116 protein-coding genes, 12 tRNA genes, 4 pseudogenes and 1 other annotated feature (1 of these 133 running past the window's edge) are annotated in these 115343 nt (G+C 38.7%); of the genes and pseudogenes, 86 read left to right on the forward strand and 46 right to left on the reverse strand.

The window, feature by feature from the left end; all coding sequences use genetic code 11:
* Positions 1-24: 24 nt before the first annotated feature.
* On the reverse strand, positions 25-438 hold the full coding sequence (gene bamE, locus EL215_RS05270; protein ID WP_126470685.1) for an outer membrane protein assembly factor BamE: 414 nt from the start codon (positions 436-438) through the stop codon (positions 25-27).
* Between the two features lie 69 nt (positions 439-507).
* Positions 508-1524 (reverse strand): nucleoid-associated protein YejK, encoded by a 1017-nt coding sequence (gene yejK / locus EL215_RS05275; RefSeq protein WP_126470687.1) that lies wholly within the window; start codon positions 1522-1524, stop codon positions 508-510.
* 140 nt (positions 1525-1664) lie between these two features.
* Between yejK and EL215_RS05280 the strand changes: the two genes are divergently transcribed.
* The 3 genes from EL215_RS05280 to EL215_RS05290 all read left to right on the forward strand — a co-directional run bounded on the left by EL215_RS05280 (position 1665) and on the right by EL215_RS05290 (position 4810).
* Positions 1665-1883: a YejL family protein gene (locus tag EL215_RS05280; protein ID WP_014064863.1), complete on the forward strand. Its 219-nt coding sequence runs from the start codon at positions 1665-1667 to the stop codon at positions 1881-1883.
* Between the two features lies 1 nt (position 1884).
* On the forward strand, positions 1885-3627 hold the full coding sequence (locus tag EL215_RS05285; RefSeq protein WP_126470689.1) for a DUF3413 domain-containing protein: 1743 nt from the start codon (positions 1885-1887) through the stop codon (positions 3625-3627).
* A 190-nt stretch (positions 3628-3817) separates the two neighbouring features.
* Positions 3818-4810, forward strand: a complete 993-nt coding sequence (locus EL215_RS05290) for an amidohydrolase family protein (protein ID WP_126470691.1) — start codon at positions 3818-3820, stop codon at positions 4808-4810.
* Between the two features lie 118 nt (positions 4811-4928).
* On the opposite strand, the gene EL215_RS05295 is transcribed toward EL215_RS05290, so the two are convergent.
* From EL215_RS05295 to EL215_RS05310, 4 genes are all read right to left on the reverse strand, one after another.
* A tRNA-Val gene (locus EL215_RS05295) sits at positions 4929-5004 on the reverse strand.
* A 47-nt stretch (positions 5005-5051) separates the two neighbouring features.
* Positions 5052-5127: transfer RNA gene (locus EL215_RS05300), tRNA-Val, on the reverse strand.
* 59 nt (positions 5128-5186) lie between these two features.
* Positions 5187-5262, reverse strand: a tRNA-Val gene (locus tag EL215_RS05305).
* 44 nt (positions 5263-5306) lie between these two features.
* Positions 5307-5382, reverse strand: a tRNA-Val gene (locus tag EL215_RS05310).
* 172 nt (positions 5383-5554) lie between these two features.
* Here EL215_RS05310 and gltX point away from each other — a divergent pair.
* A complete protein-coding gene (gltX, locus tag EL215_RS05315) occupies positions 5555-6997 on the forward strand; it encodes a glutamate--tRNA ligase (RefSeq protein ID WP_126470693.1) in 1443 nt (480 codons plus the stop codon).
* An 80-nt stretch (positions 6998-7077) separates the two neighbouring features.
* A tRNA-Ala gene (locus tag EL215_RS05320) sits at positions 7078-7153 on the forward strand.
* A gap of 52 nt (positions 7154-7205) precedes the next feature.
* On the opposite strand, the gene mtgA is transcribed toward EL215_RS05320, so the two are convergent.
* The 7 genes from mtgA to EL215_RS05355 form a co-directional block, all read right to left on the reverse strand.
* Entirely contained in the window at positions 7206-7952 is a 747-nt protein-coding gene (gene mtgA, locus EL215_RS05325; protein ID WP_126470694.1) for a monofunctional biosynthetic peptidoglycan transglycosylase, read from the reverse strand.
* Positions 7930-8238 (reverse strand): trp operon repressor, encoded by a 309-nt coding sequence (gene trpR / locus EL215_RS05330; protein ID WP_126470696.1) that lies wholly within the window; start codon positions 8236-8238, stop codon positions 7930-7932. The genes mtgA and trpR overlap by 23 nt, the downstream gene beginning before the upstream one ends.
* A gap of 32 nt (positions 8239-8270) precedes the next feature.
* Positions 8271-10472, reverse strand: coding sequence for a transglycosylase SLT domain-containing protein (locus EL215_RS05335; protein WP_126470698.1), 2202 nt, complete (start codon positions 10470-10472; stop codon positions 8271-8273).
* Positions 10473-10538: 66 nt separating this feature from the next.
* Entirely contained in the window at positions 10539-10835 is a 297-nt protein-coding gene (locus tag EL215_RS05340; protein WP_049356394.1) for a YciI family protein, read from the reverse strand.
* 11 nt (positions 10836-10846) lie between these two features.
* Positions 10847-11317 (reverse strand): acyl-CoA thioester hydrolase YciA, encoded by a 471-nt coding sequence (gene yciA / locus EL215_RS05345; RefSeq protein WP_049356395.1) that lies wholly within the window; start codon positions 11315-11317, stop codon positions 10847-10849.
* Positions 11317-11871 carry a septation protein A gene (locus EL215_RS05350; protein ID WP_126470700.1) on the reverse strand — a complete coding sequence of 185 codons (555 nt, stop codon included), beginning with the start codon at positions 11869-11871 and terminating at the stop codon, positions 11317-11319. The genes yciA and EL215_RS05350 overlap by 1 nt, the downstream gene beginning before the upstream one ends.
* Position 11872: 1 nt before the next feature.
* Positions 11873-12628, reverse strand: coding sequence for a beta-methylgalactoside transporter (locus EL215_RS05355; protein ID WP_126470702.1), 756 nt, complete (start codon positions 12626-12628; stop codon positions 11873-11875).
* A 218-nt stretch (positions 12629-12846) separates the two neighbouring features.
* On the opposite strand from EL215_RS05355, the gene EL215_RS05360 reads away from it, so the two are divergent.
* Positions 12847-13461 carry an OmpW family outer membrane protein gene (locus tag EL215_RS05360; protein ID WP_049356401.1) on the forward strand — a complete coding sequence of 205 codons (615 nt, stop codon included), beginning with the start codon at positions 12847-12849 and terminating at the stop codon, positions 13459-13461.
* 54 nt (positions 13462-13515) lie between these two features.
* Here the strand turns inward: EL215_RS05360 and purN are convergent, their stop codons facing one another.
* From purN to EL215_RS05375, 3 genes are all read right to left on the reverse strand, one after another.
* Entirely contained in the window at positions 13516-14154 is a 639-nt protein-coding gene (purN, locus tag EL215_RS05365; protein ID WP_126470704.1) for a phosphoribosylglycinamide formyltransferase, read from the reverse strand.
* A 68-nt stretch (positions 14155-14222) separates the two neighbouring features.
* A complete protein-coding gene (gene purM / locus EL215_RS05370; protein ID WP_049356404.1) occupies positions 14223-15260 on the reverse strand; it encodes a phosphoribosylformylglycinamidine cyclo-ligase in 1038 nt (345 codons plus the stop codon).
* A gap of 153 nt (positions 15261-15413) precedes the next feature.
* Positions 15414-15701, reverse strand: coding sequence for a YfcZ/YiiS family protein (locus tag EL215_RS05375; protein WP_049356406.1), 288 nt, complete (start codon positions 15699-15701; stop codon positions 15414-15416).
* Positions 15702-15909: 208 nt separating this feature from the next.
* On the opposite strand from EL215_RS05375, the gene EL215_RS05380 reads away from it, so the two are divergent.
* The 3 genes from EL215_RS05380 to mutH all read left to right on the forward strand — a co-directional run bounded on the left by EL215_RS05380 (position 15910) and on the right by mutH (position 18571).
* Positions 15910-17286, forward strand: a complete 1377-nt coding sequence (locus tag EL215_RS05380; protein WP_126470706.1) for a porin — start codon at positions 15910-15912, stop codon at positions 17284-17286.
* Positions 17287-17363: 77 nt separating this feature from the next.
* A complete protein-coding gene (locus EL215_RS05385; protein ID WP_049356410.1) occupies positions 17364-17903 on the forward strand; it encodes a methylated-DNA--[protein]-cysteine S-methyltransferase in 540 nt (179 codons plus the stop codon).
* Positions 17900-18571: a DNA mismatch repair endonuclease MutH gene (gene mutH, locus EL215_RS05390; RefSeq protein ID WP_049356411.1), complete on the forward strand. Its 672-nt coding sequence runs from the start codon at positions 17900-17902 to the stop codon at positions 18569-18571. The genes EL215_RS05385 and mutH overlap by 4 nt, the downstream gene beginning before the upstream one ends.
* A gap of 15 nt (positions 18572-18586) precedes the next feature.
* Here the strand turns inward: mutH and tilS are convergent, their stop codons facing one another.
* The 5 genes from tilS to znuC form a co-directional block, all read right to left on the reverse strand.
* Positions 18587-19879: a tRNA lysidine(34) synthetase TilS gene (gene tilS / locus EL215_RS05395; RefSeq protein WP_126470708.1), complete on the reverse strand. Its 1293-nt coding sequence runs from the start codon at positions 19877-19879 to the stop codon at positions 18587-18589.
* A complete protein-coding gene (gene pdxY / locus EL215_RS05400) occupies positions 19879-20745 on the reverse strand; it encodes a pyridoxal kinase (RefSeq protein WP_126470710.1) in 867 nt (288 codons plus the stop codon). The genes tilS and pdxY overlap by 1 nt, the downstream gene beginning before the upstream one ends.
* A gap of 115 nt (positions 20746-20860) precedes the next feature.
* The gene (accA, locus tag EL215_RS05405; RefSeq protein WP_126470712.1) at positions 20861-21808 is read right to left on the reverse strand and encodes an acetyl-CoA carboxylase carboxyl transferase subunit alpha; all 948 of its coding nucleotides are present in this window, start codon (positions 21806-21808) and stop codon (positions 20861-20863) included.
* An 87-nt stretch (positions 21809-21895) separates the two neighbouring features.
* The gene (znuB, locus tag EL215_RS05410; protein ID WP_126470713.1) at positions 21896-22681 is read right to left on the reverse strand and encodes a zinc ABC transporter permease subunit ZnuB; all 786 of its coding nucleotides are present in this window, start codon (positions 22679-22681) and stop codon (positions 21896-21898) included.
* Between the two features lie 9 nt (positions 22682-22690).
* A complete protein-coding gene (gene znuC / locus EL215_RS05415; protein WP_126470715.1) occupies positions 22691-23485 on the reverse strand; it encodes a zinc ABC transporter ATP-binding protein ZnuC in 795 nt (264 codons plus the stop codon).
* Positions 23486-23666: 181 nt separating this feature from the next.
* On the opposite strand from znuC, the pseudogene mepM reads away from it, so the two are divergent.
* The 6 genes and pseudogenes from mepM (at position 23667) to EL215_RS05445 (ending at position 29903) form a co-directional block, all read left to right on the forward strand.
* Positions 23667-25114, forward strand: a pseudogene (gene mepM, locus EL215_RS05420) (murein DD-endopeptidase MepM).
* Between the two features lie 137 nt (positions 25115-25251).
* The gene (locus EL215_RS05425) at positions 25252-26205 is read left to right on the forward strand and encodes an ABC transporter permease (RefSeq protein WP_269471709.1); all 954 of its coding nucleotides are present in this window, start codon (positions 25252-25254) and stop codon (positions 26203-26205) included.
* Entirely contained in the window at positions 26198-27157 is a 960-nt protein-coding gene (locus EL215_RS05430) for an iron chelate uptake ABC transporter family permease subunit (protein WP_126470719.1), read from the forward strand. Before EL215_RS05425 ends, EL215_RS05430 begins: the two co-directional genes overlap by 8 nt.
* Entirely contained in the window at positions 27148-27909 is a 762-nt protein-coding gene (locus EL215_RS05435) for an iron ABC transporter ATP-binding protein (RefSeq protein ID WP_126470721.1), read from the forward strand. The genes EL215_RS05430 and EL215_RS05435 overlap by 10 nt, the downstream gene beginning before the upstream one ends.
* Positions 27910-27923: 14 nt before the next feature.
* The gene (locus EL215_RS05440; protein WP_126470723.1) at positions 27924-28832 is read left to right on the forward strand and encodes a siderophore ABC transporter substrate-binding protein; all 909 of its coding nucleotides are present in this window, start codon (positions 27924-27926) and stop codon (positions 28830-28832) included.
* Between the two features lie 120 nt (positions 28833-28952).
* Complete coding sequence (locus tag EL215_RS05445) at positions 28953-29903, forward strand: sigma 54-interacting transcriptional regulator (protein ID WP_126470725.1); 951 nt, start codon at positions 28953-28955, stop codon at positions 29901-29903.
* Here EL215_RS05445 and hflX read toward each other — a convergent pair.
* From hflX to rluC, 3 genes are all read right to left on the reverse strand, one after another.
* Positions 29893-31248, reverse strand: coding sequence for a ribosome rescue GTPase HflX (gene hflX, locus EL215_RS05450; RefSeq protein WP_126470727.1), 1356 nt, complete (start codon positions 31246-31248; stop codon positions 29893-29895). The genes EL215_RS05445 and hflX overlap by 11 nt on opposite strands.
* 9 nt (positions 31249-31257) lie before the next feature.
* Complete coding sequence (gene hfq, locus EL215_RS05455; protein WP_126470729.1) at positions 31258-31539, reverse strand: RNA chaperone Hfq; 282 nt, start codon at positions 31537-31539, stop codon at positions 31258-31260.
* An 88-nt stretch (positions 31540-31627) separates the two neighbouring features.
* Positions 31628-32608, reverse strand: coding sequence for a 23S rRNA pseudouridine(955/2504/2580) synthase RluC (gene rluC / locus EL215_RS05460; protein ID WP_126470731.1), 981 nt, complete (start codon positions 32606-32608; stop codon positions 31628-31630).
* A gap of 426 nt (positions 32609-33034) precedes the next feature.
* On the opposite strand from rluC, the gene rne reads away from it, so the two are divergent.
* Together rne and EL215_RS05470 are read left to right on the forward strand one after the other, a co-directional pair.
* On the forward strand, positions 33035-35839 hold the full coding sequence (gene rne, locus EL215_RS05465; protein ID WP_126470733.1) for a ribonuclease E: 2805 nt from the start codon (positions 33035-33037) through the stop codon (positions 35837-35839).
* Between the two features lie 155 nt (positions 35840-35994).
* Positions 35995-36084: transfer RNA gene (locus EL215_RS05470), tRNA-Ser, on the forward strand.
* Between the two features lie 69 nt (positions 36085-36153).
* On the opposite strand, the gene priC is transcribed toward EL215_RS05470, so the two are convergent.
* The 5 genes from priC to cmoA form a co-directional block, all read right to left on the reverse strand.
* Positions 36154-36735 (reverse strand): primosomal replication protein PriC, encoded by a 582-nt coding sequence (gene priC / locus EL215_RS05475; protein WP_126470735.1) that lies wholly within the window; start codon positions 36733-36735, stop codon positions 36154-36156.
* Between the two features lie 39 nt (positions 36736-36774).
* Positions 36775-38127: a Na+/H+ antiporter family protein gene (locus EL215_RS05480; protein ID WP_126470737.1), complete on the reverse strand. Its 1353-nt coding sequence runs from the start codon at positions 38125-38127 to the stop codon at positions 36775-36777.
* A gap of 98 nt (positions 38128-38225) precedes the next feature.
* Positions 38226-38353, reverse strand: a sequence feature (His leader region).
* Positions 38354-38469: 116 nt separating this feature from the next.
* Entirely contained in the window at positions 38470-39159 is a 690-nt protein-coding gene (gene rnt / locus EL215_RS05485) for a ribonuclease T (RefSeq protein WP_126470739.1), read from the reverse strand.
* A 74-nt stretch (positions 39160-39233) separates the two neighbouring features.
* On the reverse strand, positions 39234-39641 hold the full coding sequence (gene gloA, locus EL215_RS05490; protein WP_126470741.1) for a lactoylglutathione lyase: 408 nt from the start codon (positions 39639-39641) through the stop codon (positions 39234-39236).
* A gap of 95 nt (positions 39642-39736) precedes the next feature.
* A complete protein-coding gene (gene cmoA, locus EL215_RS05495; RefSeq protein ID WP_126470743.1) occupies positions 39737-40462 on the reverse strand; it encodes a carboxy-S-adenosyl-L-methionine synthase CmoA in 726 nt (241 codons plus the stop codon).
* Between the two features lie 184 nt (positions 40463-40646).
* On the opposite strand from cmoA, the gene aspS reads away from it, so the two are divergent.
* From aspS to ruvB, 9 genes are all read left to right on the forward strand, one after another.
* Positions 40647-42413: an aspartate--tRNA ligase gene (aspS, locus tag EL215_RS05500; RefSeq protein WP_126470745.1), complete on the forward strand. Its 1767-nt coding sequence runs from the start codon at positions 40647-40649 to the stop codon at positions 42411-42413.
* A gap of 2 nt (positions 42414-42415) precedes the next feature.
* A complete protein-coding gene (locus EL215_RS05505; protein WP_126470747.1) occupies positions 42416-42883 on the forward strand; it encodes a hypothetical protein in 468 nt (155 codons plus the stop codon).
* Between the two features lie 275 nt (positions 42884-43158).
* Positions 43159-44427, forward strand: coding sequence for an NRAMP family divalent metal transporter (locus EL215_RS05510; RefSeq protein WP_126470749.1), 1269 nt, complete (start codon positions 43159-43161; stop codon positions 44425-44427).
* A 101-nt stretch (positions 44428-44528) separates the two neighbouring features.
* Positions 44529-44987, forward strand: a complete 459-nt coding sequence (gene nudB, locus EL215_RS05515; RefSeq protein WP_126470751.1) for a dihydroneopterin triphosphate diphosphatase — start codon at positions 44529-44531, stop codon at positions 44985-44987.
* Between the two features lie 47 nt (positions 44988-45034).
* On the forward strand, positions 45035-45775 hold the full coding sequence (locus tag EL215_RS05520; protein ID WP_005697071.1) for a YebC/PmpR family DNA-binding transcriptional regulator: 741 nt from the start codon (positions 45035-45037) through the stop codon (positions 45773-45775).
* A gap of 17 nt (positions 45776-45792) precedes the next feature.
* Positions 45793-46227, forward strand: a complete 435-nt coding sequence (locus EL215_RS05525) for an ACP-like domain-containing protein (RefSeq protein ID WP_126470753.1) — start codon at positions 45793-45795, stop codon at positions 46225-46227.
* Positions 46228-46278: 51 nt separating this feature from the next.
* Positions 46279-46851, forward strand: coding sequence for a crossover junction endodeoxyribonuclease RuvC (gene ruvC / locus EL215_RS05530; RefSeq protein ID WP_049356460.1), 573 nt, complete (start codon positions 46279-46281; stop codon positions 46849-46851).
* A 58-nt stretch (positions 46852-46909) separates the two neighbouring features.
* Positions 46910-47521 (forward strand): Holliday junction branch migration protein RuvA, encoded by a 612-nt coding sequence (gene ruvA, locus EL215_RS05535; protein WP_049356462.1) that lies wholly within the window; start codon positions 46910-46912, stop codon positions 47519-47521.
* 13 nt (positions 47522-47534) lie between these two features.
* Entirely contained in the window at positions 47535-48542 is a 1008-nt protein-coding gene (gene ruvB, locus EL215_RS05540) for a Holliday junction branch migration DNA helicase RuvB (RefSeq protein ID WP_049356464.1), read from the forward strand.
* Positions 48543-48597: 55 nt separating this feature from the next.
* On the opposite strand, the gene EL215_RS05545 is transcribed toward ruvB, so the two are convergent.
* Complete coding sequence (locus EL215_RS05545) at positions 48598-48909, reverse strand: DUF5339 domain-containing protein (protein WP_049356465.1); 312 nt, start codon at positions 48907-48909, stop codon at positions 48598-48600.
* Between the two features lie 444 nt (positions 48910-49353).
* Here EL215_RS05545 and EL215_RS05550 point away from each other — a divergent pair, with 444 nt between their 5' ends.
* From EL215_RS05550 to iscX, 22 genes are all read left to right on the forward strand, one after another.
* Positions 49354-50919 carry a cytochrome ubiquinol oxidase subunit I gene (locus EL215_RS05550; protein ID WP_126470755.1) on the forward strand — a complete coding sequence of 522 codons (1566 nt, stop codon included), beginning with the start codon at positions 49354-49356 and terminating at the stop codon, positions 50917-50919.
* A 14-nt stretch (positions 50920-50933) separates the two neighbouring features.
* Positions 50934-52073: a cytochrome d ubiquinol oxidase subunit II gene (gene cydB, locus EL215_RS05555; RefSeq protein ID WP_126470757.1), complete on the forward strand. Its 1140-nt coding sequence runs from the start codon at positions 50934-50936 to the stop codon at positions 52071-52073.
* Positions 52074-52084: 11 nt separating this feature from the next.
* Positions 52085-52183 carry a cytochrome bd oxidase small subunit, CydX/CbdX family gene (locus EL215_RS05560; protein ID WP_126470759.1) on the forward strand — a complete coding sequence of 33 codons (99 nt, stop codon included), beginning with the start codon at positions 52085-52087 and terminating at the stop codon, positions 52181-52183.
* A gap of 2 nt (positions 52184-52185) precedes the next feature.
* A complete protein-coding gene (gene ybgE, locus EL215_RS05565; RefSeq protein ID WP_049356478.1) occupies positions 52186-52473 on the forward strand; it encodes a cyd operon protein YbgE in 288 nt (95 codons plus the stop codon).
* Between the two features lie 71 nt (positions 52474-52544).
* Positions 52545-52973: a tol-pal system-associated acyl-CoA thioesterase gene (gene ybgC, locus EL215_RS05570; protein ID WP_232013299.1), complete on the forward strand. Its 429-nt coding sequence runs from the start codon at positions 52545-52547 to the stop codon at positions 52971-52973.
* Between the two features lie 20 nt (positions 52974-52993).
* On the forward strand, positions 52994-53680 hold the full coding sequence (tolQ, locus tag EL215_RS05575; RefSeq protein WP_049356471.1) for a protein TolQ: 687 nt from the start codon (positions 52994-52996) through the stop codon (positions 53678-53680).
* Positions 53681-53758: 78 nt separating this feature from the next.
* Positions 53759-54178 (forward strand): colicin uptake protein TolR, encoded by a 420-nt coding sequence (gene tolR, locus EL215_RS05580; protein ID WP_014064913.1) that lies wholly within the window; start codon positions 53759-53761, stop codon positions 54176-54178.
* An 18-nt stretch (positions 54179-54196) separates the two neighbouring features.
* Positions 54197-55450: a cell envelope integrity protein TolA gene (tolA, locus tag EL215_RS05585; protein ID WP_126470761.1), complete on the forward strand. Its 1254-nt coding sequence runs from the start codon at positions 54197-54199 to the stop codon at positions 55448-55450.
* 41 nt (positions 55451-55491) lie between these two features.
* Positions 55492-56775, forward strand: a complete 1284-nt coding sequence (gene tolB, locus EL215_RS05590) for a Tol-Pal system beta propeller repeat protein TolB (RefSeq protein WP_126470763.1) — start codon at positions 55492-55494, stop codon at positions 56773-56775.
* Positions 56776-56799: 24 nt separating this feature from the next.
* Positions 56800-57270 (forward strand): peptidoglycan-associated lipoprotein Pal, encoded by a 471-nt coding sequence (pal, locus tag EL215_RS05595; RefSeq protein ID WP_126470765.1) that lies wholly within the window; start codon positions 56800-56802, stop codon positions 57268-57270.
* A 174-nt stretch (positions 57271-57444) separates the two neighbouring features.
* Positions 57445-57520, forward strand: a tRNA-Lys gene (locus EL215_RS05600).
* A 27-nt stretch (positions 57521-57547) separates the two neighbouring features.
* A tRNA-Lys gene (locus EL215_RS05605) sits at positions 57548-57623 on the forward strand.
* A 123-nt stretch (positions 57624-57746) separates the two neighbouring features.
* Positions 57747-58472, forward strand: coding sequence for a tRNA (cytosine(32)/uridine(32)-2'-O)-methyltransferase TrmJ (trmJ, locus tag EL215_RS05610; RefSeq protein WP_126470767.1), 726 nt, complete (start codon positions 57747-57749; stop codon positions 58470-58472).
* Between the two features lie 53 nt (positions 58473-58525).
* Positions 58526-58981: a Fe-S cluster assembly transcriptional regulator IscR gene (gene iscR / locus EL215_RS05615; RefSeq protein WP_049355512.1), complete on the forward strand. Its 456-nt coding sequence runs from the start codon at positions 58526-58528 to the stop codon at positions 58979-58981.
* A gap of 63 nt (positions 58982-59044) precedes the next feature.
* Positions 59045-60259 (forward strand): IscS subfamily cysteine desulfurase, encoded by a 1215-nt coding sequence (locus EL215_RS05620; RefSeq protein ID WP_126470769.1) that lies wholly within the window; start codon positions 59045-59047, stop codon positions 60257-60259.
* Positions 60260-60313: 54 nt separating this feature from the next.
* Entirely contained in the window at positions 60314-60697 is a 384-nt protein-coding gene (gene iscU, locus EL215_RS05625; RefSeq protein ID WP_005696665.1) for a Fe-S cluster assembly scaffold IscU, read from the forward strand.
* 52 nt (positions 60698-60749) lie between these two features.
* Complete coding sequence (gene iscA, locus EL215_RS05630) at positions 60750-61073, forward strand: iron-sulfur cluster assembly protein IscA (RefSeq protein WP_126470770.1); 324 nt, start codon at positions 60750-60752, stop codon at positions 61071-61073.
* A 9-nt stretch (positions 61074-61082) separates the two neighbouring features.
* Positions 61083-61604: a Fe-S protein assembly co-chaperone HscB gene (gene hscB, locus EL215_RS05635; RefSeq protein ID WP_126470772.1), complete on the forward strand. Its 522-nt coding sequence runs from the start codon at positions 61083-61085 to the stop codon at positions 61602-61604.
* Positions 61605-61678: 74 nt separating this feature from the next.
* Positions 61679-62365: a DUF2625 domain-containing protein gene (locus EL215_RS05640; RefSeq protein ID WP_126470774.1), complete on the forward strand. Its 687-nt coding sequence runs from the start codon at positions 61679-61681 to the stop codon at positions 62363-62365.
* 40 nt (positions 62366-62405) lie between these two features.
* A complete protein-coding gene (gene hscA / locus EL215_RS05645) occupies positions 62406-64262 on the forward strand; it encodes a Fe-S protein assembly chaperone HscA (RefSeq protein WP_126470776.1) in 1857 nt (618 codons plus the stop codon).
* Positions 64263-64307: 45 nt separating this feature from the next.
* Positions 64308-64649, forward strand: coding sequence for an ISC system 2Fe-2S type ferredoxin (gene fdx / locus EL215_RS05650; protein WP_005696659.1), 342 nt, complete (start codon positions 64308-64310; stop codon positions 64647-64649).
* The gene (iscX, locus tag EL215_RS05655) at positions 64649-64843 is read left to right on the forward strand and encodes a Fe-S cluster assembly protein IscX (RefSeq protein ID WP_049355506.1); all 195 of its coding nucleotides are present in this window, start codon (positions 64649-64651) and stop codon (positions 64841-64843) included. The genes fdx and iscX overlap by 1 nt, the downstream gene beginning before the upstream one ends.
* Before the next feature lie 34 nt (positions 64844-64877).
* Here the strand turns inward: iscX and EL215_RS05660 are convergent, their stop codons facing one another.
* Positions 64878-65534, reverse strand: a complete 657-nt coding sequence (locus tag EL215_RS05660; RefSeq protein WP_126470777.1) for a class I SAM-dependent methyltransferase — start codon at positions 65532-65534, stop codon at positions 64878-64880.
* Positions 65535-65650: 116 nt separating this feature from the next.
* Between EL215_RS05660 and EL215_RS05665 the strand changes: the two genes are divergently transcribed.
* Together EL215_RS05665 and EL215_RS05670 are read left to right on the forward strand one after the other, a co-directional pair.
* Positions 65651-66004: a helix-turn-helix domain-containing protein gene (locus tag EL215_RS05665; RefSeq protein WP_126469813.1), complete on the forward strand. Its 354-nt coding sequence runs from the start codon at positions 65651-65653 to the stop codon at positions 66002-66004.
* Positions 65992-66810, forward strand: a complete 819-nt coding sequence (locus EL215_RS05670; protein WP_232013322.1) for an IS3 family transposase — start codon at positions 65992-65994, stop codon at positions 66808-66810. Before EL215_RS05665 ends, EL215_RS05670 begins: the two co-directional genes overlap by 13 nt.
* Positions 66811-66855: 45 nt before the next feature.
* Here EL215_RS05670 and mglC read toward each other — a convergent pair whose 3' ends face one another.
* From mglC to EL215_RS05690, 4 genes are all read right to left on the reverse strand, one after another.
* Positions 66856-67866 (reverse strand): galactose/methyl galactoside ABC transporter permease MglC, encoded by a 1011-nt coding sequence (mglC, locus tag EL215_RS05675; protein WP_126470779.1) that lies wholly within the window; start codon positions 67864-67866, stop codon positions 66856-66858.
* Positions 67867-67884: 18 nt separating this feature from the next.
* Positions 67885-69399, reverse strand: a complete 1515-nt coding sequence (gene mglA, locus EL215_RS05680; protein WP_164757054.1) for a galactose/methyl galactoside ABC transporter ATP-binding protein MglA — start codon at positions 69397-69399, stop codon at positions 67885-67887.
* A gap of 77 nt (positions 69400-69476) precedes the next feature.
* Positions 69477-70472 (reverse strand): galactose/glucose ABC transporter substrate-binding protein MglB, encoded by a 996-nt coding sequence (mglB, locus tag EL215_RS05685; RefSeq protein ID WP_126470783.1) that lies wholly within the window; start codon positions 70470-70472, stop codon positions 69477-69479.
* A 180-nt stretch (positions 70473-70652) separates the two neighbouring features.
* Positions 70653-71660: a substrate-binding domain-containing protein gene (locus tag EL215_RS05690; RefSeq protein WP_126470785.1), complete on the reverse strand. Its 1008-nt coding sequence runs from the start codon at positions 71658-71660 to the stop codon at positions 70653-70655.
* 214 nt (positions 71661-71874) lie between these two features.
* On the opposite strand from EL215_RS05690, the gene galT reads away from it, so the two are divergent.
* The 12 genes from galT to murA all read left to right on the forward strand — a co-directional run bounded on the left by galT (position 71875) and on the right by murA (position 82530).
* Positions 71875-72921: a galactose-1-phosphate uridylyltransferase gene (galT, locus tag EL215_RS05695; RefSeq protein ID WP_126470786.1), complete on the forward strand. Its 1047-nt coding sequence runs from the start codon at positions 71875-71877 to the stop codon at positions 72919-72921.
* Between the two features lie 54 nt (positions 72922-72975).
* On the forward strand, positions 72976-74130 hold the full coding sequence (galK, locus tag EL215_RS05700) for a galactokinase (RefSeq protein WP_126470788.1): 1155 nt from the start codon (positions 72976-72978) through the stop codon (positions 74128-74130).
* Positions 74124-75149 carry a galactose-1-epimerase gene (gene galM / locus EL215_RS05705; RefSeq protein WP_126470790.1) on the forward strand — a complete coding sequence of 342 codons (1026 nt, stop codon included), beginning with the start codon at positions 74124-74126 and terminating at the stop codon, positions 75147-75149. The genes galK and galM overlap by 7 nt, the downstream gene beginning before the upstream one ends.
* Positions 75150-75290: 141 nt before the next feature.
* Positions 75291-76187, forward strand: coding sequence for a CNNM family magnesium/cobalt transport protein CorC (gene corC / locus EL215_RS05710; protein WP_126470792.1), 897 nt, complete (start codon positions 75291-75293; stop codon positions 76185-76187).
* A 73-nt stretch (positions 76188-76260) separates the two neighbouring features.
* A complete protein-coding gene (gene lnt, locus EL215_RS05715; protein WP_126470794.1) occupies positions 76261-77793 on the forward strand; it encodes an apolipoprotein N-acyltransferase in 1533 nt (510 codons plus the stop codon).
* 72 nt (positions 77794-77865) lie between these two features.
* Complete coding sequence (mlaF, locus tag EL215_RS05720; RefSeq protein ID WP_049355495.1) at positions 77866-78660, forward strand: phospholipid ABC transporter ATP-binding protein MlaF; 795 nt, start codon at positions 77866-77868, stop codon at positions 78658-78660.
* A complete protein-coding gene (mlaE, locus tag EL215_RS05725; protein ID WP_126470796.1) occupies positions 78657-79442 on the forward strand; it encodes a lipid asymmetry maintenance ABC transporter permease subunit MlaE in 786 nt (261 codons plus the stop codon). Before mlaF ends, mlaE begins: the two co-directional genes overlap by 4 nt.
* A gap of 12 nt (positions 79443-79454) precedes the next feature.
* Positions 79455-79961 carry an outer membrane lipid asymmetry maintenance protein MlaD gene (gene mlaD / locus EL215_RS05730; protein ID WP_126470798.1) on the forward strand — a complete coding sequence of 169 codons (507 nt, stop codon included), beginning with the start codon at positions 79455-79457 and terminating at the stop codon, positions 79959-79961.
* 21 nt (positions 79962-79982) lie between these two features.
* Positions 79983-80630, forward strand: coding sequence for a phospholipid-binding protein MlaC (gene mlaC / locus EL215_RS05735; RefSeq protein WP_126470800.1), 648 nt, complete (start codon positions 79983-79985; stop codon positions 80628-80630).
* Positions 80631-80634: 4 nt separating this feature from the next.
* Positions 80635-80970: an STAS domain-containing protein gene (locus tag EL215_RS05740; RefSeq protein ID WP_014064941.1), complete on the forward strand. Its 336-nt coding sequence runs from the start codon at positions 80635-80637 to the stop codon at positions 80968-80970.
* Positions 80971-80983: 13 nt separating this feature from the next.
* The gene (locus tag EL215_RS05745; RefSeq protein WP_049366349.1) at positions 80984-81241 is read left to right on the forward strand and encodes a BolA family protein; all 258 of its coding nucleotides are present in this window, start codon (positions 80984-80986) and stop codon (positions 81239-81241) included.
* A gap of 8 nt (positions 81242-81249) precedes the next feature.
* Positions 81250-82530, forward strand: a complete 1281-nt coding sequence (murA, locus tag EL215_RS05750; protein WP_126470801.1) for a UDP-N-acetylglucosamine 1-carboxyvinyltransferase — start codon at positions 81250-81252, stop codon at positions 82528-82530.
* Positions 82531-82584: 54 nt separating this feature from the next.
* On the opposite strand, the gene EL215_RS05755 is transcribed toward murA, so the two are convergent.
* Positions 82585-83289, reverse strand: a complete 705-nt coding sequence (locus EL215_RS05755) for a YggS family pyridoxal phosphate-dependent enzyme (RefSeq protein WP_126472013.1) — start codon at positions 83287-83289, stop codon at positions 82585-82587.
* A gap of 309 nt (positions 83290-83598) precedes the next feature.
* Between EL215_RS05755 and thrA the strand changes: the two genes are divergently transcribed.
* From thrA to thrC, 3 genes are all read left to right on the forward strand, one after another.
* Positions 83599-86046, forward strand: a complete 2448-nt coding sequence (gene thrA / locus EL215_RS05760; RefSeq protein WP_126470803.1) for a bifunctional aspartate kinase/homoserine dehydrogenase I — start codon at positions 83599-83601, stop codon at positions 86044-86046.
* A gap of 12 nt (positions 86047-86058) precedes the next feature.
* Positions 86059-87003 (forward strand): homoserine kinase, encoded by a 945-nt coding sequence (thrB, locus tag EL215_RS05765; protein WP_126470805.1) that lies wholly within the window; start codon positions 86059-86061, stop codon positions 87001-87003.
* Between the two features lie 78 nt (positions 87004-87081).
* On the forward strand, positions 87082-88356 hold the full coding sequence (thrC, locus tag EL215_RS05770) for a threonine synthase (RefSeq protein ID WP_126470807.1): 1275 nt from the start codon (positions 87082-87084) through the stop codon (positions 88354-88356).
* A gap of 80 nt (positions 88357-88436) precedes the next feature.
* Here the strand turns inward: thrC and EL215_RS05775 are convergent, their stop codons facing one another.
* Entirely contained in the window at positions 88437-89930 is a 1494-nt protein-coding gene (locus EL215_RS05775; RefSeq protein WP_126470809.1) for a PTS transporter subunit EIIC, read from the reverse strand.
* A 172-nt stretch (positions 89931-90102) separates the two neighbouring features.
* On the opposite strand from EL215_RS05775, the gene EL215_RS05780 reads away from it, so the two are divergent.
* The 4 genes from EL215_RS05780 to EL215_RS05795 all read left to right on the forward strand — a co-directional run bounded on the left by EL215_RS05780 (position 90103) and on the right by EL215_RS05795 (position 94694).
* Complete coding sequence (locus EL215_RS05780) at positions 90103-90813, forward strand: 4'-phosphopantetheinyl transferase family protein (protein WP_126470811.1); 711 nt, start codon at positions 90103-90105, stop codon at positions 90811-90813.
* A 128-nt stretch (positions 90814-90941) separates the two neighbouring features.
* Positions 90942-92183, forward strand: coding sequence for an FtsH protease activity modulator HflK (gene hflK / locus EL215_RS05785; protein WP_164757055.1), 1242 nt, complete (start codon positions 90942-90944; stop codon positions 92181-92183).
* Positions 92183-93070, forward strand: a complete 888-nt coding sequence (hflC, locus tag EL215_RS05790) for a protease modulator HflC (RefSeq protein WP_049367835.1) — start codon at positions 92183-92185, stop codon at positions 93068-93070. Before hflK ends, hflC begins: the two co-directional genes overlap by 1 nt.
* A 235-nt stretch (positions 93071-93305) precedes the next feature.
* Positions 93306-94694 carry a cytochrome-c peroxidase gene (locus EL215_RS05795; protein WP_126470816.1) on the forward strand — a complete coding sequence of 463 codons (1389 nt, stop codon included), beginning with the start codon at positions 93306-93308 and terminating at the stop codon, positions 94692-94694.
* 134 nt (positions 94695-94828) lie between these two features.
* Here EL215_RS05795 and EL215_RS05800 read toward each other — a convergent pair.
* From EL215_RS05800 to EL215_RS05825, 6 genes and pseudogenes are all read right to left on the reverse strand, one after another.
* A pseudogene (locus tag EL215_RS05800) lies at positions 94829-95063 on the reverse strand (site-specific integrase); the annotation flags it as partial.
* A 280-nt stretch (positions 95064-95343) separates the two neighbouring features.
* Positions 95344-95676 carry a hypothetical protein gene (locus EL215_RS05805; protein ID WP_126470818.1) on the reverse strand — a complete coding sequence of 111 codons (333 nt, stop codon included), beginning with the start codon at positions 95674-95676 and terminating at the stop codon, positions 95344-95346.
* Between the two features lie 397 nt (positions 95677-96073).
* Positions 96074-96149: transfer RNA gene (locus tag EL215_RS05810), tRNA-Lys, on the reverse strand.
* Between the two features lie 50 nt (positions 96150-96199).
* Positions 96200-96286: transfer RNA gene (locus EL215_RS05815), tRNA-Leu, on the reverse strand.
* Between the two features lie 28 nt (positions 96287-96314).
* Positions 96315-96388, reverse strand: a tRNA-Cys gene (locus tag EL215_RS05820).
* Between the two features lie 7 nt (positions 96389-96395).
* Positions 96396-96471 (reverse strand) — tRNA-Gly (locus EL215_RS05825).
* Between the two features lie 256 nt (positions 96472-96727).
* Here EL215_RS05825 and EL215_RS05830 point away from each other — a divergent pair.
* Both EL215_RS05830 and trxA read left to right on the forward strand, forming a co-directional pair.
* Complete coding sequence (locus tag EL215_RS05830) at positions 96728-97837, forward strand: methionine biosynthesis PLP-dependent protein (RefSeq protein ID WP_126472015.1); 1110 nt, start codon at positions 96728-96730, stop codon at positions 97835-97837.
* 117 nt (positions 97838-97954) lie between these two features.
* Positions 97955-98278 (forward strand): thioredoxin, encoded by a 324-nt coding sequence (gene trxA / locus EL215_RS05835; RefSeq protein WP_126470819.1) that lies wholly within the window; start codon positions 97955-97957, stop codon positions 98276-98278.
* 53 nt (positions 98279-98331) lie between these two features.
* On the opposite strand, the gene EL215_RS05840 is transcribed toward trxA, so the two are convergent.
* Positions 98332-99141 (reverse strand): DNA ligase, encoded by an 810-nt coding sequence (locus EL215_RS05840; RefSeq protein WP_126470821.1) that lies wholly within the window; start codon positions 99139-99141, stop codon positions 98332-98334.
* A gap of 199 nt (positions 99142-99340) precedes the next feature.
* Between EL215_RS05840 and lpcA the strand changes: the two genes are divergently transcribed.
* The 8 genes and pseudogenes from lpcA (at position 99341) to EL215_RS05880 (ending at position 105594) form a co-directional block, all read left to right on the forward strand.
* Positions 99341-99925 carry a D-sedoheptulose 7-phosphate isomerase gene (gene lpcA, locus EL215_RS05845; RefSeq protein WP_014065007.1) on the forward strand — a complete coding sequence of 195 codons (585 nt, stop codon included), beginning with the start codon at positions 99341-99343 and terminating at the stop codon, positions 99923-99925.
* 149 nt (positions 99926-100074) lie between these two features.
* On the forward strand, positions 100075-100812 hold the full coding sequence (artP, locus tag EL215_RS05850) for an arginine ABC transporter ATP-binding protein ArtP (RefSeq protein WP_126470823.1): 738 nt from the start codon (positions 100075-100077) through the stop codon (positions 100810-100812).
* An 11-nt stretch (positions 100813-100823) separates the two neighbouring features.
* Positions 100824-101543: a lysine/arginine/ornithine ABC transporter substrate-binding protein gene (locus EL215_RS05855; RefSeq protein ID WP_126470825.1), complete on the forward strand. Its 720-nt coding sequence runs from the start codon at positions 100824-100826 to the stop codon at positions 101541-101543.
* Positions 101544-101546: 3 nt separating this feature from the next.
* Positions 101547-102218, forward strand: coding sequence for an arginine ABC transporter permease ArtQ (gene artQ / locus EL215_RS05860; RefSeq protein WP_126470827.1), 672 nt, complete (start codon positions 101547-101549; stop codon positions 102216-102218).
* A complete protein-coding gene (artM, locus tag EL215_RS05865; RefSeq protein WP_126470829.1) occupies positions 102218-102901 on the forward strand; it encodes an arginine ABC transporter permease ArtM in 684 nt (227 codons plus the stop codon). Before artQ ends, artM begins: the two co-directional genes overlap by 1 nt.
* 92 nt (positions 102902-102993) lie before the next feature.
* Positions 102994-103944, forward strand: coding sequence for a helix-turn-helix transcriptional regulator (locus tag EL215_RS05870; protein WP_126470831.1), 951 nt, complete (start codon positions 102994-102996; stop codon positions 103942-103944).
* Between the two features lie 58 nt (positions 103945-104002).
* Positions 104003-104880: pseudogene (locus EL215_RS05875) on the forward strand (5' nucleotidase, NT5C type).
* Between the two features lie 3 nt (positions 104881-104883).
* Positions 104884-105594 (forward strand): SIR2 family NAD-dependent protein deacylase, encoded by a 711-nt coding sequence (locus EL215_RS05880; protein WP_126470833.1) that lies wholly within the window; start codon positions 104884-104886, stop codon positions 105592-105594.
* A 60-nt stretch (positions 105595-105654) separates the two neighbouring features.
* Here the strand turns inward: EL215_RS05880 and rhuM are convergent, their stop codons facing one another.
* Complete coding sequence (gene rhuM / locus EL215_RS05885) at positions 105655-106647, reverse strand: virulence RhuM family protein/type II toxin-antitoxin system death-on-curing family toxin (RefSeq protein ID WP_126470835.1); 993 nt, start codon at positions 106645-106647, stop codon at positions 105655-105657.
* 225 nt (positions 106648-106872) lie between these two features.
* Here rhuM and EL215_RS05890 point away from each other — a divergent pair, with 225 nt between their 5' ends.
* The 5 genes and pseudogenes from EL215_RS05890 to EL215_RS05910 all read left to right on the forward strand — a co-directional run bounded on the left by EL215_RS05890 (position 106873) and on the right by EL215_RS05910 (position 112877).
* Positions 106873-107073, forward strand: coding sequence for a DNA translocase FtsK (locus EL215_RS05890; protein ID WP_126470837.1), 201 nt, complete (start codon positions 106873-106875; stop codon positions 107071-107073).
* Positions 107070-107915: an SIR2 family NAD-dependent protein deacylase gene (locus tag EL215_RS05895; RefSeq protein ID WP_126470839.1), complete on the forward strand. Its 846-nt coding sequence runs from the start codon at positions 107070-107072 to the stop codon at positions 107913-107915. The genes EL215_RS05890 and EL215_RS05895 overlap by 4 nt, the downstream gene beginning before the upstream one ends.
* A pseudogene (locus EL215_RS05900) lies at positions 107915-108676 on the forward strand (PP2C family protein-serine/threonine phosphatase). The gene EL215_RS05895 and the pseudogene EL215_RS05900 overlap by 1 nt, the downstream one beginning before the upstream one ends.
* Positions 108677-108781: 105 nt before the next feature.
* A complete protein-coding gene (locus tag EL215_RS05905; protein ID WP_126470841.1) occupies positions 108782-110740 on the forward strand; it encodes a DUF262 domain-containing protein in 1959 nt (652 codons plus the stop codon).
* Between the two features lie 79 nt (positions 110741-110819).
* Entirely contained in the window at positions 110820-112877 is a 2058-nt protein-coding gene (locus tag EL215_RS05910; RefSeq protein WP_126470843.1) for an AAA family ATPase, read from the forward strand.
* A gap of 43 nt (positions 112878-112920) precedes the next feature.
* Here EL215_RS05910 and EL215_RS05915 read toward each other — a convergent pair whose 3' ends face one another.
* Positions 112921-113154, reverse strand: a complete 234-nt coding sequence (locus EL215_RS05915; RefSeq protein WP_126470845.1) for a zinc ribbon domain-containing protein — start codon at positions 113152-113154, stop codon at positions 112921-112923.
* Between the two features lie 201 nt (positions 113155-113355).
* On the opposite strand from EL215_RS05915, the gene EL215_RS05920 reads away from it, so the two are divergent.
* Entirely contained in the window at positions 113356-114930 is a 1575-nt protein-coding gene (locus EL215_RS05920; RefSeq protein WP_049356583.1) for a carbon starvation CstA family protein, read from the forward strand.
* A 201-nt stretch (positions 114931-115131) separates the two neighbouring features.
* Positions 115132-115343 carry the beginning of a division/cell wall cluster transcriptional repressor MraZ gene (gene mraZ / locus EL215_RS05925; RefSeq protein ID WP_049356585.1) on the forward strand. 247 nt of this gene lie beyond the right edge of the window, so only the first 212 of its 459 coding nucleotides appear in the window; it begins with the start codon at positions 115132-115134; its stop codon lies beyond the right edge, outside the window.

The following is a 115343-nucleotide window of genomic DNA, read 5'->3' on the forward strand; positions in this document are numbered from 1 at the left end:
CAAGCAGGTATTATTCTTTAATGATTACCAAAATTTCCACCAGCTTTTTTTGTCTGGGTTATCAGGCGCACGGATGATTGTATTATTTTCATCTTGTTTTGCTACTTTAGGTAGCGGTTTATCTAATTCAGCACTGCTGACTAAGCCATTTTTATCAAATTTTACCGTGAAGGTGTGTTGTTCCGGTTTTTGGTAAGAGTGTTGTTGTAAGAACACGTAATACCAAGTTAAGTTACTATAAGGATCAATTAAAACCGGTGTACCAAGTAAATATTGAACTTGTTGGGCTGTCATGCCTGGTTTTACTTGTGCCACCGTGGCAGCCTCTAAATAGTTACCTTGTGGAACATCAATACGATAAACGACTTTTTGTACAGTTGAACAAGACGTCAAGCTGAATGCTAAAACAACTGCACCTAAAAATGTTCTTAATTGCATATTTTTACCTTTTGCTGAAAAGTTGCAAAGTTATGTCGAATGATACCGAAACTTTATGATCTTGCCAAATTAATTATCGTACTTTAGTGCTTTTTGAAGTTGATCTTTCAAATTTGGTGGTATCCCTTTGATTGTTAAAGTATCTGTAAGTGGATCCCATTCAATACGGTTATTCAATAAATCCGCATCAAAACTTAATGTCACCCCTTTACCGGAACCTGAAAATTTCGTTAATGTTTTTAAGGCTGAACGTACTGGTGGAATCGTTTCTTCCAAGCCGTAATCTTGCTCTTCTGTAAAGGTGACAAAAGGGCGCTCGTTTAGAGTCGGCAAATTAGCTGAAAGTTCAGTTAATGCGATCTCGTCACCGCTTGCTAATTGACCTTTGCAGTATTCAAATACCTGTTTTTTAACAGCCTGAGTTTGTTCTTTGTTTAGTTCACCTTGTTCACAGTAGTCACTTACCGCTTGTAATAAGCATTGGTTTTGAACTTGTGGATTTAATCCTTCTTCAGCCCCCAAGAAATCCATAAAGAAGTCACTGATTTTACGGCCAACACGACCTTTAATGAAGGTAAGGTAGCGGTTTGAGTTTGCGTTCACTTGCAAATCCGTTAAGTTGATACGTGCCGCAATATCAAATTGTGTGATATCTAAGTATTCTGTACGGCGAATTTCAAGATTTTCGTCAACTAACATACTGATACGGCTATCCAACAAAGCAATGAATAGGTAATCCGTCGCTAAAAAATTATATTGACACAGGATAAGCGTACCACTGTCTGCAAAATTATATTTACCTAATTCTTGCGCTAATAATTTTGTGGATTGTTGGCTGAAATTTAAAAAGTTGATTTCATTTTCTAATAAACGATTCAGATCTTGTGCAAAAATAGAGTTCTCTTGGAAGACACCAAATGCTTTACCTTTATTTTGATAGCCTTGATGTAATTGCAACATCATTTGTTCGACTTCTGGCGTAATGGTGAGAAGTTCATCACGCAACACGCTTTCTATGGTAGTGGTTTCATTTTCAGCGTGCTTAACTAATTGATGTAGCACGATTTGATTAACCGTAATGCTCATAATTTTTTCCTTTGTAAAATTTACCTTAAATTATAACCGCACTTTTTAAGCAAGAAAAAAGAAATTATTCAGATTGAGTAAATTATCGGGTATGATATGAGAAGTTTTTTTGTATTTAGAACAGGTTTAAAACATTCCAAATGGCTCAACATTCAAAGTATTCCGATGGGCAAGTTAATGCCATCATTAACGACATGATTAGCGTACTTGAAACTCACAAAGCACCCGTTGATCTTTCTCTTATCGCTTTAGGCAATATGGCCAGTAATTTATTGACCACTAGCGTACCAGCCGCACAGCGTGAAGCGCTCGCTCAAGCCTTTGCCAACTCTCTGATGAATTCGGTGAAAACAAAATAAAATGTGGTGGTTTAAAAAGAGCAAATTTAACGGACGTGAATACCGTGAAGAAACCTCACGAAAAATTTCGTGGGGACACTGGTTTGCTTTTTTTAACATTATCATCGCCATTCTTATTGGCAGTCGTTACGCCTTTCTCATTGACTGGCCTGACACCTTATTCGGTAAGATTTATTTCTTTATCAGCTTATTAGGACATTTCAGCTTTTGTGTTTTTGCCTTGTATTTGCTGGTTATTTTTCCGCTGAGTTTCATCATCAAAAATCACCGCACTTTCCGTGGATTAACGGTGATTATCACGACAATTTGCACCACTTTATTACTGTTTGATACGGAAGTATTTAATCGCTTCAATATCCATCTTTCTTCTATCGTTTGGAATTTATTAGTTAACCCTGAAAAGGGTGAGCTTTCACGAGATTGGCAAATTTTCTTTACGCCAATGCCGATTATTTTACTGATTCAAATGCTTTTCTCCCGCTGGAGTTGGGAAAAATTACGTAGTTTAGAACGTCAAAAATGGCTGAAGAAAGTCGGATTCGTGCTGACATCTACTTTTGTTGCAACACATTTAATTTACGCTTGGGCGGATGCATTTTTATATCGTCCGATTACCATGCAACGCTCAAATTTCCCACTTTCTTATCCCATGACTGCTCGAACCTTTTTGGAAAAACAAGGATTTATTAATGCGGAAGCATATTCTCAGCGCTTAGAGCAAGAAGGGCGTTTAGACGCATTAAAACTTGATTATCCGAAAAAAGACCTTCAGTTTGAGCAAGTTGAGAACAAACCAAATATTCTCGTGATTACCGTTTCAGGCTTACGTTATGATGCGCTAACTAGTGAGAAAATGCCTAAACTGTTTGAGTTTGCCACAAGTTCTACTCAATTTACGAATCATTACAGTAGTGGTAATACGAACAATGCCGGCTTAGTGGGCTTATTCTATGGACTTAATGCAAATTATACGGACAGTATTTTGAGTAATCACACACCGTCGGTATTAATTAAAAAGCTACAAGATGAGAAATATCAATTTGTCGCTTATTCGTCTACGGCATTTAAAGACAGTTTATTTAAACAAGCCTTGTTCCGTAATGTAAAATTGCCTAAAGTGAAAGCCTCTTCGCCAAAAGAAGCGAGAAATGGTGTTTTATCACTCTTAAAAAATGATAAGCCTTGGTTTGCTTATGTGGATTTAGATATTACGGATAAAACGCAAGAAAATTACACCAAATCGCTTGCAGATATAGATCAACAGATTGATGAAACCTTAGCATCAGTTTCTTTAGAGAATACGATTGTCATTATTACGGCAGAACATGGTACAACCTTTAATAAGCTGGATGAAAAAGCGCAAGAAAACTATTTTAGTCGTGATGAAATCCAAGTGCCATTTATTGTTTACTGGAAAGATTTGCCGGTGCAAGAAGTTTCGAAATTAACGAGTCATACAGATTTATTACCGGCATTGATGTCATCGATCTTTAAAGTGAAAAATCCTGTTGTAGATTATGCACAAGGTCGCAATTTATTTGAGCTTAATGGCGATTCTTGGGTGTTAGCATCGAATTTCCGCTGGAATGTCATTATTCAGCCAGATGGCACACAGTACCATATTGATCGCAAAGGAAACTATAAGAAATTTGACCGCACTTATACTGAGCAATCCTCTAGTCGACCTCCGCTCGGCTTATTTTTAGACGTTTTCAACCAAGAGCGTTCTTTTATTAATAAATAGGTAGCTTTTTTGTGCTTAAAATCTTATACTTTGCACCCAGTTGAAAGACTGAAAAGATGTTATTAATTAAAATCTGCGAATTTTTCATAACATTGCAAACAATTCACAATAGATCTGACCCTTATTGGGTTTGCTTTTCAATTAATACACTTCTCGTCTCTCTTTTCCTTTCTTTTTTGGCGGAGTTATTATGAGAAATCACGTTCGTAGCTTTAAAACGTTTATTCGAGACGAAATTATTAAAAAAGGTGGCTGGGTTAATGCCCACGCTCATGCAGATCGTGCTTTTACAATGACACCCGAAAAAATCGGCATTTACCACAACAGTAATCTTCAACAAAAATGGGATTTAGTGGACGAAGTTAAACGTACCTCAAGTGTTGATGATTATTACGCCCGTTTCTGTCAATCGATTGAACTGATGATTTCCCAAGGGGTGACGGCATTTGGTACTTTTGTGGATATCGACCCGATTTGTGAAGACCGAGCCATCATTGCTGCACACAAAGCTCGCGAAGTTTATAAGCATGACATTATTTTGAAATTTGCGAATCAAACCTTAAAAGGGGTGATTGAGCCAGAAGCACGCAAATGGTTTGATATTGGCTCTGATATGGTGGATATGATTGGTGGTTTACCTTATCGCGATGAGCTTGATTATGGTCGCGGCCTTGAGGCAATGGATATTTTACTTGATGCGGCTAAGTCTCGCGGCATTATGTGTCATGTACACGTGGACCAATTCAATTCTCCGAAAGAAAAAGAAACTGAGCAGCTTTGTGACAAAACCATCGAGCATGGTATGGAAGGGAGAGTCGTGGCGATCCATGGTATTTCCATTGGTGCTCACAGTAAAGAATACCGCTATAAACTTTATAAGAAAATGCGTCAGGCAAAAATGATGATGATTGCTTGCCCAATGGCGTGGATTGATAGTAATCGAAAAGAAGATTTGATGCCTTTCCATAATGCCTTGACACCGGCAGATGAAATGATTCCAGAGGGGATTACAGTCGCGTTAGGTACGGATAATATCTGTGATTACATGGTACCACTTTGCGAAGGGGATTTATGGCAAGAACTAAGCTTGCTTGCTGCAGGCTGTCGTTTCCCACATCTTGATGCAATGGTTGATATTGCCAGTATTAATGGACGTAAAGTGTTAGGTTTAGAGCCTGTTTAATCCAAAAAATTAGATAGAAGTGCGGTCATAAGACGAAAAGTTTTGTGGCCGTTTTTATTTATAAGACAAAACAGAACTAATACTAATTTGACTGATTTAAGTAAGGATTGTAAGAAAGTGGTGGGCGATACCGGTCTCGAACCAGTGACCCCCTCCTTGTAAGGGAGGTGCTCTCCCAACTGAGCTAATCGCCCGATGCACCTGAAAAGGTATTCGGATTTATTTAAACACTAAAATTAAGTGGTGGGCGATACCGGTCTCGAACCAGTGACCCCCTCCTTGTAAGGGAGGTGCTCTCCCAACTGAGCTAATCGCCCACATAAGAAAAGCGTTTAAATAATGGGAAAGTTTGAGCGGAAAGAACACTTTAGAAAAGTGGTGGGCGATACCGGTCTCGAACCAGTGACCCCCTCCTTGTAAGGGAGGTGCTCTCCCAACTGAGCTAATCGCCCGCTTGGTCAAACTTTTACAACATTAAAGCCAACTTTGGAAAAAGTGGTGGGCGATACCGGTCTCGAACCAGTGACCCCCTCCTTGTAAGGGAGGTGCTCTCCCAACTGAGCTAATCGCCCTTAATGTTGTGGATTGGCATTATAAGTATAATGAGATTTCAGTCAATATATTTTTATGAAAAAGCGTCTAGTTGTTGCAAAAATAGGCATAAAATCAGATTTTTTATTTAGAAGTCACGCAAGTCGTAGTAAAATAAAGGTAATTTTTGTAAATGAATAGGTTATTAAGAAAATGAAAATTGATCCTCCTTTTGAATTAGATCCGAATGTCAAAGTACGTACGCGTTTTGCCCCAAGCCCGACAGGTTATTTGCACGTGGGCGGCGCACGTACAGCCCTTTATTCTTGGTTATTTGCAAAACATAACAACGGCGAGTTTGTATTACGTATTGAAGATACTGACTTAGAGCGTTCTACACCGGAAGCAACGGCTGCAATCATTGAAGGGATGGAGTGGTTAAACCTAGCTTGGGAACATGGTCCTTATTATCAAACCAAACGCTTTGATCGTTACAATCAAGTGATTGATGAAATGATTGAACAAGGCTTGGCTTATCGTTGCTATTGCTCTAAAGAACGCTTAGAAGAATTACGTCATACACAAGAGCAAAACAAAGAAAAACCACGTTATGACCGTCATTGTTTACATGATCACAATCATGCTGCCGATGAGCCACATGTTGTACGTTTTAAAAACCCAACAGAAGGTTCAGTCGTGTTTGATGATGCAGTGCGTGGTCGTATTGAAATCAGCAACAGTGAATTAGATGATTTAATTATTCGCCGTACCGATGGTTCACCAACCTACAACTTCTGTGTGGTAGTAGATGACTGGGATATGGGCATTACTCACGTTGTGCGTGGTGAAGACCATATTAACAACACCCCGCGTCAAATTAATATCTTAAAAGCGTTAGGCGCACCAATTCCAGTATATGCGCACGTTTCCATGATTAATGGTGATGATGGTCAAAAACTCTCAAAACGTCATGGTGCGGTAAGTGTGATGCAATATCGTGACGACGGTTATTTACCTGAAGCCTTAATCAACTATCTTGTTCGTTTAGGTTGGGGGCATGGTGACCAAGAGATCTTTACACGTGAAGAAATGATTAAATTCTTCGAATTAGATCATGTGAGTAAGTCAGCGAGTGCATTTAACACTGAAAAATTATTGTGGTTAAATCACCATTATATTCGTGAGTTACCACCTGAATATGTGGCCAAATACCTTGCATGGCACTATAAAGATCAAGGTATTGATACATCAAATGGCCCAGCATTAACTGAAATCGTGACGATGCTTGCAGAACGTTGTAAAACCTTAAAAGAAATGGCATCAGCAAGCCGTTATTTCTTCGAAGAGTTTGAAAGTTTTGATGAAGCGGCAGTGAAGAAACACTTTAAAGCAGCGGCGATTGAACCACTTGAAAAAGTAAAAGAAAAATTGACCGCACTTTCTAGCTGGGATTTACATTCTACGCATGAAGCGATTGAACAAACCGCAGCTGAATTAGAAGTGGGTATGGGTAAAGTCGGGATGCCATTACGCGTGGCAGTAACAGGCTCAGGTCAATCACCTTCGATGGATGTGACATTAGTGGGTATTGGTCGTGAACGTGTGTTAGTGCGTATCCAACGTGCCATTGATTTTATTAAATCTCAAAACGCTTAATATTTAGGCTGATAAACAAGATTTGATTATTTCAATATTGACAGTTTATCAGCCGAAATTTATCATAGCTTGCGTTATTTGGGGATATAGCTCAGTTGGGAGAGCGCTTGAATGGCATTCAAGAGGTCGTCGGTTCGATCCCGATTATCTCCACCAAATTTAAAACCTTGGAACTTAAAGTGAGTTTCAAGGTTTTTTTATGGCTAATCTACATTTCTTTTAGATAATTCAAGCCTAATCCATTCATTTGTCGCATAATCCAACTTTGTTTTTTACGAACTAATGTACTAGGTTTATTCACTTTATAGATAATAGGATTTGGTAAAACCGCGGCGAGTAATGCCGCTTCTGATTGAGTTAAATTTTTCGCTGATTTTTTGAAGTAATAGCGACTAGCTGCTTCTACACCAAAAATGCCATTACCAAATTCTGCAATGTTTAAATACACTTCTAAAATGCGTTCTTTAGACCAAAAGATTTCCATTAATGCCGTTGTGGGAACTTCTAACCCTTTACGAAACCAACTTTGTCCATGCCAGAGAACGAGGTTTTTCGCGGTTTGTTGAGAAATCGTTGAAGCACCTCTGGTTCTTTGAGATTTTTCATTAAATTTAAAGGCCTTTTGAATCGCCTCAAAATCAAAGCCCCAGTGGTTTGGAAATTTTTGATCTTCAGCGGCAATCACTGCAAGTTGCATATTCGGTGAGATTTCATCAAGTGTTACCCAATCGTATTTGATTGAATAGCTGAAATCCAACTGTAATAAGTGCCCGATTTTTTGCTGTGCCATATAGGCAGAGAAGGGAACAGGGATAAAGCGAAAGCAAATGAAAAACGCCAGGATTGCGAGAGAAAAACGCCACGCAACCCGTTGCCAATTTTTTTTCCACCAAGATGGGCGAAAAAGATGTAAAAGAGCGGTTAGAATTCGCTTAGTTTTTTGTGGCTTGCTCATCGAGTTGGCTTTTCACCCAGTTTATAAAATCCGGATCCATTGCTTTGAGCATATTAGAACCACGCGTAATGGTTGCCGCACTGGTATTGAGATTCTGTTGAATCTCTCGTTGGGAGAGATTTTTATCCAATAACTGAGCCACGATTTGTAAACGCAAACCCACTGCATCGCGCTCATCAGGCGTGAGAAGAAGCGTTAATAAATCTTGTGCTTTCCCTTGTTCAAATGCGGTTTGCAAGGTTGTGAGGAAAGTATTCCATTGTTCTAAATTGCGACTAATATACATATCAACAATCCTATACTATTAAACTAGTGCGACTAGTATAGCCGATCGTATTCCTCTTTGCTAAAGGTTTGTAATTTTTCTTTGTTTTGTAGGTTTTGATAGTAAAAATCGTAAGTTAATACGTTTTGAACATAACCCCGAGTTTCAAAGAATGGAATAGACGCAATAAATTCATCCATAGCCAATTTGCCATTGGCTCTCGCAAGCCATTTTTCTACACGGCTTGCTCCCGCATTATAGGCAGAGGCGATCAAAATGCGATTATTTGGATATTTAGCATTTAACTCATTTAAGTGAGCCGTACCAAGTAAAATATTATTAAGCGGTTTGAATAAATCTAACTCACCGTTATAAGGAAGTTGCTGATTTTCTGCTGTTTTTTGCGCGGTACTTGGTAATAGCTGCATTAATCCTCGAGCATTTGCAGAAGATTGTGCCATTGGATTCCAAGCACTTTCTTGGCGAGCAATTGCCATCGCAAAAGTTTTGGTGACACGATTATCCACAATCGCTTGAGGTTCCGTTGCGCTGAGGTTCACATTACTGAGGGCAATATCAAAATATTGACTGTAAGCATTTGGTAAGCGTAAATTGATATAATCCCATGCTTTCGCAATAATCGAGCCATCTACGCCTAATTCAAACCAATTTTGTTCATTTGCATATTGGCTTAACGCAAGTTGTTTATCTTGCGGTAATTTTTCTAATAGAGAACGCCAACGTTGTTTGGCTGCACCTAATCGATCTAATTGACGCAGTTCTGCAATCTCAGCTAATTCAGTTGCATACTTCTCTTGGATATTAGATTCTTGAGGCATTTTAGGCATTTTAGGCATTTCCAGTTTGTCGGAGTGACCTAATTTGACGGCTGCTAACATTGGATAAAACCCACGTTCTTTCGATAAAGCCTCTAATCGTTGTCTCGCATCTTTATCGGATGCTTGAGCAGTTATTTTAGCCATCCAATAACGCCATTCTTGTTTTTGCTTTACTTCATCTGAAAGGGCATTCAACCAACCTAATAAATTCGTTTTTTGCCAAATAGCTGTACGTAAACGACGCTCAATGAGATTATCGGCATTAAGTTTGAGAAGTTCTTGATCGCGCCATTGCACAAAATTAGGGCTTTCGTTATCAAAGAAACGACTAATAAAGGCGATTTTCCAATCACGTAATTCTGTTTCGTCTAATTGCCAGGTCTTAGCCCATTGCTCGTAAGGGATGAAGGTTGGCTCATTCATATATTCCGGAATGGTTCGCAAATAACGAGCAAAACCGAGTACTACGACAAATTTATTGGTGATTTTATTCGTATTACCATCGATTAATGGCAATTTCTCAGCGAGCATTTTCAAATTTGCCGGATTTTTTAAGAGATCCTGATAGAGCGCTAAATGAGCAGCTACTTGCTCATCTTCTTTCGCATTCTCAATTTTTTCTAACTCTTTAGCGAGTATTTCGAGACCTTTAGCATCATTTTTAGCAAAGAGCATTTCTGCTTTTTGATAGATCTTCTCTTGAGTGCGTCCACCTTGTGAATACCAAGCCGCCCACAGCTGAGCGTCATTAGGAAGCTCAGCGTTGTTGAGCCAAAGTTGTTCATACTCAGACAAAATAGCCGATTTATTCTTATCGTTTGATGGATTCTCTGTCGTCTGACTGGTATTGGCTGTTTCTATTTGATATTTAGCCGTGAGTACGGCAATTTGTGTTTCCAAATTATTAGGTGTGAGTTTGGCGAGAGCTTGAGTATCTTCAGCATTGGTGAATAACGTAAAAATACGTTGTTCTAATTTTCCGCGTAGAAAATGAGAGGCATGTTGCTGAATAAATTGTTCAATGTCTGTTCGTAATGCATTTACTTCTTCACGAGGCGTATCGCGATTAACGGTTTTTACACGCGCATCTAAATAAGCCGCTATAGCATCAGTTTGCAATGGATAACCTTTTAAAGAATCAATAAGCCCAAGAAATAATTTGGCATTATTAGAAACATGATTATTTTTGACCGCACTTTTTAGGAGAGACTCTAATTGCAGAAAAGTCGCGCGTTGTTCAATCAGCTTTAATTCATAAGCGTGCTGTTGTTGTGCCCATTTGACTTGTTCTTCAGCAAGGTTAATTTGTGGCGCCGTTTCATTTTTACTTTTATGAGCATGCTGATTAGCCAAAGCTGAGCCTGAAAGTGCGGTTAAAATTAATAACGAAATTGTCGTGTGTTTAAGTGCTCGCATAGGAGATTCCATATAAAGAGAAAGACGGATATTTAGATCCGTCTTTGAGTGTAGCGTTTGTTTTATTTAGAAAACTTTTTTGAAAGGCTTCACAATCACATCACCGTAAACGCCAGCTTCAATATAAGGATCTTGTGCCGCCCAGTCTTTTGCTGCAGACAGGCTTTCGAATTGAGCAATCACAGTCGAGCCTGTAAAGCCAGCTTCACCAGGGTTTTCATCGTCAATGGCAGGATTGGGACCCGCTGTTAATAAACGACCTTCTGCTTGTAATTGTTTTAAACGAGCGAGATGCTGCTCACGTACAGCAAGGCGTTTTTCTAAAGTGCCAGGAATATCTTGGGCAAAAATTACGTAATACATTATTTCTCCTTTTAACAACTTAATTGTAATTCTTCGATGGTGGCTAACGCTCGTTCTAATTCAAGATTACTTTCACGAGGAATACTACGAGATTTACCATCTTTTCCTACAGCCACAAAGGTAAATACAGCTTCAGTCACGCAATAACGTTCCCCAATTGGTTCACTGGCAACTTTTTTCACCCATACTTCTACTTTGATTTTAATAGAAGAACGCCCCACACTGAGGCATTGACCATAACAACATACCACGTCACCAACAGCGATAGGTTTAATGAAATTCATACTTTCTACGGCAACGGTAACGACACGACCATGAGCAATTTCCTTGGCAAGAATTGCGCCGCCCATATCCATTTGTGACATAATCCAGCCACCGAAAATATCGCCGTTGGCGTTGGTATCTGAAGGCATTGCTAAGGTACGTAGTAATAATACGCCTTTAGATTGACGACCGTCTTTATCAGTAAGATTTGAAACCATTATTTTTCCCCATCATTTTTTTGATCATCTTTAGGTAAGTAACGGTAAATATAAGCGCCGCTGACGATTGTTGCAACAAAGGTCATACCAAGTAAACCAAAAGATTTGAAATCAACCCAAGCATCTTCAGACATATTCTGGCTGATATAAATATTTACAAGCATACACAGAATAAAAAATCCTGCCCAACCTACATTCAATTTGTTCCACACATTATTCGGTAATTGGATTTCTTTGCCTAATAACTTTTTCACCAGTGGCGTATTGAATTGGAATTGTGCAACCAATAAAACAATGGCAAATAAGGCATTAATAATCGTGACTTTCCATTGTAGATATTTGATTTCATTGAAATAGGCAGTGAGTAAACCAAAAAAGACGACAGCGATCGCCATGATTTTTTGTTGTTTCTCAATCATGCCATATTTCAGTTTTAGTACAACCATTTGTATGATGGTCGCGATCACTAAGACAATCGCCGCCTCACGTACCCCAAACATTTTGTAAGTAATGAAAAAGAGAACAAGCGGAATAAATTCAAGAAGTTGCTTCATATTATGCCTTCATAAATAAACTGTAAAAACGGTAAGTAAATACCAAAATAAATAGTTGAAATAATGCTGCCAAGATGCCAACAATCACACTTAAAAATGATGTACCTAGAATTGCGCTAATGCTATTCACTAATAAAGGTAGAAGTAAATAAGTGATCAAAGCATAAATAATCAATATGCCATTACGTTTAACACCCGCACGCCACACTTGTAAAGCACTTTGCCCGATAGATTGATTGGATGCAATATAATGCACGGGCGATAAGCATAAACGAACAAAGAAAAACAAGCCAAATACCATTGAAAAAAAGGCTAGAGGGGAGAGTGCATTTTTGCTTAAAAATGAACTCATAACATCAACGATACCAAATAAAAGCGGCAAGCTCATAAAAATATCTAAAACCACCACACCTAAAAAACGACGTAATGTCAGCATGAGACCTTGATTAATCGGATTTTGGTTTTGCTGGCTAATATGATGAATGGTTGCAATACCGAAGGTCGCAATAAAAGACATCAATAATTGTTGGAATACAAAAGATCCAATCAGAGCAGTTGGCTCCACTTTGCTTAATGCATCAATAATGTCTTGTTGTGATGGATTAGGATTATCACCCAAACTCGGCATTGGTACACTGACTAATGCATTAATCAATTGTGAGACAACAAAAATCCCAACGAAAATCAGCACGGTTTTTCGCTGATTACGCATAAAATTGAGGCTATCTTGAAAAATCTGAGTAAAGTTAATTTGCATCTTATTTTCTCGGTAAAAAAAGTGAGGTAATTATACAAGCTTTGACATCAAAAAACTAAAAATACGAAGAATTGCTCTAGATTAAAAAAAAATTTTTTAATTAATTTCAAAAAATTTGACAGAGATCACGGTTTGATACCCCAAAATAAGTATTATTATAACAAGAGATCGTATTGTCCGAATGCGGACTTAACAGATAATGACTAAGGAGTCAAAATATGAAAAAAACGGCATTAGCATTAGGATTAAGCGCAGCATTATTAGCAGGCTTTGCAAATGCACATCAACAAGGTGATGTTATTGTAAGAGCGGGTGGTGTTCTTGTGGATACTCATACGAGCACAAATAGCGATGTCTTCAAATTTAAAGTGAACAATAATACTCAATTGGGGTTAACGGGTACTTATATGTTCACTGATAACATCGGGGTAGAATTACTTGCGGCGACACCTTTTAGTCATGAGATTAAGTTAGGGTCTGCTTTAGTGGGTAAAACTAAACATTTACCGCCAAGTTTATATGCTCAATACTATTTCTTGGATAAAGATGCTAGTGTACGTCCTTATATAGGTGGAGGTCTTAACTACACCACGTTTTTCAGTGAAAAAGCTAAGTTAGCTGGTGTATCTAATCTTAGATTAAAAGATTCAGTTGGCCCGATTGCGAATGTGGGTATAGATGTTAAACTGACAGACAACCTTTATTTCAATGCGGCAATGTGGTATGCGCAAATTAAAACCAAAGCGCGTTTTAATTTAGCTGGTGAAAATCATACGGTGAAGGTGAAACTTGACCCTACAGTATATTTTGTCGGTTTAGGTTATCGTTTCTAATAGAACCTTGCTCTGAAAAAGCGGTACACAGTGTGTATCGCTTTTTATTTAACGTTATTCAGCGGCATAGCCAGATATGGGTAAAGGGGAGTCGTCTAAATATGCTATACCGTTTTCGAGTTTTAATCGCTCTTCAATAAACCATTTAATCACTAAAGGATAAATATGATATTCCTGTTCACGTGTACGAAGTTCAATCTCCTCGACGGTATCTCCAGGGAAAATCGGCACTTTAGCTTGTAATACAGTCGCACCACCATCGATCTCTTCATTGACAAAATGTACGGTTGTACCGTGTTCTTTCTCACCATTATCAAGCGCACGTTGATAAGTATGTAAGCCTGGATATTTGGGAAGCAGGGAAGGGTGGATGTTCAAAATTCGACCAGGAAAACGCTGAGTGAAAGCTTTGGTCAAGATTTTCATATAACCGGCTAAGACGATAAGATCAACATCGAGATCTTCTAAATAATCACCGATAGCGTTATCCATCTCAAGATTAGAGGCAAAATCTTGACGCAAAAAAATGTGACTAGAAATGCCCGCACTTTCAGCGCGTACTAAGCCATATGCATCTATTTTATTACTGATGACAATAACAATTTTTCCACGAATAAAGCCAGTTTGACAAGCATTTATGATCGCTTGAAGATTTGATCCTTGACCTGAAATCAGGACAGCAATTTTTTTCATATTATTCTATATAAAAGAAGGGCGAACGTTTCATTCTGAAATTTTCGCCCTGAAATGGAAAAGAGAAATTATTTGATGATAACCTGTGGTTCACCATCTGTCGCACTTTCGATATGACCGATCAACCACGCATTTTCACCCGATTGTTTTAAAATCGCTAAGGCGGTTTCTACTTCTTCTTGTGGTAATGCAATCACCATGCCAACGCCGCAGTTGAACGTACGGTACATTTCATAGGTTTCAATGTTGCCTTTTTCTTGTAACCATTTGAATACGGGTTGCCATTCCCAACTACTTTCATAAATAACAGCTTTGGTATTTTTTGGTAATACACGGGGAATATTTTCCCAGAAACCGCCACCCGTTAAGTGTGCAATAGCATGGACTTCCGTTTGTTTGATTAAAGCGAGAACAGATTTTACATAGATTTTTGTCGGCGCAAGCACTTGTTCACTTAATGGACGACCATCTAATTGCTCAGTGGCTGGGTTGACACCAGCAACATCAATGACTTTACGAATTAAAGAATAACCATTTGAATGCGGGCCACTTGAACCTAGTGCAATTAAAGCATCTCCTACTTTAACTTGGCTACCATCAATGATTTCTGATTTTTCAACCACGCCCACACAGAAACCTGCAAGGTCATAATCGCCAGCGTGGTACATGCCTGGCATTTCGGCGGTTTCACCCCCGACTAATGCACAACCTGATTGTACACAGCCTTCAGCAATGCCTTTCACTACATCGGAGGCAACATCTACGTCAAGTTTGCCTGTGGCGTAGTAATCCAAGAAGAATAAGGGTTCGGCACCTTGCACGACTAAATCGTTAACACACATAGCAACCAAATCAATACCGATGGTATCGTGTTTTTTTAAGTCAATGGCCAGGCGTAATTTAGTGCCCACACCGTCTGTACCTGAAACAAGGATGGGTTCTTTATATTTGCCCGGAATGGCACATAATGCACCAAACCCACCTAATCCCCCGATAACTTCAGGGCGAGTTGTCCGCTTTACGTGTGGTTTAATACGTTCAACTAATTCGTTACCGGCATTAATATCCACGCCTGCATCTTTATAACTTAATGATGGTTTGCTCACAATGTTGTCCTATATTTTTAGGTTAAATGATAAAACGGCGTGATTGTACCAGATCAAGCAAACGTTTGCGATAGTGATTTAATCATGATTTAAGCAAAAAATAACCGCGCTTTATTTTTAATAATAAAGTGCGGTTATTTTCTAGAATGTTTTTTAGCGATTCGCTAATTCGAAAATCATTGCTTCAGCCTGGCAGCTAAATGTAAAACGTGCCGTTAAATTGGCGCCATTTTCAGTTTCTGTGATTTCACTTTTAATGTCGCAAGGATCGCTTTCTGTTTTGCGTGCTTTTTCAATGAAACGATTAAGTGCCGCTTCAGCTTCAGCTTTATTCGTATAGGTTTGATGAATATCAACAGAGCAATCTGAACCGTCAATAATCGTCCCCACATCAACACAACTACAAGTGAGAGATTCTTCTGCTTTGCATGTTACTGTCATAGGATTTCCTTATTTTAAAATTAAGATTGATCATATTTTAGCACTTTTGAGCCACCTGCAAAAGTAACTACATTTTTTTAATTTAAATATCATTTGTTTACTACTGGTCGGAACACTTACAAATTAGTATGAAATAATTTGCACTCCATTTATTGGAGTTTTAGAATCTCGCGGATTTTTTCATTATTATTAATAACAAAGGTTCCAAATGACAAAATTTAATAAAACGCTATTAGCAATGACGATGTTATCCGCTGCAAGCGGTGTAAATGCAGCAGCATTCCAATTAGCAGAAGTTTCAACATCAGGTCTTGGTCGTGCTTATGCTGGTGAAGCTGCAATTGCGGACAATGCCTCAGTGGTTGCAACTAATCCAGCATTAATGAGCTTGTTTAAAACTAATCAATTCACTGTTGGTGGAGTTTACGTTGATTCTAAGATTAATATGAATGGTAATATGGATATTCATGCTTTAGGTATGAATCTAGGTGCCCATTTGCCGAGTGCTTCAACTAATCTTCATCAAAAAAGAGTCGTACCTGGTTCTTTAGTACCGAATATTTATTTTGTCGCACCGATTAATGACCGATTCGCTGTTGGTACGGGAATGAATGTGAATTTTGGTTTGAAAAGCGAGTATGATAACAAATATAACGGCGGGATATTTGGTGGTACAACAGATTTAAGTGCTGTAAACTTAAATTTAAGTGGTTCCTATCGTGTTACTGAGGGATTTACTGCTGGTTTAGGCTTGAATGCGATTTATGCTCAAGCAAAAATTGAGCGTAGAGCGGGTGCACTGGCTGATGCCACTCAATATATTGGTCAGGCTGTACGCGCAGGAGCTATACAATTACCTCCTACAGCGGGTCCATTATTGGCTTCATTAAGTAGCGTTAAAAAAGATACTATTCTTACTCAATTACAAGATAAAGCAGCTTGGGCTTTTGCTTGGAATGCAGGTGTAATGTATCAATTTAATGAAAATCATCGAATTGGTTTAGCTTACCACTCTAAAGTAGATATTGACTTTACGGATCATGCTGCAACTAGTTTACAAGCTCAGCGTGTTGGGCAAGAAGGTGGTTTAAAGCTTAATTTGCCTGATTATTTAGAATTGTCAGGATTCCATCAATTGACTGACAAATTTGCGATGCATTATAGTTATAAATATTCTCACTGGAGTCGTTTGAAAAACTTATATGCAACTTATCATGCTGATGGCGTAGAAGCATTTCATAAGAAAATGTATTATAGAAATAGTTCGCGTGTTGCATTAGGTGGAACCTACGATGTGGATGATAAATTAACTTTACGAGCAGGTATTGCTTATGATCAAGCTGCAGCAACTGAACATGCTAGTGCGGCAATTCCTGATACAGATCGTACTTGGTATAGCGTAGGTGCTACATATAAATTTACTCCAAATCTTTCAGTTGATTTAGGCTATGCTTATTTGAAAGGTAAAAAAGTTCATTTCAAAGAAGAGCAAATTATCCGCAATGGTGCTGTAGTGGTAACTGGAAATTACACCTCTAAAGCAAGTGCAAATCTTTACGGTTTGAATTTAAATTATAGTTTCTAATCGGTTAGAAAATTTAGCATAATAAAGCACACCTCCACACGAAGTGTGCTTTTCTTTTTTATAAAACAAGGCAAAAAATGACCGTACTTTATTATACTTATTATCCTTCTCCTATCGGGCGGCTTTTAATTTTATCTGATGGTGAAAGTATTACACATATTGATTTTGAAAAAGAGCAATATGAACCTAATCCTAAATGGCGTAAAAAAGATGAATTGCCTGTTTTTCAAAAAGTATACTTGGCTTTTGAACGATATTTTAGTGGGGAAGTCGAGCGTTTTTCAGATATCCCCTTGAAGCCAGAAGGTACAGCGTTTCAACTTTCTATTTGGCAAGTTTTACGCGAAATTGATTATGGTGAGCTTTCCTCTTATGGTGATCTTGCGTTGCAGATTAATAATCCTAAAGCGGTTCGAGCCGTAGGTGGTGCGGTAGGGAGTAATCCGATTAGTATTATTATTCCTTGTCACCGCATTTTAGGCAAAGATCGTACTTTAACTGGTTTTGGCGGAGGCTTAGAGGCAAAACGTTTTTTATTACAATTAGAAAAAATTCCCTATATTGATAAAGGTACTGAAAATACTAAGCCTCGCTTTTTTAAGAAATATCACGAATGATTCCACAAACCCCTGAACAATTACTTTCCAAAGCGCAATCCATAGCTGGCTTAACTTTTGGTGAATTAGCTGACGAATTACATGTTCCAGTTCCACCGGATTTAAAACGCGATAAAGGTTGGGTTGGGATGTTGCTTGAAACTGCATTAGGTGCTACGGCAGGCAGTAAGGCTGAACAGGATTTTTCCCATTTAGGCATTGAATTAAAAACATTACCCATTAATGCAGAAGGCTTTCCGTTAGAAACTACGTTTGTGAGCCTTGCACCTTTGGTTCAAAATTCGGGAGTGAATTGGGAAAATTCACACGTTCGTCATAAATTATCGAAAGTATTGTGGATTCCCATTGAGGGCAGTCGTGATATTCCGTTACGTGAGCGACATATTGGTCAGCCTATTTTGTGGCAACCTTCGACTGAACAAGAACATCAATTACGCCAAGATTGGGAAGAGTTGATGGATTATATTGTGCTCGGAAAGTTAGATCAGATTACGGCACGTATTGGTGAAGTTATGCAACTGCGTCCAAAAGGTGCAAACAGTAAAGCCATTACAAAAGGCATTGGTAAAAATGGGGAAGTGATTGATACCTTGCCGCTGGGGTTTTATTTACGGAAAGAATTTACAGCAGGTATTTTAAACGCTTTTCTTAATCATAAAAATGGGTGAATCATCACCCATTTTTTATTTCTCTAAATTATGAAAAACACGGAAAAAACCCACCGCACTTTGTAAAGTCTCACCATAAAAAATGAGTGGAATGCGATTTCGTTGCCAAGGCGGAACACCGAGCTCTTGCCAAATTTTTTTCATGGTTTCGGCAGGGCGATTATGCTGTCGTTTCACTTTGCTAGTATAAGCAAATCGTATTTGAATCGGTTCTTGTGTATCGGCAAGTTGAACCTGTTTTTCGTTCCAATTGACTAAAATGCCTTTCGTGTTGTGGGCTGCACAAATTGTTCCAAGATTATCAGGCAAGGTAATCTGTTGATTTAATGGCATATCAAGACAAGTTTGCGACAAATCAACGAATTTCTCTGTTAAATAGAGATGCTGTTGATATCGGCGAATAATATGTTCCCCAAGTTGAAATTGTGGGGATGCATCCGCTTTTGCCTGAATAACATCATCAATAATATGCATTAATTGAATCTGCGTTGGCATGGCAATCTGATTTTTAGCCAACCACATGCGCAAAAGTGCGGTTTGTTTTTGCGGTGAATAGTCTAGAAAATTTACAAGCGAAAACTGTTTTTGATCCTCAAGAATGTGCTGCTCAAAGCAAGGTTGTAATAATTCATTAATCAGTTGTTGTTGCTCAAAACAATGTTGTGCGGCACGCTGAACAGCATGGTCAAAATGTCCCCAGCGTTGGCGTAATTCAGGCAAAATTTGATTTCGTAAGAAATTGCGATCGTAATGATTATCTTGATTGCTTTCGTCTTCGACCCAAGATAGATTTTCTTGATGAACGTAATCTTCTAATTCATTACGGCTAAAAGAAAGAAGAGGCCGTAGAATTGACATCCCAAACAATTTGCTTTTTTTTTGCATAGCGCCTAAACCCTGTAATCCAGCGCCGCGTTTTAATGCGAGGAAAAAGGTCTCAGTTTGATCATTTAAATGATGTGCAGTGACTAGATATTCATTTGGTTGAATATGTGTTGAAATAGCCTGATAACGGGCTTCTCTAGCGCCCGCTTCAATGCCATCGTGCATTTCCACTTTGACTTTTTCAATAATAAGTGGAATGGCAAATTGCTCACAGAGTTGTTGGCAATGTTCTGTCCAAGTATCCGCATTCGGGCTTAATCCGTGATGGATATGAATAGCTCGTAGGCTTAAGTGCGGTCGTTTTTCGCTGAGTTTTTTAACTAAAGAAAGCAGGGCAGTTGAATCCAAACCACCGCTAAAAGCAATGAGAAGCTTATTGGCGGTGGTTGGGATTTGTGCTTGGAATAATGAAAAAAGATCCATTAGGCAACTTTAACAGCTTTGTAGTTTGTGCTTGGATTTAAGATCTCAAAACGTGCGGCAATAGGTTGTAGTTCGTAAGATTTCAAATCAAAGGTAGTTTTCATTACGCCAGCCACCGCATTATTCATTTTTTCAAAAGCTTCAACATCATTGCCACAGTTTAAGTAATGCGCCAAGAAAGTACCTGCAATTAAATCACCCACACCAACAGGTTCAAAGTTAAATTTGTAAAGTGGACGGCTTAAATGCCATACACCTTCAGGTGTCGCCATAATAATTTCAAAGGTATCTGGATCGTTCAATTTACCAGCTGTTCCAAGGTGTTTCACCAACACTTTTTTCACACCTTTGGCAACTAACGCATTAGCCGCTTTGACTACATCATTAAAGGAATTGATAGGAAAATCAGAAAGTGTACGAAGTTCGGAAAGATTTGGTGTCATGATGTCTGCACGTGGAATGGCTTTTTCAATTAAGCGTTCACGTACGCCATCGGCGACCACGCAGACTTTTTCGGCATTTGGCATAACAGGATCGCACAAGTAAAGTGCATTTGGGTTACGCGCTTTGATTTTTTCTAAAGCATAGATAATTTGGTCAACTTGTTCAGCTGAACCTAAATAGCCAGAAAGTAACGCATCGCATTCTTGAAGTTTTCCGATGGCATCTAAACCGTTGGCAATTTCACCAATTTGCTCTTGTGGAATCACCATGCCAGTCCATTTACCATATTGGGTATGGTTAGAGAATTGTACGGTATTGAGTGCCCACACATCCACGCCTAATAGCTGCATTGGAAAGGTGGCAGATTTATTACCGGCAAAACCATAAACTACGTGAGATTGGATAGCTAATACGTTTTTCATTTTAAACTCCTTTTACGTTATTTTTATTTTAGCATTGATGCATTTTCTGGCATCCATGTATTATTCTTTAAACACAAAAAAGAGCGGTTAAATTAACCGCTCTTTTTATATATTATTAACAATAGCCGTAAGACATTAAACGTTCATAACGTCTTTCTAATAAGCCATCTTTGTCGAAAGTATCGAGTTCGTTTAGTTCTTCAACAAGGCATTGTTTTAAATTACGTGCCATTTCATGATAATTACGATGTGCACCACCTAATGGCTCTTGAACGATATTATCAATTAAACCTAACTCTTTTAAACGAGTTGCGGTTAAGCCCATGACTTCTGCAGCGGTAGAGGCTTTGTCTGCACTCTTCCATAAGATAGAAGCACAGCCTTCTGGTGAAATAACAGAATAGGTTGAATATTGCAACATATTCACTTTGTCACCAACACCAATGGCTAATGCACCACCAGAACCGCCTTCACCAATTACCGTACAGATAACAGGTACTTTTAAGGTAGACATTTCACGTAAGTTGCGAGCAATGGCTTCAGATTGACCACGTTCTTCCGCACCGATGCCCGGATAAGCCCCTGGCGTGTCGATAAAGGTAATGATAGGTAAGTTGAAACGCTCAGCCATTTGCATTAAACGTAACGCTTTACGATAGCCTTCAGGTGCAGGCATACCAAAGTTACGACTCACTTTATCTTTTACAGTCCGGCCTTTTTGATGACCGATAACCATGACCGCACGATCATCTAAACGTGCGAGACCGCCTACGATTGCTTTATCATCTGCAAAGGCACGATCGCCTGCAAGTTCTTGGAAATCAGTAAAAATATGTTCGATATAATCAAGCGTGTATGGACGATTTGGATGACGCGCCATACGAGAAACCTGCCATGCATCAAGATTAGCAAAGGTTTTTTTGGTTAATTCATCGCTTTTCTTTTGCAAGCGTTTAATTTCATCGTGTAAATCAATTTTGTCATCAGATGCTGAACGTAGTGCTTCAATTTTGGCTTCAAGTTCAGCAATTGGTAATTCAAAATCTAAATATTCTTGGCTCATGTCTTATCCTAAAAGATCATCAAAAGTTGACCGCACTTTATCAAGATTTAAGGTGCGGCGCAAATGGTTTTCAATGGTTGGAGTAGATTACAAATATTCCTTTTTGAGTAATGATAACAAAAACAAAAATGCGGAACAAATCACGACAGAAGGCCCCGCAGCAGTATCATAAAAGGCGGAAAGGAATAACCCGCCAACGACGGAAAGCATACTGATTAAAATCGCAATAAATACCATTCGTTCAGGCGTTTTGGCAAAACGTCTTGCTGTTGCGGCTGGAATAATTAAGAGTGAGGTAATAATCAGAGCACCGACAAACTTCATACTTAAGGCAATGGTAAGTGCAGTCAAAATCATCAAGATAAATCGCATTTTTTTGATATTAATGCCTTCCACTTGGGCGAGTTCTGGTGAAACTGTGGTGGAGAGTAAAGCTTGCCAGAAGTAAAGTAGCGTGATTAATACAATGACTACACCTGCAACGATATACGGTAAATCGCTAAAATTAATAGCAAGCAAATCGCCAAAAAGATAACTCATTAAATCGACTCGGACATTTTTAAGTAAGCCAACTGTAACCACACCAAGAGAAAGACAACTGTGAGCGATAATCCCTAAAAGGGTATCCACTGAAAATTGCGTGTTACTTTCCAGCCAAACCATTAATACGGCAAGAATAATCGTCAAAATCACAATGGCAACATAAGGATTAATTTGTAGGAAAATTCCTAGTGCCACACCAAGTAAGGCTGAGTGAGAAAGGGTATCACCAAAATAAGCCATTTTACGCCACACCACAAAAGCACCGAGAGGTGCGGTAATTAAGGAAAGCAGTACGCCCGTAAGCAAGGCAGGAAATAAAATCTCAAACATGATGTTTCCTTATTGTTGGCATTCTGATGGATTAGCACTGCAACTACAAACGTCTCCGTGCATATTATGATGGTGATTATGATGATGCGTATAAAAGCCCACATTCTGTGAGATTTGATTGTCCCAAAGACGCATAAATGTGGGATCATTCGATAGGCTTTCAGGTGTACCGGCACAGCAAATGTGTTGATTGATACACAACACTTCTTTACTGTCCGCCATCACGATATGCAAGTCATGGGAAACCATTAAAACCGCACAATTTAAGGCTTGTTGAGTTCGATGAATCAGCTGATAAAGTTCAGCTTGACCATTAATATCCACGCCTTGAGTCGGTTCATCTAACACCAGTAAATTGGGTTTATTTAAAATTGCACGAGCCAATAGTACACGTTGCATTTCTCCACCAGAGAGTTTTTGCATATTATGTTTTCTCAAATGAGTAATAGAAAGTTGCTCAAGTGCGGTCGATATTTCTTGGCTTTTTACCCCTTTTTTGAGAGCAAGAAAGCGCTCAACCGTCATTGGTAAGCTGTGATCTAAGTGAATTTTTTGTGGGACATAACCAATTCTAACATTAGGGCTATAAATAACTTTACCAGATGTTGGCGTTTGTAGTTTTAATAGCGTTTTTAAGAGGGTGGATTTCCCTCCTCCATTAGGACCGACAATGGTAATAATTGAATGAGGATAAATGTTAAGAGTAATATCCCGCAATGCGGTCTTTTGTTCAAAGACTACATTGATATTTTTTAGCGTAATTAATGGTACTGATTGGGTTGGTTGAATGGCGTTAATTTGCATAATTCCCCCCTTAAAAATAGCCCAATAACATAGCTTATTTTCTTATTTTTCTCAAGAAATTCTATCAGTGTCTAAATATTAGGCATAAGATTTTATATTCTTGGGGTAAAATGAATTTTTTCTAGATTTTGTAGTCTGAGTCACGAAAATCTTTTATTTTATATCTACAAGGGTAGCAAAAGTGCAGCACGTTAAATTAGCCAGAGAACGACGGAAAAGAAAGTCCCGCATAAAAGCAGCGATTTTTTTACTGCACTTTTATTTATTTTTACAGGTACTTTTCTCGCCTTTAAAGATACAGCTGATTATGATCCTTCTCTGCAAAGTAATCTTGAGCCAGATGTGGTAGATAACGTTCAGTATCAATCACTTTCACCAGAATCTCATCCATCTCATTCTGAGTCTAAATTACATTCGAATACAGAGGATGCAACCTCTTATGATGATGAACTCCAAGCAAAAGATGATGAAGTTGATGAAATTAAGCCTCAGTTTGATGAGCTAAATGAGCTACCAAAAGATGCACAAGATGCATTGACCGGTATTTTAGATGTGGCTGATCAGGCACTACGTATTACCGATCAATTTAGTCATACCGTGGTACGAGGTGATTCATTAAAAGATGTGTTAGAACTTTCAGGTCTAGAAGATAATACTGCGAATAATTTGATTTCAACCTATCCTGAATTAAAAAACTTACGCGCAGGCCAACAGTTCTATTGGATTTTAGATAAAGAAGATCAACTGGAGTATTTAAACTGGTTGGTATCTGAAAAAGAAGAGCGAATTTATGAGCGCACTGAAGACGGCAAGTTTAAACGCCAAATCTTAGAGAAGAAGAGTATTTGGAAGAAAGAGGTATTAAAAGGCACAATTAACGGATCTTTTGCATCAAGTTTGCGTGATTTAGGTTTGGATGGTCGTCAAATCAGTCAGTTAAGTTCCGCATTACAATGGCAGGTAAGCCTTCAAAAACTCAGTAAAGGCACCAAATTTGCGATTTTAGTGTCACGTGAATATTTAGGCGATAAATTAACGGGACAAGGTAATGTAGAAGCTATCCATATTATAACAGGTGGTAAAAGTTATTATGGAATTCAAGCGGCAAATGGTCGCTATTATAATAGACAAGGTGAGACTCTTGGCAAGGGCTTTGCGCGTTATCCACTACAACGTCAAGCGCGTGTTTCTTCGCCATTTAATCCAAATCGTCGTCATCCAGTCACAGGGCGTATTCGTCCACATAAAGGCGTCGACTTTGCTGTTGCTCCAGGTACGCCCGTTATTGCGCCAGCAGAAGGCGTAGTTGAAAAGGTGGCTTATCAAGCAGGTGGTGCAGGACGTTATGTGGTGATACGTCATGGTCGCGAATATCAAACAGTGTATATGCATTTAAGCCGAGCTTTAGTTCGTGCAGGGCAAACTGTGAAGAAGGGAGAGCGTATTGCTTTAACAGGAAATACAGGGATCTCAACGGGACCTCATTTACATTATGAGTTTCATATTAATGGTCGTGTTGTAAATCCATTGACAGTTAAATTACCTGGTACAAGTAGTGCAATGGCAACAGCAGAGCGTAAACAGTTCTTAGTGCAAGCGAAAGAAGCGGAAAAGATGTTAAAGCTGTAGCGAATAAAGTGCGGTCAAATTTGGACCGCATTTTTTATGCACTTAAAAAATTAATCAAAAACTGACCGCACTTCATCTTTCCTCTTTTTCATCAATATGCTATCCTTCTTTGCGTTTTAGAATTATTCTCATTTATTATGATTAAGCGACGTTATCTCATTTTTCTTTTGATCGTGCTTTCCTTTGTCTCACTTTTTCTCGGGGTGAGCACTGTTAATCTGAAAGGGTTACTGAATTTTGAAGGTAATCAATGGCAGATCTTTTTAATTAGTCGCGTGCCTCGCTTAATCAGTATCTTGATTGCTGGCGCATCCTTGAGTATTTGTGGCTTAGTGATGCAGCAACTCAGTCGAAACCGATTTATTTCTCCCACCACGGCGGGCACAATGGACAGCGCACGATTAGGCATTTTAATGGCGATGCTGTTTTTCCCAACTGCTTCTATGTTGTTAAAAACCACTATTGCGGTCATCGTGTCTTTTCTTGGGACATTGTTATTTATGACGATTCTGTCCCGTTTGAAATTCAAGGACACGATTTTTGTGCCTTTAGTGGGGATTATGTTCGGCAATATCATTAGTTCAATTACCGCCTTTATTGCTTATAAAGAAGATTTATTACAAAACTTATCCGGATGGCTACAAGGAGACTTTTCTCTTGTGATGTCAGGCCGTTATGAATTGTTGTATTTCAGTATTCCTACCCTCATCGTAGCTTATTTATTTGCGCATCGTTTTTCTATTGTCGGGATGGGGAAAGATTTTGCGGTTAATCTAGGTCTAAATTACAACCAAGTACTTTATCTCGGTCTGCTCATTGTGGCGGTCGTATCTTCAATTATTATTGTGTCTGTTGGCGTGATCCCTTTCTTGGGGTTAATTATCCCGAATATCGTCACACTTTATTTAGGTGATAACTTGAAGAAAGTGTTATCTCATACCGCCTTGTTAGGCGCCGTATTTGTTTTATTCTGCGATATTTTAGGTCGAAGTGTGATTTATCCTTATGAGATTTCCATTAATGCCGTGGTGGGCGTATTTGGCAGTGGTATCTTCTTATTTTTATTATTAAAGCGGTATCGAAATGGCTAAGAAATCTTCTTCTCAACTGATTATATTGTCGTTGTTAGCCATTGTTTCTCTTGCACTCTATTTAGGCTACAACTTACCAAACCGTTGGCAATATGCCTTGGAAAATCGTGCCTTATCCTTAATTGCGATTGTGATTACAGGTGCGGCAATTGCACTCGCTACGATGATTTTCCAAACGGTTGTGAATAACCGAATTCTCACGCCGAGTATTTTGGGTTTAGATTCGCTGTATTTACTGATTCAAACGGCGATTATTTTCCTTTTCGGTTCAAGCACATTGCTTTCAATGAATTCGATTGCCTTGTTTGTCTTGTGTACGGGATTAATGATGGCCTTTTCATTAGTGCTTTATCACTTCCTGTTTAAGAAAGAGAACCAAAATATTTTCTTCTTGTTGCTTGTCGGGATTATTTTCGGCACCTTCTTTGGTAGCTTAACGACCTTTATGGAAGTGTTGATTGACCCAAATGAATTCCAGATCGCTCAAGATATTGGCTTTGCAAGTTTCAACCGAATCAATACTCAAATCTTGTGGGTCGCATTAGCCATTTTAGTGGCGACCATTGTTTTCAGTTTGAAATATTGGCATTGCTTTGATGTGTTGGCGTTAGGGCGAGAAAATGCCATTAACTTAGGTATCGATTACCAAAAGACCTTAAAAGTCCTATTAATTCTCGTGGCAATTTTAACATCAGTATCGACCGCACTTGTTGGCCCACTTACTTTCCTTGGGTTATTGGTAATGAATGTAACTTTTGAATTTATTCGTGATTATCGCCATAAGGTGCTTATTCCTGCTGCGATGTTAATTTCCATTATTACCTTGGTTTTTGGGCAATTATTGGTTACTCATATTTTTACCTTCCGCACGACATTAAGCATCATCGTTAATTTTGTCGGCGGTGTGTACTTTATTTATTTGTTATTAAGAGCAAACAAAAAATGGCAATAGAAATTCGCAATATTACGAAAAGTTACGGAAGCAAAAAGGTGGTGGACAACGTGTCTGTCACCATCCCAACGGGGAAAATTACGTCTTTTATCGGACCGAATGGCGCGGGGAAGAGTACAGTGCTGTCTATTATGAGCCGTTTGTTGAATGCTGATAGTGGCGAGATCTATCTCAACGGTGAATTGCTCAATCGTAAGAAAAGTAGCGATATTGCGAAACAACTTGCGATTTTAAAGCAAACGAACAACATTAATTTACGTCTAACCATTGAAGATTTAGTCGCTTTTGGGCGTTTTCCTTATAGCAAGGGAAACTTAACCCAAACTGACCGCACTTTTATTGATAATGCCATTGCCTATATGAATTTAGATGATATTCGTCATCAATATATCGATAACTTAAGTGGTGGGCAGCGACAACGCGCTTATATAGCGATGACACTGGCACAAAATACCGATTATATTTTGTTGGATGAACCATTAAATAATCTGGATATGAAGCATTCTGTGCAGATCATGCAAGTTTTGCGTAAATTAGCGACAGAACTCAACAAAACCGTGGTGATTGTGATTCATGATATTAATTTTGCCTCTTGTTATTCAGACTACATTGTTGCCATGAAAAATGGAAAATTAGTCCAACAAGGTGAAGTTTACCACATTATGCAATCAACCGTATTACAAGATATTTATGATATGACGATTCCTATTCAGGATATCGACGACCATAAAATTGCCGTTTATTTTAGATAAATAAGGAAATCTTCATGAAAAAAACATTATCAACTTTAGCACTTTCACTCTTCGCACTTTCTGGTATTGTACAAGCTGCGGATATTACGGTGGAAAATTCTGTTGGAAAACAAGTAGTGCCACAAAATCCACAACGTGTGGTGGTTCTCGATTTTGGTGCAGCTGATACGCTTCGTGCATTAGGTGTGCAAGATAAAATTGTGGGCTTCCCACAAAGCGGAAAAATTCCAAACTATCTTTCAGAATTTGCAGACAAAAAATATAAAAATGTTGGTGATTTGAAAGAACAATCATTGGAGCAAATTAACGAACTTAATCCAGATTTGATCATTGCGTCTAAACGTCAAGAAAAAATGATCGACAAATTTAAAGAAATAGCACCAGTATTTAATGTTGAAAATGACTACACAAATTATTATCCAAGTTTTCAACAAAATGTGACCGCACTTGGACAGATCTTTGACAAAGAAAATGTAGCAAAAGAGAAATTATCCGCGTTAGACAGTAAAGTCGCGCAAGTCGCGAAAGACGCACAAAGTAAAACGGCACTATTGGTGTTGGTTAATGAAAGTAAAATCAGTGCTTTTGGTGATGGTTCTCGCTATGGTATGGTGTATCAAAAATTTGGTTTTAAACCGATTGATGACAGCATCAAATCGTCTACGCATGGACAAAGCGTTGGTTTTGAATATATCTTAGAAAAAAATCCAGACTTTTTACTCGTAGTAGATCGTACAGCGGCCATTACAGAAAAAGCCAACAATGCACAAAAAGTATTGGATAACGATATCATCAAACAAACCAAAGCGTATAAAGATGGACACATTGTGTACCTTGATGCAGCCAATTGGTATCTTGCGTTTGGTGGCTTAGAAAGCATGGGAATCATCGCACAAGAACTTGATCATGCAGTGAAAAAATAATACGAAAAATAATTTAAAAGGGCAGTCAATGATTGCCCTTTTTATATGTAAATTAATCTTTACACATATCAATAAACTTCCTATCATATCGGCATCATTTAATAAAACAGAGCTTATTTTATGCTGACATTTAATCCACAAGAACCGTTCTCTTGCTTTGTCACTCAAAGCCTTTCCATGAAAAGTGCGGTCGAAAATGCACAACGTTTTGCGATGTTTGATGTGCCGCTTTTAATTCAGGGTGAAACGGGCACGGGTAAAGATTTATTAGCCAAAGCTTGCCATTTTGCGAGCTTGCGCCGTGAGAAAAAATTCATTGCAGTAAACTGTGCAGGCCTGCCGGATGAAGATGCGGAAAGCGAAATGTTTGGGCGTAAAGTGGGTGACAGTGAAACCATCGGTTTTTTTGAATATGCTCACGAAGGCACGGTGTTGTTAGATGGCGTTGCCGAGCTTTCATTAAGTTTACAGGCAAAATTATTGCGCTTTTTAACGGATGGTTCTTTCCGTCGAGTGGGTGAAGAAAAAGAACATCATGCAAATGTTCGGGTGATTTGTACTTCACAAGAGCCGATGGAAAAGTTGTTAGAACAAGGGAAATTGCGCAGTGATTTATTCCATCGCTTAAATGTCTTAGCACTAAATGTACCGCCCTTGCGTGAGCGAGTTGAAGATATTCAGCCTTTAACGGACGGTTTTTTACAAGAAATTAGCACGCAGCTTAAGATTCCAATGCCGCAATATGATGCTGATTTTTTGAATTATTTGAAAGCGCAGCCTTGGCAAGGTAATGTGCGAGAGCTTTACAATGTCTTGTATCGAGCCTGTTCCTTAGCGAAAAATAACCAGCTTGATATTGAAAGTTTAAATTTAAAACCCGTACAAAGTACGGTCATTTCTGCGGGTGATTTTGGTGAGCAAACACTGGATGAGATCATGGGACAATATGAGGCGAGTGTATTGCGTGCTTTTTATGCGCAGTATCCAAGTACACGAAAATTAGCACAACGATTAGGCGTATCACATACGGCGATCGCCAATAAATTAAAACAATACGGTATTAGTAAATAATTTCTGACAGTTTAGGGAATTGTTTACAAAGTTTGAGCCATTCGACTTTATCAATTTGTACATTGAGGATAAATTCACCTTCATCCGAAATTTGTTCGTGACGAATGCTATCTAATTGATAGAGCGCATGGCGAATTTTGCCCTCTTGAGGTAGCAGTGTGAGGGTGAAAGAAAGTATCTCATTTTTCAACCGCACTTTAATGGCTTCAAGTAGCAGATCTAATCCTTCACCTGAATGTGCTGAAAGGTAAACGGCAACGGGCTTATTCTCGTCATCATATTCAATATGGGGCGCTATATTTTCCAATAAATCGATTTTGTTGTACACCAACAATGCAGGTACTTTGTCAGCCTTAATTTCTTCCAATACTAAATTTACCGCTTCAATATTTTCTAGCTTACGAGCGTCTGCAGCATCAATGACGTGCAATAACAAACTGGCTTCTACCGTTTCTTGCAAGGTAGATTTAAAAGCAGAAACTAAATCATGAGGAAGTTGGCGAACAAAACCAACGGTATCCGCGAGAATGGCCGTACCTACATCCTGAATTTGCAAACGTCTTAATGTGGGATCAAGGGTGGCAAAAAGCTGATCTGCCGCATAGACATTCGATTGTGTGATGAAATTGAATAGTGTCGATTTGCCCGCATTGGTATAACCAACCAAAGAAATGGTAGGGATATCCGCTTTTTGTCGAGTTTGGCGATTTTGATTACGTTGTTTTTCGACTTTCGCCAAACGATTTTGCAACTGCGCAATACGCACCTTGATTAAACGGCGATCCGTTTCTAATTGCGTTTCGCCTGGACCACGTAATCCAACTGCACCTTTTTGCTGATCTAAGCCTGTTTTTCGACGAACTAATCGAGTGGATAAATGCTTGAGTTGGGCTAATTCAACTTGTAATTTCCCTTCGTGCGATCGGGCTCGTTGAGCAAAGATATCTAAAATTACTCCAGTGCGATCCACTACTCGGCATTGGCAGATGCTTTCTAAATTACGAGTTTGTGCAGGGGTTAATTGATGATTCACCAAAACAACATCGGCATCTAAGGCTTTTACTGCATCCGCAATTTCTTGTGCTTTTCCTTCACCGATAAAATATTTCGCTTGTGGCGTCGCTCGGCTCGTGGTGATGATTTGTAAAATCTCAACATTGGCAGATTCTGCTAAAAGCTGGAATTCTTGCAGATCTTCAATGTTTTTATTTTGAGAAAAGAAAACATGCACGACGACAGCTTTATCTTTTGTCGATTGGCTATTGTCGCCTGTTTTAGATGACGAAAGTGCGGTTGAAATTTCAGGTGAATTTTCAACCGCACTTAAACTGATGAAATCGTTCATTGAACAGAATTATTCTGCTTGTGTTTCTACTTCCGCTACAGCATCAGAAGCTTGTGCTGCATGATGACCGTTATTATTGTGGTGAGAAACAGAACGTGCTGGAACCACAGTTGAAATAGCGTGTTTATACACCATTTGATTAACAGTGTTTTTTAATAAAATCACGAATTGGTCGAATGATTCGATTTGACCCTGTAATTTAATCCCATTAACGAGATAAATCGAAACAGGAATACGTTCACGGCGTAACGCATTCAAATAAGGATCTTGTAATGATTGTCCTTTTGCCATTTTTTGCTATCCTTTGTTGTTATATGTTAATTAATGATAGAAACGAGTTGTCTCCATCATCAAATATAGCAATAAACATTTTTCTTGTCTATGGGTTTATCTCTTTGCTTTCACGCAGTTTTTTCAGAATTGTTTTCATTTTTTCATCTAGTTGTGCGTTGAAACGTAATGTTTCGCCCGTTTTAGGGTGTTCAAATCGAATAGAAAATGCATGTAAAAACAAACGATTGAGTCCGAGATCTTGCATATATTTATCGAATTCTTTATCACCGTATTTATCATCCAGCGCGATTGGGTGACCTGCATATTGAGTATGAACTCGGATCTGATGGGTCCTTCCCGTGACAGGCGACGCTTTTACTAAGGTCGCATTCTGGTAGCGTTCTTCAATAGCAAATCGCGTTTCAGAAGGTTTGCCTTGTTCACTGACTTTAACGATGCGTTCGCCACTGGCTAATTCATTTTTTAATAAAGGTGCTTGCACGACTTTCACATGAGATTGCCATTGTCCACGCACGAGTGCGAGATAGTCTTTTTGTACCGTTTTAACACGAAGTTGTTCGTGTAAGTTACGTAAGGCAGAGCGTTTCTTTGCCACCAATAAAATGCCTGATGTATCTCTGTCTAAGCGATGAACCAATTCTAAAAAACGGGCTTCAGGACGTAATGCACGCAAGGCTTCAATCACACCAAAATTCAAGCCGCTCCCGCCATGAACCGCAATGCCAGAAGGTTTGTTCAATACTAATAAACAATCATCTTCAAAAATAATATGGCTTTCAAGGGAGGCGATTTTATTCAAGTTTTTAGAAATCGGCGCGGTATTTTTTTCAGAAACACGAACTGGTGGCACACGCACCACATCGCCATTTTGCAATTTATATTCAGGTTTGATTCGCCCTTTGTTCACACGTACTTCACCTTTACGCAGAATGCGATAAATCAAACTTTTTGGCACACCTTTTAATTTTGCCAATAAATAATTATCAATGCGTTGTCCTGCTTCATCCTCAGAAATCGTAAGCATTTTGACGGATTGATTGATGATTTTTTCTTGTTTTTCAGTCATTGAATCTGTCCTTTAAAAATTGGGCTGAATCATATCACAATATCCCTGGTGATAATAGCAAGAATGCCTTGCTAATTTAGCCCCGAATGTGGATAATAGAGCGTCTTTCTATGCCTAAAATTTGGCATTTAGAAAGCGATTTTGTATGTTGGTCAATACTCAATGCAGCGAATGGCATAAGACATTGATAATCAACATATTTTTCTTGAAGATTAACGCTTCCTTGCAATGCGTAATTAACACACCGCATTGTTTTACGAAAATTGTCTTAGATAACAATTGAGTATGCTATCAATGCACCCAGCAACACACAGTCGTGAGATTGACTGTTCGCGAGAAACACGAGGTCGATGGCTAAGGTCAGTCAATCTGTAAAGTGCGGTTAATTTTCAAGGTATTTTAGATAATTCAAACGAGAAATTGACAATGAAAAGAATGTTAATCAATGCGACTCAAAAAGAAGAGTTGCGCGTTGCGTTGGTCGATGGCCAGCGTTTATTCGACTTGGATATTGAAAGTCCGGGTCATGAACAGAAAAAAGCCAATATTTACAAAGGAAAAATCACTCGCGTAGAGCCGAGTTTAGAAGCTGCCTTTGTGGATTATGGTGCAGAGCGCCATGGCTTCCTTCCTTTAAAAGAAATTGCCCGCGAATATTTCCCTGCTGATTATGTATTCCAAGGTCGTCCAAATATCCGTGATATTTTGACTGAAGGTCAAGAAGTGATCGTTCAGGTGAACAAGGAAGAGCGTGGCAATAAAGGCGCAGCCTTAACCACTTTTGTTTCCCTTGCCGGTAGTTATTTGGTGATTATGCCAAACAATCCGCGTGCAGGTGGCATCTCTCGCCGTATTGAAGGCGATGAACGTATCGAATTAAAAGAAGCATTGAGTTCTTTAGATGTACCAGAAGGCGTAGGTCTTATCGTGCGTACAGCGGGTGTAGGTAAATCACCAGAAGAATTACAATGGGACTTAAAAGTACTGTTACATCATTGGGAAGCGATTAAACAAGCTTCACAAAGTCGTCCGGCGCCATTCTTAATCCACCAAGAAAGTGATGTGATTGTTCGTGCGATCCGTGATTACTTGCGTCGTGATATCGGTGAGATCTTAATTGATAGCCCGAAAGTATTTGAAAAAGCGAAAGCACACATCAAACTTGTGCGTCCAGATTTCATCAATCGTGTGAAACTGTATCAAGGCGAAGTGCCGCTATTTAGCCACTATCAAATTGAATCTCAAATTGAATCCGCCTTCCAACGTGAAGTACGTTTACCTTCTGGTGGTTCGATTGTGATCGATGTGACAGAAGCGTTAACAGCGATTGATATCAACTCGGCGCGTTCAACTCGTGGTGGTGATATTGAAGAAACGGCATTAAATACCAACCTTGAAGCGGCGGATGAAATTGCTCGTCAATTACGTTTACGTGACTTAGGTGGCTTAGTGGTTATCGACTTCATCGATATGACACCTGTTCGTCACCAACGTGAAGTAGAAAACCGTATCCGTGATGCCGTGCGTCAAGACCGTGCTAGAATTCAAATTAGCCGTATTTCTCGCTTCGGTTTGTTGGAAATGTCACGTCAGCGTTTAAGCCCATCATTAGGTGAGTCTTCTCACCATGTTTGCCCACGCTGTCAAGGTACGGGTAAAGTGCGTGATAACGAAAGTTTATCTCTTTCTATCTTACGTTTAATCGAAGAAGAAGCGTTAAAAGAAAACACCAAACAAGTACATACTATCGTGCCTGTACAAATTGCGTCTTACTTACTTAACGAAAAACGTAAAGCCGTTCATAGCATCGAAAAACGTCATGATGTTGATATTATCGTCGTGCCAAATGAAGCGATGGAAACGCCACATTTCAGCGTATTCCGTGTTCGTGAAGGTGAAGAGCTAAATGAATTAAGCTATAACTTAACGAAATTCCATGATGCACAAGATGATACATTTGTACCAGAAGAGTCTCTTGTTTCTCGCAATATCGAAACTGCAGCAGTGACCTCTGAGCAAGTGATGGAAAGTGCAGCAGTATCTTTATCGATCCCAACAGCTGCACCAGCACCGGTTGAGCGTAAATCGGAAAAACCGTCATTGTTTGCGAAAATTGTTGCCGCAATTAAAGGTTTATTTGCTTCTGAACCAAAAGAAGAAGAGAAAAACCAAAATAACCGTAATAATCGTAACAGCAACCGTAATAATCGTCGCAACCAAGAACGTCGCAATAATCGCCGTTCTCGCAATAACGAAAACAACGATAACGCGAAAAATACAGACGAAGAAAATACACGTCCAACTCGCGAGCGTGTAAATAATCGTCGCAATCGTCGTAATGGGAATGAAGAAGTGACATCTGAAAGTGCGGTTAATTTAGCTAATGTTTCTGATGATCATCGTCAAGAAGAAAAAGTAGAGAAACCAGCAGCAGAGCGTCGTCAACGTCGGGATTTACGTAAACGTGTTCGTATTGAGAACGATGCGAATAATATCCACAATAATATTGTCGAACAAGCTGAAGCACCTACAGTTAAAAATGAAGTGACTGAAAGTCATACCGTAGAGCATACGGAGGATAAACCTCGTCAAGAACGTCAGCGACGTACACCACGTCATTTACGAACATCGAATAATCAACGTCGTCGTCGTAATGAAGTGAAGTCACCAATGCCATTGTTTGCAGCGGTTGCTTCGCCAGAATTAGCAAGCGGTAAAGTTTGGGTTGATTATTCTGTTGTGAATTCAGTGAAAGAAAGTAATTTCTTATCTGTGGATGAACTGCTTGAGCAAGAAAAAACGAAAAAAGGTGTGATCACGCCTGCAATGGGTATTGTCGTGGAGGAAAAATCGGTAAAAACTCAGCCGGCTTTAGATTTTATTACTCAACCGGCAAATGAAGCGGTACAACAGAAAGTGCAAGAATCATTAGAACGCTTGCATCATAAATCAGAACCTATTGCTCAAATCGAAACAGCTGAAGTTGAACCACAAGAAAAAGCAGAATTTGTTCGTTCTTATGTGTTCACTGGTCGTGCAGGTACCATTTCAGCAGTACAGCACACTAAAGCAGCGATGACATTAGCTAAAGCACCTGATGAAGTGTCTAAACCATTCCCAATTGTAGAATGGACGGAGTCTCGCTATTACTTTAACGGTAAAGGAGCAGCAGGCCATCATAGTGCAATTAGTCATATTTATTCTGAAGCGACACAAGCGAAAGCAGAGTAATATCTCAATAATAAAGACGGAGCCAGTAGGTTCCGTTTTTTATTTTGTGTATTTTTAAAACATTGTGATTTAAAAGTAGTCAGTCAGATAATTTTTTTATTTTCTTGCTTGACGGGGTGGGGGAAAAAACGTATTATTCACCTCGCTTAAATCACGGAGGAATGGTCGAGTGGTTGAAGGCACCGGTCTTGAAAACCGGCGAGGGTTTACGCCCTCCGTGAGTTCGAATCTCACTTCCTCCGCCATCAAATTCAAAAAATCCCTAAATCGAAAGATTTAGGGATTTTTGCTTTTCAGTCTATTTTAAAAAGATCTTATTTTTTGATCGCACTGTCTTGAGCCTCTTTAAAAGCAAGGTATTCTTCTAAGGTCTCAATCGCTTCTAAACATTTTTGTCGGCGTGTTAAATAAATCGTAGCTGTTTGCTTATATATATCTCGTTGAATGTCTGTTTGAGCCGTATTAGCTTGTGCTTTGGCTTCTCCGTATTTTTCTGTGAGTTGCTGCAAGGCTTCATAATACTTTTCTAGACGCTCTCTAGGAGGGAGACGATGAATGCTATGTTGTGATTTATTACTTGTAACGGGTTGTTCCGTTTTTTTCGGTTGAATAGCCTTTTTATGCTTGCGATTCATCGCTTCGTTCAAAGCGGTACATTGCCCTAAAAGATGTTCTGCCATAAATACAATTTGTTCTTCATTTTGATGAGGAATTTTACATAGCTTAGTTAAGCTTTGTTGGATTTCTTTGAGATAAAAACCAACGGTTTCAAAATCTTCGGTAAATAAAGTGCGGTTAAATTTCGCATTGATTTTTTTATCAGAGTTAGGTTGATAGGTTTGAGTTAGTTGAAGTACTTTTTGCTCGAGCGTATTGAGTAATGATTGAATAGACATAAAAAAATCCCCGCATAATATACGCAGGGATTATAACGATTAAAGGGTCATGGCTGCAATCCAACCGAATGTTAATAATGGGATATTGTAATGCATAAAAGTTGGTATAACTGAATCCCAAATGTGGTCGTGTTTACCATCCATATTTAAACCGGATGTTGGCCCAAGTGTGGAGTCAGAAGCCGGTGAACCCGCATCCCCTAGTGCCGCCGCTACACCTACGATAGCCACTGTCGCAAGTGGTGAGAAACCAAAAGAGAGACAAAGAGGTACATAAATTGAGGTGATAATTGGTACAGTTGAGAAGGAAGAACCAATACCCATAGTAATCAATAACCCAACGAGTAACATTAAGAATGCCGCAACGCCTTTACTTTGAATCGCACCAGTTGAAAGTGCATCAACTAAATCTTGTACACCACTTGTGGTATTAATGACATTAGCAAAACCAGAAGCTGTAATCATAACAAAGCCGATCATCGCCATTAAACGTAAGCCTTGTTGGAAAATGTCATTACTTTCTTTGAGTTTGAAGATACCGAATACACCGAAAATGACTAAACCGACTAAACCACCAATAATTGTTGAGCTTGTGAAAAGCTGTGTAGCAAAAGTAGCGACAATAGCAACCGCACTTGCAGTAATTTGAATAGGTGTAATGTTCGCAATGTGTTGTTCAATTTCGGTTGTCGTTGGCTCGGTAGTTGTTACTACATATTCACGTGGTTTACGATAGGTAATAAATACAGCAGTGAGTAAACCAAGAATCATGCCTGAAACAGGGATAAGCATAGCAAGGGAAACTTCACCTACGCTGGTTTGTAATCCGAGTGGTGCACCAGCAAGATTGATATTTTTGACTAACACGCTCTCAATGAAAATTTTTCCAAAACCAACAGGTAAGATCATATAGGTTGCGGTTAAACCAAAGGTAATAATACAGGCCACTGCCCTGCGGTCAATTTTTAAACGGTTAAAAATAGAAAGTAAAGGCGGTAAAACAATTGGAATAAATGCAATGTGTACTGGTAGCAAATTTTGGGATGAAATAGCAAATAAGAGTAAAATGCTAAGCAGAATATATTTAAACCACGCTAAATTTTTACCGGTTGGTGTTTTGTTCATTCGGGTAATCATTTTGTAGGCAAGCAAATCAGTAATGCCGGATTTTGAAATCGCAATGGCAAATGCACCGAGCATCGCATAGTTCATCGCTACTTCAGCACCACCACCTAAGCCGCCTGTAAAGGTTTCAATGGTTTTAGTTAAACCCAAGCCACCACCTAAGCCTGCGGTCAGAGCGGAAATCACCAGTGCGATAATCACGTTTAAGCGTAGCAAGCTTAACGCCAGTAGCACGGCAATTGAAATAACAACGGGATTCGATAACATATTGTTGTTCCTTATTAATTAAAAGAAAAAGGTCGCATAAAAGAAAATTGATTTAAGGTTAAATGTCGCATAGTTATAAACTCCTGTAATTGGTAATAAAACAAAACCCCTCGAAAGTTGCCTTCCGAGGGGTAAGATTTTTTTGATCTTTATCTTGTCAGCTCGGAAGAAATCTTCCAAGCACGCCAACAGCCTGAAAGATTATTCAGTTGAATGACGATGATGGTGACGAAGGATAAAGTTCATTTGAAACTCGCTTATTTAGATAACTAAATTGAACTATATTTTAAAATACGGTAAAGCGAAAACGATTGCAAGTTTTTTCTAGAAAAATTTTAAAAATTAAAGTGCGGTCTGATTTTCAGCTGTTTTTTCCGTTTCATTTGTTTGAGCAATATGTGGGAATCCCCCGAGATCTTTTAAATGATTCACCATATAGCAAAATAATTCTGCTGTACGTTCAGTATCATAGAGCGCAGAGTGTGCTTGTTTGCCATCAAAAGGAATTTTTGCCGCTTGGCACGCCTTGACAAGTACCGTTTGGCCAAACATAAAACCGGCAAGCGTTGCGGTATCAAACATCCCAAAAGGGTGGAATGGATTGCGTTTTACACCTGTACGTTCAGCCGCCGCCATCACGAAACTTTGGTCAAAAGTGGCATTGTGCGCTACGATGATAGAGCGCTGACATTCTGCATCTTTTTGTCCACGACGCACCATTTGGAACAATCCCGTGATCGCATCTAATTCAGATACGGCACCACGCAATGGATTGTGAATATCAATTCCATTAAATTTGAGTGATTCGGGATTAATATTCGCTCCTTCAAATGGTTCAATATGAAAATGGCATTTTTGATCAGGTTGCAAATTGCCATTTTCATCCATTTTTAAGGTGATTGCCGCAAGTTCTAAAAGTGCATCTTTTTTTGCATCAAATCCTGCTGTTTCCACATCAATAATAACGGGAAAATAGCCACGAAAACGGTTTTTTAATTGATAGTGATAAGGAATTTCTGATGAATTGGACATATTTTATCCTTTAAAATGAATAACGCAGGTAACCCTGCGTTATAAAAGAGTGAAAAAATCAACTGCACTTTTAATTAATTGCCTAGACCAGATTTTGAACTTTTATTTTCGATAAATTCAATTTTATAGCCATCTGGATCTTCAACGAAGGCAATAACGGTTGTACCACCTTTAACTGGGCCTGGTTCGCGAGTCACTTTACCACCACTTGCACGAACGGCTTCACAAATGGCATAAATATCATCAACGCCGATAGCAATATGTCCATATGCTGTACCTTGTTCATATTTATCTACGCCCCAGTTGTATGTTAATTCAATTTCTGCAGCGCTTGCGCCATCTTCGTAACCTAAAAAAGCAAGCGTATATTTATATTCAGGGTTTTCACTCGTACGCAATAAACGCATACCTAAAACATCTTGATAAAACTTAATAGAGCGGTCTAAATCACCTACTCGAAGCATCGTGTGTAAAATTTGCATTTTGTTTTCCTCTTTTCTATTTGGGTGTTGGGCGATTATAGCATAGAAATTGGTTGCTTCTATTGCAAGATATAACTTGCTTTCTAGGATTTGGTTTATTTCACCGCAATCATTGAACCAAAATTAAAGCATTGGAACCATAATTCGACGTGTGAAAATCCGATATTTTTTAACCGCTCTTTGTGGATGTTAATCGAGTCAGTACGCATAACATTTTCAAGTGCGGTGCGTTTTTGGCTCACTTCAAGCTCACTGTAACCGTTAGCACGTTTGAATTGGTGATGGAGGTCAATCAGTAGCCCATTCACTTTTTCATCTTCAAAACGGAATTTTTCAGAGAGCACCAACACGCCGTTTGGATTTAAACCTTGGTAGATTTTGGTGAGCAAGGCTACACGATCTTCTGGTGGTAAAAATTGCAATGTGAAGTTGAGCACCACCATTGAGGCGTTCTTAATTTCAATTTGACGAATATCATCGCAAAGAATTTCTACGGGCACATCACTATGATAAGCCGCAACGTGCTGACGGCAGCGTTCCACCATTGGTAAAGAATTATCGACACCGATAATTTTCACATTCGGTTGTTTAATATTACGTCGCATAGAAAGAGCTGCCGCACCGCGTGAACAGCCTAAATCATAGACTTGGCTGTCAGCAGTCACAAAACGTTCAGCCAACATACCAATCGCCGTGATAATGTTGGAGTAGCCCGGAATCGAGCGTTGAATCATATCGGGGAAAACTTCCGCCACGCTTTCATCAAAAGTAAAATCGCCCAGTTTTTCGATCGGGGCGGCAAAAATCGTATCTTTCATCATGATTGAATTCTGTTGTTGTATTGAGAGGGCATTTATTTAGATAAAATGTAAAAAACTGCGGTCATTTTAGTGAAAGTTTTTAAAGGATCAAATAAATTTCGCTTTTCAATTTAAAAGGCATGTCTTTTTCCGTATAATCAACGCGTTAATTATCCATTTTTAGAAAAATGAAAGGAATACAGAAATGATGCGTACACATTATTGCGGTGCATTAAACCGCAACCATATTGGACAAGAAGTAACATTAAGCGGTTGGGTTCACCGTCGTCGCGATTTAGGTGGTTTAATTTTTATTGATATGCGTGATCGCGATGGTGTCGTACAAGTTTGTTTTGACCCGAAATATCAAGAAGCGTTAACTGCAGCTTCGAGCTTACGTAATGAATTTTGTATTCAAATTAAAGGTGAAGTAATCGCGCGTCCTGATAATCAAGTTAATAAAAATATGGCGACAGGCGAAGTAGAAGTATTGGCGAAAGAATTACGCATCTACAACGCTTCTGACGTTTTACCATTAGACTTCAACCAAAATAACACCGAAGAACAACGTTTAAAATATCGTTATTTAGATTTACGTCGTCCAGAAATGGCACAACGTTTGAAAACCCGTGCAAAAATCACCAGCTTTGTGCGTCGTTTTATGGATGACAACGGTTTCCTTGATATTGAAACCCCAATGCTTACCAAAGCAACGCCAGAAGGTGCACGTGACTATTTAGTACCAAGCCGTGTGCATAAAGGCAAATTCTATGCATTGCCACAATCACCGCAGCTTTTCAAACAGCTTTTAATGATGTCTGGTTTTGATCGTTATTATCAAATTGTGAAATGTTTCCGTGATGAAGACTTACGTGCAGATCGTCAGCCTGAATTTACTCAAATCGATGTGGAAACTTCTTTCTTAACTGCGCCAGAAGTACGTGAGATCATGGAACGCATGGTACGCGGTTTATGGCAAAACATCATTGGTGTGGATTTAGGTAAATTCCCACAAATGACCTGGCAAGAAGCAATGACTCGTTTTGGTTCAGATAAACCGGATTTGCGTAACCCGCTTGAATTAGTCGATGTGGCAGATATCGTTAAAGATGTTGAATTTAAAGTATTTAATGAGCCAGCAAACAATCCAAACGGCCGTGTGGCAGTCATTCGTGTACCAAATGGTACTGAAATCACTCGTAAACAAATTGATGAATATACACAATTTGTGGGTATTTACGGTGCAAAAGGTTTGGCTTGGGCGAAAGTAAATGACATTAATGCAGGCCTTGAAGGCGTACAAAGCCCGATCGCAAAATTCTTAAATGAAGAGGTATGGAAAGCGTTAGCTGAACGTGTGAAAGCTCAAACTGGCGATATCTTATTCTTCGGTGCAGATAAATGGCAAACTACTACGGATGCAATGGGGGCATTGCGTTTGAAATTAGGTCGTGATCTTGGCTTAACTCGTTTAGACGAATGGCAACCACTTTGGGTAATTGATTTCCCAATGTTTGAACGTGACGATGAAGGTAATCTTGCAGCAATGCATCACCCATTCACTTCACCAAAAGATTTTACGCCAGAACAATTAGAAGCGAATCCAACCGATGCGGTAGCAAATGCTTACGATATGGTGATCAACGGCTATGAAGTAGGTGGTGGTTCCGTGCGTATTTTTGATCCGAAAATGCAACAAACCGTCTTCCGCATTCTTGGTATCAATGCACAAGAACAACGTGAAAAATTCGGTTTCTTATTGGACGCATTAAAATTCGGTACACCGCCACATGCTGGTCTAGCATTTGGTTTAGACCGTTTAACCATGCTTTTAACAGGCACCGAAAATATCCGTGATGTGATTGCATTCCCGAAAACAACAGCAGCAGCTTGTTTAATGACAGAGGCACCAAGTTTTGCGAATCCGCAGGCTCTAGCTGAGTTGAGTATTGCTGTGACGAAAGCTGAATAATTTTGCTAATATTTAAAAATAAAGAAAGTAAGTGCGAAGTGCGGCCAATTGGGGCCGCATTTTTGTGGAGAGTAAATGAGCAGCCTACATCATTAAAAGTAATTGCAGGAATTAATATCCTTGCTTCAGTGAGTGGATTTTTGTCAGTTTTCTATATTTTATGGGATGGGTGGCGAACTTTAGGATATGTAGTTCCTGGAGCTATCCTATATTTAATTTTTGCATTTGTAGTTTCTTTCCTTGTATTTTTATCTTCTCTTGTAATGCTGGAAGGTAAATCATGGGGAAGAACACTTTATATATTTATAGGATGTTTGTCTGTTGCCGTTGGTTTTATCGATGGCAGATATGCAGATAAAGATGCAATTAGAAGTCTAATTAAATTATGTATTTTGGGATTTTTCCTATATCGTCCAATTATTAATGAATATTTCAAGTCCTCAAAAATAGAAAACGTTCAAAATAATTAGTTTTATTATTCTTACGGTGCGGTCAAAAATTTAACTGATTTTGACCGCACTTTCTTTTTATTGAAAAAATTTTATTTACTTAAAAACATCCGTTTTTTGGTATGAATACTGGGGAAATTTATTTGTTTTAGAGTTATATTCTGATATTTTAAAATAATTAGATTTTTATTTTTTATTAGTGCTTTTACATGGATTTTATTGACTTTACTCAAGGATAAAATTCTATTATAAATAAGGCCTTTTCGATTTATGATTAATTTATAAGAGAACATTTTATGAGTGAAGTTTCAACTCCAGTAGAAAAATCAACGTGGGCGAGTAAATTCTCTGCCTTAGGCCCTGGCATTGTGATGGCATCAGCAGCTGTTGGTGGTTCACATATTATTGCATCTACCCAAGCTGGTGCGATCTATGGTTGGGAATTAGTGAGCATTGTCATTCTAGCTAACTTATTTAAATATCCTTTCTTCCGTTTCGGTGTTCAATATACCCTAGATACGGGTAATACCTTGTTAGAAGGTTACCGTCAAAAAGGGAAGTTCTACCTTTGGTTATTCCTTGCTTTAAACGTTTTTGCCACAGTAATTAATACCGCGGCAGTGGGATTATTAACGGCAGCAATTTTAACGTTTATTACACCAATTCCACTTCCAATGCCCGTGTTAAGCTCATTAGTGATTCTTGTGACAACTGGCATTTTATTGTTAGGGAAATATCGTTTATTAGATAGTTTATCGAAAATCATCATGATTGCTTTAACAGTAACAACCGTAAGCGCTGTCGTGATTGCCTTTATGCGTAACGGCATCCATGGTGTAGCCTCACCTGATTTTGTCGCGCCTTCTCCATGGGAATTAAGTAAATTAGCGTTTTTAGTTGCGTTGATGGGCTGGATGCCTGCACCAATTGAAATTTCTGCAATTAACTCAATGTGGGTGGTAGCAAAACGTCGTCTAACGAAAGTATCTTATGAAGACGGCTTGTTTGACTTCAATGTAGGTTACATCGGCACAGCAATTTTAGCTGTCGTCTTCTTAGCGCTTGGTGCATTGGTGCAATATGGTTCTCCAGAAACCGTAGAGATGGTTGGCGGAAAATATATCGCACAACTTATCAATATGTATGCAAGTACTATTGGTGAATGGGCGCGTTTATTAATTGCCGTGATTGCGTTCATGTGCATGTTTGGAACAACAATTACGGTAATTGATGGTTATTCTCGTACCAATGTTGAAGCCGTGCGTATCTTGTTTGGTAAACAAGAAAGCTCTGTGAGAATTCTTAATATCGGCATGATTTTAGCAGCGTTGTCTGGTTTAGCGATTATTTTCTATTTCAATAATGCTGTGGGTCCAATGTTGAAATTCGCGATGATTGCTTCATTTGTTTCTGCACCAATCTTTGCTTGGTTGAATTTATCTCTGACTAAGCACGCGAAACACAGTGTAAAAGGTGGATTATTGTGGTTATCCCTTATCGGTTTATTCTACTTAACTGCTTTTGCAGGCTTGTTTATCGCCCAACAAGCTGGCTGGTTAAACTAAAATAATTGAGATAATTACCGCACTTTAGTTTTAAAGTGCGGTAATTTTTTTGAAAGTTTTTAGTAGAAAAGGTATGATGCTACCCATTCTCAATCATGTAGATGACGAGCTTGAAATATAAAAATAATCAATCGGTTCTTGTGGTGATTTATGCGGAAAGCACGCATCGTGTTCTTATGCTTCAGCGCCAAGATGATCCCTGCTTTTGGCAATCCGTTACGGGGACATTGGAAACCAACGAAACACCAAGAGAAACGGCAATTCGAGAAGTTTGGGAAGAAGTTGGATTAAAAATAGAAGAAAATTTGACCGCACTTTTTGATTGTAAAGAGAGTATAGAATTTGAAATTTTCCCGCATTTCCGCTATAAATACGCACCGAATGTGACTCACTGTCATGAACATTGGTTTTTATTGGCAGTTGAACAGGAATTTGAACCGATATTAAGTGAGCATTTTGCGTATCAATGGGTTTCTCCAGAACATGCGATCCAAATGACGAAATCGCCGAATAATGCCGAGGCCATCAAAAAATATTTGATGAACGGCTTTCCTCTATAGAAGAGGATTTCATTTAAAAACGTTTTTAAGATAAGAAGGAAAACAACATGGCAGGCCATAGTAAGTGGGCAAATATTAAACACCGTAAAGCCGCACAAGATGCGCAACGCGGTAAAATTTTTACAAAATTAATTCGTGAATTAGTGACTGCTGCAAAAATTGGTGGCGGTGATGTAAGTGCTAACCCGCGTCTACGTGCGGCAGTAGATAAAGCCTTATCGAGCAATATGACTCGCGATACCATTAACCGTGCGATTGAACGCGGTGTGGGTGGTGGTGATGACACCAATATGGAAACAAGAATTTACGAAGGTTATGGTCCGGGTGGAACTGCTGTGATGGTTGAGTGTCTAAGTGACAACGCAAACCGAACCATCTCACAGGTTCGCCCAAGTTTCACTAAATGTGGTGGTAACTTAGGAACTGAAGGTTCAGTGGGCTACTTATTCAGCAAAAAAGGCTTGATTTTAATTAGCCAAGGTGAAGAAGATGCGTTAATGGAGGCGGCAATTGAAGCTGGTGCGGATGATGTTCAACCACAAGATGATGGTTCATTCGAAATCTATACTGCGTGGGAAGATTTAGGTTCTGTGCGCGATGCAATCGAAGCAGCAGGATTTAAAATTGATAACGCAGAAGTGACAATGATTCCATCAACAACGGTTGATCTTGATCTTGAAACTGCGCCTAAATTGTTGCGTTTAATTGACATGTTAGAAGACTGTGACGATGTACAAAACGTATATCATAACGGTGAAATTAGTGATGAAGTTGCAGCTCAGCTGTAATTTTAAGGAGACTTATAATGAAATTTGCTAAAGTATTACCAGCAATGGCCGCTCTTGTTGTTTTATCTGCGTGCGCAAGCGATGCACCAAAAATGGAAAACAAAGCGGAACAAATGGCAACCCCTACTGTAATGGATAAAACAGTCGTTTATACCTGTAACAAGAAAACGGTAACTGCAGTTTATCAATTCGAAAACCAAGAGCCAACAGCAGCAATGGTGATGGTGGGTAACAAAGTTATCGCGAAAGATTTCGCTCGTGATGCAGCTCAAAAAGACTTCACTTCATTTACTTCAGGCAAATATGTTTGGAACGTAGATAGTGGTTTAACTTTAGATAAATTTGATTCTGTTGTGCCAGTAAATCTTTTAATCAAAGGCAAAACAGCAGATAAAATTGTTGTGAAAAACTGTGATGTAGATGCAAAAGCAACTGCAAAAGCAAATCAATAATTAACGCTAAAAAACGGCCGGCATTGACCGGCCGTTTATTTTTGAAAATTTATGAGTATTATTTTAGGTATTGATCCTGGTTCTCGTGTAACGGGCTATGGTGTGATTAGACAAAATGGCCGCCATTTAGAATATCTCGGCAGTGGAGCAATCCGCACGCAGGTAGAGGATTTACCTACACGCTTAAAACGAATTTATGCTGGCGTGACAGAAATCATCACACAATTTCAGCCTGATATGTTTGCCATTGAACAAGTGTTTATGGCTAAAAATGCGGATTCAGCGTTAAAACTGGGGCAAGCACGTGGTACGGCGATTGTGGCTGCAGTGAACCATGATTTACCTGTATTTGAATATGCGGCTCGTTTGGTGAAGCAGACTGTCGTAGGGATTGGTTCTGCAGATAAAGTTCAAGTACAAGATATGGTGACACGAATTTTGAAGCTCTCAGATAAACCACAAGCCGATGCGGCAGATGCTTTAGCTATTGCCATCACTCATGCTCATACCATTCAACATTCCTTGCATATAGCTAGCTCGGTCAAAACCACAGAAATACACGAAAAAATGACCGCACTTTTAAGAACAAGGTACAGCCGAGGCCGATTTAGATTAAAAATTTAACTGGATTAATATCCAGTTTTATTTTATGCTATGCAAAATTTTTTTACATGAAAATCTTATGATCGGTCGTTTAAAAGGCATCCTATTAGAAAAACAACCTCCTGAAATTTTGCTTGATGTACAAGGCGTCGGTTACGAATTATTGTTACCAATGACCAGTTTTTATGACTTACCTGAAATCGGGCAAGAAACTACTTTATTTACCCATCTTGTTGTGCGTGAAGATGCTCATCTTCTTTTTGGATTTGCCCAAAAAACTGACCGCACTTTATTCCGTGAATTAATTAAAACCAATGGTGTTGGCCCTAAATTGGCACTTGCGATTTTATCTGCAATGTCAGTAGAGCAGTTTGCTTACGCTATTGAGCGAGAAGAACTGTCAAAATTAGTTAAAATTCCTGGTGTGGGCAAGAAAACGGCTGAACGTTTATTAGTAGAGTTAAAAGGGAAGTTTAAGGATGTTCGTCAAAGTGATTTCTTTGTGGAGAGCAAACATATTCCGTCAACGTCAGAATTGCGCCAGGCTGAGAGCTCAGCTGATGAAGCGGTTGCTGCATTGGTTGCATTAGGCTATAAACCAAGCGATGCTGAAAAAATGGTGAAAAAAGTCGCTAAAGCGGATTTAAGCAGTGAGCAATTAATTCGTGAAGCCTTAAAAGCCGCATTATAAAGAATAAGCAGATATGATTGAAGCAGATAGAATTATTAGCAGTCAGGCAAAGATGGATGAAGATGTCATCGATCGTGCGATTCGTCCAAAGCTTTTAGCTGACTATGTGGGACAGCCACAAGTGCGAGAGCAGATGGATATTTTTATTAAGGCGGCAAAATTGCGTCAAGATGCCTTAGATCATCTTTTGATCTTCGGTCCTCCTGGCTTAGGAAAAACGACGCTAGCTAATATTGTGGCGAATGAAATGGGCGTGAATATTCGTACCACATCAGGTCCTGTTCTTGAAAAAGCTGGAGATTTAGCGGCAATGCTGACAAATCTTGAACCCCATGATGTGTTGTTTATTGATGAAATTCACCGTCTTTCCCCTGCGATTGAAGAAGTGCTTTATCCAGCAATGGAAGATTATCAGCTGGATATTATGATCGGTGAAGGCCCTGCTGCACGCTCAATTAAATTGGATTTGCCACCTTTCACATTAATTGGTGCAACAACTCGAGCGGGTTCGTTAACTTCACCATTACGCGATCGTTTTGGTATTGTTCAGCGTTTAGAATTTTATTCAGTTGAAGATTTAACTTCTATTGTGACAAGAAGTGCCTCTTGCTTAAATCTAGAATTAGAAGATAAAGCCGCTTTTGAAGTGGCGCGTCGTTCACGTGGTACTCCTCGTATTGCAAACCGTTTATTGCGTCGAGTTCGAGATTTTGCTGATGTGCGTAATAATGGCATTATTTCGGCAGACATTGCGAAACAAGCGCTTTCAATGTTAGATGTAGATGATGCGGGCTTTGATTATTTAGATAGAAAATTACTTACCGCTGTAATTGAACGTTTTGATGGTGGGCCAGTTGGGTTAGATAACTTGGCAGCAGCAATAGGTGAAGAGCGAGACACTATCGAGGATGTTTTAGAACCTTACTTGATTCAACAGGGATTCTTACAGCGTACGCCTCGAGGCCGAATTGCGACTTCCTTAACTTATCGACACTTCGGACTTCAGAAACCCTTAGAATAAGAGATATAAAAAAGGACATATTGATATCAATATGTCCTTTCTTTTTGAAATCAGCTTAGTTAGTTCCTTCAGTATAGTTCTTCATGCTATTTAATCTTGCTAAACCCACATCACAGCTTTTTTGTTGAGTCGCTAATTCCATTTCAAGAATTTGCTGTTTGCTTTGATTAAGTTTACTTTTGATTTTACCGACTTGAGTATGAGTGCCAGGCTGTTTTTCTGCTTGAGCAATCAAATTTTCTGTTTCTTTAAATAACTGTAAACATTGCTGTGGAAATACAGCTTTACTTTCTGCTATAGGCGCTGCAGTAGCAGATAATGCAATAGAACCAAAAAGAGCGGTCAATATTTTATAAATTTTTTTCATTGTTAATCCTAACAAAAGACTTTTACAGAGTGCTTTTCTGGGAAAATACCAAAATTTTACAATATTGTCTAGCATTTCTTAGATAAGTTGGGTTTTCTAATTAAATACAACGGCTGAGATAGGCAAAAAGACATCATATTCTATATAGATCAATTTTGATAGCTTTACATAGAATGGGGTATTTTGTAATTTATATCAAAAATGTGATCAAACTAACAATTTTTGCTATTTTTTATCCTTATAAATAGTAGTAGAATAGACGCCAGTTCTGAGTGTTTACATTATAATTAGGTAAAGCTCTTTTTTTCTAAAGAAAAGGGCGATTATCGTGTAAATAGTTCAAGCTTGCTTGACGCATTGTGTTGAGTCTTTAGGGGTGGTTATTTTAGGTTATCCTTGGTAATCATAAAGTGAAAATCTTGTAGATTTATACAAGGAGTTGAGATGTTAGACGTTGTTGATCTCTCACGCTTGCAGTTTGCATTAACTGCGTTATATCACTTCATTTTTGTACCATTAACATTAGGTTTATCTTTCGTTCTTGTGATCATGGAAACCATTTATGTTAAAACGGGCAAAGAAGTATATAAAGATATGACAAAATTCTGGGGTAAGTTATTTGGTATTAACTTTGCTCTAGGGGTGACGACCGGTATTATCATGGAGTTCCAATTCGGGACAAACTGGTCTTATTATTCTCACTATGTAGGTGATATTTTCGGTGCGCCATTAGCAATCGAAGCATTACTTGCGTTCTTCTTAGAGTCCACTTTCGTGGGGCTATTCTTCTTCGGTTGGGATCGTTTAACTAAAGGTAAACACTTACTCGCAACTTACTGCGTAGCCTTTGGTTCGAACCTTTCTGCGATGTGGATTTTAGTGGCAAACGGTTGGATGCAACATCCGGTAGCGGCAGAGTTTAACTTTGAAACCGTTCGTATGGAAATGACCAGCTTCTTAGATCTTTGGTTAAATCCAGTTGCGCAAAGTAAATTCTTACACACATTAACAGCAGGTTATACAACCGGTGCAATGTTTGTATTAGGTATCAGTGCATTCTATTTATTAAAAGGTCGCGATATCGGTTTCGCTAAGCGTTCATTCTCTGTAGCGGCAACTTTTGGTTTTATCGCTGCATCAGCTGTATTAATTATGGGTGATGAATCAGGTTATGATATCGGTAAAGTACAACCTGTGAAATTGGCTGCAATGGAAGCTGAGTTTGATACTCATGCAGCTCCAGCACCATTCCATCCAGTTGCGATTCCAAATACCGCTGAAATGAAAAATGATTTTGCGATTGAAATCCCTTACTTAGGTGGTTTAATTGCAACGCGTTCTTTAGACACTGAAATTGTTGGTTTGAAAGACATTCAAGCGAAAAATGAAGGTCGTGTTCGTAACGGTATGGTTGCTTATGATTTATTCACGCAATTAAAAGCAGAGAAAAAATCAGCAGGTCAAGTAAATCCAGAAACTAAAGCAAAATTTGATGAAGTCAAAGGTGATTTAGGTTTCGGTTTATTATTAAAACGTTACACAGATAAAGTTGTTGATGCAACGGATGAACAAATTAAACAAGCAGCACGTGATACTATTCCAAACGTAGGTCCTAACTTCTGGGCATTCCGTGGTATGTTAGCAGCAGGCGGTTTAATTATTTTACTTACCTTTGGTGCATTTGTTCAAAATTTACGTAACAAAGTGACTTCTTCTCGCTTATTACTTAAAGCATTGCTTTGGGGTATCCCATTGCCAATCTTAGCGATTGAATTTGGTTGGTTCTTAGCTGAATTTGGTCGTCAACCATGGGCGATTTATGAAGTATTACCGGTAGGTGTGTCTGCCTCTAACTTGAGTGTAGGTGATTTATGGTTCTCTATCGGTTTAATTTGTGTACTTTACTTCTTCTTCATTATTGCGGAAATGTATTTGATGTTTAAATATGCACGTTTAGGTCCAAGTGCATTGAAAACCGGCAAATACTATTTTGAGCAATCATCTAAATAAGCAGGAGATGGATTATGCTTGATTATGAAATTCTACGTATTATTTGGTGGGTGCTAGTTGTTGTATTGCTTATCGGTTTCTCTGTAACAGATGGATTCGATATGGGCGTGACCGCACTTTTACCAGTAGCAGGTAAGAAAGAAGTAGAAAAACGAATTATGATTAACTCTATTGCTCCACACTGGGATGGTAACCAAGTTTGGTTATTAACTGCTGGTGGTGCAATCTTCGCGGCATGGCCGATTGTTTATTCTGTAGCGTTTTCAGGCTTCTATATTGCCTTATTCCTCGTGTTAGCTGCGTTATTCTTCCGTCCAATTGGTTTTGAATATCGTGCGAAAATTGATAATCCAACATGGCGTGCTGTGTGGGATTGGGGCTTATTTGCGGGTGGTTTTGTACCTGCATTAGTATTCGGTGTAGCATTTGGTAATTTATTACAAGGTGTCCCATTTGAATTAAATGAGCTTTCACAAGCAACTTATACGGGTTCTTTCTTTGCATTATTAAACCCATTCGCATTACTTTGTGGTGTGTTAAGCCTTGCAATGTTAGTGACTCACGGTGCAAACTGGTTACAAATGAAAACCACTGCTGCATTGCGTGATCGTGCAAGAGCGATTACACAAATTGGTGCATTAGTAACATTAATTACTTTTATACTTGCAGGTGTGTGGCTTTCATTCAAAGACGGTTATGTGGTGACTAGCACGATTGATCATTTTGCAGCATCAGCACCAGCTTCAGGTAAGCAAGTAGCAGTTGAAGCAGGTGCATGGTTCAAAAACTTCAATGAAAATCCAGCTTTATGGGCATTCCCAGTATTAGCTGTGGTTGGTGCATTATTAAATGTGGTTGCATCTAAAGCAAATCGTTGTGGTTTTGCGTTCTTCTTCTCTGTATTAACCATGGCTGGTGTGATCATCACTGCGGCAATATCAATGTTCCCATTTGTAATGCCTTCAAGTACTCATCCAGAACAAAGCTTGTTAATGTGGGATGCAACGTCAAGTGAATTAACATTAACCTTAATGTTCTACTTGGCACTAGTATTTGTTACCATCTCATTGCTTTACACCATTTGGTCATACTACAAAATGTTTGGTCGCTTGGATGAAAGCTTTGTTGAAGACAACAAAAACTCATTATACTAAGGAGAAACAATATGTTATACGTAATTTGGGTAGTGGGTGTGTTGGCTGCAGTTATGGTGAGTGCTAATTTAACCATTGGTAAAGAAAAGTCAGGTAAATTTGACGAGTAATGATGATTAATTCACTCTATCAATTAAGTAATAAGGGTTCCTTGCGAACCCTTTCGTTTATTTTAGCGTTATTTTTAACTGCGGCTTTCTTTTTAAATTTAAGTCAATTTTCGACCGCACTTCGAACTGCTCATCCTGCTTGGATTCTTGCAATCTTTTGGGGATTGATTAATTTATGGATCCACGGAATTGGATTTGATATTCGTCGGGCGATATGGCAGCTTGTTTTCTTGCCATTTATTGGTTATTTCACCACAATAATCGCTATTTTTCAGCATTGGCTATTATAAGAATGATAGACAAATATTATTATTTGGATCTTGCACATCTAATTAACAGGTTCTAAAATAAGCGGCTTGTTATGGCTGATAATTTGAGCATTATTTTGAATAACCAATGTTTTACTTTTCCGATTCGTGTGTATTATGAAGACACGGATGCAGGCGGAGTAGTGTATCACGCACGTTACTTACATTTCTTTGAGCGTGCGCGAACTGAATATTTAAGAACGCTTAATTTTTCCCAACAATCATTATTGCAGGAACAACAGTTGGCTTTTGTGGTTAAAACCATGTCTATTGACTATTGTATTCCAGCAAAATTGGATGATTATCTTATTGCCGAAACTGAAATAACGGCAGTGAAAGGGGCGACAATCCTTTTTGAACAGCGGTTAGTTCGTGATACGGTGATGTTATCAAAGGCTACTGTTAAGGTAGCCTGTGTTGATCTAGGCAAAATGAAACCTGTCGCAATTCCTGAAGAATTAAAAGCGGCATTTTTAAAGTAAATAACTTTTCGGAGTATGCAATGACTGCAGAATTGAACTTTTTAGATCTTTTTCTAAAAGCGAGTATTGTTGTTCAACTTGTAATTGTGATCTTAATTTCGTTCTCAATTATTTCTTGGGCAATCATCATTCAACGTAGCCGTATTTTGACGAGTGCGTTAAAAGAAGCGAACACTTTTGAAGATCGTTTCTGGTCTGGTGAAGATTTAAATAAACTTTATGATGGTTTATCTAATCGTCGTGAGGTATTAACAGGTAGCGAACAAATTTTCTTTGTTGGCTTTAAAGAATTCTCTCGCTTAAAACAAGTGAATGCTGATGCCCCAGAAGCAATCATCAAAGGTACGACTCGTGCAATGAACCTTGCGATGAATCGTGAAGTAGAATCGCTTGAAAGTCGAGTACCTTTCTTAGCAACAGTGGCTTCCGTAAGTCCATATATCGGTTTATTTGGTACCGTTTGGGGGATCATGCACGCATTTATGGCATTAAGTGGTGCGAAACAAGCAACATTACAAATGGTTGCTCCAGGTATCGCAGAAGCCTTGATCGCAACAGCAATCGGTTTGTTTGCGGCGATTCCAGCTGTAATGGCGTATAACCGTTTAAGCTTACGTGTAAATGCAATTGAACAAAATTATGGTAACTTCATTGATGAATTCACCACAATTTTACATCGTCAAGCTTTTGGTAAAGCGCCCCATTAAAAATAAATGAAAAATTGACCGCAGTTAATAAATAAAACGAAAAGTGCGGTGGATTTTAGCGAAGTTTTAGAGGAAATTATGGCTCGTCGTCAGCGTAAAGACATTAAATCTGAAATTAACATCGTGCCATTTCTCGATGTTCTTTTAGTTTTAGTGTTAATTTTTATGGCAACTGCGCCGATTATCAGTCAGAGCGTTCAAGTGGAACTCCCTGACTCGGTGCAAAGTCAAAATGTATCAAATGAAGATAAAACACCGGTTATTTTAGAAGTAGCAGGTATTGGGCAGTATTCGATTTCGATTGGTGGTCAACGCCAAGAAGGTCTTAACGAAGAAATGGTAACCCAATTATCAAAACAAGAATTTGATAAAGACAATAACACAATGTTCTTAGTGGGCGGAGCAAAAGATGTACCTTATGAAGAAGTGATTAAAGCACTGAATTTACTACATCTTGCCGGCATTAAGTCTGTGGGTTTAATGACCAACCCAATTTAAGAATAAGTAGGTAAAACTGTGCAGAATAATCGACGAAAAAAACGTGCAAATGAGTTTGTCATCTCTATTGCGATGCACCTTGCATTGTTTGGTTTGTTGATTTGGAGCTCTCTTTATCAAACCGTTGAAATAATGGGTGGTGGAGAAGGTGAAGGTGATGCCATGGGAGCTGTGATGGTCGATACTGGCAGCGCAGCGCAGGAATGGGGACGTATTCAACAACAGAAAAAAGGTCAGACTGATAAACAGAAAAAACCAGAACCTGTAGTCGAAGAGAAAAAACCAGAGCCAGAACCTGAACCAAATCAGCAAGAAATTGCGAAACAAGAAGAGATTAAGCGTCAGCAGGAAATTCAACGTCAAAAAGAACTTGAAAAACAAAAGCAGCAAGAAATTGAAAAGCAGAAGCAAAAACAGCAACAAGAGCTTGCTCGTCAAGAGGCGTTAGAAAAACAGAAACAAGCTGAAGAAGCAAAAGCAAAACAAGCTGCAGAAGCAGCGAAGTTGAAAGCTGAAGCCGAGGCAAAACGTTTAGCTGCAGCTGCTAAACAGGCTGAAGAAGAGGCAAAAGCGAAGGCACAAGCTGAAGCTCAAAAAGCGAAAGAAAAAGCAGAAGCAGATGCTAAAGCCAAGGCTGAGGCGAAAGCAAAAGCAGAGGCTGAAGCAAAAGCGAAGGCAAAAGCTGAGGCAGACGCCAAAGCGAAAGCTGAAGCGGATGCTAAGGCGAAGGCGAAAGCTGAGGCCGATGCCAAAGCGAAAGCAGAAGCTGAGGCAAAAGCGAAGGCAGAAGCAAAAGCTAAAGCGGATGCAGAAGCTAAAGCGAAGGCTGATGCGAAAGCCAAAGCAGATGCAGCAAAACGTAAAGCGGATCAAGCTGCTTTAGATGATTTCATGAACGGTGGTGATATCGGTGGTGGTAGTGCATCTAAAGGTGGTAATGCGAATAAAGGCGGTACACAAGGTAGTGGTGCAGGACTTGGCGCTGGAGACGGTGGCAAAGTTGGTGACCAATATGCAGGTGTAATTAAGCGTGAAATTCAACGTCGTTTCTTAAAAGATCCTAGTTTTGCTGGTAAAGTTTGTAGTATTAAAATCCAGCTTGGCCGAGATGGTACTATTTTAGGCTACCAACGTGTCTCAGGACCTGATGACATTTGTACTGCAGCATTAAGTGCGGTTGCAAGAACGAAAAAAGTTCCAGCGGCACCATCTGATGCAGTGTATGAAAAATACAAAGCGCCGACTATCGATTTTGATATCAATGCTCGATAATCGGTTTTAAGAAAGTAACAACGTTAAAATAAGGTGATTAAATGAAATTGATCAAACGTGTTATAGGGCTATTTGTGGTGATGTTTGCATTTGCAAGCACAGCAATGGCAGAAGATGAAGTTCGAATTGTGATTGATGAAGGGGTAGATGGGGCTCGTCCTATCGCAGTTGTTCCTTTCACAGGTTCAGCACCTGAAAATATTGGTCAAATTGTTGCGGATGACTTACGTAATAGTGGTAAATTTAACCCAATTCCAGTAAGCCAAATGCCACAACAACCAGCAACTGCAGCAGAAGTGAAACCAGAGGCTTGGACTGCTTTAGGTATTGATGCTGTTGTTGTAGGTCAAGTGACTTCAACTGGTAGTGGTTATAACATTTCTTATCAGTTAGTTGACACTGTAGGGGCATCAGGTACGCCAGGTGCAGTGCTTGTACAAAATAGCTATACCGTGACTAATAAATGGTTGCGTTACGGTGCGCACACTGTGAGTGATGAAGTATTTGAAAAATTAACTGGTATTCGTGGTGCATTCAGAACGCGCATTGCTTATGTGGTACAAAAAAATGGTGGTTCACAACCTTATGAAGTTCGTGTAGCAGATTATGATGGTTATAACCAATTTATCGTAAATCGTAGCTCACAGCCAATTATGTCTCCAGCATGGTCTTCAGATGGTAAACGTTTAGCTTACGTATCTTTTGAGAACAAAAAATCACAACTTGTTGTACAAGACCTTGGTTCAGGTTCTCGTAAAGTTGTTGCTTCTTTCCCAGGTCATAACGGTGCACCAGCGTTCTCTCCAGACGGTTCTAAACTTGCGTTTGCTTCTTCACAAGATGGTTTATTAAACATCTATGTAATGGGCTCAAATGGTGGTACACCTACTCAATTAACTCGCGGTGCGGGTAATAATACAGAACCATCATGGTCTCCAGATGGTAGCTCAATTCTCTTTACTTCAGATAGAAGCGGTTCACCACAAGTTTATCGTATGAGCGCAAGCGGTGGTGGCGCATCACCAATAGGTGGTCGTGGTAGTGCACAAATCAGTAGTGATGGTAAAACACTTGTGATGATTAACGGTAATAATAACGTGGTGAAACAAGATCTCACAACTGGTAGCTCTGAGGTATTAAGTACATCTTTCTTAGGTGAAAGCCCAAGCATTTCTCCTAACGGTATTATGATTATTTACAGCTCTACACAAGGGTTAGGAAAGGTGTTACAATTAGTTTCTGCAGATGGTCGCTTTAAGGCGAGTCTTCCAGGAAGTAATGGCCAAGTGAAATTTCCTGCTTGGTCGCCATATTTGACTAAATAAAAGAACTCATTGAGGAGAAATCTAATGAACAAATTTGTTAAATCATTATTAGTTGCTGGTTCAGTAGCTGCATTAGCAGCATGTAGCTCATCAAACAACGATGCAGCAGGCAACGGTGCTAACAACAACGGCCAAACTTTCGGTGGTTACTCTGTTGAAGATCTTCAACAACGTTATAACACCGTTTATTTCGGTTTCGACAAATTCAACATCGAAGGTGAATACGTTCAAATCTTAGATGCTCACGCAGCATACTTAAATGCAACTCCAGCTTCTAAAGTTATTGTTGAAGGTAACACTGACGAACGTGGTACTCCAGAGTACAACATTGCTTTAGGTCAACGCCGTGCTGACGCAGTTAAAGGTTTCTTAGCTGGTAAAGGTGTTGATGCGGGTAAAGTATCAACTGTTTCTTACGGTGAAGAAAAACCTGCAGTGTTAGGTCACGATGAAGCAGCATACTCTAAAAACCGTCGTGCAGTGTTAGCATACTAATTTTTAGGGAATTTTGATTCTTAGAAAAGGAGAGAAATTCACTCTCCTTTTTTTGTAAAAAAATATATTCTGACATTGGTGAGTATTCGTGCAACTAGCGTGATTTCTTCAGATTTTTCTTGCATCCAAAAATAAAATCTGTAACATACAAAGCCATAGCAGTATCATGATCATGGGTCGTTAGCTCAGTCGGTAGAGCAGCGGACTTTTAATCCGTTGGTCGAAGGTTCGAATCCTTCACGACCCACCATTTTCTCATATCATTATTTAACCGGTTGGGTTGTTAGCTCAGTTGGTAGAGCAGCGGACTCTTAATCCGTCGGTCGAGAGTTCGAATCTCTCACAACCCACCAATAAAGATCTCATATATCCTATTACTTCCAATAAATTAAGAAAAAACTAAATATTTTTTAAATTCTTGACTATATTTAACGGTTATTATGTTAGAATATCCACAAATTTAAGTCGGGCATAAAATGTTACAAAATATTCGTATTGTTTTAGTTGAAACATCACATAGCGGAAACATCGGTTCAGCTGCGCGTGCAATGAAAACGATGGGATTATCCAATCTTTATTTGGTATCGCCAAAATCAGTGGATGAACAATCTATCGCATTAGCAGCAGGGGCAGATGACGTTTTGCAAAATGCTAAAATTGTTGACACTTTTGAGCAAGCAATAGAAGACTGCTCCTTGGTAATTGGTACTAGTGCGAGATTACGTCATTTACAGAGTACGTTGATTGAGCCTAGAGAATGTGCTGAGAAGGCCAGTGTTCATCAAGGTCAAGTAGCGATTGTGTTCGGTCGTGAGCGTGTTGGCCTCACAAATGAAGAATTACTTAAATGTCATTATCATTTAAATATTCCAGCTAATCCTGAATATTCTTCGCTAAATTTAGCGATGGCAGTTCAGTTAGTAAGTTATGAAATGCGAATGGCATTTTTAGCAAAAGGTAAAATGGAAAATACTCTTTCTATAATAGAAAATATCTATCCAACAACACAAGAAATAGAGTATTTTTTTATGCATACAGAACATGTATATAAATCACTTGGTTTTATTCAAAATCAAGGGGTTATGCAAAAATTGAGACGACTTTATAATCGTTCCTTTTTGGAGAAAAATGAATTGAATATTTTGCATGGGATGCTAAGCTCCGTTGAAAAACACGTCAATTTGGAAAAAGGGCAAAGTTGACTATTACAGTCAGATATGTAAACTGCCCAAATATTGATTAATAGGAATATTTTATGAAACTTACATCTAAAGGACGATATGCAGTTACTGCGATTTTAGATATCGCATTACATGCAGGGTCTGCGCCAGTTTGTTTAGCGGATATTTCGGAACGTCAAAATATTTCACTTTCTTATCTTGAGCAGCTATTTGCAAAATTACGAAGAGGTGGATTAGTAAAGAGCGTTAGAGGTCCAGGAGGCGGCTATTGTTTAGCTTTACCACTTGATCAAATATCTATTGGTATGGTGATTTCTGCTGTAAATGAAAATATTAATGTAACTAGATGCCTAGGAAAAGGAAATTGTAAAGACGGAGTAGAATGTTTGACTCATACTTTATGGCAAGAATTAAGTGATCGTATTTCTGATTTTTTAGATGAGATCTCATTAGCTGAGCTTGTTGAGAAAAAAACAGGAAAACATAAAGCTCACAAAGATTTTGATGATTTGGTTGTAGTCAACCAATAATAGGAAAGTAGATCAAAGTGCGGTCAAAATGATGGGATTTTTGATAGTTATTTAGGAGTGAAAATGAAATTACCAATTTATTTAGATTATGCAGCAACATGTCCAGTTGATGAACGTGTGGCTAAAAAAATGATGGAATATTTAACCATTGATGGTGTATTCGGTAATCCAGCATCTCGTTCACATAAATTTGGCTGGCAAGCTGAAGAAGCTGTAGATATTGCACGTAATCAAATTGCGGATTTGATTGGCGCAGACTCACGTGAGATCGTGTTTACTTCTGGCGCAACAGAAGCAGATAACCTTGCAATTAAAGGTGCAGCGCACTTTTATCAAACAAAAGGTAAGCACATTATCACCTGTAAAACTGAGCACAAAGCCGTATTAGATACTTGTCGTCAATTAGAGCGTGAAGGCTTTGAAGTCACCTATTTAGATCCAGAAGAAGATGGTTTAATCGATCTTGAGAAATTTAAAGCAGCATTGCGTCCAGACACAATTGTTGTGTCAATCATGCATGTAAATAATGAGATTGGCGTGATTCAAGATATTAAAGCAATTGGTGAGCTTTGCCGTGCAAACAAAACCATTTTCCACGTAGATGCAACACAAAGCGTAGGTAAAGTTCAAATCAATCTTGCTGAATTACAGGTGGATTTAATGTCAATGTCTAGCCACAAACTATACGGGCCAAAAGGGATTGGTGCATTATATGTTTGTCGTAAACCGCGTGTTCGTTTAGAAGCAATTATCCATGGTGGTGGTCACGAACGTGGTATGCGTTCAGGTACATTACCGGTACACCAAATCGTGGGTATGGGTGAAGCTTATCGTATTGCAAAAGAAGAAATGGATACTGAAATGCCACGTATTCGAGCATTGCGAGATCGTTTATACAATGGTTTAAAAGAAATTGAAGAAACTTATGTAAATGGTTCCATGGAACACCGAGTCGCCAATAATTTGAATATCAGTTTTAACTATGTTGAAGGTGAATCATTAATGATGGCATTACGTGATGTGGCAGTTTCTTCTGGTTCTGCTTGTACTTCTGCAAGTTTAGAGCCATCTTATGTACTACGTGCATTAGGTCGTAATGATGAATTAGCACATAGCTCAATTCGTTTCACACTTGGTCGTTGGACAACGGAAGAAGAAATTGATTACACCATTAATTTAACTCGTAATGCAGTAGCAAAACTTCGTGAATTATCGCCACTTTGGGATATGTTCAAAGAAGGCATTGATTTAAATACTATTGAGTGGTCAGCTCACTAATTTTAAGGGCGGCTTGACCGCCTGATAGCAACTTATTTAGGAAAGGAATATAATATGGCTTACAGTGAAAAAGTTATCGATCATTATGAAAATCCACGTAACGTAGGTTCGATGGATAAAAAAGATAATTCAGTAGGAACGGGTATGGTTGGCGCACCGGCTTGTGGTGACGTTATGCAATTACAAATCAAAGTAAATGATAGCGGCATTATTGAAGATGCGAAATTTAAAACCTATGGTTGTGGTTCTGCGATCGCTTCTAGCTCTTTAATTACTGAATGGGTAAAAGGAAAATCTTTAGATGAAGCTGGCGCAATTAAAAACAGCCAAATTGCGGAAGAACTTGAATTACCGCCAGTAAAAGTACACTGCTCAATTTTAGCAGAAGATGCAATTAAAGCCGCTATTGCTGACTACAAAAATAAACAAGGTAAGTAATCAAAAGTGCGGTCGAAAATGACCGCACTTTATCTATTTTAAGGATCAGAATATGTCAATAACACTCACTGAAAAAGCGGCACAACGAGTTCGTACTTTTCTTGAAAATCGTGGAAAAGGCATTGGTTTGCGCTTAGGTGTGAAAACATCAGGTTGTTCGGGTTTAGGTTATGTGCTTGAATTCGTTGATGTGCTCAATGATGACGATCTTGTTTTTGAGCAGCATGGCGTGAAAGTCATAGTCGATCCAAAAAGTTTGGTTTATTTAAATGGCATTGAGCTAGATTACGTCAAAGAAGGTTTGAACGAAGGCTTTAAATATAGCAACCCGAATGTGAAAGAGTCTTGTGGTTGTGGTGAAAGTTTCCACGTTTAAGGAATAAAAATGATAAATCCTTTTGCTATTTTTGATTTACCCGTTGCTTTCAATGTTGATCAAGCCCTTTTGTCTGAACGCTATTTAGTACTTCAAAAGAGCTTGCACCCTGATAATTTTGTTACGGCAGATGCGCAAGAACAACGTATCGCAATGCAAAAGTCGACAGAAGTGAATGATGCATTAAAAACCTTGAAAGACCCGATTCTACGCGCAGAAGCAATTATTGCGTTAAATACGGGAGAAGCACAAGATTTAGAACAAAAGAGTACGCAAGATGTAGCATTCCTAATGCAGCAATTAGAGTGGCGTGAAGAACTCGAAAATATTGAGCAAAGCCAGGATGAAAATGCGTTAGAATCCTTTGCAAAACGCGTTAAAAAAGAAACAAAAGAAATGTTGACCGCACTTGAAGCACAGCTTAATGAGCAACAATGGTCAACTGCTGCACAGTTCTGTGATAAATTACGTTTTCTTAAAAAATTGGCGGATGAAATTAGCCAAGTAGAAGAACGTCTATTTGAATTATAATCTTGAGGGCGTTTAATACGCCCTTTTCGCTATTGATAAATGGGCAGCTGCCCTCATACTAATGAAATCCGATTATGCAAACTTTAGAACAACTGACTGATGCCTCAAAATCTGCTTGGGTAACCATTTTCCAATGGATTGAGCATGCTCGCAATCATTGTGATGTGATTAAAAAAGATCAATCTAGTGCAGAGCGTGAGCTTTTCAGCATGCAAATGCCCACTTCTTCTCCAATGGGAGCAGTTATTTATGAAACCGGTGGCATTTTAATTCATCATGGCTGGTTACGTATATTGGGGTCAGGAAGTTTTAAATTACCACGTGGATTAATGGACTGGAATTTTAGCAAATCCTTTAATCAATCAGGTGATAAACCAAAATATTTGCTTGTTGCGGACGATGTCATTGGTGGTTATTTTGCTTTAAATGGTGGCTCTTTAGGTTCTAATCTTGGCAAGATTTATTATTTTTCGCCAAAAGATTTAACTTGGCATGATTTAAATTTTACCTATACGGATTTCTTAGCTTGGGCATTAGATGGTGACATTGAAGCATTTTACCGAAATCTGTTTTGGCAAAATTGGCAAGAAGATGTAAAACAACTTGATGGTAACCACATGATTGTTTTTACGCCAGAACTTTCTGAAGATAAAATGACAGACATTAATCAGCGTGAACGACGCGAAGTCAACATTGAAACCCATTACAACGCAAGTTTCACCGAACAAGATAAATTTGCACAAGCTTATTCAGTGGCATAACGAGCCCTTAACGAATTAATTATTAGAGATAAAAAGAGATATGGCATTACTCCAAATTGCAGAGCCTGGACAAACGGCTGCACCACATCAACATCGTCTTGCGGTAGGGATTGATTTAGGTACAACAAACTCTTTAGTTGCCGCTGTACGTAGCGGTCAAGCAACCATTTTAAATGATGAACAAGATAGAAGCCTTGTCCCTTCAGTCGTTTATTATGGTGAAAATGAAAAACTTGTTGGTACAGAAGCATTTGCAAAAGCTACGGTTGATCCTAAGAATACGATTATTTCCGTAAAACGTCTGATTGGACGTAGTCTTGGTGATGTGCAATCTCGTTATACCAATTTACCCTATGAGTTTGTGGCAAGTGAAAATGGGTTGCCATTATTGGTCACGCATCAAGGGAAAAAAAGCCCTATTGAAGTCTCTGCGGATATTTTATCTCGTTTAAATCATATTGCAGAACAACGCCTTGCAGGTGAGCTTTCTGGCGTGGTGATTACCGTACCCGCCTATTTTGATGATGCTCAACGCCAAAGTACAAAAGATGCAGCACGTCTTGCAGGGTTAAATGTATTACGTTTATTAAATGAACCCACTGCAGCAGCAGTCGCTTATGGCTTAGATAGCGGAAGAGAAGGCGTCATCGCTGTTTATGACTTGGGTGGCGGTACCTTTGATATCTCGATTTTACGCTTGTCTAAAGGTGTATTTGAAGTCTTAGCAACAGGTGGGGATACTGCTTTAGGTGGTGATGATTTTGACCATTTAATTGCCGATTGGATTGTTGAACAAACGGGTATTCAACCAGAAAATGTAAATGAGCAGCGTGAGCTTTTAAGCTTAGCGACCCAGACTAAAATTGCTTTAACAAGTGCACAAAGTGCGGTCATTTCTTGGCGCGGATTTGAAGGTGAGTTAAGTCGTGAGCAATTCAATGAATTAATCCACTCATTGGTAAAACGCTCTTTATTAACCTGTCGTCGTGCATTGAAAGATGCGAATGTTGAAGCTGAAGACGTACAAGAAGTGGTTATGGTTGGTGGTTCAACTCGCGTGCCTTACGTACGTGAGCAAGTGGGCGAGTTCTTCGGTAAAACCCCATTAACCTCGATTGACCCAGATAAAGTAGTAGCCTTAGGTGCGGCAATTCAAGCGGATATTTTAGTGGGCAACAAAAATGACAGCGATATGTTGTTACTCGATGTTGTACCACTTTCTTTAGGCATTGAAACTATGGGCGGTTTAGTGGAAAAAATTATTCCACGTAATACCACGATTCCAGTGGCTCGCGCGCAAGAATTTACCACCTTTAAAGATGGTCAGACTGCGATGACGGTACACGTAGTACAAGGTGAACGTGAATTAGTGGATGATTGCCGTTCTTTAGGTCGTTTTACGTTGCGTGGTATTCCGCCAATGGTGGCAGGCGCAGCTCATATTCGAGTGACTTATCAAGTGGATGCGGATGGCTTATTAAATGTGACCGCCATGGAAAAATCCACAAAAGTCCAAGCATCGATTCAAATTAAGCCTTCTTATGGCTTAACAGATGAAGAAGTAACGGCAATGATTAAAGCTTCTTTTGATAATGCACAAGATGATATGCAAGCCCGTGAATTAGCTGAGCAGCGCGTTGAGGCTGATCGTGTGATTGAAAGCGTGATTGTAGCATTACAACAAGATGGGGCGGAATTATTAACCGAAGCCGAATTCCACCAAATTGAAAATGCATTGAAACAATTAATGGATGTAAAAGAAGGAACAGATCGTCATGCTATTGTTCAAGGAATCAAAGCCCTTGATGTCGCAACTCAAGAATTTGCGGCAAGACGAATGAATAAATCCATTAACCAAGCGCTAACAGGTAAATTGGTGTCAGATATTGAGCAATAAAGTGCGGTTATAAATTAACGAGTTTTTTATATTGAGGAAAGTAATATGCCAAAAGTGATTTTTTTACCGAATGAAGAATTCTGCCCAGAGGGTATGGTGGTTGATGCAGCAGCAGGCGACAACTTATTAGAAGTGGCACATAATGCGGGCGTTGAAATTCACCACGCTTGCGATGGTTCTTGTGCTTGTACAACATGCCATGTAGTTATTCGTGAAGGGTTTGATTCATTAAATGAAGCGAGCGATCAAGAAGAAGACATGTTAGATAAAGCATGGGGTTTAGAAATGGATAGCCGCCTTTCTTGCCAATGTGTCGTGGGCGATGAAGATTTAGTGGTGGAAATCCCTAAATATAATATTAACCATGCGAATGAGGCAGCCCACTAATGAAATGGACCGATACCCAACTTATTGCAGAAGAACTTTATGATCGTAATCCAGATTTAGATCCTAAAACAGTACGTTTCACGGATTTGCATAAGTGGATTTGTGAACTAGACGATTTTGATGATGATCCAATGAAATCTAACGAGAGTATTCTCGAAGCGATTTTGTTGAAATGGTTAGATGAATACGAATAAGCCTGATTACACAGGCTTATTATCTTTTTAATAGTTAATCTGATAGTTTTTGTATATAAAGTTGGTAAACCGGTAACATTTGTAAAACATGTAGTTTTTGCTGATAGATATTGACGTAAGCATCGACAGCAGGTTTTACTAGGTGGTAGTGGTTTTGTTTTCCATTTTCTTCTGGGCTCCATAAATAGTCATCAAAAGCAATAATACCATTATTTTTTACTAATTTATGGGCTAAAATAGCATCAAATAGTACATCTGGGGCTTCATGAGAACCATCTATATAGATAAAATCAAATTTTCCAGCTTCACCTTTTGCTAATAGTTCAATCATTTTAGTATGGGAATATCCCTTATGTTTGATAATATTAAGGGATTTTCTGCATCGTTTGGCATAAATCATTAATGTTTGAATATTCTCATTGAAAGATTGCTCAACAGAACTCATATCCCACTTTCCTTGATGCTCTAATCCACCTTCCCAAGAATCAATACAATGAATCTCTATTTCATTATGGTATTTAAGCATTTCCTCAGTAAAAAAATGAGTTGAACGCCCTTCAAATGAACCAATTTCTAAGATTCTTTGAGGTGTAAATTGTTCAAAAATATAGGATAGAGAAGGGATATTATGAGTAAACCAGTCAGTACTGAAATTGACAGTTAAATTATCTTTAGTTACGTTGTTTGACATTTTAAATCCTTAGATTGATTAAATATAAACCGCACTTTATTGCTAAAGTGCGGTTATTTTGATCTGCACCCCAAAAGTTGGACTAACCAAACCAACAATTGAGGTGCAGATTTTTTATGGGTAAACACTACACAATCGAATTTAAATTACAGGTTCTTCAACCTATTTTGAATGGGAAAATGAGTATTAGAGAAACTGCGCGTTTTTACAATATTCCTTCCAACGCCTTAGTCGGAACATGGTTGAAACGGTTTGAAAAAAGTGGCATAAAAGGACTTATTCCCCGTAAACCATCAGGACGACCGCCGATGAAACCCAAATATGCAAAAATGCCACCGCCACCCAAAACTGAAGAAGACCGTTTACGCCTGAGAATTTTACAGCTTGAAGCGGAGGTAGCCTACCTAAAGGAGTTGAGAAGGCTCAGACTTCAGGACGAAGCCGAGCAACGGAAATTATCCAAAGGTTAAGAACACGCTATCCGTTAAAATGGCTTTTAGGCTTTGCACAATTAGCGCGTAGTACGTTTTTTGCTAAACTTCAGATTAAACTGGATAAGGATGAGTTGTTGAAAAAGACCATTAAACGCATCAAAGCCAATCATCCTGATTATGGCTACCGACGTGTTCATGCCTGCTTGCCAGGCGTGAATCATAAAAAAGTTCAACGTTTAATGCAGACACTTGGGCTTCAAGTGCGGTCAAGAAAAAGCAAGAAATTTACGACCTATCGAGGCACGATAGGGGTGATTGCTCCTAATCATCTTGAACGCGATTTTAGTGCAACGGCCCCGAACCAAAAATGGGTGACCGATATCACCGAGTTTAAGGCGAAAGATGGGAGTAAAGTCTATTTATCTCCAATTTTAGACTTATTTAACAATGAGATAGTTTCATATAATCTCAGCTATTCCCCAAACTGGGCGCAAGTAGAGGACATGTTAATGCAAGCCGTCAAAGGATTAAATAAAGCTTGTGGTGTCATTTTACATTCAGACCAGGGATGGCAATATCAAATGGTGGCTTATCGTCGAATCTTGGCTGAACATGGCATCATTCAAAGTATGTCGAGAAAAGGGAATTGCTTGGACAACGCCGCAATGGAAAGTTTCTTTGGACGATTAAAAACAGAATGTTTTTATGGTCGGGAATTTAACAGTAGAGAGGAGATAGTTGATGCCGTCAGGGATTATTTGGATTACTATAATCACCGACGGATTCAACTAAAATTAAAAGGACTGAGTCCGGTACAATATCGAAAACAATCCTTTAAATAACAGTCTAACTTTTTGGGGTCAGATCATTTTTATCGTTGTTTTTAATTATTTTTTCTTCGCGTATTTTAAGGAGTCGATAGCAACCGCGAGGATGATAATGCTACCTTTAATGATATATTGCCAGTAAGGGTTTACACCGATGTACGTTAAACCATAGTTAATTACGGTGAAGATGATAACACCCGTGATTACACCGATAACAGTACCCACACCACCAGCGAAAGATACACCACCTACTACGCAGGCTGCAATCGCATCTAATTCATACATGAAACCAAGGTTGTTGGTAGCACTACCGATACGACCTGCTTCTAACATACCACCGAATGCATAGAACATACCTGCAATCATGTAAATCACAACAAGGTTACGCGCTACGTTTACGCCCGATACTTTTGCTGCTTCAGGGTTACCACCGATAGCAAAGATATTTTTACCGAAGCGTGTTTTATTCCACATTACCCATACTAAGAATGCACAAATTGCCGCATAAATAGTGATGTAGGATAATTTGAACGAACCAAGTCTGAAGAAGCCTTGTGCGAAGTTAGAGAAAGACTCACTGAAACCAGCAATTGGTGAACCACCCACGCCATCGTAATAAAGTGAGTTAAAACCGTAGACGATGATCATGGTACCCATTGTTGCAATGAATGGAGTTACGTTGAGATAGGCGATAACTAAACCATTCACTAAGCCGATTACAGCACCGACAGCACAAACAATAAGAATAACAACTGGAATAGGAATTTCACCTAAATTAGGGAACACCCGGTTCATGTTTTCCATTGACTGCAAGAGGGTAGCAGAAATAACCGCGGCTAAACCGACTTGGCGACCAGCCGATAAGTCAGTACCTTGAGTGATAAGCAAGCCTGCAACACCAAGGGCGATAATGAGACGGACGGATGATTGAGTTAAAATGTTACTAAAGTTGCGAACATTCAAGAATGTTGGATCTTGTGCGATGATAATGCCAAGTAAAATCAACAACACAAAATAAATCGCATTTTGTTTTAAGAAATCGAATGATTTATTTTTTGGTAAGGCACTCATAATTTGTTCCTTTATGGTTTATAAATATTTTGCGGCAAGTTGCAAAATTTCTTCTTGAGACGTTTTTGCCGTTTCAACGATGCCAGCAACACGACCATTACTCATGACCAAAATTCGGTCTGTTACGCCTAATAATTCCGGCATTTCTGATGAAATCATAATGATGCCTTTATCTTTTTTAGCGAGTTCTTGAATGAGCTGATAAATTTCAAATTTTGCCCCAATATCAATACCACGAGTTGGTTCATCGAGCATTAATATATCAGGTTGGGTTAAAAGCCAACGACCGATAATCACTTTTTGTTGGTTACCACCAGAAAGCGAGCCAATCGTTGTTTTGTGAGAAGGTGTTTTCACGTTCATCGCATCAATCACCCATTGTGTATCGCTCGCCATTTTTTTATTGCTGAGCAATTTCCATGGGGTGAGGTAAGATTTCATATTTGAAATCAAAGAGTTAAATTCAATACTTAGGTTTGAATAAATCCCAGTTGAACGACGTTCCTCAGTCACCAAAGCAAAACCGTGGTTAATCGCCTCAAGTGCGGTATGATTTTTCACGATTTTTCCGTTGAGCTTGATCGTCCCTTCTTTTAATTCGCGTACACCAAAAATGGCTTCTACAATATCGGTTCGTTTTGCTCCAACAAGACCTGCGATACCTAAAATTTCACCTTTGCGCAAATTAAAGGAAACATCTTGAATGGAAGGTTGGTTCACCGCAGTTAAATGTTCCACTTCAAGCGTGATTTCTTTTGGTACATTAGCTCTTTCAGGGAAACGTTGTGTTAATTCACGGCCTACCATCATTGAAACAATTTCTTCCATGGTGGTGCCTTTAACTTCAACAGTATTGATCCATTTACCATCACGAAGAATGGTAATTTCATCACAAATTTTGAAGATTTCATCCATTTTGTGTGAAATATAGATAATGCCACAACCACGATCTTTTAATTTTTGAATAATTTTGAAAAGATGTTCTACTTCTTTTTCTGAAAGTGAGGATGTGGGCTCATCCATAATTACGATTTTAGCGTTATAAGAGAATGCTTTCGCAATTTCGATCATCTGCATTTGTGAAACGGAAAGTTTGGCCACTTTTTCTTTTGGATCAACATCAATACCCAATTCATCGAAAATTGCTTTGGTATCACGATACATTTTGGCGTGATCCACAAAAGGACCTTTAAGTGGGTATCGACCTAACCATAAGTTATCCATTACACTGGTTTGACGCACCAAGTTAAGTTCTTGGTGAACCATTGAAATCCCATTTTCAAGGGCTTCTTTTGATGTTTTAAAATCAACAGGTTTGCCTAGGAATAAAATTTCACCTTCATCTTTTGCATAAATTCCGAAGAGGCATTTTAATAGTGTCGATTTACCCGCCCCGTTTTCGCCCATTAAGGCGTGAACAGAGTGGGAACGAACCGTTAGATTGGCGTGATCAAGGGCTTTTACACCGGGGAAAGACTTACTGACATCCGTCATCGTCAGTAGTACATCACTGTCTTGGGTTTGAGTTGTCATATCCAACCTCATCAAAAAAGGGGAAAGGGAATTTGGGTTTCCTTTCCCCTAAAATTAAAGAAAAGCAATAGATTTTCTTATTTTAAGAATTCATTTAGGTTATTTTTATCCACACCAACATAAGGAATACGTACCACACGGTTTTCTAATTTCCATTGTGTACCTTCTGTTGCTGCTTTACCGTTAGCAAGGTTTGCAGAAAGTTGAACAACTGCTTTACCTTGGTTAACACCATCGTTTAATACCGTACCTGCAATTTCGCCTTTCTTAATTAATTGAAGTACCTCTGGTAACGCATCTACACCAAAGATTGGTAGTTTTTTACCGTGAGCTTTGGTTGCTTCTAATGCGCCTAATGCCATACCATCATTATTTGAAATAATTATTTCAATTTGATTGGCCTTAGAACTAGATAACCAGGCATCCACTTTATCTTTTGCCATTGCTGCATCCCACATACCGGTATCAATAAATAATTGTTCGGTTTGGATACCTTTAGCATTTAATTGCTCAATTACATATTTAGTACGCGCTTCAGCATCCGGGTGACCAGGTTCACCTTTTAATAGCACATATTGAATTTTACCATCTTTGTTTAAGTCTAAGTCTGGCATTGCTTTCCATTGTTTTGCAATTAGATCACCTTGGATTAAACCAGATTCTTTCGGATCAGTACCAACATAGTAAGCGTGATCGTAGCTACCGATTGCTTTGGCGCCCGGATCTTTATTGAAGAAAACAACAGGAATGTCATCTTGTTTCGCTTTCTTGATAACAGTTGAAGCAGCTGCTGGGTCTACTAAGTTAATCGCTAAGGCTTTCACACCTTTAGAAAGCAAGCCATCTACTTGGTCGTTTTGAATAGATTGTGCATTTTGAGAGTCATTCATTAATAACTCAATGCCGCCAAGGGCTTTCGCTTCTTTATCGATTTCTTTACGCATCAATGACATGAAGTTGTCATCATATTTATAAATGGTAACACCAATACGGTTATCGGCTGCGAAACCTGAAGTAGCTGAACTTAAACCGATTGCTAAAGCGACCGTACTTAATACTGCTGTTTTTTTCATAAAAACGCTCCTATGTAGAGAAAGAGATTTTATTGTTGATTTTTTATATATCAAATAGAGACATGTTGCGTACATCTATTGCAACTGAGTTCATCATAACGAAATCAGCATCATTAATCTGTGATCAAACTCACATAAATGAAAACGATTACATGGCAATCTTTAAATTTGTGATCTTCATCACGGTTTCATTGCATTTTCTACAGAAAAACGTCTTACCAACGTTGGATTAAACTGTACAACAGTGGGGGTCACAATCGAAGAGTCGACTAAACTTAGTGCTAGCTTTGCGGCATAATTTGCCATTAAATCAATTGGATATCGAATAGTGGTAAGTTTCGGAATTAAATATCGAGCAATCGGCATATCATCAAATCCTACAATAGAAAATTGTTTCGGGACTTTGATATTGTTTTCATTTAAAACAGAAATTGCCCCCGCTGCCATTGTATCGTTATAGGCTACCACAGCGGTTAAGTTGGAGTTGTAGCTTAATAAATCAATCATGGCCTTTTCACCGCCTTCAAAATCAGGTGAATTATGCACAATGGCTTGTTCTACAATGGGGAAGTTATGTGCTTCTAAGGCCTCTAAGTAGCCTTCCTTACGTTCTGTTTCATCTAAAATACCGTGATTGGAACCAATATAGGCAATGTGCTTATGGCCATAACGAATCAGCATTTCAGTGGCAAGATAAGTACCTTGTCGATTATCGAGACTCACGCAACGATTTTCATAGCCTGCAATCACACGGTTAATCACCACCATACCGGGTACATTTTCTAAATAATGCTGTAACTCTTCGTCAGAAAGGGCTTTGGAATGAACGACTAAACAGCTACAACGTTTGCGTAGCAAGGTATCAATGGCTTCACGCTCTTTTTCTGCGTAGTGGTATCCAATGCCGATCAAAATCGTTTTTTGATGCTCTTCAGCGACTTTATCGACCGATTTAACCAAGATAGCAAAGAATGGATCTGTCACATCCGTAACGACTACACCAATGGTATCGGTGTTTTGTATCGCTAGAGCTTGAGCATTCGCATTAGGTTGATAATTTAAAACTTCCATCGCACGTTGTACCGAATGGCGAGTTTTTTCACTGACAGAGGGAGAGTGATTCATTACCCGAGAAACAGTGGCAACCGACACGCAAGCTAATTCAGCAACATCTCGAATTGTAGGCATAACAGGAATCTCATTCATTTTTTCATGATAATTATCATAGTAAATTTGAATAAAATTGAAAGCGGTTACTTTCAAAAATGCTACATTCGTCACAAAAAACTGATTGGATTATTAGCTTATTTGCTGATTTTGTGATAATGATCACGGTTTATTTTTTTAATTTGTTATCTTATCAGAAATTTTTTTGTAATCGTTTACATTTCGGAGCAAAAATATGAGCGAAACCGTATTTGAACCGGCAGATCATCCACATCGTCGTTATAATCCGTTAATTGACCAATGGGTTTTAGTCTCGCCACATCGTGCTAAACGTCCATGGCAGGGGCAACAAGAAAAAGTGAGTGAGGAACAAAAGCCAAGCCACGATCCAAATTGTTATCTTTGCCCGCGTAATAAGCGTATCACTGGCGAACCTAATCCGGATTACCATAAACCTTATGTATTCAAAAATGATTTCTCGGCTTTATTAGAAGATACACCCGCGCCAGAGCAATCAGCCGATCCTCTTTTCCAAATGAGCCAAGCTCGTGGTGAAAGCCGTGTTATTTGCTTTTCACCAGATCACAGCAAAACCTTGCCATTATTGACCGCACTTGAAATTGAAGAAGTGATTAAAGTGTGGCAAGAGCAATTGCGTGAACTGGGTCAAAAATATCAGTGGGTACAGATTTTTGAAAACAAAGGTGCGGCAATGGGATGTTCCAATCCCCATCCGCACGGACAAATTTGGGCAAATAGCTTTTTACCGAATGAAGTCGCACGTGAAGATGTTGCTCAACGAAATTATTATGAAAAACACGGTTCGGTACTTTTAGTGGATTACGTTCAAAAAGAATTAGAGAAAAAAGAACGTGTTGTGGTGGAAACCGAGCATTGGGTTGCGGTGGTACCTTATTGGGCGGTGTGGCCATTTGAGACCTTGTTGTTGCCTAAAGTGCATGTAAAACGCTTAACAGAATTAACTGAAGCTCAAGCTAAAGATCTTGCCGTGATATTGAAAAAATTGGCAACAAAATACGATAACTTATTTGAAACATCTTTCCCTTATTCGATGGGCTTCCATGCAGCACCATTTAATGGTGAAGATAACGAACATTGGCAGCTTCATGCACATTTTTATCCACCATTGTTGCGTTCAGCTACAGTTCGCAAATTTATGGTGGGCTATGAAATGCTAGGCGAAAGCCAACGTGACCTCACCGCTGAACAAGCCGCAGAAAGATTACGTGCGTTAAGCGAAGTACATTATAAAGAACGTTAAGAAATCCTTTCCCTCTTGAATTAAGAGGGAGTGTGAAAGATAAAGGAAAATAATATGACTCCAGTCCAAAAATCCCAACACATTTTTACGCAAAAATATAACAAGCAACCTGAACTGACCGTGTATGCACCAGGTCGTGTGAACATTATCGGCGAACATACCGACTACAATGATGGCTTTGTAATGCCTTGTGCGATCAATTATGGTACAGCCATTGCGGGCTCAAAACGTGCTGATCATATTTGGAATGTTTATGCAGCAGATCTTGATCTTGAGGATACCTTTTCTCTTGATGAAGATTTCCCTCAAAGTGAGCAAAAATGGGCGAATTATGTGCGTGGTGTCGTTAAATTTATCCAAGAACGTTGCCCACAATTTAAACAAGGTGCTGATTTGGTGATTTCCGGAAATGTGCCACATTCTTCTGGTTTGAGTTCTTCTGCTGCTCTTGAAGTAGCGACGGGTAAGTTCTGCCAACAACTCAGTGATTTACCTTTAACACATACAGAGATTGCTTTAATTGGTCAAAAAGCTGAAAACAAATTTGTTGGCGCAAATTGCGGGAACATGGATCAATTAATTTCCGCTTTAGGACAAAAAGATCATCTCTTAATGATTGATTGCCGTAGCTTAGAAACACAACCAACGCCTGTGCCGAAAGATGTTGCCGTCATTATTGTGAACTCAAATGTACCCCATGATTTGGTGACAGGTGAATACAACACACGCCGTTGGCAATGTGAAAAAGCGGCAGAATTCTTTGGCGTAAAAGCGTTACGTGATGTGTCAGTAGAAGAATTCCAAAAAAGAGAAGCGGAATTGACCGCACTTGATCCTTTAGTAGCAAAACGAGCACGCCATGTGGTGACTGAAAACCAACGCGTACTTGATGCTGTTGAAACCTTAAAACATAACGATTTAACAAAATTAGGCGAGTTAATGGGACAATCTCACGAATCAATGCGCGATGATTTCGAGATTACCGTGCCGCAAATCGATTATCTTGTTGAACTTGCTCAATTAGTGATTGGTAAAACTGGTGGTGCGAGAATGACAGGCGGTGGTTTTGGTGGCTGTATTGTTGCCCTTGCTCCTCATGATAAAGTCGAAGCCGTGCGTAAAATTATTGCCGATAATTACGAAAAACAAACAGGGTTAAAAGAAGATTTCTACGTTTGCACAGCCTCACAAGGAGTGAGTCTATGCTAGAAAAAACGGCGTTCAATGCACCAGATGGACAGCCTTATCAACTTGTTCAACTCACCAATTTACATGGCATGACGGTGCAATTTATGGATTGGGGAGCCACTTGGCTTTCTTGTAAAGTTCCCGTGAATGGTGAGTTGCGAGAAGTTTTACTTGGCTGCAAAGTGGAAGATTATCCTCATCAAACGGCTTATTTGGGCGCAAGCGTAGGACGCTATGCGAACCGTGTTGCTAACGCCCAATTTGAATTAGGTGAGCGAACAATCCAGCTGGTCGCGAGTCAAGGCAATCATCAATTACATGGTGGTAAAGAAGGCTTTGATAAACGCCGTTGGAAAGTGGGAGAGTGCGGTCAGAATTTTGTGCGTTTTTCCCTTGTGTCTCCCGATGGTGATCAAGGTTTTGAAGGCAATGTACAAGTTAATGTACTTTACACGCTGACCGATGAAAATAGCGTAAAAATTGAATATGAAGCAGAAAGTGATAAAGATACCGCACTTAACTTAACGAACCACGCTTATTTCAATTTAGAAAATGCTGAGCAGGGCAGTGATGTGAGAAATCATATATTACGCCTTAATGCGGATTTTTATCTACCGGTTGATGGCGAAGGCATCCCCAATTCACCGCTTAAGCATGTGGTGAATACCAGCTTTGATTTTCGTGTGGCAAAACCAATCGTACAAGATTTCCAACAAGGCGATCAAGTGGTCACGAAAGGCTACGATCATTCCTTTATTGTCAATAAAGCATGGCAAAAGCCTTGTGTATTATTGACTTCCCCTAATGAAGATTTAAGCCTTGAAGTGCTTACATCCCAAGCCGCATTACAGGTATATACGGGAAACTATCTTGCAGGCACTCCAACTCGTAAAGATGGCACTTATCAAGATTTCAGTGGCATCGCACTTGAAACTCAATGCCTTCCCGATACCCCAAATCACCCAGAATGGCAGAATTATGGTGGTATTCAAAAAGCTGGTGAGCGGTATTACCAGTGGACAGAGTTTAGGTTTAAATAGGTAATCATTGAAAGTGCGGTTAAAAATTATCACGTTTTTAACCGCACTTTATTTTCAGCCATTTATCTGAAGTTTTTTGCGCTTTTGGTCAAAATATGCTACTTTTCACACCGTCAATCCGACAGTAACACATTTAATTTTATGAACGAAGAACATTCGAGTAATCAAACTGAAACAACTAAAAAATCTTTTTTCCAATCACTTATTGGCCGCTTTTTCCAAGGTGAGTTGAAAAACCGTGAAGAACTCGTCGAAGTGATTCGCGATTCAGAACAAAACGATTTAATCGATCAAAACACTCGTGAGATGATTGAAGGGGTAATGGAAATCGCAGAGCTTCGCGTGCGAGATATCATGATTCCTCGCTCGCAAATTGTATTTATTGAATCGAATCAAGATCTCGATGCCTGCTTGAATACCATTATTGAATCTGCCCACTCTCGTTTTCCTGTGATTGCAGATACGGATGACCGCGATAATATTGAAGGTATTTTGCACGCAAAAGATTTGCTTAAGTTTTTACGTGAAGATGCGGAAGAGTTCGAACTTTCCAAGTTGTTACGTCCAGTTGTGATTGTGCCGGAAAGTAAACGTGTTGATCGTATGTTAAAAGATTTTCGCTCTGAGCGTTTCCATATGGCAATTGTGGTAGATGAGTTTGGTGCGGTATCAGGTTTAGTGACCATCGAAGATATTCTCGAACAAATTGTTGGTGATATTGAAGACGAATTTGATGAGGAAGATGTCGCGGATATTCGTCAGCTTTCTCGCCACACTTATGCCGTGCGTGCACTAACGGATATTGATGATTTTAATGCGCAATTTAATACGCATTTTGATGATGAAGAAGTGGATACCATTGGCGGTTTAATCATGCAAGCCTTTGGGTATTTGCCTAAGCGTGGTGAAGAAATCACCTTAGAAAATATCCAGTTTAAAGTGACTTCTGCTGATAGTCGCCGTTTAATTCAGATACGTGTAACCGTGCCAGATGAGCATTTGACGGATATGGCAGGCGTGGAAGAGCAAGCTGAGTAAGTTACTCAGTTTGACCGTATTCTTAGCCCCCTCTTTACTAAAGAGGGGGAATGTTTTTTGTAGTATGGATAAAATGAATAAATTAGTCGTTTATCTTATAGCCCTAATTTCTGGCGTAATTGGCGTATTTGCCTTTTCACCGTTTGATTATTGGGGATTAGCCTATGTATCCTTAGGCGGATTGCTTTTTGTGGCGAAAAATGCCAAAAAATCAACCGCACTTTTGGCCACCTTTTTGTGGTCAATGGGCTTTTTCTGTTTTGGTGTAAGTTGGTTGAATGTCAGTATTCATCAATTTGGTGGGGCATCCCTTGGCGTGAGCTATCTCTTGGTGGGCTTACTTTCGGCCTATCTTGCACTTTATCCAATGCTTTTCACTTATTTAGTGCAGCGTTTTCAGGTGCAAAGTGCGGTCATTTTTGCCGCGATTTGGACATTAACTGAATTCTTGCGTGGTTGGGTGTTTACCGGTTTTCCTTGGTTACAATTTGGTTATACTCAAATCGACAGTCCGTTTTACGGTATCGCGCCGATTTTTGGTGTCACGGGGATGACATTCTTTACCGTTTGGGCAAGTGCGGTCATTTTTAATTTTGTTTTTTCACTATCAAAAAAACAATGGAATTTAGTCGGTGTAAATGCATTGCTATTATTGGTTGTAGGGGGATTAAGTGCTTATGCAGGTAAGGTGAATTTTGTTCAACCCAAAGAAGGTAAAGGACTAACTATCACGCTTGCACAAGGTAATATTGAGCAAAATTTAAAATGGGATCCTGAATATCTTTATGCCACCGTAGATATCTATCAAAAACAAATTTTGGCGCATTTAGGCAAGTCTGATTTGATTATTTTGCCCGAGTCTGCGTTGCCAACTTTGGAAAATACCATTACGCCATTTTTTGAAGCTTTAGATAAAGTCACGAAAGAGAAAAACACGGAAGTGATGATTGGTACTGTATATCGCGATGAGCAAAGCGGTAAATTATTAAATTCCATTGTGACGGCCGGGAATCCTGATTTCCCTTATGAGCTGACGACAAAAAATCGTTACAGCAAACATCATCTCGTGCCATTTGGTGAGTACGTGCCGTTAGAAAGTTTGTTACGTCCGCTTAATTCCGTATTTAATTTGCCAATGTCTGCATTCCAAAGTGGCGATGTAGTACAGCCATCTTTTATGGCAAAACAACATGCTTTCGCACCGGCTATTTGTTATGAAATTATTTTTGGTGAGCAACTTCGTGAAAATCTGAAAAAAGAAACAGATTATTTGCTGACGATTTCTAATGATGCATGGTTTGGTGATAGTATTGGCCCTTGGCAGCATTTACAAATGGCTAGAATGCGCGCACTCGAATTAGGCAAACCATTAATTCGTGCAACGAATACGGGTATTTCAGTGTTTATTGATGCAAAAGGCAACATTGAAGCCCAAGCGCCTCAATTTGAGGAAACAACGTTGACCCATAAAATGGTGCCAACAGAAGGCAAAACGCCTTATGCAGCATTAGGTAATTTACCTATTTATGTGTTGTCATTGATTTTTGTGTTATTACGTGGCTTCACGACGTTATTGAAACGCCGCTTGAACCTTTCACAAAAATAGAGGTCAAAACGACCGCACTTTTTTAACGTGAGAGAAAAATAAATTTCTTCTTATAAAACCAATGAGATTTTAATGAATAAAAATCTAATCGAAGTCAAAAACCTGACCTTTAAACGAGGTGAGCGTGTGATTTACGATAACCTGAATTTGAAAGTCCAACAGGGCAAAATTACGGCCATTATGGGGCCATCAGGGATCGGGAAAACCACGCTACTAAAATTAATCGGTGGTCAGTTGCATCCTGAACAAGGTGAGATTTTGTTTGATGGACAAGATATTTGTCGTCTTTCAAATCGAGAGCTTTATGAAGTGCGTAAACGCATGGGAATGTTATTCCAATCAGGTGCATTATTTACGGATATTTCAACGTTTGATAACGTGGCATTTCCGATTCGCGAGCATACGCGTTTGCCAGAAAGTCTAATTCGTCAAATTGTGTTGATGAAATTAGAAGCGGTGGGCTTACGAGGTGCTGCAGATTTAATGCCTTCAGAGCTTTCTGGTGGGATGGCGCGTCGTGCAGCATTAGCTCGAGCGATAGCACTTGACCCAGATTTAATCATGTTTGATGAGCCGTTTACAGGGCAAGATCCAATCAGCATGGGCGTAATCGTGAGCTTAATTAAACGCTTAAATGAAGCGCTGAACTTAACGTCTATCGTGGTTTCTCATGATGTGAATGAAATATTAAGTATTGCGGATTATGCCTATATTATTGCGGATAAGCATGTGATCGCTGAAGGAACATCAGAACAACTGCTTGCTAGCCAAGATCCTCAAGTGGTGCAGTTCTTGAAAGGTGAAGCAGATGGTCCGGTAAAATTCCATTATCCGGCAGGTGATTATGTGGAGGAGTTATTTAAATGATCGTTGATATGATTTCTTCACTTGGACGAAGCGTAATCAAATTTTTCCGCGCGTTAGGCCGTTCAGGCTTTATGTTGTTCGGTGCGTTAGTGGGTAAACCACAAATTCGTCAACATTTTCCCGTGTTAGTCAAGCAATTACATGTATTAGGCGTACAGTCGTTATTAATTATCCTGCTTTCAGGTTTATTTATTGGAATGGTGCTAGGTTTACAGGGCTATGTAGTCTTAGTTGATTTTTCAGCAGAAACCAGCCTTGGACAACTTGTGGCACTGTCTTTATTACGTGAATTAGGCCCCGTAGTAACCGCACTTCTGTTCGCTGGTCGTGCAGGTTCTGCGTTAACGGCTGAAATTGGCTTGATGAAAGCTACGGAACAACTTTCCAGTCTTGAAATGATGGCGGTTGATCCGCTACGTCGAGTGATAGCGCCACGCTTTTGGGCGGGGGTAATTGCGATGCCAATTCTTGCGATTCTTTTTACTGCGATTGGTATTTGGGGTGGCTCGCTTGTGGGAGTTGATTGGAAAGGTGTGGATGCTGGTAGTTTCTGGTCAGTGATGCAAAACTCAGTGAGCTGGAGCTATGACATTCTAAACGGATTTATAAAAAGCGTATTTTTCGCCATTGCGGTGGTGTGGATTGCGTTATTCAATGGTTATGATTGTATGCCAACATCTGAAGGTATCAGTCAAGCCACAACTAGAACAGTTGTCCACGCATCACTAGTGGTACTTGGGCTGGATTTCATCTTAACTGCTATTATGTTTGGGGCAGGCTAAAAGGGTATTTTTATGAGACAAACAATTAAATATGAATTTTGGGTAGGCTTATTTTTACTACTTGGTATCGCTGCGTTAGTGTTTCTTGGCTTACGCGTAGCAAATGTTCAAGGTTTTGGAGAAACAAAATCTTATACCGTCATTGCAACTTTTGACAATATTGGTGGACTAAAAGTCCGTGCACCACTTAAACTTGGTGGGGTAGTCATTGGTCGCGTGTCTGATATTACGTTAGACGAAAAATCGTACTTGCCAAAAGTCAGTATTGCGATTAATGAAGAATATCAAGAAATTCCAGAAAACAGTTCGTTATCGATCAAAACATCAGGATTATTAGGCGAGCAATATATCGCTTTAAGCATGGGGTTTGATGATGGTGAAACCGCAATGCTAAAAAACGGTAGCCAAATTCAAGACACTAAATCCGCAATGGTATTGGAAGATTTAATCGGTCAGTTCCTTTACGGTGATAAAAAAGTAGATGGTAATGCTGACAAAGCAGAATCAGATGTAAAATAATAATCTTTATTTAGGAGATTTATGATGAAATTTATTCAGTTAAAAAAATGGTTTAGCCTAATGGCATTTGCAGTGGCTACGCTTTTTGTGACTCAAACTGTACGTGCAGAAACCAGTCCTTATGTGCTGATGCAGCAAGCATCAGATAAGTTATTTTCTGATATCAAAAATAATCAGGCGAAAATTAAAAAGGATCCAAATTATTTACGTACTATCGTGCGTAATGATTTATTACCTTACGTGCAAGTAAACTATGCAGGTTCTTTGGTATTAGGTTCACATTTTAAATCAACCACACCAGAACAACGTGAAAAATTCTTTAAAGCCTTCAGCGATTTTATTGAACAAGCTTATGCACAAGTTTTAACTGCTTATACTGATCAAAATATTCAAATTGAACCAGCTAAAGAGGTGGGGAATAAGAATTTAGTTAGTATTCGTGTCAATATCGTTCAAAATGGTGGACAAGCGCCAATCAAATTAGATTTTAAATGGCGTAAAAACAGTAAAACATCTCAATGGCAAGCTTATGACATGGTCGCTGAAGGTGTAAGCATGGTAGTGACTAAACAAAATGAATGGAGCGGTATCTTACGCCAACAAGGTATTGAAGCATTAACAGCTCAAATTCAAAAATCGGCCGCAACACCAGTGACATTGAGCAAATAAGCGAATGACTGCGTTAAAGTGGGATTTAATCCAAAATAATGATAAGATAGCTCTCCAATTATCGGGGGAGCTATCCCGCAACACGTTGTTACCATTATGGCAACAACGTGCTTCTTTTTTATCAGAAAAGCAAAACAATCAAAGTCTCATTGAATTTGATTTAACTGAAATCAATCGAATTGATTCTGCTGGTTTTGCATTATTGTGTGATTTTCTACACGATTGTGAGCAGTTACCAAATAAAAAAGTGCGGTTGATAAACCCTCCAGAACAGTTATTAACCCTTGCTGATTTAGTGAATTTATCTCATTGGATTAGCACTTTTATCGATCATAATTAAAACGGAAATCCGAATGGAACTGCAAGAAATTGAACGTATTTTAAAAGAAAGCCTGAATGTAGATGAGGTTTATGCTCAAGGTGAAAATGCTCACTTTGGTGTGATTGTAGTAAGTGATGAAATCTCAGCACTTTCCAAATTAAAACAGCAACAAACCATCTATGCGCCATTGATGCCTTACTTTCAAACTGGCGAAATTCATGCTTTAACGATTAAAACCTATACCACTGAAAAGTGGAAAATGGATCGTCTATTACATCAAGCAAGCTAGGATTTTCTATGGAAAAATTTCGTGTTTATGGCGGGCAATCTCGCTTAAGTGGTACAGTAACCATCTCCGGTGCAAAAAATGCGGCACTTCCTATTCTTTTTGCCGCAATTTTGGCAACTGAGCCGGTTAAATTAACAAACGTACCAGAACTAAAAGATATTGATACAACCTTAAAAATCTTACGTAAACTTGGCGTTGTGGTAGAGCGTGATGCTAAAGGTGCAGTATTATTAGATTGTTCTAAAATTGATCACTTCGTTGCACCGTATGAATTAGTAAAAACCATGCGAGCCTCTATTTGGGCACTAGCACCATTGGTGGCACGTTTTAATCAAGGCCAAGTCTCGTTACCAGGTGGCTGTTCAATTGGTGCGCGTCCAGTGGATCTTCATATTAGCGGCTTAGAAAAACTCGGTGCAACGATTGAGCTTGACGAAGGTTATGTAAAAGCGGTTGTCGCAGATCGCCTTGTAGGTACACGTATTGTGATGGAAAAAGTGAGCGTTGGTGCAACTTTATCTATCATGATGGCTGCAACACTTGCAAAAGGTACAACCATCATTGAAAACGCTGCTCGTGAGCCAGAAATCGTTGATACAGCAGATTTCCTTAATAAAATTGGCGCAAAAATTACTGGTGCAGGTACGGATCATATTGTGGTTGAAGGCGTTGAGCGTTTAACAGGCTGTGAACATAGCGTGGTACCAGATCGTATTGAAACAGGTACATTTTTAATTGCAGGTGCGATTTCTGGTGGACGCGTGGTATGCAAAAACACTAAAGCGGATACGATGGATGCGGTGATTGATAAACTTCGTGAAGCAGGGGCGGAAGTTGAAGTCACAGAAGATAGCATTACGTTAGATATGTACGGTAATCGTCCAAAAGCTGTCAATATTCGTACTGCACCACACCCAGGTTTCCCTACGGATATGCAAGCGCAGTTCACCTTGCTAAATATGGTGGCAGAAGGTACCAGTATTATTACTGAAACCATCTTTGAAAACCGTTTTATGCATATTCCAGAATTAATTCGTATGGGTGGTAAAGCTGAAATTGAAGGTAACACGGCGATTTGTCATGGAGTTGAGCATCTTTCTGGTGCAGAAGTGATGGCAACCGATTTACGCGCATCAATCAGCCTTGTGTTAGCAGGATGTATCGCAAGTGGTGAAACCATTGTTGATCGTATTTATCATATCGATCGTGGTTATGAGCACGTTGAGGATAAACTTCGTTGTTTAGGTGCGAAGATTGAACGTTTCTCTGAAAAGAGTGAAGAAGTTTAATTAAATCCTGATCAAAGAGCGGTCAATTTTGACCGCTTTTTTATTCTCTATTCATTATTTTTTCGAATAATCTCTTGCGCCAAAAATAGCCGTACCAATACGTACCATCGTTGAACCGCATTTAATGGCACTTTGCATATCATCGGTCATTCCCATAGAAAGCGTATCAATTTGTTGATGAGGGAGGGCGGCTTTAAGTCGTTCAAATAACTGTTCCATCTGGCTAAAAGCCGCTTCTTGTTCAGCAACATTATCTGTTGGTGCAGGGATCGCCATTAATCCACGTAAACATAAGTGCGGTAGATTTTCAATGTGTTTTGCAAGCTCAATCATTTCACTCGGTTGAATACCTGATTTACTGGCTTCATCACTGATATTAATTTGAATTAAAACATTCAAAGGCGCTTTATTGGCAGGCCGCTGTTCATTTAAACGATCGGCAATTTTTGCACGCTCTAGCGTTTGCATCCAATCAAAATGTTCTGCGACAAGACGCGTTTTATTAGATTGTAATGGCCCAATAAAATGCCATTCAAGTTGAATATTTTGCCCTTCAAAATACTGAATTTTCTCTACGCCTTCTTGAACATAGTTTTCCCCAAATGCTTTTTGTCCGGCTTGATAGGCTTCTAAAATCGCTTTATTGGGTTTTGTTTTAGAAACCGCTAATAAAGTGACTGCACTTTTAGGACGATGTGCAAGTTGAGTGGATGTTTGGATTTGTTGATGAATGTTTTCGAGTGATTGTTGAATTGTCATCATTTCCTTCCTGAGCAATGTTAAGTTTTTTTATTTTACACCAATGTAATGATTTTTAGGAAAAAAGCTTCACTTTTTTAGATTTTATGTTTGACAAAAGTATAATTTTTTTGTATTTCTAAAAGCGTTTTCTTTAAAGGTAAAATGTCATGGAAAATAACCGCACTTTCACTATGATCACTATTATTATGACCATTATGACGATTAATGGGGCGGGTTAGTGCGTAGCAAACAGGATCAGAAAAACCCGCATTCAGTCTAGTGCGGGTTTTTTAATATTTAAAAACCACAACATCTGAGGATATTATCATGCGCGTATTAAAATTTGGTGGCACTTCATTAGCCAACCCTGAGCGTTTCTCGCAAGCGGCTCAATTAATCGAAAAAGCTCATTTAGAAGAACAAGCAGCTGGTGTGTTATCCGCTCCTGCAAAAATTACTAACCATCTTGTTGCCCTCTCTGAAAAAGCCGCATTAAACCAACCCACCGATACGCACTTTAACGAAGCCATTGAAATTTTCTATAACATCATTAATGGTTTACACGCTGAAAATAATAAATTTGATCTTGCTGGTACGAAAGCTCTCATTGATGCAGAATTTGCCCAAATTAAAGGTTTATTAGAAGAAATCCGCCAAGCAGGCAAAGTAGAAGATAAGGTTAAAGCAACCATTGACTGCCGTGGTGAAAAATTATCGATTGCCATGATGAAAGCGTGGTTTGAAGCTCGTGGATACAGTGTTCACATTGTTGATCCTGTTAAGCAATTATTAGCACAAGGCGGCTACTTAGAATCTTCAGTTGATATTGAAGAATCGACAAAACGCGTTGATGCGAAAAGTATCGGAAAAGATAAAGTTGTCTTAATGGCTGGTTTTACTGCTTGCAATGACAAAGGTGAATTAGTGTTATTAGGCCGTAACGGTTCTGATTATTCAGCCGCTTGTTTAGCCGCTTGTTTAGATGCGTCTGTTTGCGAAATCTGGACTGATGTAGATGGCGTTTATACTTGTGACCCTCGTTTAGTACCAGATGCACGTTTATTACCAAGCCTTTCTTATCGTGAAGCAATGGAGCTTTCTTATTTCGGCGCGAAAGTGATCCATCCACGTACAATTGGTCCATTATTACCAAAACAAATTCCATGTGTAATTAAAAATACGGGTAATTCATCTGCGCCAGGTTCTGTAATCGATGGTCATGTGAAATCTGAAGGATTACAAGTGAAAGGAATTACTAACCTTGATAACGTGGCGATGTTTAACGTTTCAGGACCAGGTATGCAAGGTATGGTGGGAATGGCCGCTCGTGTCTTCTCTGCCATGTCGAAAGCAGGGATTTCGGTGATTTTAATCACGCAGTCTTCTTCTGAATACAGTATTAGTTTCTGCGTACCAGTGAAATCAGCCGATGCAGCGAAAGCGATTTTAGAACAAGAATTTGCTGCAGAATTAAAAGCCCATGATTTAGAACCAATTGAAGTCGCAAAAGATCTTTCTATTATCTCTGTTGTGGGCGATGGTATGAAACAAGCTAAGGGTATTGCAGCTCGTTTCTTCTCTGCATTGTCTCAAGCGAATATTAGTTTAGTCGCAATTGCACAAGGTTCTTCTGAGCGTTCAATTTCAGCAGTTGTCGCGCAAAATAAAGCGATTGAAGCTGTGAAAGCGACTCACCAAGCCCTTTTTAATAATAAAAAGGTCGTCGATATGTTTCTAGTCGGCGTCGGTGGTGTTGGTGGTGAATTGATTGAACAAATCAAACAACAAAAAGAGTATCTAGCAAAGAAGGATATTGAAATCCGAGTTTGTGCCTTAGCGAATTCAACAAAAATGCTTTTGGATGAAAACGGATTGAATTTAGATCATTGGAAAGCGGATCTTGAAAATGCAACCCAACCTTCTGATTTCGATGTGTTGTTATCTTTCATTAAATTACACCACGTAGTGAATCCAGTCTTCGTAGATTGTACAACGGCTGAATCGGTTGCAGGGCTTTATGCACGTGCGTTAAAAGAAGGCTTCCATGTGGTAACCCCAAATAAAAAAGCGAATACCCGTGAATTAGCCTATTACCACAAATTACGTCGCAATGCCCAAGCGAGCCAACATAAATTCTTATACGAAACCAACGTAGGGGCAGGCTTACCGGTTATCGAAAACTTACAGAACTTATTGGCAGCAGGTGATGAACTTGAGTATTTTCAAGGCATTTTATCCGGCTCACTTTCTTTCATTTTCGGTAAATTAGAGGAAGGACTTTCTCTTTCAGAAGTGACCGCACTTGCACGTGAAAAAGGCTTTACAGAACCTGATCCTCGGGATGATTTATCGGGGCAAGATGTAGCACGTAAATTGCTTATTTTAGCGCGTGAAGCAGGTTTAGAACTTGAACTTTCCGATGTAGAAGTGGAAGGCGTGTTACCTAAAGGCTTCTCAGAAGGCAAATCTGTTGATGAATTTATGGCGATGTTGCCACAATTAGATGCGGAATTTAAAGCACGCGTTGAAGCCGCGAAAGCGGAAGGCAAAGTATTGCGCTACGTAGGCCAAATTAAAGATGGCCACTGCAAAGTGTCAATTATTGCCGTGGATCAAAATAATCCATTGTATAAGGTGAAAGACGGTGAAAATGCGCTTGCATTCTACACGCGTTATTATCAACCAATTCCGTTGCTATTACGTGGTTACGGTGCAGGTAACGCAGTAACTGCAGCGGGTATCTTTGCGGATATTTTAAGAACATTACACCACTAAAAAGGACATAACATGTTAAGAATTTATGCGCCGGCATCGAGTGCAAATATTAGTGTAGGATTTGACACATTAGGTGCAGCCATTTCACCGATTGATGGTTCATTATTAGGTGATGTTGTACAGGTTGAGTCTATTCCAAGTGGTTTTGAGCTCGAAAGTGCGGGCTATTTTGTGCGTAAATTGCCAAAAGAGCCACAAAAAAATATCGTGTATCAGGCCTATGTACTGTTTAGTGAGCAATTAATATTACGCAATATGAGAGTCAAACCATTGCGTTTGACCCTTGAGAAAAATATGCCGATTGGTTCGGGATTGGGGTCAAGTGCATGCTCTATCGTGGCTGCATTAGTGGCATTAAATAAATTCCATGATGAACCATTTTCAAAAATGGAATTGTTAGAAATGATGGGCGAGTTAGAAGGTCGTATTTCTGGTTCGATTCATTATGATAACGTAGCTCCTTGTTACTTAGGCGGTGTGCAATTTATGGTACAATCCCTCGGTAACATTTGCCAAAAACTGCCATTTTTTGATAATTGGTATTGGGTCTTAGCTTACCCTGGTATTGAGGTTTCAACCGCTGAAGCACGCGCAATTTTACCAAAAAGCTACACGCGCCAAGATGTGATTTCTCATGGTCGTCATTTAGGTGGCTTTGTGCACGCATGTCACACGCATCAAGAAAATCTTGCAGCGATGATGATGAAAGATGTGATTGCAGAACCTTATCGTGAGGCTTTATTACCAAATTTCGCGGAAGTGAAACAAGCTATGCGTGATTTAGGCGCGTTAGCAACGGGTATTTCAGGCTCTGGCCCAACGATTTTCTCCATCGCACCTGATTTACAAACCGCAACAAAACTGGCGACTTATTTAGAAAATCATTATTTACAAAACAATGAAGGTTTTGTGCATGTTTGTAAGGTCGATAATAATGGCGCAAGAGAGCTCGGTTAAACAATAAATCGCTTTTATCCCCTCTTTTATAAGAGGGGAATAACATTTTATTAAAACTCTATAATTAACGGATATACAATGAATTTGTACAATATTAAACACCCTGAAGAACAAGTGAATTTTGCGCAAGCAGTACGTCAAGGACTTGGCAAAGATCAAGGTTTGTTCTTTCCAGAAACGATCCCCGCTTTAACCAATGTTGATGAGTTATTAGCCTTACCATTGGTTGAACGTAGCCAAAAGATTCTTGGCGCCTTAATCGGTGAAGAATTGCCGAAAGCCACTTTGGATGTGATGGTAAAAAATGCGTTCACCTTTAAGGCATCATTAGAAAAAGTGGAAGACAATATTTATGCCCTTGAATTATTTCATGGTCCAACTTTAGCATTTAAAGACTTTGGTGGTCGTTTTATGGCGCAGGCGCTCGCTGCGGTGCGTGGTGATGGCAAAATCACCATTTTAACAGCGACATCTGGAGATACTGGCGCGGCAGTTGCCCACGCATTTTACGGTTTGGAAAACATCAATGTCGTGATTTTATATCCTAAAGGCAAAATCAGCCCATTACAGGAAAAACTATTCTGTACTTTAGGTGGCAATATCCGCACTGTTGCGATTAATGGCGATTTCGATGCGTGCCAAGCGTTAGTCAAACAAGCGTTTGATGATGCCGAACTACGTCAAGCAATTGGTTTAAACTCAGCAAACTCCATCAACATTAGCCGTTTATTAGCGCAAGTATGTTATTACTTTGAGGCGGTCGCGCAATTACCAAAAGAAAAACGTGATAATGTCGTGGTTTCTGTACCAAGTGGTAACTTCGGTAATTTAACCGCAGGGTTAATCGCGAAAACATTAGGTTTGCCAATTAAACGCTTTATTGCATCAACCAATGCGAACGATACTGTGCCGCGTTATTTAGAATCAGGTAACTGGGCACCTAAAGCGACTGTAGCCACGCTTTCGAATGCGATGGATGTCAGTCGTCCGAACAACTGGCCACGTGTCGAAGAGTTATTCAAACGCAATAGCTGGAATTTAAGTGATTTAGGTTCAGGTATGTTAAGCGATGGCGAAACAGAAGAAACCTTAAAAGCAATGTACGCAAAAGGTTATTTATGTGAACCACACGGTGCGATCGCCTATCAGGTATTGAAAGATCAACTTAAAGCGGATGAAACCGGCATTTTCTTATGTACGGCACATCCAGCTAAATTTAAAGAGTCTGTTGAGCGTATTCTTTCGCTCGATCTTCCATTGCCAGAAGCGTTGGATAAACACAATAAATTGCCATTACTTTCTGATGAAATGGATGACGACTTTGCACAATTACGTGCATATTTGTTGAAATAATAAAAAAGTGCGGTTGATTTTGACCGCACTTTTATTTTGTTACTCAAAAGGGCGGGATAAACGCCCTTTATTTTTAAGAATTAATCTTCTTTTCCTAAGATTTGATTCACTTCACTCTTATAGAGTACGGCTTTAGCACCGAAAATAGCCTGTACACCACCGCCGACTTCAAGCACATCAATCGCACCTAATTTTTTCAATGTGGCTTTATCAACGGCTTTGACATCTTTAACCGAAACGCGTAAGCGAGTAATACACGCATCAACGTTTTCAATATTTTCAGCGTTACCTAATGCTGCAATAATTTTATGTGCATTTTCAGTCAGTGAACTGGTTTCTTGTTCTACATTTTCTTCGGTTTCTTCACCACGTCCTGGCGTCATCACATTAAAGATGCGAATCAAGAAAATGAAAGAGAAATAATAGAGCAGTGCCCAAGGAATACCGACGAAAATGACACGCAACCAATGGGTGTTTTCATCACCTTGTAAGATACCAAAGAGCAAGAAATCAATAAAACCACCAGAGAAAGTATTTCCGATAGAGATATTTAAATAATCGGCAATAAAGAAAGATACACCATCTAAGAATGCATGGAATACATAAAGCCATGGTGCAACAAACAAGAACATAAACTCGATAGGTTCGGTAATGCCGGTAATGAAAGAGGTTAGGGCCGCACCAAGGAACAAGCCACCAATTTGTGCACGACGTTTTTTCGGTACACAGTGATACATAGCTAAACAGGCTGCTGGTAAGCCAAACATCATAGTATCAAAACGGCCGGCAAAGAAACGCGTCCCTTCAGTAAATAAACCATGGTGATTTGGATCCGCTAATTGAGCAAAAAAGATTTTTTGTGCACCAACAATCATCTCACCATTGACCATTTCTACGCCTCCTAATTCGGAGTACCAAAACAATGGGTAAATCATGTGATGTAAGCCGACAGCGCCAGATAATCGCATTAAGAAACCATATAAGAATGTTCCAAAGGTTCCCATGGAAGCGATGCTTTTACCTGCAGAAACGAGCCATTGTTGAAAAGTTGGCCAAATGAGGAAGAAAACTAATCCAACAAAAATGGCTGAAAAAGCGGTAACGATTGGCACAAAGCGAGAGCCGCCAAAGAAACCTAATACTTGTGGTAATTGGATGTTGTGATAGCGATTGTGTAATTTAACGGTAATCAAGCCCATCACCAATGCACCAATCACACCTGTATCAATGCTTTTTACATCAGGAGAGAAAATCGGAATTAATGCGGCAATGGTACCCGTCATAATGAGATAACCGACAACCGCAGCAAGAGCAGCCACGCCTTTGTCACGTTTAGCTAAGCCGATACCTAAACCAATACACAATAATAAGGCTAAATTGGCAAACACAACGCTACCAGCTGCAGACATAATCTGAAACAGACCTTGCAGTGCCTCATTATTTAAAATTGGATAGGCTTGCACCGTTGCTTTATTGGAAAGCGCCCCTCCGATCCCGAGTAAAAGACCTGCAGCAGGCAAAATAGCAATCGGCAACATGAATGCTTTACCGACTTGTTGAAGTTGTTTAAACATAGAACCTCCAGTGATTACTTTTTCGAAATGTAACGTATTTGAGAAGAAAAATCTGTGAAACTGCTCACAGTTTCAATCTAACACCTTGCTTTGATGAGTTTTAGCTTATGTTGGCGTGCGGTGGATTTCCTTTTATAATGCAATCAAACTGATATGTTTATTCATTATTTTTATGACAACTTTTATTGCCTACGCCAATATTCAACAACCTTTTCCTTTTGATGAAATTCCTAGGGAATTAGTCTCTGAGAATTTGCATACGGAACCAAAGGGAAATTCTCGGATAACGCAACGTCATCAATGCCGTCGATTGGCGCATTTTTTACTTTGGCAGTTGCTAAAAATAGCGGAAAAATCAACCGCACTTTTAGGGCAAATTTATCGTACACAAAGTGACAGACCACAATTTCCCGTCGAGAATATTGATTTTAATATTAGTCACTCTGGTGATTGGGTTGCTGTATTGCTGCATATTAATGAATCAGAAAAAAGTGCGGTCGGGATTGATATTGAATTTTCAAAAAAAAGGAATTTTTCTGCGCTCATGGCGCATTTTGCGCCACAAGCAGAACAAGAATGGTTTGCTAAACAGCCTGATGCAGACCTGGCCTTTTATCGTTGTTGGTGTTTGCGTGAAGCTGTATTGAAATCACAAGGCGTAGGAATAGTGAAGTTATCAAGTGTGACGCATTTGCCAGAACAACTGCAGATCTTTTCAGATTATTGTCCGAAAGGTAAGTTGATTTTTACGGATGAATTTCCTTTTTACTTTGCGGCATTTATAAATCAGTCAAAAATTCAACCGCACTTTTATCAGTGGGATGGAAAAAATTTACTCGAAAAAAATATAAAAAAATCCTTGATTTACCAAGTAAATGAATAAAAGAAAATCCTTGAAAATATTCAAGGATTTTTTATTTTATAAAACTTGATTCGCCACTTGTATTTTCATAGACTAACCCCATTTATTTCGATAAACTCATTAAAATTTTTAGACAAATGGAGAATGTAATGTCGCAAAACGGTCCAGATCAAGATCCTTGGGGTAAACCGGGACAGAGCAGCGGTCCAAAACAGTCAGATAATTCATCAGATAAGCAAAATGAAAATGGCTGGGGCTCGCGAGACAATAAAAATCAGGAGCAATCACCACCAGATATTGAAGAAGTATTCAATAATCTGTTGAAAAAATTAGGTGGGGGTAATAAAAAAGGCGGTTCAAATAATACTTCGCCGAATATACCTTCATTCAATTTAGGTAAAATTTTACCGATCGCCGCGGTGATCGGAGGAATTATTTGGGGTGCAAGCGGTTTTTACACCATCAAAGAAGCGGAACGTGGTGTGACGTTACGTTTTGGTGAGTTTCATTCTACCGTTCAACCAGGTTTGAACTGGAAACCAACTTTCATTGATAAAGTGGTTCCAGTGAATGTAGAACAAGTTCGCGAGCTTAAAACGCAAGGTGCAATGTTAACCAAAGATGAAAACATGGTTAAAGTGGAAATGACCGTACAATATCGTGTGCAAAATCCAGAAAAATACTTGTTTAGCGTGAGCAATGCAGATAATAGTCTTGGGCAAGCGACGGACAGTGCGCTTCGTTATGTGATCGGCCATATGACCATGAATGATATTCTGACAACGGGTCGAGCAGTGGTGCGTGAAAATACTTGGAAAGCGTTGAACGATATTATTAAACCTTATGACATGGGGCTTGAAGTTATTGACGTGAACTTCCAATCTGCGCGTCCACCAGAAGAAGTGAAAGATGCTTTCGATGATGCGATTAAAGCACAGGAAGACGAACAACGTTATATTCGTGAAGCCGAAGCTTATGCTCGTGAGAAAGAGCCAATCGCTCGCGGTGACGCACAGCGTATTATAGAAGAAGCTACTGCTTACAAAGATCGTGTTGTACTTGATGCGCAAGGGGAAGTGGAACGTTTAGAACGTCTTCTACCTGAATTTAAAGCTGCGCCTGATTTGTTAAAAGAGCGTCTTTATATTCAAACCATGGAAAAAGTCATGGCAAATACGCCGAAAGTCATGTTAGATGCAAATAATGGTAACAATTTAACCATATTACCATTAGAACAATTAATGGGTAAAAAAGCGGCTCAACCGACTACTACAACGCCTGAAAGTGCGGTCAGTTCTACACCTGTTTCAACACAGGAACGTCGTGTAGAAACGCAAACGGCTCAACCAGTTCAATCAAATGAAGGCATTCGCCAAGGGAGATTTAACTAATGCGTAAATTTTTACTTCCGATTATTGTGGTGATTGCTGCGGTGCTATATTCCAGCGTCGTGGTTGTAACTGAGGGCACTCGTGGCATCATGTTGCGTTTTAACAAAGTGCAACGTGATGCAGAAAACAAAGTGGTTGTGTATGAACCAGGTTTGCATTTCAAATTGCCTTTAATTGATAGCATTAAAGTGCTTGATGCGCGTATTCGTACCCTTGATGGTTCTGCTACTCGTTTTGTGACAGTCGAGAAAAAAGACTTGTTGGTGGATTCCTATGTGAAATGGAAAATCAGCGATTTCGGTCGTTTCTATACTGCAACGGGTGGTGGCGATTATAACCAAGCTGCAAGCTTATTAAGCCGTAAAGTGAATGACCGTCTGCGTTCAGAAATAGGTACTCGTACAATTAAAGATATCGTTTCAGGTACCCGTGGTGAATTAATGGCGGGGGCGAAAAAAGCGTTAAATTCAGGGCAGGATAGTACCTCTGAATTAGGGATTGAAGTCGTCGATGTTCGTGTAAAACAAATCAATTTACCGGATGAAGTTTCTTCTTCGATTTACCAACGTATGCGTGCAGAACGTGATGCCGTTGCGCGTGAACACCGTTCTCAAGGTAAAGAAAAGGCTGCCTTCATTCAAGCAGACGTGGATCGTAAAGTCACCTTGATCTTAGCGAATGCAAACAAAACTGCACAAGAATTACGTGGTAATGGTGATGCGGCAGCAGCGAAATTGTATTCTCAAGCTTTTGCTCAAGAACCACAGTTTTATAGCTTTATTCGTAGCTTAAAAGCCTATGAAAGCAGCTTCGAAGGTTCAGGTAATATGATGATCTTGAAACCAGACAGTGATTTCTTCCGCTTTATGCAAGCGCCAAAGAAATAAACGAGAGATAATAAAAAGTAAAGTGCGGTTAGAAATAACCGCATTTTTATTGCTGAATTTTAGGGACATCTCTATTTATAAGTTAAAAACACCTGTAATGCAATCAATCACATCCATAGCCAAATTAAATCAAATCCACATAAAATATAAGCCAATTTTTTGGCATAATCACCTTGCTTTTTAAGCTTTCTCTTTCTTTTTATATTTATATTTTATTGATCATTTGGAGGATTAGATGAAAAAACTGATTATTGGCGGAGCAGCCATTGCAGTATTGGGTTATTTGGGGGTTGTGGGGTATCTACATCAATTTGATAACAAGAATGCAGCCCAACTTTTAATGGAAAATCGCTATACGGGCGAACAAGAAAAAGTGGCAAAAGCGTTGTTTGATAACAGCTGCCAATATTGCCATAGTCCAAACACACCTCTTCCATTTTATTCAAAATTTCCGATTGTGGGTGACCAAATGCAATCGGATATTCAGAATGGGCTTAGAGCCTTCCGCTTAGATCGTTTAGTTGAAGGCTTAAAAGATCCGAGCAAATTATCCCAAGCTGATTTAGCAAAATTACAACGTGTACTAGAAAATAACGAAATGCCAATTGCTAAATTCAGACATCTCCACTGGGGAAGCAAACCAGATGAGCAAGAAAAAGTAGCGTTGCTTAACTGGATTAGTGAAGCACGTAAAATGTCTTTACCAAAAGAAACACCAAATGTTGATGCCGATCGTTTAGTTCAACCGATTCCAGACAGTATTGCGACTGATGAAGCAAAAGTCGCATTAGGCCATGATCTTTTCTTTGATGGTCGTTTATCAGGCGATGGTTCTATTCAATGTCATACTTGTCACCAATTAGACAAAGGTGGTGTGGATAGACTTGAAACTTCAACCGGGATTGAAGGTAAAAAAGGTCCAATTAACGCGCCAACCGTGTTCAATGCAGCATTTAACTTTGTGCAATTCTGGGATGGCCGTGCGGCAGATTTAGCTGATCAAGCAAAAGGTCCTCCAACAAATCCAGTAGAAATGGGCTCTCATTCTTGGGATGATATTGTTGCGCGTTTTGAAATGGATGAAGAATTCAAAAAAGCATTCTTAAAAGAATATCCACAAGTGACGAAAGAAACCTTAACTCACGCGATTGGTGAATATGAAAAAACATTAATTACGCCAAATAGTGATTTCGACCGTTATTTGAAAGGGGATAAAACAGCCTTGACTGAGCAACAAGTTCGCGGTTATGAGTTATTCAAACAACATAAATGCGATACTTGTCATACTGGTGTAGCAATGGGCGGACAATCTTATGAATACATGGGACTCTACGGCGATTACTTTAAAGATCGTGGTACGCCATTAACTGATGCAGATGAGGGTCGCTTTGCACAAACTAAAGATCCATTCGATATGCATCGCTTTAAAGTGCCAACTTTACGTAACATCGCACTTACCGCTCCATATTTCCATGATGCGTCAGCAAAAGAGCTAAAAGATGCTGTGAGCGCAATGTTGAAATACCAAAGCAACGTACAACAGCCTACTCAAAAAGATGTTGAAGATATTACCTCTTTCTTAGAAAGTTTAACAGGTGAATTTAAAGGTGAAAAATTAAAATAATCTTTTGAGTTATCAATAGAAACGACCGCAAGTGCGGTCGTTTTTTATAAGTGTTGTTTAGCAAAAAGAAGAAAATTCAATAATATGAGCTTATCTTATTTTAGACTCAGTATTATTCTTTGAATTGGTCATGAACTAAAACGTGATTCACCGTCTGACAATGTTTTACGGTGTAAATCAAACCATTCCTGACATAAAAACTTAATGCGGGTAAATCGCTTGATTCCAAAATTTGTACAGAATCAACCACTCTTGTTCTTTGACTTGATTGTAAAAACGTAACGCCTCGCCTTTGGTTAAAAATCGCTTGCCATTTACATAAACTTCCGCAAGCTATCTGTCATTTTTAGTGTCTTTACGACCTACCATTTATGCCAACTACGTTGTTTTTTCCTACAACAAGCTTGAATAATGCCGTCGTATTCGGGAAGAATGTTTTATAATCATCATTAATATCATTTATTAGTTTACGTATTCTGACTTCATTAATTCTAGAATTTTGTTCTATTAAATTTGTTACGTCATTTATTACTTTTAACAAGGAAGCTAAAAGATTATCAATTTCTAGTTTATATGATTTATCAAACATATATAGCGTTGATAAACTATGTGCTATATCCCAAAAAATTTTTAGTTGGATAGTGTGATATTATTTTATTTCATCGATTGATTTAAAACCTTTGGAAGGAAAGAAGACCGCGTGTGTATCAAAATCAATGATATTTCTCGCAACCTTGCTTTTTAAATCAGGTATTTTTTGTTTTTTCCAAGAGCTTATCCCGATGGCAGTAAAAAGCATAATAATTAATGTACTTAAAGAGCTAATCCAATCCGTGATTTTAACCCCTTTAAATTCACTAAATGAAAAAATAAACGCAACACAAGCCACTGCAAACGCAATCACAAATGGATAAACAACTAACCACAATAAAAAATCTATTATTGGATATTTAGAATCCTGACTTAAAAACTTCTTTATCATCTATTATTTAATTCATTATCAATTAGATAATTATTTATATTTTGTGCCCAAGGTTGCTTTAATGTTATTTTTTGATTAATAGGCGTAACTATCTTCTGCAAATTTGTTTAGAACGAGAATAATTATGTCAAATGACACAATATGGATATATGCCAATATTTACCAATTAAGGAGTTTAGACAATGAGTAATCAAAATGCAATTTGTATAAATGTATAGGTTTGTGAGCAGTTACAGTATGTTGCTTTATAAAGTATTTTTGTCTTTTACGTGATAGTTAATAAGAAAATTTAATTTCATTTTTAATGATTGGCGACATCGCTACTAAGATAAATGATTTATAAATGAAAGTGTGAAAAAACGAAATTTTACCTCGACTTTATCGCCACTTAAAAAATTGGTGGGTCGTGAAGGATTCGAACCTTCGACCAACGGATTAAAAGTCCGCTGCTCTACCGACTGAGCTAACGACCCAATTAGATGATTTTAAAGTAAATTTTAAAATCTTTAGATTGGTGTTTAAATGGTGCCCGAAGCCAGACTTGAACTGGCACGCCTCGAAAGGCGAGGGATTTTAAATCCCTTGTGTCTACCGATTCCACCACTCGGGCATTGAGTGATTAACTAACTACGTGGTTATGGAGGCGTGTCCCGGAGTCGAACCGAGCTACATGGATTTGCAATCCAGTGCATAACCGCTTTGCTAACACGCCGTTAGTTTGGAGCGGGAAACGAGGCTCGAACTCGCGACCCCGACCTTGGCAAGGTCGTGCTCTACCAACTGAGCTATTCCCGCATACGCTGTTAGTGCGGTGCATTTTACGGGAATTTGAAATTCTGTCAATCGAAGATCTAAAAAAAAAATTCAAATGTTGAAAAAATCTTCGTTTCGGTTGAAATTAAAGCAAAATTTGATACAAGAACATAATTTTCACTGAGTTTTCAATTTCTACTTTTATCATGATTGGGTTTGTGACAAAATTGGAACGTTTTGATCACAATCAAATATAAAGAAAAGTGCGGTCAAATTTTTGATATTTTAGAGGTAAATGATGACACAACAATATTCTATCGATACATTATTGGCACAAGCGGGAAATCGCAGTGATGAGCGCACTGGTGCGGTTTCTACGCCAATTTATCTTTCAACAGCTTATGGGCACCACGGGATTGGTGAAAGTACCGGCTTTGATTATACCCGCACGAAAAACCCAACACGTAGTGTTTTGGAAGATACCGTAGCCAAATTAGAAAATGGTGATCGAGGTTTTGCTTTTGCTTCTGGTATGGCGGCGATTCAAGTGCTGATGAATTTATTTAAAGGTCCTGATGAATGGATTGTGTCAAGTGATGTATATGGTGGGACTTATCGTTTATTGGATTTTGCCTATAAAAATAATAACAGCGTAAAACCCGTTTATGTGAATACCGCTTCTTTAGCTGAAATTGAATCCGCTATTACAGAGAATACAAAAGCAATTTTTATTGAAACTCCATCTAATCCATTAATGGAAGAGTGTGATGTAGCAGAAATTGCGAAATTAGCGAAAAAACACGATTTATTAATGATTGTGGATAATACCTTCTTAACTCCAGTGCTATCTCGTCCATTAGATTTAGGCGCAGATATTGTCATTCATAGCGGTACAAAATATATTGCGGGTCATAATGATAGCTTGGTGGGCTTGATTATTGCAAAAGGGCAAGAGCTTTGTGATCGTATCGCTTATATTCAAAATGGTGCAGGCGCAGTACTTTCGCCATTTGATTCTTGGTTAACCGTGCGTGGAATGAAAACCCTTTCATTACGAATGAAACGCCATCAAGATAATGCGAAGGAAATTGCAGAATTTTTACGTGAACAGCCACAAATTGATAGCGTATTATATCCAAATAAAGGCGGTATGCTTTCTTTCCGTTTGAAAGATGAAAATTGGGTGAATACTTTCTTAAAATCAATCAAATTGATTACCTTTGCTGAAAGTCTAGGGGGAACAGAAAGCTTTATTACCTATCCTGCAACCCAAACTCATATGGATATTCCAGAAGCAGAACGCGTCGCCCGTGGTATTACAAACACATTATTGCGTTTTTCTGTTGGTTTAGAAGATGTGGAAGACATCAAAGCCGATTTATTACAGGCCTTTGCACAACTTAAATAATTAGTTTTTATCAATCGGACTAATCTGTGCAATTCAATATGCCTTGTGCTATTATGCATAACATCGATTAACGCTAGGTGTTGATTTGTCAGCATCTTATTAAATAAGGAAACAAAAATGAGCGAAGTATTACATATTAATGATGCAGATTTTGAAACTGCGGTTGTGCAATCAGATATCCCAGTATTAGTGGATTTCTGGGCACCTTGGTGTGGTCCTTGCAAAATGATTGCGCCAATTTTAGATGAAATTGCACCTGAATTTGCAGGTAAAGCAAAAATCGTTAAAATCAATGTTGATGAAAACCAATTAGTTGCAGGTCAATTTGGTGTACGTAGTATCCCAACTTTACTACTTTTCAAAAATGGCCAACTTGTTGCAACACAAGTCGGTGCGTTACCAAAAAATCAATTAGCGGCGTTTATTAATCAACACCTATAATTGAGTTATTAAACACAAAGAGCGGTCAAAAATAGCGATGTTTTTGACCGCTCTTATTTTTTCTCTCGCCAATAAGTAGCAAAACGAGGTTTCCCAGAATTAGTTAATCCTCGATATTTGTAGGTAATCGTGCTACCAATAGGTGGTGGATTTTCGCGCTCACTCAGATTAAATCCTGAACCAATTTTGAATTTTCCACGATGATTTGCACAGGTGAGTGATCCGAGTATATTCTCAAATTGTCCTTTCCCTTTGTGATGTGCTATCACTGTGCACTCTTCATCATAAGTGCTTTTTAACTTTAAAATTTGTGTACTGCGTTTTCTTTCGTAAGGTGCATTAGGATTACGTAACACAACACCTTCACCTTTTTTCCTTTCAATTTCATGTAAATACTCGAATAAATGTGTTTTATCTCGTATCGGAATTTGCGGAATAATCTTGATATAAGGAGTAGGGTGATCTTTCAAATAATCTTCTAAGTTTTCGAGGCGTTCAAAGAGATTTCCTGAGGCATTCGGTACATCAAAAACATAAAGTGTTAATTTTGCCCAATTATCACCTTTAAAGGATTTTGTGATAGAAGCAATTTCTTCAAATTGATTACGTTCACTAAATATCTCACCATCAATAGCAAAAGGTGGAAATTGAGCGGTAAAATAGGTCGGTACGGGCAAGGGCAGTCCTTGACGACTTAATAATGTTTTGCCATCCCAATAACCTCGTACCCCATCTAATTTTTCTGACATTACCCAACCTTGAACATCTTGGTTTTCATAGGTACCTAATAGCATTAAATCATTATCATTCGCCCAAGTTATTTGACTGAATAACATACAAAGTAATAAATAAACTACTCGCATAATATCTCCTTTTAAATTGTTTGAGTTTAAAAAGTGCGGTCATTTTTTGAAGTGTTTTTTAGTGAATTTGCGATAGGTGTCGCAAAATAATGAGAAGTAAGCTGAAAAATAGAGAGATAAGAAAGAGCGCTAGATTATTTGAAATGAACGCTATACAATGCCAACGCGATTTCGAATTTTAATTTTTAAGGAGAATAAAATGTATTTTGATCAAATTAAAGCTGAGCTTGTGGAAGCACAAGATGTACTAAATAAGTTTGTTTCAGATGATAACAACATCAAACTCATTGAAAAAGCAGCTAAATTGTTAGCCGAAAGCTTTAAAAATGGCGGTAAAGTATTATCTTGTGGTAATGGTGGTTCTCACTGTGATGCTATGCATTTTGCTGAAGAACTAACTGGTCGTTATCGTGAAAATCGTCCTGGTTATCCTGCAATTGCGATTTCTGATGTGAGTCATTTAAGCTGTGTAAGTAATGACTTTGGTTATGAGTATGTATTCTCTCGCTTTGTTGAGGCCGTCGGTAAAGAAGGCGATGTTTTATTCGGATTATCAACATCAGGCAATTCTAAAAATATCTTAAATGCGATTGAAGCGGCAAAAGCAAAAGGCATGAAAGTGATTGCGATGACAGGCAAAGATGGCGGTAAAATGGCAGGTCTAGCGGATGTTGAAATTCGAGTACCACACTTTGGTTATGCAGATCGTATTCAAGAAATCCACATCAAAGTGATTCATATTTTAATGATGTTAGTTGAATTTGAAATGGCGAAAGAGGCTTAATACGCGACAAGTGCGGTTAAAAATTCAATGATTTAAAGATCCCAAAAAGCTTTTTGGGATTTTTTATAAAAAATACTTGCATAAATAATCACTAAAAAGTAATATTTATTCATTATTATAAGTCAATCAAGGATAGCAGTAAACTTAAAATGGCGATTAGTGTTAAAAATTTGAATTTCTTTTATGGTTCATCACAGGCATTGTTTGATATCAATCTTGATGCACAAGAAGGCGATACCGTGGTGTTACTCGGACCAAGTGGGGCAGGGAAAAGTACGTTAATCCGTACATTAAATTTATTAGAAGTGCCAACCTCTGGTGAATTGCATATTGCGAATAACCATTTTGATTTATCTCAGGCGAATAATAATCCGAAAGCCATTCGTCAACTTCGTCAAGATGTGGGGATGGTATTCCAACAATATAATCTTTGGCCACATTTAACAGTGATTGAAAACCTAATTGAAGCGCCGAAAAAAGTGTTAGGCATTAGCGAGGAAAAAGCGAAAAAAGATGCATTAGAACTTTTAAAACGTTTACGTTTGGAAGAGCATGCCGATCGTTTCCCGCTTCACTTATCTGGCGGACAGCAACAACGTGTAGCCATTGCTCGGGCATTAATGATGAAACCACAAGTGTTGTTGTTTGATGAACCAACGGCAGCGTTAGATCCTGAGATTACAGCTCAAGTTGTTGATATCATTAAAGAACTTCAACAAACAGGCATTACTCAGGTGATTGTGACCCACGAAGTCAACGTGGCACAAAAAGTGGCGACAAAGGTCGTTTATATGGAACAAGGTAAGATTATTGAAATGGGCTGTGCAGATTGCTTTGATAATCCAAAAACCGAACAGTTTAAACAATATCTTTCACACTCAGAATGAGGAAACACAACATGAAAAAATTACTTTTAAGCGTAATGTTAATGGGCTCAGCTTTTGCTGCAAATGCACAAGAAATCACTTTCGCAATGGAGCCGAGCTATCCGCCATTTGAAACAACGAATGAAAAAGGCGAAATTGTCGGTTTTGATGTGGATGTTGCGAATGCAATTTGTAAGGAAATTCAAGCAATTTGTCACTTTAAAAGCCAAGCTTTTGATGCGTTAATTCCAGGCTTAAAATCTAAACGTTTTGATGCTTCAATTTCTGCTATTGATATTACTGATGCTCGTGCAAAACAAGTGGCTTTCTCCAATGCTTACTATGATAGTTCAGCAAGCTATGTAGTGTTAAAAGGTAAAGCGGATTTAGCTTCAGCAAAAACAGTTGGTGTTCAAAACGGCACAACGTTTCAACAATATACTGCAGCAGAAAACAAACAATATAATGCGAAAGCTTATGCAAGCCTCCAAGATGCGATTTTAGACTTAAAAAATGGCCGTATTGATATTATCTTCGGTGATACAGCGGTGTTAGCAGATATGATTTCAAAAGAAGCTGAAATTCAATTTGTAGGCGACAAAGTGACAGATAAAAAATATTTCGGTAATGGTTTAGGTATCGCAGTGAATAAATCAAGCAAAGAATTGCTTGAAAGTTTGAATAAAGGTTTAGAAGCGTTGAAAACAAACGGCGAATACCAAAAAATCTATGATAAATGGATGACTAAATAATCTATGTTTTATGATTATCTTACATTAATTGGACACGCAGCCCTAATGACCTTAGGGCTTGCTATTTGCTCTCTGATTGTCGGTTTATTACTCAGTATTGTTTTTACAGGACTAGAGGCTAATAAATATGCATTTATTGCGAAACCAACCGTGATTATCATTGCTTTATTGCGTGGTTTACCGGAAATCTTAGTCGTATTACTAATTTATTTCGGGTCAACCCAAGTCGTGGAAATGCTAACGGGGGAGTATATTGAATTTAGCGCATTTGGTTGTGGTGTATTTGCATTGTCTTTGATTTTTGCCTCTTATGCTTCACAAACCTTACGCGGTGCGATTCAAGCCATTCCAAAAGGGCAGTGGGAATCAGGTGCTGCTTTAGGATTAAGCCGTGCTTATACCTTCATCAATTTAATTATGCCACAAGTATGGCGACATGCTTTACCGGGTTTAAGCAACCAATGGCTCGTGTTATTAAAAGATACCGCACTGGTGTCGTTAATTGGGGTAGATGATTTAATGCGTCAAGCAGGGTATATCAATACAAATACCCACGAGCCTTTTACTTGGTATGGCATTGCAGCATTAATTTATTTAGTGATTACGTTGATCAGCCAAGCGGGTATTCGCAAATTAGAATTACGTTTCACGCGATTTGAACGGGGAGTCGAATAATGTTTCAAGAGTATTTAGCAGTGATTGCTCAAGGCATTCCGACTAGCCTGCTGCTTACGGTCGTCGCATTGTTTATTGCCTTTTTTCTCGCATTGGGCTTAACCTTCTTGCTTTCTATTGGCAATAAATTGGTGAAAAGTGCGGTCAATTTGTTCCTTGTTTTATTTACAGGGACTCCGCTTTTAGTGCAGTTTTTCTTAATTTATGCAGGCCCAGGCCAATTCCAATGGTTGGTGGACAGCCCATTATGGGGATTATTTTCCAACGCATGGTTCTGTGCAGCATTAGCGTTGGCTTTGAATAGTGCCGCTTATTCAACCCAATTATTCCACGGAGCGGTAAAAGCAATCTCTAAAGGTCAATGGGAAAGCTGTGCGGCATTAGGATTAAGTCGTCTGCAGACTTTAAAAATCTTAATTCCTTATGCGTTAAAACGTGCGCTCCCGTCTTATACCAATGAAATTATCTTGGTATTTAAAGGTACAGCATTAGCTTCTACCATTACGATCATGGATATCATGGGATATGCTCGCCAACTTTACGGTACTGAATATGATGCGCTAACTATCTACGGTATTGCAGGCGGTATTTATCTCATCATTACCGGTATCGCCACTTTATTACTCCGTCAGTTAGAAAATAAAGTGTTGTCATTCGAACGTATTGATACCGCCAAGGCATAAAGTGCGGTCAAAAATAGAAACAAATCGGGCAGTTTAAAAATTGCCCGATTTTTTATATGATTAAAGAAAATATTTTTATTTATGAGGCAATTATGTCCGAATCATCTTCCCTAAAATTCCATCTCGAACTATTACGTTTAATTCCGAAAAACTATTCCATCAGCTCATTAGAACTGCGAGAGAAATTGCTTGCATTAGGTATTGAGCGGGATTTGCGCAGTATTCAGCGTGCATTGAATACGTTATGTGAGCAGTTTGAAATTGATTGCAATACCAATGATAAGCCCTATAGCTATCGTTGGAAGCCTGATGCAAAAGGCTTAGATATGCCAATTTTAAATGAACAACAGTCGTTGGTGTTAATGTTGGCGAAGCAATATTTAGCTGGTATTTTACCTGCCAATATTATGCAATCGATGGAGGGGTTCTTTAAACAAGCGGATTACAATCTTGCTTATGAAGCGCATAAAAAAGGGGCTTCAGAATGGCTCAATAAAGTGGCTATTGCACCAAATAACCAGCCATTATTGCCTGCAAAAATTGATCCTGAAATTTTTAAGCAAATTAGTACTGCACTTTATCAAAACCGCTTTTTGCAAGTGCATTATCGTAGTATTCATGGCAAAGAACATAAGGCTAAAGTTAAGCCACTTGCTCTTGTTCAGCAAGGCCCTAGCAGTTATGTGGTGGCAGAATATGAGCATGGTGATATCTTACATTTAGCTTTGCATCGATTACTTGAAGTGAATGTCAGCACAATGCAATTTGAACGCCCGAAATTTAATCTAAAAGCTTATGTTGAAAGCCAAAAATTTGGTTTTAGTTCGGGTAGAAAGATTCGTTTAACTTTCCGTATTGATAAAAAAACAGGTGGCTTTTTAACAGAAACACCATTGTCAACCGATCAAACAGTAAAAGATTATGGCTCTGAATATGAAATTTCCGCGACCGTGATTGAGAGCGCCATGCTAGAGTGGTGGATTGCCCATTTTGGTGAAGATTACCAAGAAATTGACCGCACTTATTTAGACGAAAATGCTTAACGACATAAATTGTCGCTTCATCTTTTATCATTAAGCCATCAACAGAGAGGGCATTAAAATGAAGAAAATTGTTTATATTGATATGGATAATGTGATGGTTGATTTCCCGTCTGGTATTGCAAAATTAGATGAGAAAACCAAGCAAGAGTATGAAGGGCGATATGATGAAGTTGAGGGCATTTTTAGCTTAATGGACCCCATGCCAAACGCCATTTCTGCCGTTCATAAATTGATGAAGAAATATCATATTTACGCACTTTCTACCGCGCCTTGGCATAATCCATCGGCGTGGAGTGATAAAGTGAAATGGATTCAGCATTATTTCGGCGAAGAAAAAGGCTCGGCATTATACAAACGGTTAATTTTATCTCACCATAAAAACCTGAACCAAGGCGATTATTTAATTGATGATTGCACTAAAAATGGGGCAGATAAATTCGAAGGCAAACATTTACATTTTGGTACTGAACAATTTGTTAACTGGAACTGTGTACTATCTTACTTAGATTGTGGCCCTTTTACGCCAAGTGATATTTTGCAAGATTGTTTAAAAAAATCAGCCGCACTTGTACAAGTTGAAAATGAGGAACAAAGTCGAATCATTGGTGCTTTTGCAGATCGCTATAAATGGCAAGTGTTTAATTTGGCATGTGTTTATGCGGATGAAACAGCAACCGAACAGAAAACGGTCTATTTAATTATCAGCCCTTATCTCAGTGATGAATTTAAAATACGTATTGAAGCAATGAGTGCCCATATTCAAGCCGAATATGACGTGTTATTACGCTCAAAATCACAGCTAAAACAATATTTCCAAAGCCATTCTTACATATTGAAAGCTATGCTTATCAACCCCTTTATAAAGCGGGGAATATATTTGGCATGATGGCGAGAGATAGACAGATTGATGAAATTTTAGAAGAAAAAGGAGCCTGAAAAATGACGGTGAAAAATAAACCAATTTGCGTGGTATTAACTGGGGCAGGAATTAGTGCTGAAAGTGGCATTCCTACTTTTAGAGCGGAAGATGGATTGTGGGCTGGACATAAAGTAGAAGAAGTTTGTACGCCCGAAGCCTTAAAGAAAAACCGTGCAAAAGTGCTCGATTTCTATAACCAACGTCGTAAAAATGCCGCAGCGGCTAAACCAAACGCTGCGCATATCGCCTTAGTTGAATTAGAAAAAGCTTATGATGTGAGAATCATCACGCAAAATGTGGATAATTTACATGAACGTGCAGGAAGCTCGAATGTTTTACATTTACATGGAGAATTAAATAAAGCACGCAGTAGTTTTGATGAGAGCTATATTATAGATTGCTTTGGTGATCAGAAATTGGAAGATAAAGATCCAAACGGACATTCAATGCGCCCATATATTGTTTTTTTCGGCGAAATGGTACCAATGCTAGAGCGAGCCGTGGATATTGTTGAACAAGCGGATGTGGTGTTGGTCATCGGTACGTCTTTGCAAGTGTATCCTGCTAACGGCTTAGTTAATGAAGCCCCAAGAAAAGCGCCAATTTACTTGATCGATCCAAATCCCAATACAGGCTTTGTTCGTAAGCAAGTTATTGCAATAAAAGAAAAAGCAGGTGAGGGTGTTCCGAAAGTGGTAGCCGAGTTATTGGAGAAAATTAAAAAATCATAGAAAATAGACCGCACTTTTTAAACAAATAGCGACTTCAGTCGCTATTTATCATTACTTATCTTACTTATGTTTAAGCATATGCATAATAAGCCTAATAAGCGTTTCTTTTTGTTTCGGATCAGATTCTGCAACTAATAAAGTGAGTGCTGCAAGCCCCGTATCATTGATAACCGGATGCCCATTATGATCAAACAAACGCCCATTTCTATGTAAGAAATCAACAAATAAAAATGCGCCACTACGTTTATTACCATCAGAAAAAGGATGGTTCTTAACGACAAAATAAAGTAAATGTGCCGCTTTTGCTTCAATGCTTGGATAAGCGGGTTCACCAAATACACTTTGATCTAAATTGCCTAAAATCGCAGATAAGCCATTATCTCGTTCACGTCCAAACAGATCACTTGCTTCACCTTTTGCCATCAGCTGTAATTTTAACTCTGCTAGTGCAGAGCAGGCCTCAGCATAAGTCGGTAATGTACCGCCTTGCTGTGTTTGTGGTTCGCTAAGTAAACCTTCATCATATTGTTGTAGCCATAAAAAGGTATGTGTATAACGGCTGACAATATCCACTAATCCACGACCGCTTTCTAGCGTTAATTCCGATGAATTTGCCGTTTTTTGAATAAGTGCAAGTGCTTGTTCTAATTCATTAGCATTTTGCTGTAAACGTTTTTGATTAATGGTATAGCCTTGAGTCAGATATTCTTTTAAACGTGCAGTTGCCCAAATTCTAAATTTAGTACCTAAAATAGAATTAACTCTATAGCCCACAGATATAATTACATCAAGATTATAGTATTCGATTGTTCGATGAATTTGTCTTTTGCCTTCAATTTGAACTGTTGCATTTTTTGCAACAGTTGCTTCTCTATTTAACTCGCCATCAGTATAGATATTGCGTAAATGACGTGAAATAACGGACTTATCTCGCCCAAATAAATCAGCCATCTGCTGTAAACTTAGCCAAACGGTGTCATTTTCAAATCTTACTTCCACTTGCGTTGTGCCATCTTGAGCTTGGTAAATTTCAATCGGATTTTGGTTATTCATATTCTTTTTCCTAATAAATTACATGTATATATAAACAGATAAATGTGCATATTGCAATACAGATAATCTTATTTGCAAACAATCTTCTAAAAATAACCGCTTGTAATATTCACTAACGACACGAATTGTCGCTTCTCTTCCTATAATTTTTCCATAAAAGAGAGATTTTTTACTTTTTACAAGACGCTTAAGCCCTTTCTATATAAACAACACAGGAGAAAAATTATGGCAATGAAAGTGACTTTTAAACGCAATCCGCTTTTTGAGGATGTAAAAAAATTCGTGCAACAAGAAAAATTTACATCTGGTTCACGGATTCAACGCAAATTTAGTTTAGGCTTTAATCGAGCTGCGAGAATTGTAGAACAACTAGAAGAAGCTGGAATTATTTCACCAATGAAAAATAGACAGAGAAAAGTATTATGAAAAATGATTTAAATTATGCAGTGGAACTTATCCGCAAGGCTGATGGCATTTTAATTACTGCCGGGGCAGGAATGAGTGTAGATTCAGGTTTGCCGGATTTTAGAAGTGTCGGTGGGTTTTGGAATGCCTACCCAATGTTTAAAGGACGAAATATCAATTTCCAAGATATTGCGACGCCATTGGCTTATGAAACCCATAAAGAGTTAGCTTATTGGTTTTACGGGCATCGCTTGTCGCAATATCGTGCAACAAACCCGCATGAGGGCTACCAAATTTTAAAACGTTGGGCAGAAAGCAAACCGCATGGTTATTTTGTTTTTACAAGTAATGTGGATGGGCATTTTCAGAAAGCGGGGTTTGAAGAAGGACGCATTTATGAAGTGCATGGCACACTAGAGCGTTTACAGTGTACGCATAATTGCCGGGATCTGAGCTGGTCTGCAAAAGAATTTCAACCTGTGGTGGATAACGAAAACTTGCGCTTATTGAGTGAGCCGCCTCGTTGCCATTATTGTCAGCGTTTGGCAAGACAAAATGTACTCATGTTTGACGATTATTTTTACAGCAGTAATTATCAAAATTTAAAACGAAATAAGCTCGATTTATGGTTAAAAGAAGTGCAAAATCTCGTTGTCATCGAACTGGGGGCAGGGAAAGCCATTCCAACTGTGCGTCGATTTTCTGAGCGTACGGCGAAAGCAAAAAAGGGGGGATTTATCCGTATTAACCCACAAGATGCAGGCGTACCGAAAATGCACTTTTTAAGTCTCGAAATGAAGGCCTTAGATGCGCTAAAAGCGATTGATCGCCTGCTAAATCCTTCTCAACAAGCGGTTGAATAATGGAAAATTTTTGCGAAATTACCTTCTGCCAACAAATTGGCAGCAACAAGCGACACAACCAAGATGCCCTTTTTAATGGCGAGACGGTGTTTCAATATAAACTCAAAACGGCTGAAAAACGTCTTGAAAACCGACCGCACTTTATTGTGGGCGTGGCAGACGGTATTTCCAATAGCAACCGACCTGAAAAAGCGAGCAAGTTGGCAATGCAATTATTAAGCCAAATGGAAAGCATAAGTCGTCAAACGATCTACGATTTACAATCCAGTTTATCAGCAGAATTAGCGGAGGATTATTTTGGCGCAGCAACCACTTTTGTGGCGGCTGAAATTGATCAAATAACCCGTAAAGCCAAAATTCTCAGCGTAGGAGATAGTCGTGCTTATTTAATTGATGCCCAAGGTAAATGGCAACAAATCACCCAAGATCATTCGATTCTTTCTGAATTACTGGCCGATTTCCCCGATAAAAAAGAAGAAGATTTTGCTACGATTTATGGAGGTGTTTCTTCTTGTTTAGTCGCAGATTATTCCGAATTTCAAGATAAAATGTTTTATCAAGAGATTGAAATTTAACAAGGAGAAAGTTTATTACTTTGTTCTGATGGATTAACAGATGGGCTTTCTGCTGAAGCAAGAGAAAAGATTTGGCAGAAATATCCCGATGATAAAGCTTGCCTTACGGTTTGTCGCAAGGTGATTGAAAAGCAATCGTTTTCGGATGATTTTTCGATTATAGTATGTAGTATTAGAAAAAACTAGCAAATTAGTTTACTATAATTATTTGTTTAATAGTTGTTACGATTTATCATCTTTTTAGAAAGATGTTTAAAATTATTATTTTTTATATCACTATGGAGAATAAAAATGGCAGAAGCAAAATTGTGCTCTCTCAATGAATTATTTCATACAAAATTTTTTAGAATACCTGATTTTCAACGAGGTTATTCTTGGGGTGATGTTCAGCTTGAGGATTTCTGGTCTGATCTAGAAAATTTAAAGGACAGAAAGTCTCATTATACTGGTTTATTAACTATTGAACCCATTTGTAAAAATAATATTGAACCAACTGAAAATTGGAAAGATGATTTATGGCTCTTTGAGAAAGGTTTTAATGCTTATTATTTAATTGATGGCCAGCAACGTTTGACTACGTCGATTATTTTGATTAATGAGATTTTAAATACTGTAGATGGTGATATTTTTTTTAATACTAAAGAGTATTGGACTAAAAAATTCCTTTATGAAAGCTATAAGGGTGATTATAAGTCATACATTTTTGGATATGAGAAAGATAATCCAAGTGATGAATTCTTTAAGACAAGGATTTTACAGCAAGAATCATCAAGTTCAGATAAGGTTCCAGAAAGTACTTTGTATACAATGAATTTAGATAATGCTAAGAAATTTTTTGAGAAGAAGTTATCTAAATTAGATTGTGATGAAATTGAAAATATTTTTAAGAAGTTAATTTCTTCATTTAAATTTAATCTTTATGAGATTGATGATGAGTTAAATGTACATGTCACATTTGAAACAATGAATAATCGTGGTAAAAAATTGTCAACTTTAGAGCTACTAAAAAATAGATTAGTCTATTTAACTACTTTATTTGATGATGAAATGGAGGGAAATAGATTAAGAAGAGATATTAATGAATCATGGAAAACAATTTATGAATATCTTGGTAAGAATAAAGATAAGGTTTTAAATGATGATGAATTTCTTAGAGATCATTGGATTATGTATTTTACTTATAATCGTAAAGAATCTTCATCTTATGCAAAATTCTTATTAAATGATTATTTTATATCATATAATGTATTAAAAGATAAAGTTAGTCTTAATGATATAAAAGGCTACATAAAAAATTTACAGGTTTCAGTAAAAAGTTGGTTCTATTTACATAATCCTGAATGTTCTTCACTTAGTAATCCTATAAAAGAATGGTTATATAAACTAAATAGATTAAAAATGAGATCATTTACTCCATTACTTATTGCTGTAATGAATAAATATACAGAATATAAATGTATAGAGAAAGAATTTCTTTCAATGTTAAAGGTTGTAGAAAGATTTATTTTCCTGATCTTTATGGTCTCTCAAAGACGCTCAGATGTTCAAAACTCAGTAATTTATCGTTATGCAAATGAGTTTCATAATAATAAAAAAACTATACAGGAAATTATTAAAGATATTTCTTATTTAATTGATGGGGATGGAGGCGAAGGGGATGATTATTACTATGATGGCTGGTTAGATATTGGTAAATTTATTAGCTACTTAGATGATAAAAAAAGAAAAGAGGAGGGATTCTATAGTTGGAATGGTTTACGGTACTTCCTTTATGAATATGAACTAGAGCTTCAACAAAAAGCAAGAGGAAAAGAAAAAATTTCGTGGAATGATTTTGAGAAACGAAATAAAGATGAAACAATAGAGCATGTATATCCACAAACTGCAAATGATAAATATTGGAAGGAGCATATTCTAAAATATGTAAAAAAACAGAATGAAAGATCTATCTTACTGCATAGTTTAGGTAACTTAGTACTTCTTAGTCGTTCTAAAAATTCTGAATTACAAAACAAAGACTTTGATTTTAAGAAAAATCATGAGGATAAAGATGGTAATAGGGTTGGCTTCTTTAATGGATCATATAGTGAAATAGAAATTTCAAATTATAATGAGTGGAATGCTAGTGTTATTTTAGAACGTGGCATCAAAATGCTTGAATTTATGGAATCTCGTTGGGGAATAGATTTTAATGAATGGGAAGTTAAACCAATAGACATTTTAGGATTAGGTTTTTTAGATAAAAAGTAGTCTTTGAATTCCTAACGACACCTTTTGTCGCACCCCTCACTAAAATACTTCTTACTAACCCAGTAAGGAGTATTTTTTTATGTCCGAATATAAATTAAACCCACCGACAGTGTCTTCTTATACTGAAAATATGATGCTTAAAGTTTTATTTGAGCATAAAGGTTTTTCCGAAGTGTTTCGGGAGAGTAGTTGGCGAAGTGATGAAATTGCCAGTGCGTTTGGACTGCCTGAAGAATTAGAGAATGATAAAAATCTACGCACGGTTGCTCGTCGGCTTTTAAAAGAGCGGTATAAAACACTTCAAAAATCCACCGCACTTTTACCGGAGTTATGGAAACAGGCGTATGAAAATTTGGCAACGTTGGCAGAATTTTTGCAGCTGAATCCCGTTGAACAGGAACTTCTTCGCTTTGCCATGCATTTACGCAGTGAAGGGCCTATGCGAGATTTGTTTGGCTACTTGCCGAAATCGGATTTGCAAAGAACGGCTGCGATCATGGCGGATTTACTGAAGCAGCCGAAAAATCAGATTCTATCCGCCTTAAAGAAAGGCAGTAAACTCGATGCTTATGGTCTGATTGATCGCGATTATCGCCCCGATAGTGTGCATGATTATTTAGATTGGGGAGAAACCTTAGATTTTGATGAATTTGTGACACAACCATTAAACGAAAACGTCCTATTAAAATCTTGTACGGAAGTCGCTCAAGTGCCAAGTTTGGAACTGGATGATTTTGCCCATATTGCCGGCATGAAAGAGATGATGTTGACCTATTTACAACAGGCAATAAAACATCATCGGAAAGGCGTGAATCTTTTAATTTATGGCGTGCCCGGCACCGGTAAAACCGAATTTGCCGGATTGCTTGCACAGGCATTAGGGATTTCGGCGTATAACATTACTTACATGGATTCTGACGGAGATGTTGTGAAGGCAGAGCAACGCCTGAACTACAGTCGCCTTGCTCAAACGTTATTGAACAGCAAGCAAGCGCTTTTAATTTTTGATGAAATTGAAGATGTGTTTAACGGCTCGTTTATGGAGCGTTCTGTTGCACAAAAAAATAAAGCGTGGACAAATCAGTTGTTGGAGAATAATAACGTGCCGATGATTTGGTTATCCAATTCGGTACACAGCATAGATGCGGCTTTTTTGCGTCGCTTTGATTTTGTGTTTGAAATGCCGGATTTACCGCTGAAAAATAAATCGGCGTTAATTTCACAGCTGTCAGGAGGTAAATTAACGGCAGAATATGTGCAGCATTTTGCCAAAGTGCGGTCGCTTTCGCCGGCGATTTTAACGCGCGTGTTCAATGTAGCAAATGCGGTTGATAACGGCAAAAAAGCTTTTTCTGAGGTCTTGCTTACGCTATTTAATGAAGCCTTACAGGCACAAGGCAAAAAGAAAATTGAGCCGTTGGTGGAAAGTAAACTGAGTTATCAGCTAGAGTGGGTTTCCTGCAATGAAAATATTCACAAAATCAGTGAAGGATTAATGCGAACTAAGAAAGGCAGAATTTGTTGCTATGGACCACCCGGAACAGGAAAAACAGCTTGGGCTGTGTGGCTTGCTGAAGAGTTGGATATGCCGTTGTTACTTTGCAAAGGCTCTGATTTACTCGATCCTTATGTAGGTGGAACGGAACGAAACATTAGTGAGGCATTTGAATCAGCAAAGTGTGATAATTGTTTGTTAGTGTTGGACGAAGTAGATACGTTCCTGTTTTCACGCGATGGTGCAGAACGTAGCTGGGAACGTTCACAAGTGAATGAAATGCTGACACAAATTGAACGCTTTGAGGGGTTGATGGTGGTATCAACAAATTTAATTGAAGTGCTCGATCCTGCAGCCTTACGCCGTTTTGATTTGAAACTGAAGTTTGATTATTTAATGCTGCCACAACGTTTAGATTTTGCTAAACAACAAGCGGAAATTTTAGGGTTGCCGTTGTTATCGGAAGAGGATTTAAGTCAGATTGAATCGCTTAATCTGCTGACGCCTGGAGATTTTGCCGCAGTAGCTCGCCGCCACCAATTTTCGCCTTTTCAAAAGGTGCAAGATTGGCTGAGCGCATTACAAGGTGAATGTGAAGTGAAACCAGCGTTTTCTGCAGCGACAAGGCGGATAGGGTTCTAATTAAAGTGCGGTCAAAATTTTCATTATTTTTTGACCGCACTTTTTATTCTCCTGTCACCCAACTTGCGAGCAAAATAACGATGGTGAAAATAGCGAACCAAATAAGGTGAAGTTTAGTACTTTTTCGATTAATTTCGGCATTATGTTGGCGTCGCTCTTCGAGTTTTTGTTTGTAAATTTCAAGATCTTCTTCTTTAAAAGAAAAACCACAATTTGGACAAAATTGAGCGGATTCGCTGATTTTTTTACGACATTCAGGGCAGCGAGTAAGAGCCATTGATGATCCTTTTTTAATTATTTTAATTTATAAACATATTGTAAGTGAAAAAAATGTAATGATAAACGTGACATGGATCACAAAATTGAAACAATGCAAAAATTAAAATTTTGATTTTGATGATTTTCACTTAGAATGCTATAGACGGACTCTACCATAATAGTTAGAGTCTGGAATTCGTTTATTCCTGAGGAGTATTTTATGTTGTGGTTTTTCTTCTGCGTGGCATTATTGCTTGCAGGTTATTTCTTTTATAGTCGAGTGATTGAGCGCATTTTTGTGATCAATCCAAATCGTCAAACGCCTGCTTATACCATGAATGATGGCGTTGACTATATGCCAATGTCTAAAACTAAAATTTGGTTAATCCAATTATTAAACATTGCGGGGACAGGACCAATCTTTGGCCCGATTCTTGGTGCATTATATGGACCGGTTGCGATGCTTTGGATTGTAGTGGGTTGTATCTTTGCTGGTGCGGTACATGATTATTTCTGTGGAATGTTAAGTGTGCGTAATGGCGGGGCATCTATGCCTAACCTCGCAGGTAAATACTTAGGTCGTCCGGTTAAAGCATTTATTAACATCTTAGCTGTTGTACTTTTATTATTAGTGGGAGTGGTATTTGTAGCAAGTCCAGCTCAATTAATGGGTACGATTACAATGGATGTATTAGGTGCTTCTGCGGGAGGACTTTCTATCAGCAATGCAGAAGAGATTCATCATGCGGTTGAAGCGGGTGGTATTACTGTTTGGGGAATGGATAAAACAACGGTTATCAGTGTTTGGACTGCTATCATCTTCATTTACTATATTCTTGCGACATTACTTCCTGTTGATAAAATTATTGGTCGTATCTACCCGTTCTTTGGTGCATTATTGCTCTTTATGTCTGTTGGTATGGTATATGGTTTAGTCAGTGCAGATCTTAGTTCAGCAGATCCAATTTCTTTCTATCGTTCTGTGGACGGTATGTCTTTTGAGAAATTCTTCCAAAACTTTGAAACCCGTGGAGATTTACCATTATGGCCACTCTTGTTCTTAACAATCTCTTGTGGCGCATTATCTGGTTTCCATGCAACACAAAGCCCATTAATGGCTCGTTGTACTGAAAACGAAAAAGAAGCACGTTTTATTTTCTACGGTGCGATGATCGGCGAAGGTGTAATTGCATTAGTATGGTGTGCGGTTGGTTTGAGTTTTTATGATTCTTTACCAGGCTTATTGGAAGCGATTAAAGCAGGTTCTCCATCTAAGGTCGTTTATGACTCTTCAATTCATTTCTTGGGCTTGATTGGTGGCATTTTTGCAGTGTTAGGTGTGGTTGTTCTTCCAATTACATCAGGGGATACAGCATTCCGTGCAGCGCGTCTTGTTATTGCAGAATTCTTCAATTTAGAACAAAAAACTTTAGCCAAACGTTTAATTATTGCTGTGCCATTATTTACACTTGGCTTTATTGTATCAAAAGTGGATTTCTCTATCTTATGGCGTTACTTCACTTGGGCAAACCAAACCACGGCGATGGTTATGTTATGGACTGCAGCAGCATACTTATATCGCTATAATAAATTCCACTGGGTATGTACAATCCCTGCGACATTTATCAGTGCAGTATGTTTCACTTACCTTGCATACAACAAAATTGGCTTCGGTTTAGACTATCAATTATCTGTTTATATCGGATTAGGTTTAACTGTGCTTTGTTTAGTATTATTCTTCACACAGCTTAAACCATTAGGTGAGCGTGATGAAGAAGCTTATATAAATAACTAGTTAAATTGAGTTTAAGATTGAAAAACCGTTTGAGGATATCCTCAAGCGGTTTTTGTTTTGTTGCTAAAATTTACTCGGTTTTATGTTTTAATTGCTTGCAACTCAAAGCTACAACCGATAGACTTACGCTAGAGTGGTAAAAAGTGGAATTTTGTGGAAAAAACTGTCATTTATTTAAAATAAACGTTTAAAGGTTGAAAAATGTTTCGTGGTGCAGCAGCAGTAAATTTAGATACGAAGGGACGTATAGCGATTCCTACGCGTTACCGAGCTGAAATCATGGAAAAGAATAAAGGACAAATGGTTTGTACCGTAGATATTCGTCAGCCTTGTTTATTACTTTATCCTTTAGATGAATGGGAAAAAATAGAACAGAGATTGCTTTCACTTTCCAACTTTGATCCAAATCAACG

The organism is Haemophilus parainfluenzae (assembly GCF_900638025.1).
GTDB lineage: Bacteria > Pseudomonadota > Gammaproteobacteria > Enterobacterales > Pasteurellaceae > Haemophilus_D > Haemophilus_D parainfluenzae_J.

Bases quoted from the DNA above. Each gene is read 5' to 3' on its own strand.
- bamE (WP_126470685.1), bottom strand. From the start codon at position 438: ATGCAATTAAGAACATTTTTAGGTGCAGTTGTTTTAGCATTCAGCTTG.
- yejK (WP_126470687.1), bottom strand. From the start codon at position 1,524: ATGAGCATTACGGTTAATCAAATCGTGCTACATCAATTAGTTAAGCAC.
- EL215_RS05280 (WP_014064863.1), top strand. From the start codon at position 1,665: ATGGCTCAACATTCAAAGTATTCCGATGGGCAAGTTAATGCCATCATT.
- EL215_RS05285 (WP_126470689.1), top strand. From the start codon at position 1,885: ATGTGGTGGTTTAAAAAGAGCAAATTTAACGGACGTGAATACCGTGAA.
- EL215_RS05290 (WP_126470691.1), top strand. From the start codon at position 3,818: ATGAGAAATCACGTTCGTAGCTTTAAAACGTTTATTCGAGACGAAATT.
- gltX (WP_126470693.1), top strand. From the start codon at position 5,555: ATGAAAATTGATCCTCCTTTTGAATTAGATCCGAATGTCAAAGTACGT.
- mtgA (WP_126470694.1), bottom strand. From the start codon at position 7,952: ATGAGCAAGCCACAAAAAACTAAGCGAATTCTAACCGCTCTTTTACAT.
- trpR (WP_126470696.1), bottom strand. From the start codon at position 8,238: ATGTATATTAGTCGCAATTTAGAACAATGGAATACTTTCCTCACAACC.
- EL215_RS05335 (WP_126470698.1), bottom strand. From the start codon at position 10,472: ATGCGAGCACTTAAACACACGACAATTTCGTTATTAATTTTAACCGCA.
- EL215_RS05340 (WP_049356394.1), bottom strand. From the start codon at position 10,835: ATGTATTACGTAATTTTTGCCCAAGATATTCCTGGCACTTTAGAAAAA.
- yciA (WP_049356395.1), bottom strand. From the start codon at position 11,317: ATGGTTTCAAATCTTACTGATAAAGACGGTCGTCAATCTAAAGGCGTA.
- EL215_RS05350 (WP_126470700.1), bottom strand. From the start codon at position 11,871: ATGAAGCAACTTCTTGAATTTATTCCGCTTGTTCTCTTTTTCATTACT.
- EL215_RS05355 (WP_126470702.1), bottom strand. From the start codon at position 12,628: ATGCAAATTAACTTTACTCAGATTTTTCAAGATAGCCTCAATTTTATG.
- EL215_RS05360 (WP_049356401.1), top strand. From the start codon at position 12,847: ATGAAAAAAACGGCATTAGCATTAGGATTAAGCGCAGCATTATTAGCA.
- purN (WP_126470704.1), bottom strand. From the start codon at position 14,154: ATGAAAAAAATTGCTGTCCTGATTTCAGGTCAAGGATCAAATCTTCAA.
- EL215_RS05375 (WP_049356406.1), bottom strand. From the start codon at position 15,701: ATGACAGTAACATGCAAAGCAGAAGAATCTCTCACTTGTAGTTGTGTT.
- EL215_RS05380 (WP_126470706.1), top strand. From the start codon at position 15,910: ATGACAAAATTTAATAAAACGCTATTAGCAATGACGATGTTATCCGCT.
- EL215_RS05385 (WP_049356410.1), top strand. From the start codon at position 17,364: ATGACCGTACTTTATTATACTTATTATCCTTCTCCTATCGGGCGGCTT.
- mutH (WP_049356411.1), top strand. From the start codon at position 17,900: ATGATTCCACAAACCCCTGAACAATTACTTTCCAAAGCGCAATCCATA.
- tilS (WP_126470708.1), bottom strand. From the start codon at position 19,879: ATGGATCTTTTTTCATTATTCCAAGCACAAATCCCAACCACCGCCAAT.
- pdxY (WP_126470710.1), bottom strand. From the start codon at position 20,745: ATGAAAAACGTATTAGCTATCCAATCTCACGTAGTTTATGGTTTTGCC.
- accA (WP_126470712.1), bottom strand. From the start codon at position 21,808: ATGAGCCAAGAATATTTAGATTTTGAATTACCAATTGCTGAACTTGAA.
- znuB (WP_126470713.1), bottom strand. From the start codon at position 22,681: ATGTTTGAGATTTTATTTCCTGCCTTGCTTACGGGCGTACTGCTTTCC.
- znuC (WP_126470715.1), bottom strand. From the start codon at position 23,485: ATGCAAATTAACGCCATTCAACCAACCCAATCAGTACCATTAATTACG.
- EL215_RS05425 (WP_269471709.1), top strand. From the start codon at position 25,252: ATGATTAAGCGACGTTATCTCATTTTTCTTTTGATCGTGCTTTCCTTT.
- EL215_RS05430 (WP_126470719.1), top strand. From the start codon at position 26,198: ATGGCTAAGAAATCTTCTTCTCAACTGATTATATTGTCGTTGTTAGCC.
- EL215_RS05435 (WP_126470721.1), top strand. From the start codon at position 27,148: ATGGCAATAGAAATTCGCAATATTACGAAAAGTTACGGAAGCAAAAAG.
- EL215_RS05440 (WP_126470723.1), top strand. From the start codon at position 27,924: ATGAAAAAAACATTATCAACTTTAGCACTTTCACTCTTCGCACTTTCT.
- EL215_RS05445 (WP_126470725.1), top strand. From the start codon at position 28,953: ATGCTGACATTTAATCCACAAGAACCGTTCTCTTGCTTTGTCACTCAA.
- hflX (WP_126470727.1), bottom strand. From the start codon at position 31,248: ATGAACGATTTCATCAGTTTAAGTGCGGTTGAAAATTCACCTGAAATT.
- hfq (WP_126470729.1), bottom strand. From the start codon at position 31,539: ATGGCAAAAGGACAATCATTACAAGATCCTTATTTGAATGCGTTACGC.
- rluC (WP_126470731.1), bottom strand. From the start codon at position 32,608: ATGACTGAAAAACAAGAAAAAATCATCAATCAATCCGTCAAAATGCTT.
- rne (WP_126470733.1), top strand. From the start codon at position 33,035: ATGAAAAGAATGTTAATCAATGCGACTCAAAAAGAAGAGTTGCGCGTT.
- priC (WP_126470735.1), bottom strand. From the start codon at position 36,735: ATGTCTATTCAATCATTACTCAATACGCTCGAGCAAAAAGTACTTCAA.
- EL215_RS05480 (WP_126470737.1), bottom strand. From the start codon at position 38,127: ATGTTATCGAATCCCGTTGTTATTTCAATTGCCGTGCTACTGGCGTTA.
- rnt (WP_126470739.1), bottom strand. From the start codon at position 39,159: ATGTCCAATTCATCAGAAATTCCTTATCACTATCAATTAAAAAACCGT.
- gloA (WP_126470741.1), bottom strand. From the start codon at position 39,641: ATGCAAATTTTACACACGATGCTTCGAGTAGGTGATTTAGACCGCTCT.
- cmoA (WP_126470743.1), bottom strand. From the start codon at position 40,462: ATGATGAAAGATACGATTTTTGCCGCCCCGATCGAAAAACTGGGCGAT.
- aspS (WP_126470745.1), top strand. From the start codon at position 40,647: ATGATGCGTACACATTATTGCGGTGCATTAAACCGCAACCATATTGGA.
- EL215_RS05510 (WP_126470749.1), top strand. From the start codon at position 43,159: ATGAGTGAAGTTTCAACTCCAGTAGAAAAATCAACGTGGGCGAGTAAA.
- nudB (WP_126470751.1), top strand. From the start codon at position 44,529: ATGACGAGCTTGAAATATAAAAATAATCAATCGGTTCTTGTGGTGATT.
- EL215_RS05520 (WP_005697071.1), top strand. From the start codon at position 45,035: ATGGCAGGCCATAGTAAGTGGGCAAATATTAAACACCGTAAAGCCGCA.
- EL215_RS05525 (WP_126470753.1), top strand. From the start codon at position 45,793: ATGAAATTTGCTAAAGTATTACCAGCAATGGCCGCTCTTGTTGTTTTA.
- ruvC (WP_049356460.1), top strand. From the start codon at position 46,279: ATGAGTATTATTTTAGGTATTGATCCTGGTTCTCGTGTAACGGGCTAT.
- ruvA (WP_049356462.1), top strand. From the start codon at position 46,910: ATGATCGGTCGTTTAAAAGGCATCCTATTAGAAAAACAACCTCCTGAA.
- ruvB (WP_049356464.1), top strand. From the start codon at position 47,535: ATGATTGAAGCAGATAGAATTATTAGCAGTCAGGCAAAGATGGATGAA.
- EL215_RS05545 (WP_049356465.1), bottom strand. From the start codon at position 48,909: ATGAAAAAAATTTATAAAATATTGACCGCTCTTTTTGGTTCTATTGCA.
- EL215_RS05550 (WP_126470755.1), top strand. From the start codon at position 49,354: ATGTTAGACGTTGTTGATCTCTCACGCTTGCAGTTTGCATTAACTGCG.
- cydB (WP_126470757.1), top strand. From the start codon at position 50,934: ATGCTTGATTATGAAATTCTACGTATTATTTGGTGGGTGCTAGTTGTT.
- EL215_RS05560 (WP_126470759.1), top strand. From the start codon at position 52,085: ATGTTATACGTAATTTGGGTAGTGGGTGTGTTGGCTGCAGTTATGGTG.
- ybgE (WP_049356478.1), top strand. From the start codon at position 52,186: ATGATTAATTCACTCTATCAATTAAGTAATAAGGGTTCCTTGCGAACC.
- ybgC (WP_232013299.1), top strand. From the start codon at position 52,545: ATGGCTGATAATTTGAGCATTATTTTGAATAACCAATGTTTTACTTTT.
- tolQ (WP_049356471.1), top strand. From the start codon at position 52,994: ATGACTGCAGAATTGAACTTTTTAGATCTTTTTCTAAAAGCGAGTATT.
- tolR (WP_014064913.1), top strand. From the start codon at position 53,759: ATGGCTCGTCGTCAGCGTAAAGACATTAAATCTGAAATTAACATCGTG.
- tolB (WP_126470763.1), top strand. From the start codon at position 55,492: ATGAAATTGATCAAACGTGTTATAGGGCTATTTGTGGTGATGTTTGCA.
- pal (WP_126470765.1), top strand. From the start codon at position 56,800: ATGAACAAATTTGTTAAATCATTATTAGTTGCTGGTTCAGTAGCTGCA.
- trmJ (WP_126470767.1), top strand. From the start codon at position 57,747: ATGTTACAAAATATTCGTATTGTTTTAGTTGAAACATCACATAGCGGA.
- iscR (WP_049355512.1), top strand. From the start codon at position 58,526: ATGAAACTTACATCTAAAGGACGATATGCAGTTACTGCGATTTTAGAT.
- EL215_RS05620 (WP_126470769.1), top strand. From the start codon at position 59,045: ATGAAATTACCAATTTATTTAGATTATGCAGCAACATGTCCAGTTGAT.
- iscU (WP_005696665.1), top strand. From the start codon at position 60,314: ATGGCTTACAGTGAAAAAGTTATCGATCATTATGAAAATCCACGTAAC.
- iscA (WP_126470770.1), top strand. From the start codon at position 60,750: ATGTCAATAACACTCACTGAAAAAGCGGCACAACGAGTTCGTACTTTT.
- hscB (WP_126470772.1), top strand. From the start codon at position 61,083: ATGATAAATCCTTTTGCTATTTTTGATTTACCCGTTGCTTTCAATGTT.
- EL215_RS05640 (WP_126470774.1), top strand. From the start codon at position 61,679: ATGCAAACTTTAGAACAACTGACTGATGCCTCAAAATCTGCTTGGGTA.
- hscA (WP_126470776.1), top strand. From the start codon at position 62,406: ATGGCATTACTCCAAATTGCAGAGCCTGGACAAACGGCTGCACCACAT.
- fdx (WP_005696659.1), top strand. From the start codon at position 64,308: ATGCCAAAAGTGATTTTTTTACCGAATGAAGAATTCTGCCCAGAGGGT.
- iscX (WP_049355506.1), top strand. From the start codon at position 64,649: ATGAAATGGACCGATACCCAACTTATTGCAGAAGAACTTTATGATCGT.
- EL215_RS05660 (WP_126470777.1), bottom strand. From the start codon at position 65,534: ATGTCAAACAACGTAACTAAAGATAATTTAACTGTCAATTTCAGTACT.
- EL215_RS05665 (WP_126469813.1), top strand. From the start codon at position 65,651: ATGGGTAAACACTACACAATCGAATTTAAATTACAGGTTCTTCAACCT.
- mglC (WP_126470779.1), bottom strand. From the start codon at position 67,866: ATGAGTGCCTTACCAAAAAATAAATCATTCGATTTCTTAAAACAAAAT.
- mglA (WP_164757054.1), bottom strand. From the start codon at position 69,399: ATGACAACTCAAACCCAAGACAGTGATGTACTACTGACGATGACGGAT.
- mglB (WP_126470783.1), bottom strand. From the start codon at position 70,472: ATGAAAAAAACAGCAGTATTAAGTACGGTCGCTTTAGCAATCGGTTTA.
- EL215_RS05690 (WP_126470785.1), bottom strand. From the start codon at position 71,660: ATGCCTACAATTCGAGATGTTGCTGAATTAGCTTGCGTGTCGGTTGCC.
- galT (WP_126470786.1), top strand. From the start codon at position 71,875: ATGAGCGAAACCGTATTTGAACCGGCAGATCATCCACATCGTCGTTAT.
- galK (WP_126470788.1), top strand. From the start codon at position 72,976: ATGACTCCAGTCCAAAAATCCCAACACATTTTTACGCAAAAATATAAC.
- galM (WP_126470790.1), top strand. From the start codon at position 74,124: ATGCTAGAAAAAACGGCGTTCAATGCACCAGATGGACAGCCTTATCAA.
- corC (WP_126470792.1), top strand. From the start codon at position 75,291: ATGAACGAAGAACATTCGAGTAATCAAACTGAAACAACTAAAAAATCT.
- lnt (WP_126470794.1), top strand. From the start codon at position 76,261: ATGAATAAATTAGTCGTTTATCTTATAGCCCTAATTTCTGGCGTAATT.
- mlaF (WP_049355495.1), top strand. From the start codon at position 77,866: ATGAATAAAAATCTAATCGAAGTCAAAAACCTGACCTTTAAACGAGGT.
- mlaE (WP_126470796.1), top strand. From the start codon at position 78,657: ATGATCGTTGATATGATTTCTTCACTTGGACGAAGCGTAATCAAATTT.
- mlaD (WP_126470798.1), top strand. From the start codon at position 79,455: ATGAGACAAACAATTAAATATGAATTTTGGGTAGGCTTATTTTTACTA.
- mlaC (WP_126470800.1), top strand. From the start codon at position 79,983: ATGATGAAATTTATTCAGTTAAAAAAATGGTTTAGCCTAATGGCATTT.
- EL215_RS05740 (WP_014064941.1), top strand. From the start codon at position 80,635: ATGACTGCGTTAAAGTGGGATTTAATCCAAAATAATGATAAGATAGCT.
- EL215_RS05745 (WP_049366349.1), top strand. From the start codon at position 80,984: ATGGAACTGCAAGAAATTGAACGTATTTTAAAAGAAAGCCTGAATGTA.
- murA (WP_126470801.1), top strand. From the start codon at position 81,250: ATGGAAAAATTTCGTGTTTATGGCGGGCAATCTCGCTTAAGTGGTACA.
- EL215_RS05755 (WP_126472013.1), bottom strand. From the start codon at position 83,289: ATGACAATTCAACAATCACTCGAAAACATTCATCAACAAATCCAAACA.
- thrA (WP_126470803.1), top strand. From the start codon at position 83,599: ATGCGCGTATTAAAATTTGGTGGCACTTCATTAGCCAACCCTGAGCGT.
- thrB (WP_126470805.1), top strand. From the start codon at position 86,059: ATGTTAAGAATTTATGCGCCGGCATCGAGTGCAAATATTAGTGTAGGA.
- thrC (WP_126470807.1), top strand. From the start codon at position 87,082: ATGAATTTGTACAATATTAAACACCCTGAAGAACAAGTGAATTTTGCG.
- EL215_RS05775 (WP_126470809.1), bottom strand. From the start codon at position 89,930: ATGTTTAAACAACTTCAACAAGTCGGTAAAGCATTCATGTTGCCGATT.
- EL215_RS05780 (WP_126470811.1), top strand. From the start codon at position 90,103: ATGACAACTTTTATTGCCTACGCCAATATTCAACAACCTTTTCCTTTT.
- hflK (WP_164757055.1), top strand. From the start codon at position 90,942: ATGTCGCAAAACGGTCCAGATCAAGATCCTTGGGGTAAACCGGGACAG.
- hflC (WP_049367835.1), top strand. From the start codon at position 92,183: ATGCGTAAATTTTTACTTCCGATTATTGTGGTGATTGCTGCGGTGCTA.
- EL215_RS05795 (WP_126470816.1), top strand. From the start codon at position 93,306: ATGAAAAAACTGATTATTGGCGGAGCAGCCATTGCAGTATTGGGTTAT.
- EL215_RS05805 (WP_126470818.1), bottom strand. From the start codon at position 95,676: ATGATAAAGAAGTTTTTAAGTCAGGATTCTAAATATCCAATAATAGAT.
- EL215_RS05830 (WP_126472015.1), top strand. From the start codon at position 96,728: ATGACACAACAATATTCTATCGATACATTATTGGCACAAGCGGGAAAT.
- trxA (WP_126470819.1), top strand. From the start codon at position 97,955: ATGAGCGAAGTATTACATATTAATGATGCAGATTTTGAAACTGCGGTT.
- EL215_RS05840 (WP_126470821.1), bottom strand. From the start codon at position 99,141: ATGCGAGTAGTTTATTTATTACTTTGTATGTTATTCAGTCAAATAACT.
- lpcA (WP_014065007.1), top strand. From the start codon at position 99,341: ATGTATTTTGATCAAATTAAAGCTGAGCTTGTGGAAGCACAAGATGTA.
- artP (WP_126470823.1), top strand. From the start codon at position 100,075: ATGGCGATTAGTGTTAAAAATTTGAATTTCTTTTATGGTTCATCACAG.
- EL215_RS05855 (WP_126470825.1), top strand. From the start codon at position 100,824: ATGAAAAAATTACTTTTAAGCGTAATGTTAATGGGCTCAGCTTTTGCT.
- artQ (WP_126470827.1), top strand. From the start codon at position 101,547: ATGTTTTATGATTATCTTACATTAATTGGACACGCAGCCCTAATGACC.
- artM (WP_126470829.1), top strand. From the start codon at position 102,218: ATGTTTCAAGAGTATTTAGCAGTGATTGCTCAAGGCATTCCGACTAGC.
- EL215_RS05870 (WP_126470831.1), top strand. From the start codon at position 102,994: ATGTCCGAATCATCTTCCCTAAAATTCCATCTCGAACTATTACGTTTA.
- EL215_RS05880 (WP_126470833.1), top strand. From the start codon at position 104,884: ATGACGGTGAAAAATAAACCAATTTGCGTGGTATTAACTGGGGCAGGA.
- rhuM (WP_126470835.1), bottom strand. From the start codon at position 106,647: ATGAATAACCAAAATCCGATTGAAATTTACCAAGCTCAAGATGGCACA.
- EL215_RS05890 (WP_126470837.1), top strand. From the start codon at position 106,873: ATGGCAATGAAAGTGACTTTTAAACGCAATCCGCTTTTTGAGGATGTA.
- EL215_RS05895 (WP_126470839.1), top strand. From the start codon at position 107,070: ATGAAAAATGATTTAAATTATGCAGTGGAACTTATCCGCAAGGCTGAT.
- EL215_RS05905 (WP_126470841.1), top strand. From the start codon at position 108,782: ATGGCAGAAGCAAAATTGTGCTCTCTCAATGAATTATTTCATACAAAA.
- EL215_RS05910 (WP_126470843.1), top strand. From the start codon at position 110,820: ATGTCCGAATATAAATTAAACCCACCGACAGTGTCTTCTTATACTGAA.
- EL215_RS05915 (WP_126470845.1), bottom strand. From the start codon at position 113,154: ATGGCTCTTACTCGCTGCCCTGAATGTCGTAAAAAAATCAGCGAATCC.
- EL215_RS05920 (WP_049356583.1), top strand. From the start codon at position 113,356: ATGTTGTGGTTTTTCTTCTGCGTGGCATTATTGCTTGCAGGTTATTTC.